At 68.2% G+C, this 115,343-nt stretch carries 108 protein-coding genes and 1 riboswitch (1 of these 109 running past the window's edge); of the genes, 57 read left to right on the top strand and 51 right to left on the bottom strand.

Translation table 11 applies throughout. The features are described from left to right. The 5 genes from ACIBH2_RS00540 to ACIBH2_RS00520 all read right to left on the bottom strand — a co-directional run. Positions 1-687, bottom strand: partial view of an urease subunit alpha gene (locus ACIBH2_RS00540; RefSeq protein WP_397111864.1) — the 5' end (the start) only. 1,035 nt of this gene lie to the left of the window's left edge; 687 of the gene's 1,722 nt are visible here — the first part of the coding sequence; the start codon lies at positions 685-687; the stop codon falls past the left edge of the window. Then, entirely contained in the window at positions 687-1,019 is a 333-nt protein-coding gene (locus tag ACIBH2_RS00535) for an urease subunit beta (RefSeq protein ID WP_397111862.1), read from the bottom strand. The genes ACIBH2_RS00540 and ACIBH2_RS00535 overlap by 1 nt, the downstream gene beginning before the upstream one ends. Before the next feature lie 5 nt (positions 1,020-1,024). Further along, complete coding sequence (locus ACIBH2_RS00530; RefSeq protein ID WP_397111860.1) at positions 1,025-1,327, bottom strand: urease subunit gamma; 303 nt, start codon at positions 1,325-1,327, stop codon at positions 1,025-1,027. Positions 1,328-1,407: 80 nt separating this feature from the next. Beyond that, positions 1,408-1,854: a PaaI family thioesterase gene (locus ACIBH2_RS00525; protein WP_397111857.1), complete on the bottom strand. Its 447-nt coding sequence runs from the start codon at positions 1,852-1,854 to the stop codon at positions 1,408-1,410. A gap of 147 nt (positions 1,855-2,001) precedes the next feature. Continuing rightward, positions 2,002-2,709 (bottom strand): hypothetical protein, encoded by a 708-nt coding sequence (locus ACIBH2_RS00520; RefSeq protein WP_397111855.1) that lies wholly within the window; start codon positions 2,707-2,709, stop codon positions 2,002-2,004. 104 nt (positions 2,710-2,813) lie between these two features. Between ACIBH2_RS00520 and ACIBH2_RS00515 the strand changes: the two genes are divergently transcribed. The 11 genes from ACIBH2_RS00515 to ACIBH2_RS00465 all read left to right on the top strand — a co-directional run bounded on the left by ACIBH2_RS00515 (position 2,814) and on the right by ACIBH2_RS00465 (position 14,595). Further along, the gene (locus tag ACIBH2_RS00515; protein ID WP_397111853.1) at positions 2,814-3,851 is read left to right on the top strand and encodes a FecCD family ABC transporter permease; all 1,038 of its coding nucleotides are present in this window, start codon (positions 2,814-2,816) and stop codon (positions 3,849-3,851) included. Between the two features lie 2 nt (positions 3,852-3,853). Beyond that, on the top strand, positions 3,854-4,963 hold the full coding sequence (locus ACIBH2_RS00510) for a FecCD family ABC transporter permease (RefSeq protein ID WP_397116731.1): 1,110 nt from the start codon (positions 3,854-3,856) through the stop codon (positions 4,961-4,963). Further along, positions 4,960-5,793, top strand: a complete 834-nt coding sequence (locus ACIBH2_RS00505) for an ABC transporter ATP-binding protein (RefSeq protein WP_397111850.1) — start codon at positions 4,960-4,962, stop codon at positions 5,791-5,793. Before ACIBH2_RS00510 ends, ACIBH2_RS00505 begins: the two co-directional genes overlap by 4 nt. 78 nt (positions 5,794-5,871) lie before the next feature. Beyond that, on the top strand, positions 5,872-6,276 hold the full coding sequence (locus ACIBH2_RS00500; protein WP_397111848.1) for a BlaI/MecI/CopY family transcriptional regulator: 405 nt from the start codon (positions 5,872-5,874) through the stop codon (positions 6,274-6,276). A 51-nt stretch (positions 6,277-6,327) separates the two neighbouring features. Next, the gene (locus ACIBH2_RS00495; RefSeq protein WP_397111845.1) at positions 6,328-7,269 is read left to right on the top strand and encodes a M56 family metallopeptidase; all 942 of its coding nucleotides are present in this window, start codon (positions 6,328-6,330) and stop codon (positions 7,267-7,269) included. After that, positions 7,262-8,821, top strand: coding sequence for a DEAD/DEAH box helicase (locus tag ACIBH2_RS00490; RefSeq protein ID WP_397111843.1), 1,560 nt, complete (start codon positions 7,262-7,264; stop codon positions 8,819-8,821). The genes ACIBH2_RS00495 and ACIBH2_RS00490 overlap by 8 nt, the downstream gene beginning before the upstream one ends. A gap of 193 nt (positions 8,822-9,014) precedes the next feature. Next, a complete protein-coding gene (locus tag ACIBH2_RS00485; protein WP_397111840.1) occupies positions 9,015-10,451 on the top strand; it encodes a GuaB1 family IMP dehydrogenase-related protein in 1,437 nt (478 codons plus the stop codon). A gap of 293 nt (positions 10,452-10,744) precedes the next feature. Continuing rightward, a complete protein-coding gene (locus ACIBH2_RS00480; protein WP_397116729.1) occupies positions 10,745-12,115 on the top strand; it encodes a hemolysin family protein in 1,371 nt (456 codons plus the stop codon). Further along, a complete protein-coding gene (locus ACIBH2_RS00475; protein WP_397111838.1) occupies positions 12,108-13,172 on the top strand; it encodes a hemolysin family protein in 1,065 nt (354 codons plus the stop codon). The genes ACIBH2_RS00480 and ACIBH2_RS00475 overlap by 8 nt, the downstream gene beginning before the upstream one ends. A 2-nt stretch (positions 13,173-13,174) precedes the next feature. Then, positions 13,175-14,059: a 3-methyladenine DNA glycosylase gene (locus ACIBH2_RS00470; protein ID WP_397111836.1), complete on the top strand. Its 885-nt coding sequence runs from the start codon at positions 13,175-13,177 to the stop codon at positions 14,057-14,059. A gap of 89 nt (positions 14,060-14,148) precedes the next feature. After that, positions 14,149-14,595: a hypothetical protein gene (locus ACIBH2_RS00465; RefSeq protein WP_397111833.1), complete on the top strand. Its 447-nt coding sequence runs from the start codon at positions 14,149-14,151 to the stop codon at positions 14,593-14,595. A 42-nt stretch (positions 14,596-14,637) separates the two neighbouring features. On the opposite strand, the gene ACIBH2_RS00460 is transcribed toward ACIBH2_RS00465, so the two are convergent. After that, a complete protein-coding gene (locus tag ACIBH2_RS00460) occupies positions 14,638-15,612 on the bottom strand; it encodes an alpha/beta hydrolase (RefSeq protein WP_397111831.1) in 975 nt (324 codons plus the stop codon). 202 nt (positions 15,613-15,814) lie between these two features. Between ACIBH2_RS00460 and ACIBH2_RS00455 the strand changes: the two genes are divergently transcribed. The 4 genes from ACIBH2_RS00455 (at position 15,815) to ACIBH2_RS00440 (ending at position 19,346) form a co-directional block, all read left to right on the top strand. Next, positions 15,815-16,222, top strand: coding sequence for a VOC family protein (locus tag ACIBH2_RS00455; protein WP_397111829.1), 408 nt, complete (start codon positions 15,815-15,817; stop codon positions 16,220-16,222). Between the two features lie 146 nt (positions 16,223-16,368). Further along, complete coding sequence (locus tag ACIBH2_RS00450) at positions 16,369-17,946, top strand: LVIVD repeat-containing protein (RefSeq protein WP_397111827.1); 1,578 nt, start codon at positions 16,369-16,371, stop codon at positions 17,944-17,946. Positions 17,947-18,002: 56 nt separating this feature from the next. Continuing rightward, entirely contained in the window at positions 18,003-18,563 is a 561-nt protein-coding gene (locus ACIBH2_RS00445) for a DUF305 domain-containing protein (RefSeq protein WP_397116727.1), read from the top strand. A 57-nt stretch (positions 18,564-18,620) separates the two neighbouring features. Then, entirely contained in the window at positions 18,621-19,346 is a 726-nt protein-coding gene (locus tag ACIBH2_RS00440; protein WP_397111824.1) for a PaaI family thioesterase, read from the top strand. On the opposite strand, the gene ACIBH2_RS00435 is transcribed toward ACIBH2_RS00440, so the two are convergent. Next, positions 19,347-19,982 carry an HD domain-containing protein gene (locus tag ACIBH2_RS00435; RefSeq protein ID WP_397111821.1) on the bottom strand — a complete coding sequence of 212 codons (636 nt, stop codon included), beginning with the start codon at positions 19,980-19,982 and terminating at the stop codon, positions 19,347-19,349. A gap of 78 nt (positions 19,983-20,060) precedes the next feature. Between ACIBH2_RS00435 and ACIBH2_RS00430 the strand changes: the two genes are divergently transcribed. Then, a complete protein-coding gene (locus tag ACIBH2_RS00430) occupies positions 20,061-21,032 on the top strand; it encodes a GlxA family transcriptional regulator (protein ID WP_397111818.1) in 972 nt (323 codons plus the stop codon). An 87-nt stretch (positions 21,033-21,119) separates the two neighbouring features. Further along, a complete protein-coding gene (locus tag ACIBH2_RS00425; RefSeq protein ID WP_397111816.1) occupies positions 21,120-24,584 on the top strand; it encodes a protein kinase in 3,465 nt (1,154 codons plus the stop codon). Positions 24,585-24,588: 4 nt separating this feature from the next. On the opposite strand, the gene ACIBH2_RS00420 is transcribed toward ACIBH2_RS00425, so the two are convergent. Continuing rightward, positions 24,589-25,458, bottom strand: coding sequence for a pirin family protein (locus ACIBH2_RS00420; protein ID WP_397111814.1), 870 nt, complete (start codon positions 25,456-25,458; stop codon positions 24,589-24,591). A gap of 160 nt (positions 25,459-25,618) precedes the next feature. On the opposite strand from ACIBH2_RS00420, the gene ACIBH2_RS00415 reads away from it, so the two are divergent. Continuing rightward, positions 25,619-26,539, top strand: a complete 921-nt coding sequence (locus ACIBH2_RS00415) for an LLM class flavin-dependent oxidoreductase (protein WP_397111811.1) — start codon at positions 25,619-25,621, stop codon at positions 26,537-26,539. A gap of 4 nt (positions 26,540-26,543) precedes the next feature. On the opposite strand, the gene ACIBH2_RS00410 is transcribed toward ACIBH2_RS00415, so the two are convergent. The 3 genes from ACIBH2_RS00410 to ACIBH2_RS00400 are packed head-to-tail and all read right to left on the bottom strand — an operon-like array spanning position 26,544 to position 29,219. Then, positions 26,544-27,833 (bottom strand): acyl-CoA dehydrogenase family protein, encoded by a 1,290-nt coding sequence (locus ACIBH2_RS00410; protein WP_397111809.1) that lies wholly within the window; start codon positions 27,831-27,833, stop codon positions 26,544-26,546. 10 nt (positions 27,834-27,843) lie between these two features. Continuing rightward, positions 27,844-28,476, bottom strand: a complete 633-nt coding sequence (locus ACIBH2_RS00405) for a TetR/AcrR family transcriptional regulator (RefSeq protein WP_397111807.1) — start codon at positions 28,474-28,476, stop codon at positions 27,844-27,846. Next, on the bottom strand, positions 28,473-29,219 hold the full coding sequence (locus ACIBH2_RS00400) for an SDR family NAD(P)-dependent oxidoreductase (RefSeq protein ID WP_397111805.1): 747 nt from the start codon (positions 29,217-29,219) through the stop codon (positions 28,473-28,475). The genes ACIBH2_RS00405 and ACIBH2_RS00400 overlap by 4 nt, the downstream gene beginning before the upstream one ends. 176 nt (positions 29,220-29,395) lie before the next feature. Here ACIBH2_RS00400 and ACIBH2_RS00395 point away from each other — a divergent pair, with 176 nt between their 5' ends. The 3 genes from ACIBH2_RS00395 to ACIBH2_RS00385 all read left to right on the top strand — a co-directional run bounded on the left by ACIBH2_RS00395 (position 29,396) and on the right by ACIBH2_RS00385 (position 32,985). Beyond that, positions 29,396-31,585 carry a malate synthase G gene (locus ACIBH2_RS00395; protein WP_397111802.1) on the top strand — a complete coding sequence of 730 codons (2,190 nt, stop codon included), beginning with the start codon at positions 29,396-29,398 and terminating at the stop codon, positions 31,583-31,585. A 123-nt stretch (positions 31,586-31,708) separates the two neighbouring features. After that, positions 31,709-32,140: a MarR family winged helix-turn-helix transcriptional regulator gene (locus ACIBH2_RS00390; RefSeq protein WP_397111800.1), complete on the top strand. Its 432-nt coding sequence runs from the start codon at positions 31,709-31,711 to the stop codon at positions 32,138-32,140. 77 nt (positions 32,141-32,217) lie between these two features. Further along, positions 32,218-32,985 (top strand): alpha/beta fold hydrolase, encoded by a 768-nt coding sequence (locus tag ACIBH2_RS00385; RefSeq protein ID WP_397111798.1) that lies wholly within the window; start codon positions 32,218-32,220, stop codon positions 32,983-32,985. 7 nt (positions 32,986-32,992) lie between these two features. On the opposite strand, the gene ACIBH2_RS00380 is transcribed toward ACIBH2_RS00385, so the two are convergent. The 4 genes from ACIBH2_RS00380 to ACIBH2_RS00365 are packed head-to-tail and all read right to left on the bottom strand — an operon-like array spanning position 32,993 to position 36,616. After that, entirely contained in the window at positions 32,993-33,967 is a 975-nt protein-coding gene (locus ACIBH2_RS00380) for a glycine betaine ABC transporter substrate-binding protein (RefSeq protein WP_397111796.1), read from the bottom strand. Then, entirely contained in the window at positions 33,964-34,683 is a 720-nt protein-coding gene (locus tag ACIBH2_RS00375) for an ABC transporter permease (RefSeq protein WP_397111794.1), read from the bottom strand. Before ACIBH2_RS00375 ends, ACIBH2_RS00380 begins: the two co-directional genes overlap by 4 nt. A 14-nt stretch (positions 34,684-34,697) precedes the next feature. Continuing rightward, entirely contained in the window at positions 34,698-35,975 is a 1,278-nt protein-coding gene (locus ACIBH2_RS00370) for an ATP-binding cassette domain-containing protein (RefSeq protein ID WP_397111792.1), read from the bottom strand. Beyond that, on the bottom strand, positions 35,972-36,616 hold the full coding sequence (locus ACIBH2_RS00365; protein WP_397111789.1) for an ABC transporter permease: 645 nt from the start codon (positions 36,614-36,616) through the stop codon (positions 35,972-35,974). The genes ACIBH2_RS00370 and ACIBH2_RS00365 overlap by 4 nt, the downstream gene beginning before the upstream one ends. Positions 36,617-36,909: 293 nt before the next feature. On the opposite strand from ACIBH2_RS00365, the gene ACIBH2_RS00360 reads away from it, so the two are divergent. From ACIBH2_RS00360 to ACIBH2_RS00335, 6 genes are all read left to right on the top strand, one after another. Then, entirely contained in the window at positions 36,910-37,638 is a 729-nt protein-coding gene (locus ACIBH2_RS00360) for a helix-turn-helix domain-containing protein (RefSeq protein ID WP_397111787.1), read from the top strand. Between the two features lie 204 nt (positions 37,639-37,842). Continuing rightward, the gene (locus tag ACIBH2_RS00355; protein ID WP_397111785.1) at positions 37,843-37,965 is read left to right on the top strand and encodes a hypothetical protein; all 123 of its coding nucleotides are present in this window, start codon (positions 37,843-37,845) and stop codon (positions 37,963-37,965) included. A 56-nt stretch (positions 37,966-38,021) separates the two neighbouring features. Further along, entirely contained in the window at positions 38,022-38,564 is a 543-nt protein-coding gene (locus ACIBH2_RS00350) for an HNH endonuclease (RefSeq protein ID WP_397111783.1), read from the top strand. Between the two features lie 55 nt (positions 38,565-38,619). Further along, positions 38,620-38,886: a WhiB family transcriptional regulator gene (locus ACIBH2_RS00345; protein ID WP_397111781.1), complete on the top strand. Its 267-nt coding sequence runs from the start codon at positions 38,620-38,622 to the stop codon at positions 38,884-38,886. A gap of 187 nt (positions 38,887-39,073) precedes the next feature. After that, complete coding sequence (locus tag ACIBH2_RS00340) at positions 39,074-40,750, top strand: substrate-binding domain-containing protein (RefSeq protein WP_397111779.1); 1,677 nt, start codon at positions 39,074-39,076, stop codon at positions 40,748-40,750. 91 nt (positions 40,751-40,841) lie between these two features. Continuing rightward, entirely contained in the window at positions 40,842-41,255 is a 414-nt protein-coding gene (locus ACIBH2_RS00335) for a hypothetical protein (protein ID WP_397111777.1), read from the top strand. Between the two features lie 84 nt (positions 41,256-41,339). On the opposite strand, the gene gcvP is transcribed toward ACIBH2_RS00335, so the two are convergent. From gcvP to ACIBH2_RS00280, 11 genes are all read right to left on the bottom strand, one after another. After that, positions 41,340-44,177, bottom strand: a complete 2,838-nt coding sequence (gene gcvP / locus ACIBH2_RS00330) for an aminomethyl-transferring glycine dehydrogenase (protein WP_397111775.1) — start codon at positions 44,175-44,177, stop codon at positions 41,340-41,342. Between the two features lie 155 nt (positions 44,178-44,332). Further along, a riboswitch (glycine riboswitch) is annotated at positions 44,333-44,426 on the bottom strand. A gap of 78 nt (positions 44,427-44,504) precedes the next feature. Further along, complete coding sequence (locus ACIBH2_RS00325; protein ID WP_397111773.1) at positions 44,505-45,947, bottom strand: M14 family zinc carboxypeptidase; 1,443 nt, start codon at positions 45,945-45,947, stop codon at positions 44,505-44,507. Between the two features lie 92 nt (positions 45,948-46,039). Further along, on the bottom strand, positions 46,040-46,882 hold the full coding sequence (locus ACIBH2_RS00320; RefSeq protein ID WP_397111771.1) for a cytochrome c biogenesis CcdA family protein: 843 nt from the start codon (positions 46,880-46,882) through the stop codon (positions 46,040-46,042). Beyond that, positions 46,879-47,664: a DsbA family protein gene (locus ACIBH2_RS00315; RefSeq protein ID WP_397111769.1), complete on the bottom strand. Its 786-nt coding sequence runs from the start codon at positions 47,662-47,664 to the stop codon at positions 46,879-46,881. Before ACIBH2_RS00315 ends, ACIBH2_RS00320 begins: the two co-directional genes overlap by 4 nt. A gap of 117 nt (positions 47,665-47,781) precedes the next feature. Next, a complete protein-coding gene (locus ACIBH2_RS00310) occupies positions 47,782-48,222 on the bottom strand; it encodes a hypothetical protein (RefSeq protein ID WP_397111767.1) in 441 nt (146 codons plus the stop codon). 77 nt (positions 48,223-48,299) lie between these two features. Beyond that, positions 48,300-48,866 (bottom strand): MerR family transcriptional regulator, encoded by a 567-nt coding sequence (locus tag ACIBH2_RS00305; RefSeq protein ID WP_397111765.1) that lies wholly within the window; start codon positions 48,864-48,866, stop codon positions 48,300-48,302. Between the two features lie 171 nt (positions 48,867-49,037). Then, on the bottom strand, positions 49,038-49,511 hold the full coding sequence (locus tag ACIBH2_RS00300; protein ID WP_397111763.1) for a bifunctional nuclease family protein: 474 nt from the start codon (positions 49,509-49,511) through the stop codon (positions 49,038-49,040). Positions 49,512-49,592: 81 nt separating this feature from the next. Beyond that, a complete protein-coding gene (locus tag ACIBH2_RS00295) occupies positions 49,593-50,354 on the bottom strand; it encodes a MerR family transcriptional regulator (RefSeq protein WP_397111761.1) in 762 nt (253 codons plus the stop codon). A 44-nt stretch (positions 50,355-50,398) separates the two neighbouring features. Next, positions 50,399-50,875 carry a glycogen accumulation regulator GarA gene (gene garA, locus ACIBH2_RS00290; protein WP_397111759.1) on the bottom strand — a complete coding sequence of 159 codons (477 nt, stop codon included), beginning with the start codon at positions 50,873-50,875 and terminating at the stop codon, positions 50,399-50,401. Between the two features lie 188 nt (positions 50,876-51,063). Then, positions 51,064-51,462 (bottom strand): glycine cleavage system protein GcvH, encoded by a 399-nt coding sequence (gene gcvH, locus ACIBH2_RS00285; RefSeq protein ID WP_397111756.1) that lies wholly within the window; start codon positions 51,460-51,462, stop codon positions 51,064-51,066. Between the two features lie 75 nt (positions 51,463-51,537). Beyond that, positions 51,538-52,149 (bottom strand): CDP-alcohol phosphatidyltransferase family protein, encoded by a 612-nt coding sequence (locus ACIBH2_RS00280; protein ID WP_397111754.1) that lies wholly within the window; start codon positions 52,147-52,149, stop codon positions 51,538-51,540. Between the two features lie 155 nt (positions 52,150-52,304). On the opposite strand from ACIBH2_RS00280, the gene ACIBH2_RS00275 reads away from it, so the two are divergent. The 3 genes from ACIBH2_RS00275 (at position 52,305) to ACIBH2_RS00265 (ending at position 56,446) form a co-directional block, all read left to right on the top strand. Then, positions 52,305-53,978 (top strand): GMC oxidoreductase, encoded by a 1,674-nt coding sequence (locus tag ACIBH2_RS00275; protein ID WP_397111752.1) that lies wholly within the window; start codon positions 52,305-52,307, stop codon positions 53,976-53,978. 71 nt (positions 53,979-54,049) lie between these two features. Next, complete coding sequence (locus ACIBH2_RS00270; RefSeq protein ID WP_397116725.1) at positions 54,050-55,423, top strand: DUF2252 domain-containing protein; 1,374 nt, start codon at positions 54,050-54,052, stop codon at positions 55,421-55,423. Between the two features lie 129 nt (positions 55,424-55,552). Beyond that, positions 55,553-56,446, top strand: coding sequence for an NERD domain-containing protein (locus ACIBH2_RS00265; protein WP_397111750.1), 894 nt, complete (start codon positions 55,553-55,555; stop codon positions 56,444-56,446). Here the strand turns inward: ACIBH2_RS00265 and ACIBH2_RS00260 are convergent. From ACIBH2_RS00260 to ACIBH2_RS00250, 3 genes are all read right to left on the bottom strand, one after another. Beyond that, positions 56,418-57,179 (bottom strand): phosphatase PAP2 family protein, encoded by a 762-nt coding sequence (locus tag ACIBH2_RS00260; protein ID WP_397111748.1) that lies wholly within the window; start codon positions 57,177-57,179, stop codon positions 56,418-56,420. The two genes, ACIBH2_RS00265 and ACIBH2_RS00260, sit on opposite strands and share 29 nt — an antisense overlap. Before the next feature lie 58 nt (positions 57,180-57,237). Then, a complete protein-coding gene (locus ACIBH2_RS00255; RefSeq protein ID WP_397111746.1) occupies positions 57,238-59,445 on the bottom strand; it encodes an MMPL family transporter in 2,208 nt (735 codons plus the stop codon). A 135-nt stretch (positions 59,446-59,580) separates the two neighbouring features. After that, a complete protein-coding gene (locus ACIBH2_RS00250; RefSeq protein WP_397111744.1) occupies positions 59,581-61,497 on the bottom strand; it encodes an acyl-CoA dehydrogenase in 1,917 nt (638 codons plus the stop codon). A 114-nt stretch (positions 61,498-61,611) separates the two neighbouring features. On the opposite strand from ACIBH2_RS00250, the gene ACIBH2_RS00245 reads away from it, so the two are divergent. Beyond that, positions 61,612-63,042: a threonine/serine exporter ThrE family protein gene (locus ACIBH2_RS00245; RefSeq protein WP_397116723.1), complete on the top strand. Its 1,431-nt coding sequence runs from the start codon at positions 61,612-61,614 to the stop codon at positions 63,040-63,042. Between the two features lie 3 nt (positions 63,043-63,045). On the opposite strand, the gene ACIBH2_RS00240 is transcribed toward ACIBH2_RS00245, so the two are convergent. Next, positions 63,046-63,189 (bottom strand): hypothetical protein, encoded by a 144-nt coding sequence (locus ACIBH2_RS00240; protein ID WP_397111742.1) that lies wholly within the window; start codon positions 63,187-63,189, stop codon positions 63,046-63,048. A 222-nt stretch (positions 63,190-63,411) separates the two neighbouring features. Between ACIBH2_RS00240 and ACIBH2_RS00235 the strand changes: the two genes are divergently transcribed. Genes ACIBH2_RS00235 through ACIBH2_RS00215 form a run of 5 tightly spaced genes read left to right on the top strand, consistent with a single transcriptional unit; the run spans position 63,412 to position 66,124 of the window. Then, positions 63,412-64,293 (top strand): helix-turn-helix domain-containing protein, encoded by an 882-nt coding sequence (locus tag ACIBH2_RS00235; RefSeq protein WP_397111740.1) that lies wholly within the window; start codon positions 63,412-63,414, stop codon positions 64,291-64,293. After that, positions 64,290-64,496, top strand: a complete 207-nt coding sequence (locus ACIBH2_RS00230) for a DUF397 domain-containing protein (RefSeq protein ID WP_397111738.1) — start codon at positions 64,290-64,292, stop codon at positions 64,494-64,496. The genes ACIBH2_RS00235 and ACIBH2_RS00230 overlap by 4 nt, the downstream gene beginning before the upstream one ends. A gap of 53 nt (positions 64,497-64,549) precedes the next feature. Further along, positions 64,550-64,780 carry a hypothetical protein gene (locus tag ACIBH2_RS00225; protein WP_397111736.1) on the top strand — a complete coding sequence of 77 codons (231 nt, stop codon included), beginning with the start codon at positions 64,550-64,552 and terminating at the stop codon, positions 64,778-64,780. Continuing rightward, positions 64,764-65,300 (top strand): DUF6879 family protein, encoded by a 537-nt coding sequence (locus ACIBH2_RS00220; RefSeq protein WP_397111734.1) that lies wholly within the window; start codon positions 64,764-64,766, stop codon positions 65,298-65,300. Before ACIBH2_RS00225 ends, ACIBH2_RS00220 begins: the two co-directional genes overlap by 17 nt. Then, positions 65,297-66,124, top strand: coding sequence for a helix-turn-helix domain-containing protein (locus ACIBH2_RS00215; RefSeq protein ID WP_397111732.1), 828 nt, complete (start codon positions 65,297-65,299; stop codon positions 66,122-66,124). Before ACIBH2_RS00220 ends, ACIBH2_RS00215 begins: the two co-directional genes overlap by 4 nt. 13 nt (positions 66,125-66,137) lie before the next feature. Here the strand turns inward: ACIBH2_RS00215 and ACIBH2_RS00210 are convergent, their stop codons facing one another. Genes ACIBH2_RS00210 through ACIBH2_RS00200 form a run of 3 tightly spaced genes read right to left on the bottom strand, consistent with a single transcriptional unit; the run spans position 66,138 to position 68,713 of the window. Then, positions 66,138-66,695 carry a hypothetical protein gene (locus ACIBH2_RS00210; protein ID WP_397111730.1) on the bottom strand — a complete coding sequence of 186 codons (558 nt, stop codon included), beginning with the start codon at positions 66,693-66,695 and terminating at the stop codon, positions 66,138-66,140. A gap of 7 nt (positions 66,696-66,702) precedes the next feature. Continuing rightward, the gene (locus tag ACIBH2_RS00205) at positions 66,703-67,431 is read right to left on the bottom strand and encodes a TetR/AcrR family transcriptional regulator (protein WP_397111728.1); all 729 of its coding nucleotides are present in this window, start codon (positions 67,429-67,431) and stop codon (positions 66,703-66,705) included. Positions 67,432-67,477: 46 nt separating this feature from the next. Then, a complete protein-coding gene (locus tag ACIBH2_RS00200) occupies positions 67,478-68,713 on the bottom strand; it encodes a cytochrome P450 (protein ID WP_397111726.1) in 1,236 nt (411 codons plus the stop codon). Positions 68,714-69,010: 297 nt separating this feature from the next. Between ACIBH2_RS00200 and ACIBH2_RS00195 the strand changes: the two genes are divergently transcribed. Further along, positions 69,011-70,519: a sugar transferase gene (locus ACIBH2_RS00195; protein ID WP_397111724.1), complete on the top strand. Its 1,509-nt coding sequence runs from the start codon at positions 69,011-69,013 to the stop codon at positions 70,517-70,519. On the opposite strand, the gene asnB is transcribed toward ACIBH2_RS00195, so the two are convergent. Both asnB and ACIBH2_RS00185 read right to left on the bottom strand, forming a co-directional pair. Continuing rightward, on the bottom strand, positions 70,516-72,354 hold the full coding sequence (asnB, locus tag ACIBH2_RS00190) for an asparagine synthase (glutamine-hydrolyzing) (protein ID WP_397111722.1): 1,839 nt from the start codon (positions 72,352-72,354) through the stop codon (positions 70,516-70,518). The genes ACIBH2_RS00195 and asnB overlap by 4 nt on opposite strands. A 139-nt stretch (positions 72,355-72,493) precedes the next feature. Further along, on the bottom strand, positions 72,494-73,057 hold the full coding sequence (locus ACIBH2_RS00185; RefSeq protein ID WP_397111720.1) for a serine acetyltransferase: 564 nt from the start codon (positions 73,055-73,057) through the stop codon (positions 72,494-72,496). A gap of 113 nt (positions 73,058-73,170) precedes the next feature. Between ACIBH2_RS00185 and ACIBH2_RS00180 the strand changes: the two genes are divergently transcribed. Then, positions 73,171-75,294: an alginate lyase family protein gene (locus ACIBH2_RS00180; protein WP_397111718.1), complete on the top strand. Its 2,124-nt coding sequence runs from the start codon at positions 73,171-73,173 to the stop codon at positions 75,292-75,294. Here ACIBH2_RS00180 and ACIBH2_RS00175 read toward each other — a convergent pair. Genes ACIBH2_RS00175 through ACIBH2_RS00160 form a run of 4 tightly spaced genes read right to left on the bottom strand, consistent with a single transcriptional unit; the run spans position 75,275 to position 79,689 of the window. After that, a complete protein-coding gene (locus tag ACIBH2_RS00175) occupies positions 75,275-75,826 on the bottom strand; it encodes a YdcF family protein (RefSeq protein ID WP_397111716.1) in 552 nt (183 codons plus the stop codon). The genes ACIBH2_RS00180 and ACIBH2_RS00175 overlap by 20 nt on opposite strands. Next, positions 75,823-77,307, bottom strand: coding sequence for a lipopolysaccharide biosynthesis protein (locus ACIBH2_RS00170; protein WP_397111714.1), 1,485 nt, complete (start codon positions 77,305-77,307; stop codon positions 75,823-75,825). The genes ACIBH2_RS00175 and ACIBH2_RS00170 overlap by 4 nt, the downstream gene beginning before the upstream one ends. Next, a complete protein-coding gene (locus tag ACIBH2_RS00165; RefSeq protein ID WP_397111711.1) occupies positions 77,304-78,320 on the bottom strand; it encodes a glycosyltransferase family 2 protein in 1,017 nt (338 codons plus the stop codon). The genes ACIBH2_RS00170 and ACIBH2_RS00165 overlap by 4 nt, the downstream gene beginning before the upstream one ends. A gap of 16 nt (positions 78,321-78,336) precedes the next feature. Next, on the bottom strand, positions 78,337-79,689 hold the full coding sequence (locus tag ACIBH2_RS00160) for a nucleotide sugar dehydrogenase (RefSeq protein ID WP_397111709.1): 1,353 nt from the start codon (positions 79,687-79,689) through the stop codon (positions 78,337-78,339). Positions 79,690-79,825: 136 nt separating this feature from the next. On the opposite strand from ACIBH2_RS00160, the gene ACIBH2_RS00155 reads away from it, so the two are divergent. Genes ACIBH2_RS00155 through ACIBH2_RS00140 form a run of 4 tightly spaced genes read left to right on the top strand, consistent with a single transcriptional unit; the run spans position 79,826 to position 84,722 of the window. After that, the gene (locus tag ACIBH2_RS00155; protein WP_397111707.1) at positions 79,826-81,217 is read left to right on the top strand and encodes a phenylacetate--CoA ligase family protein; all 1,392 of its coding nucleotides are present in this window, start codon (positions 79,826-79,828) and stop codon (positions 81,215-81,217) included. Further along, on the top strand, positions 81,211-81,780 hold the full coding sequence (locus tag ACIBH2_RS00150; protein ID WP_397111705.1) for a hypothetical protein: 570 nt from the start codon (positions 81,211-81,213) through the stop codon (positions 81,778-81,780). Before ACIBH2_RS00155 ends, ACIBH2_RS00150 begins: the two co-directional genes overlap by 7 nt. 24 nt (positions 81,781-81,804) lie before the next feature. Continuing rightward, the gene (locus ACIBH2_RS00145) at positions 81,805-83,205 is read left to right on the top strand and encodes a hypothetical protein (protein ID WP_397111703.1); all 1,401 of its coding nucleotides are present in this window, start codon (positions 81,805-81,807) and stop codon (positions 83,203-83,205) included. Then, positions 83,202-84,722, top strand: a complete 1,521-nt coding sequence (locus tag ACIBH2_RS00140) for an O-antigen ligase family protein (protein ID WP_397111701.1) — start codon at positions 83,202-83,204, stop codon at positions 84,720-84,722. The genes ACIBH2_RS00145 and ACIBH2_RS00140 overlap by 4 nt, the downstream gene beginning before the upstream one ends. On the opposite strand, the gene ACIBH2_RS00135 is transcribed toward ACIBH2_RS00140, so the two are convergent. The 6 genes from ACIBH2_RS00135 to ACIBH2_RS00110 are packed head-to-tail and all read right to left on the bottom strand — an operon-like array spanning position 84,691 to position 92,607. Then, complete coding sequence (locus ACIBH2_RS00135; protein WP_397111699.1) at positions 84,691-85,902, bottom strand: glycosyltransferase family 4 protein; 1,212 nt, start codon at positions 85,900-85,902, stop codon at positions 84,691-84,693. The genes ACIBH2_RS00140 and ACIBH2_RS00135 overlap by 32 nt on opposite strands. Beyond that, positions 85,899-87,026 (bottom strand): glycosyltransferase, encoded by a 1,128-nt coding sequence (locus ACIBH2_RS00130; RefSeq protein ID WP_397111697.1) that lies wholly within the window; start codon positions 87,024-87,026, stop codon positions 85,899-85,901. The genes ACIBH2_RS00135 and ACIBH2_RS00130 overlap by 4 nt, the downstream gene beginning before the upstream one ends. Next, a complete protein-coding gene (locus ACIBH2_RS00125) occupies positions 87,023-88,093 on the bottom strand; it encodes a glycosyltransferase family 4 protein (RefSeq protein ID WP_397111695.1) in 1,071 nt (356 codons plus the stop codon). Before ACIBH2_RS00125 ends, ACIBH2_RS00130 begins: the two co-directional genes overlap by 4 nt. Before the next feature lie 11 nt (positions 88,094-88,104). Further along, on the bottom strand, positions 88,105-89,508 hold the full coding sequence (locus ACIBH2_RS00120; protein WP_397111693.1) for a hypothetical protein: 1,404 nt from the start codon (positions 89,506-89,508) through the stop codon (positions 88,105-88,107). Further along, positions 89,505-91,226: an oligosaccharide flippase family protein gene (locus ACIBH2_RS00115; protein ID WP_397111691.1), complete on the bottom strand. Its 1,722-nt coding sequence runs from the start codon at positions 91,224-91,226 to the stop codon at positions 89,505-89,507. The genes ACIBH2_RS00120 and ACIBH2_RS00115 overlap by 4 nt, the downstream gene beginning before the upstream one ends. A gap of 13 nt (positions 91,227-91,239) precedes the next feature. Next, a complete protein-coding gene (locus tag ACIBH2_RS00110; RefSeq protein WP_397111689.1) occupies positions 91,240-92,607 on the bottom strand; it encodes a polysaccharide pyruvyl transferase family protein in 1,368 nt (455 codons plus the stop codon). A gap of 173 nt (positions 92,608-92,780) precedes the next feature. Here ACIBH2_RS00110 and ACIBH2_RS00105 point away from each other — a divergent pair, with 173 nt between their 5' ends. The 4 genes from ACIBH2_RS00105 (at position 92,781) to ACIBH2_RS00090 (ending at position 97,126) form a co-directional block, all read left to right on the top strand. After that, positions 92,781-94,016 (top strand): GNAT family N-acetyltransferase, encoded by a 1,236-nt coding sequence (locus ACIBH2_RS00105; protein WP_397111687.1) that lies wholly within the window; start codon positions 92,781-92,783, stop codon positions 94,014-94,016. A gap of 44 nt (positions 94,017-94,060) precedes the next feature. Then, entirely contained in the window at positions 94,061-95,212 is a 1,152-nt protein-coding gene (locus tag ACIBH2_RS00100; protein ID WP_397111685.1) for a glycosyltransferase family 4 protein, read from the top strand. Positions 95,213-95,237: 25 nt separating this feature from the next. Further along, positions 95,238-96,224 carry an NAD-dependent epimerase/dehydratase family protein gene (locus ACIBH2_RS00095; protein ID WP_397111683.1) on the top strand — a complete coding sequence of 329 codons (987 nt, stop codon included), beginning with the start codon at positions 95,238-95,240 and terminating at the stop codon, positions 96,222-96,224. Positions 96,225-96,292: 68 nt separating this feature from the next. Then, positions 96,293-97,126, top strand: a complete 834-nt coding sequence (locus ACIBH2_RS00090) for a polysaccharide lyase (RefSeq protein WP_397111681.1) — start codon at positions 96,293-96,295, stop codon at positions 97,124-97,126. Here the strand turns inward: ACIBH2_RS00090 and ACIBH2_RS00085 are convergent. Further along, a complete protein-coding gene (locus tag ACIBH2_RS00085; protein ID WP_397111679.1) occupies positions 97,123-98,595 on the bottom strand; it encodes a sugar transferase in 1,473 nt (490 codons plus the stop codon). The genes ACIBH2_RS00090 and ACIBH2_RS00085 overlap by 4 nt on opposite strands. A gap of 508 nt (positions 98,596-99,103) precedes the next feature. Here ACIBH2_RS00085 and ACIBH2_RS00080 point away from each other — a divergent pair. The 4 genes from ACIBH2_RS00080 to ACIBH2_RS00065 are packed head-to-tail and all read left to right on the top strand — an operon-like array spanning position 99,104 to position 102,805. Further along, positions 99,104-100,351: a methyltransferase domain-containing protein gene (locus ACIBH2_RS00080; protein ID WP_397111677.1), complete on the top strand. Its 1,248-nt coding sequence runs from the start codon at positions 99,104-99,106 to the stop codon at positions 100,349-100,351. Next, positions 100,348-101,130, top strand: coding sequence for a glucose-1-phosphate cytidylyltransferase (locus ACIBH2_RS00075; RefSeq protein WP_397111675.1), 783 nt, complete (start codon positions 100,348-100,350; stop codon positions 101,128-101,130). Before ACIBH2_RS00080 ends, ACIBH2_RS00075 begins: the two co-directional genes overlap by 4 nt. Then, the gene (locus ACIBH2_RS00070) at positions 101,127-101,777 is read left to right on the top strand and encodes a PIG-L deacetylase family protein (RefSeq protein WP_397111673.1); all 651 of its coding nucleotides are present in this window, start codon (positions 101,127-101,129) and stop codon (positions 101,775-101,777) included. Before ACIBH2_RS00075 ends, ACIBH2_RS00070 begins: the two co-directional genes overlap by 4 nt. After that, the gene (locus ACIBH2_RS00065; RefSeq protein WP_397111670.1) at positions 101,777-102,805 is read left to right on the top strand and encodes an NAD-dependent epimerase/dehydratase family protein; all 1,029 of its coding nucleotides are present in this window, start codon (positions 101,777-101,779) and stop codon (positions 102,803-102,805) included. Before ACIBH2_RS00070 ends, ACIBH2_RS00065 begins: the two co-directional genes overlap by 1 nt. Here ACIBH2_RS00065 and rfbC read toward each other — a convergent pair. After that, positions 102,789-103,355, bottom strand: coding sequence for a dTDP-4-dehydrorhamnose 3,5-epimerase (rfbC, locus tag ACIBH2_RS00060; RefSeq protein WP_397111668.1), 567 nt, complete (start codon positions 103,353-103,355; stop codon positions 102,789-102,791). The genes ACIBH2_RS00065 and rfbC overlap by 17 nt on opposite strands. An 89-nt stretch (positions 103,356-103,444) precedes the next feature. Between rfbC and ACIBH2_RS00055 the strand changes: the two genes are divergently transcribed. Both ACIBH2_RS00055 and ACIBH2_RS00050 read left to right on the top strand, forming a co-directional pair. Further along, entirely contained in the window at positions 103,445-104,464 is a 1,020-nt protein-coding gene (locus ACIBH2_RS00055; RefSeq protein ID WP_397111666.1) for a methyltransferase domain-containing protein, read from the top strand. A 93-nt stretch (positions 104,465-104,557) separates the two neighbouring features. After that, a complete protein-coding gene (locus ACIBH2_RS00050) occupies positions 104,558-105,184 on the top strand; it encodes an MspA family porin (protein ID WP_397111664.1) in 627 nt (208 codons plus the stop codon). 100 nt (positions 105,185-105,284) lie between these two features. On the opposite strand, the gene ACIBH2_RS00045 is transcribed toward ACIBH2_RS00050, so the two are convergent. From ACIBH2_RS00045 to ACIBH2_RS00035, 3 genes are all read right to left on the bottom strand, one after another. Continuing rightward, entirely contained in the window at positions 105,285-106,067 is a 783-nt protein-coding gene (locus ACIBH2_RS00045) for a glycosyltransferase family 2 protein (RefSeq protein ID WP_397111662.1), read from the bottom strand. Between the two features lie 44 nt (positions 106,068-106,111). Beyond that, positions 106,112-107,443, bottom strand: coding sequence for a polysaccharide pyruvyl transferase family protein (locus tag ACIBH2_RS00040; protein WP_397111660.1), 1,332 nt, complete (start codon positions 107,441-107,443; stop codon positions 106,112-106,114). Between the two features lie 124 nt (positions 107,444-107,567). Then, a complete protein-coding gene (locus ACIBH2_RS00035; protein ID WP_397111658.1) occupies positions 107,568-108,698 on the bottom strand; it encodes a serine hydrolase domain-containing protein in 1,131 nt (376 codons plus the stop codon). 116 nt (positions 108,699-108,814) lie between these two features. Between ACIBH2_RS00035 and ACIBH2_RS00030 the strand changes: the two genes are divergently transcribed. Then, entirely contained in the window at positions 108,815-109,381 is a 567-nt protein-coding gene (locus ACIBH2_RS00030) for a DUF421 domain-containing protein (RefSeq protein ID WP_397111656.1), read from the top strand. Positions 109,382-109,383: 2 nt separating this feature from the next. Here ACIBH2_RS00030 and ACIBH2_RS00025 read toward each other — a convergent pair whose 3' ends face one another. Continuing rightward, positions 109,384-110,844 carry a serine/threonine-protein kinase gene (locus ACIBH2_RS00025; protein WP_397111654.1) on the bottom strand — a complete coding sequence of 487 codons (1,461 nt, stop codon included), beginning with the start codon at positions 110,842-110,844 and terminating at the stop codon, positions 109,384-109,386. Positions 110,845-111,043: 199 nt separating this feature from the next. Here ACIBH2_RS00025 and ACIBH2_RS00020 point away from each other — a divergent pair, with 199 nt between their 5' ends. From ACIBH2_RS00020 to ACIBH2_RS00005, 4 genes are all read left to right on the top strand, one after another. Continuing rightward, complete coding sequence (locus ACIBH2_RS00020) at positions 111,044-112,231, top strand: hypothetical protein (protein WP_397111652.1); 1,188 nt, start codon at positions 111,044-111,046, stop codon at positions 112,229-112,231. Positions 112,232-112,329: 98 nt separating this feature from the next. Further along, positions 112,330-113,412, top strand: a complete 1,083-nt coding sequence (locus ACIBH2_RS00015) for a glycosyltransferase family 4 protein (protein WP_397111650.1) — start codon at positions 112,330-112,332, stop codon at positions 113,410-113,412. Beyond that, positions 113,412-114,725 (top strand): glutamate-1-semialdehyde 2,1-aminomutase, encoded by a 1,314-nt coding sequence (locus tag ACIBH2_RS00010; RefSeq protein ID WP_397111648.1) that lies wholly within the window; start codon positions 113,412-113,414, stop codon positions 114,723-114,725. The genes ACIBH2_RS00015 and ACIBH2_RS00010 overlap by 1 nt, the downstream gene beginning before the upstream one ends. Before the next feature lie 76 nt (positions 114,726-114,801). Further along, positions 114,802-115,343, top strand: a 542-nt coding sequence (locus tag ACIBH2_RS00005) for a DUF222 domain-containing protein (RefSeq protein WP_397111646.1), incomplete at its 3' end; no start/stop codon positions are given.

The following is a 115,343-nucleotide window of genomic DNA, read 5'->3' as shown; positions in this document are numbered from 1 at the left end:
CCAGTCCTCGTGCAGCTTGAATCCGCCCGCGCCGCCGCGCAATTGCTCCCACAGCGCCTCGGGCCGCACGGTATTGCCCTTGCCGAGCAGCAGGATGTTCACCGGCCAGGAGTCGGTGGCCTCGAGAATGCGCGCGAGATGCCAGGATCCCGGCGTGACCGTGGTGGCCTTGGACCCCTCGGCCGGTCCGGTGCCGCCGCCGACGAGGGTGGTGATGCCGCCCGCCATGGCCTCGTCGAGAATCTGCGGGCAGATGAAGTGCACATGGCAGTCGATCGCGCCCGCGGTGAGGATGCGCCCGTTGCCGACGATGATCTCGGTCGAGGGCCCGACCACCAGATCGGGATGCACCCCGCTCATGGTCTCCGGATTACCGGCCTTGCCGATGGCGCAGATCCGGCCGTCCCGAATTCCGATATCGGCCTTGATGATTCCCCAGTGGTCGACGATCACCGCACCGGTGATGACGGTGTCCGGGGTCCCCTCGGCGCGGGTCGCGCGCGCCTGCCCCATGGACTCGCGCAGCACCTTGCCGCCGCCGAAGACCGCCTCGTCACCCGCGAGACCCGGTCCGCCACTGCGGTCCTCGGTGATCTCGATGAGCAGATCGGTGTCCGCCAACCGAATTCGGTCGCCGACGGTGGGCCCGAAGAGTTCGGCGTAGCGGGCGCGGGAGAGTTCGGCCATCAGGCATCCAGCTTTCCGGGTGGGGTGAGGCTGATTCCGTGCACTTCGCGGGTGCCGCCCAGCGGCACCAGGCAGACGCGCTGGCCCAGCCCGGGTTCGAAACGCACCGCGGTTCCGGCCGGAATGTCGAGGCGGCGGCCGTGCGCGGCCTCGCGGTCGAAGGCCAGCGCCGCGTTGGCTTGCGGGAAATGCACATGGGAACCGACTTGCACGGGCCGGTCGCCGGTGTTCACCACATCCAGTTCGATACGGTCCGCGCCCGGGTTGAGCTCGATAGTGCCCTCGGCACAGAGGAATTCACCGGGAACCGACGAGCCGTGGGAAGTGCGCACGCCGCTCATCCGATCGGCTGGTGCACGGTGACGAGCTTGGTGCCATCCGGAAAGGTGGCCTCCACCTGCACGTCGTGAATCATCTCCGGCACCCCGTCCATGACGTCGGCCCGGCTGAGCACGGTGCGCCCGGAGGCCATCAGCTCGGCGACGGTGCGCCCGTCCCGCGCGCCCTCGAGCACGTGATCGGTGATGAGCGCGACCGCCTCCGGGTGATTGAGCTTGAGCCCGCGAGCCTGTCGCTTGCGGGCGAGCTCGGCCGCGTAACTCAGCAGCAGGCGTTCCTGCTCGTGCGGCGACAGTCGCATGCGGGCTCCTCATCGAGGTCACGGGGCAAGTCGACGGTTATTCTGGCACGCCCTTTATTACCTGCATGTTTCGTCCGAGATCAGCCCTGATTCGCCAGGTTCTGCAACCGCACCTGCCCGCGCGCGACGGTGCGATCCTGTTCGTCGGTGATCACCACGACCCACAGTTGCTGGGAGCGGCCGCGGTGAATCGGCGTCGCGACGGCGCGCAGTTTGCCCTCGCGTGCCGCGCGCAGGAAGTCGGTGTTGTTGTTGACGCCGACGACGGTGCCCTTGGCGCCCAGCCACGCGCTCGCGGCGACACTGGCGAGGGTTTCGATGACGGTGCAGTACACGCCGCCGTTCACGATGCCCGCGGGCTGGAACTGCTGCGGGGTGACGACCCATTCGGCGGCGACCCGGTCCGCGCTCAGCTCGGTGTACTTCAGCCCGATGAGATCGGTGAAGGTGCCCTCGCTGAATTTGGTCATCAGCTCCGGTGTCACATCGGCGAGGGAGCGGATCGACGAGAAGTCTTGCTGCGTCATGCCCTCACAGTGGCATGGGCCCGGAAAAGGCGAAGCGGCGGGCTCCCATGTGACGACATCGGGAGCCCGCCGCGGCTTGGGGTCGGGGATCACAGCAGCCCTCTGGATCTCTCACAACCCTAGCGCCGAACTTAGTGTAGGTCAGGCTTACCTAACAAAGCAAGTCTTTCGGACCGGCAATCCGCGCTCCTCCAGCGCGAGCAGCAGCGCCTGCCCCCGACGTGCGCCGATCGACGACGACGAACCCGCCAGCGCCGGAACATAAGTCGCCGCACCGACGATGGACTCGCCGACCAGCGCCCAGAACCGGCGCGCGCTGAGCCCGGCGCAGCGGGCCATGGCCTGCTGGATGAGCATGAGCGAATGCTGGCAGCGATGCGCGAGCCAGACGTGCAGCGCCTGTTCGCACGGCAGCGTCACCACGCCGGGCTCACCCTCGAGGCGGTCGCCCTCGACCACGCGAATCGTGGTGTCCGCCAATCCGGCCCAGTCGATGCCGCCGTCGTTGTCGGTGTGGATCCACAGGTTCTCGAGGCCCGGATCCCAGGCCCGGCCCTCGGCGACGAGCAGCGCCATGACCCGGCCGACGACGGCGTGAATGAGCGCGGTGGCAACGACTTCGGCGGCGATATCGGCATTGGTCATCTCCGCCGCGTGCCGCCGGTACATGAGTTCGATCCGGCCCTCGCGAATACCGTCGCGCAATCGCCACCAGCGTCGTTTTCCCTGCTCCGACATGGGCGCTACGGCGTAGACACGCGGATGTTCCGGTTGCAGACCGCGCAGCCGGGCGCAGGCCCGTTCGAAGACGAGCTGGGAGTCGCGCAGGGGCAACACGGTTACGGGTTCGGGCACTCGAACCTCCTCCTCGGTGGCGTATCGGGGCCGATTGGAAAGATAGGTTAGGCTTACCAGACTTTCAGAGCAATACATGTTCGCGTCAGGAGTAGTTCGTCGCCGTGCCCGCCCCAGTCACCACCAGACGCAGACGTCTGGCCGGACTTCTCCTATTGGTCGCGATATTGCTGGTGGCGGTGGCCGCGAGCATCGCCATCGGCTCGCGCATGCTGCCGCTGGGCACCGTCTACGACGCGCTCACCTGTCCGGGCGGGTGGCCGCTGACCTGCGCCTCGGAATCCTCCGGTGAGCAGATCGTGCGGGAATTGCGTTTGCCCCGCACCGGATTGGCGCTGATCTGCGGTCTCGCGCTCGGCCTGGCCGGTGCGCTCATTCAGGGATATACCCGAAATCCGCTGGCGGACGCGGGATTGCTGGGGCTCAACGCGGGCGCGGCCTTCCTCGCGGCACTGACCATCTACCTGTTCGGATTCAGTACGCCGTCGCAGTACATCTGGTTCGCCTTCGCGGGCGCGGCGATCGCCGGGCTGGTGGTGTTCGGGGTGTCGTCCATCGGCGGCGGCAAGGCCAGTCCATTGAGCCTGGTGCTGGCCGGTGCGGCCATGACGGCGCTGCTCACCGCCATGACGAACAGCATTGTGCTGCTGGACCCCACCGCGCTCGACACCTACCGCTACTGGGTCGTGGGCAATGTCGCCGGGCACGACGCGACGGTGTTGCAGCAGGTGTTGCCCTTCCTCGTACTCGGGGCGCTGCTGGCGGTGGCGGCCACGCCCGGACTCAACGCCTTGAGCCTCGGTGATGACGTCGCCCGCGGCCTGGGCGTGAATCTGACCCGTTCGCGCGCATTGGGTTTGGCGGCGGTGGTGTTGCTCACCGGCGCGGCGACGGCCGCGGTCGGACCGATCGCCTTCATCGGGCTGATCGTGCCGCATATCGCGCGCAGTATCACCGGTCCCGACAATCGTTGGCTGGTGCCGTACTCCGGGCTGCTCGGGGCGATCGCGCTGCTGGTCGCCGATATCATCGGGCGGGTGATCGCCCGGCCGACGGAATTGGAGGCCGGGGTGATGTTGGCCGCGCTGGGCGCGCCGTTCTTCATCTATCTGGTCCGCCGCCGAAAGCTGGTCAGCCTGTGAGCATTTCCACTCCCCCGCACCCGGGTAAGGCAGCGGAGTCGGCGACGCTGCGGCGTATTCGTCCGGCGGTGCGCATCGGCCGGTTCTCCGCCGTCCTGCGTATCGGCATGCTGCTCACCGCGATCGCGCTCATCGCACTGCTGTTGCTGTTGTTCGCGCTGGACATCGCCACCGGCGAATACCAGATTCCGCTGACTCGCGTCTTCGACGTCCTCACCGGAGGCGGTTCGCGCGCACAGCGATTCATCATTCTCGACAATCGGCTACCGCGCGCGTTGACCGCCGTGGTGGTCGGCGCGGCGCTCGGTCTGGCGGGCGCCATCGCCCAGTCGATCCTGCACAACCCGCTGGCCAGCCCCGATATTCTCGGCATCACCTCGGGTGCGAGCGCGGCGGCCGTCGCGCTCATCACCCTGTCCGGGGCCACCGGAGTGCTTGCCACCGTGGGTGTTCCGCTGATGGCGCTGGCGGGCGGATTGCTCACCGCCGTCCTCATCTATGTCCTGGCGTGGGGTCGCAGCACCACCGGCGAGCGCGGCGTCGTGGGATTCCGCCTGGTGCTCATCGGCATCGGCGTCAATGCCGCGTTGGTCTCGGTGATCAGCTGGCTGCTCGCCCGCGCCACGCAGCTGGATGCCGCGCACGCGCAGCTGTGGATCACCGGCTCGCTCAACGAATCCGATTGGTCCACGCTGATTCCCGCGGCCATCGGCCTGGCGCTGGCCCTGGCGGTCGCGGCGGCCTCCGCCCGGACCCTCGCCGCGCTGCGCTTCGGCTCCGACACCACCCGGGTGCTCGGGGTGCGCATCCAGGCTCAGCAGGCGCTGCTGCTCGGCGCGGCCGTGGGCGCGGCCGCGCTGGCCACCGCGGCGGTCGGGCCGATCGCCTTCGTCGGCTTGGCGGCCCCGCAGATCGCGCGCCGCCTGCTGCGCTCCCCCGGCGAACCGCTCATCGCCTCCGCCCTCGTCGGCGCGGTGCTGGTGGTGGGCTCGGATCTGGCCTCCCGCACCCTGTTTCCCGTCGACCTGCCGGTCGGCGTGGTGACCGCCGCGTTCGGCGGTCCGTTCCTGCTCTATCTGCTCGTGCGCACCAACCGGAAGGCGACCCTGTGACCCTCGCTGCCGATCACCGGCTCTCCGCCGACGCCGTCACCCTCGGCTACGGCGACCGCGTCATCGTCGACGGGCTCTCCCTCGACATCCCGACCGGTGTGATCACCACCGTCATCGGACCCAACGGCTGCGGCAAGTCCACCCTGCTGCGCTCGCTGGGTCGACTGCTCAAACCGCGCGCGGGCCGAGTGCTGTTGGACGGCAAGGCGATCGCCTCGATGAAGACCCGCGAGGTGGCGCAGGTGGTGGGCATGCTCCCGCAGACACCCGTCGCGCCGGAGGGGCTCACCGTCGCCGATCTGGTCGCGCGCGGCCGCCACCCGCACCAGTCGTGGTTGCGGCAGTGGTCCTCCGACGACGAGACCGAGGTGGCCGCCGCGCTCGAGCAGACCGGTATCGCCGATCTCGCCGACCGCACCCTCGACGAACTCTCCGGCGGCCAGCGCCAGCGCGCCTGGATCTCCATGGCCCTCGCGCAGGGCACCGACATCCTGCTGCTCGACGAGCCCACCACCTACCTCGACCTCGCGCACTCCCTCGAGGTCCTGGACCTGGTGGATCGGCTGCACGCCGACTTCGGGCGCACCGTCGTCATGGTGCTGCACGATCTCAATCTCGCCATCCGCTACAGCGATCACCTGATCGTCATGCGCGCGGGCCGCATCGTGGCGCAAGGCCGCCCGGCCGATATCGTCAGTGCCGAACTGTTGCTGGAGGTCTTCGGACTCCAGGCCTCGGTCCTCGAGGATCCGGTCTCCGGGCGGCCGATGATCGTGCCGATCGGCACCCGGCACGTGCGCGACTGCGATGCGCCCGCCGACCCGGTATGACCAATACCACACCAGCTACCACCCGGTTACGACGACCTGTAGTACGCATGCCTGTCGTTGACTCCGTAGAATCGTGGGATGGCAGGTCTTGGTGAACTCGAGAAAGCGGTCATGGACCAGTTGTGGTCGGCCGATGAACCCCAAACGGTCCGGCAGGTGCACGAGGCCCTCGCGCAGCGCCGTGAACTCGCGTACACCACGGTGATGACGGTGCTGCAGCGGCTCGCGAAGAAGAACCTCGTCGTGCAGCAGCGCGACGATCGCGCACATCGCTACGCCCCCGTGCACACGCGCGACGAGCTCGTCGCCAGTCTGATGTTCGACGCGCTGCAACAGGCCGACGAGGTCGGCAGCAGGCGAGCGGCGCTGGTGCACTTCGTCGAACAGGTCGGCAAGGACGAGGCTGCCGCACTGCGGGACGCACTCGCTAAGCTCGAAGACAACGAGGCACGCAAGAAGCCGACCGACGACTCGGGAGCCTGATCGCCGCACTTGCCTCGGCACCCTGGCCCCCACAACGCAGTGAGCTGAGGAATGGACGCAACAGCGCCGGTATTCGCCGGTCTCGCATTGTTTCTGGCGGGACCGGCCCCGGGGTTGCTGTCCCGCGCCACCTGGCCGTACCGCAATCCCCGTGCCGCGCTGGTCTTGTGGCAGGCCATCGCGCTCGCCGCGGTGCTCAGCGCCTTCGGCTCCGGGCTGGCCATCGCGAGCCGACTGCTGGTGCCCGGTCCGGACGGTCGGCCCACCACCTCGCCGACCGATGAGATCGACGCGCTCGGACTGCCGCTGTGGCTGGCCTATGTCACCGTCTTCGCGCTGACGCTCATGGTCGGCGGCCGTCTGATCTGGTCGGTCGTGCGGGTGGGCATCCACACCCGTCGCCGTCGCGCCCGCCATCGCATGCTGGTCGACCTGCTGGACCAGAGCAGCGTGCAGCGTCAGGCCGCCGATATCCGGGTGCTCGCCGCCACCGAACCCATCGCCTACTGCCTGCCGGGACTGCGCCGCCGCGTGGTCCTCTCGCAGGGCACCGTGACCAATCTCTCCGATGAGGAGCTCACCGCCATCGTCAGCCACGAGCGCTCGCACCTGCGCGCCCGCCACGACCTCGTACTGGAGGCCTTCACGGCCGCCCACGAGGCCTTCCCGCGGGTGGTCCGCTCCAAATCCGCGCTCGATTCGGTGAAACTGCTCATCGAACTGCTCGCCGACGACTCCGCCGTGAAGGTCACCGGCCCAACGCCTTTGGCGCGCGCGCTGGTCGCCTGCTCCAACTCCCCCGCGCCGCAGGGCGCGATGGCGGTCGGCGGCCCCACCACACTCATCCGCATCCAGCGCCTCGCTGGCCCGCTCGGCGGCGTGCGCGAAGCCACCTTCGCCTACCTGGCCGCCGCGGCCATCCTGGTGGTGCCCACCCTCGCCGTCGCGATTCCGTGGCTCACCGAGGTCCACCGCCTGGTGACCCGTGGCTGACTCCTCCGAACGGGACGGCGCGCACACCGCGCCGGAGCAGGGGCCGCTGCGCGCGGCGGTGATCATGCGCCCGCTGAAGTTCGCCGACCTCGGACTCCCGCCGGTGCTGGTGCACGCGCTGCGGCGCGATGGCGTCGAGACGCCGTTCCCCATTCAGGCGGCGGTCATTCCGGACATCCTCGCTGGCCACGACGTATTGGGCCGCGCCGCAACGGGTTCGGGCAAGACCCTCGCCTTCGGTATCCCCATGCTGGTACGGCTCTCGGGTGCACCGGCGGTGCCCGGGCGGCCGCGCGGGGTGATCCTCGCACCCACCCGTGAACTCGCGCACCAGATCGAAGCGGCCCTGGACGAGCCGTCGCTGTCACAGGGCGTACGCGTCGCCTCGGTGGTGGGCGGGCTGCCGCTCAAGCGACAGGAAGAGCGGCTCGCGCGCGGCGTGGACCTGCTCATCGCGACACCGGGTCGGCTCACCGATCTCATCGGCCGCAAGTCCGTCGACCTCTCCGACGTGCGGGTCGTCACCGTCGACGAGGCCGACCACATGGCCGACCTGGGCTTCATCCCGCAGCTCACCGCCGTGTTGAACCGCGTGCCCGCCGACGCCCAGAAGCTGCTGTTCTCCGCCACTCTCGACGAGACCGTCGACGCGCTGGTGCGGCGCTACCTGCGCGATCCCGTGGAGCGCACCGTTACTGCCGCGGTCCCGAACGCCGAATCCCGTGGTGGCTCCGCCGATTCCGCGCATACATCCGGCACCGTCGAACCCACTGGTACGCGGGGTCGTTCCACCGCGTCCCGAGCCGCGCTTAATGACAGCGTCGAGACCTCCGACGGTGAATCGCGCCGCGCCGACGACCAGCCCGGATCGTCTGGCGGCGCAACCGAATCCGGTCCCGCCATCACCCATTACGGACTGCATGTCCGCCGCACCGACAAGCACGCCGTGGTCGCCGAGATCGCCGCGCGCGCGGGCCGCACCCTGTTGTTCGTGCGCACGCAGCACGGCGTCGAGAAGCTCGCACGGCGGCTGCGCGAAGCGGGCGTCGCCGCGGTCGCCCTGCACGGCGGGAAGGTGCAGAACCAGCGCACCCGCACCCTCGCGGCCTTCACCGACGGCACGGCCCCGGTGCTGGTCGCCACCGATGTCGCCGCGCGCGGCATTCACGTGGACGACGTCTCCCTCGTCGTCCACGTCGATCCGCCCGCCGACCACAAGGACTACGTGCACCGCGCGGGCCGCACCGCCCGCGCGGGCGCGACCGGCGTCGTCGCCACCATCGTCACCCCGGAGCATCGCGACGAATGGGCCGAATTGGTCCGTGCCGCGGGCGTTTCCGTCACCGAGGTGGAGGTCCGACCGGGCGACCGCCGCCTGATCGAGATCACCGGCGCGCGCCGCCCCTCCGGCGAGCCGGTGCCCGATCCCGCCACCCCGGAGACGCCCGAGCCCGAGAAGCCGAGCGAGCGCAAGCGGTACATCCCCACCTCGCGGGGCGGCAGCCGCGCCCACAACAAGAAGCGCAAACCGGGAGTTCGCAAGGCCAAGTAGCGGCCGATGCGCAGTGAATCCCGCCACCTTCGCGACCACGGGTTCCCGGTGTGCCCGAACCGGCCGACTACACTAGTGCGCTGCATGTGTGACATCAGGTTGAAGCACTGTTCGGTGAATTCGTGCCACAGACCTGCCTCCGTAGCATGGCCATGACCAAAACCCGACGTCAAACCTCTGAGGCGGCATAACCGTGCAGTTTCTCCCCGGGGACAATCCTCCCTACGACCTGACCTACGACGATGTCTTCCTCGTCCCCAGCCGGACGGATGTGACCTCGCGTTTCGATGTCGACCTGTCCTCGAGCGACGGCACCGGCACCACCATCCCGATCGTCGTCGCCAATATGACCGCCGTCGCCGGGAAGCGCATGGCCGAGACCGTGGCACGCCGCGGCGGCATCGTGGTGCTGCCACAGGATCTGCCCATCCCGGCCGCCGCCGAGACCATCGCCTTCGTCAAGAGCCGCTCGCTCACCGCCGACACGCCGGTCACCCTCGATCCGGAACAGTCGGTCTCCGATGCGCTGGCGCTCATCCACAAGCGCGCGCACGGCGCGGTCGTCGTGGTCGAGAACGGCAAGCCCGTGGGCGTCGTCTCCGAGGCGTCGTGCAGCGATGTCGACCGGTTCGCCCGCCTGAGCACCGTCGCCGACACCAATTTCGTCACTGCTCCCGCCGACGCGTCGCCGCGCGAGATCTTCGACCTGCTCGAGGCCGGACATCGCGATCTCGCCGTGCTGTGCAACGCCGACGGCACCCTCGCGGGCGTCATGACCCGCACGGGCGCGATTCGCAATGGCATCTACCAGCCCGCCGTCGACGCCAAGGGCCAGCTGCGCATCGCCGCCGCGGTCGGCATCAACGGCGATATCCCGGCCAAGGCCAAGGCGCTCGTCGACGCCGGTGCCGATGTGCTGGTCATGGATACCGCGCACGGCCACCAGGAGAAGATGATCGAGGCGCTGCGCTCGGTGGCCGCGCTGGACCTGGGCGTGCCGCTGGCAGCGGGCAATGTGGTCTCCGCCGCGGGCACCCGCGACCTCATCGAGGCCGGAGCCGACATCATCAAGGTCGGTGTGGGCCCCGGCGCCATGTGCACCACCCGCATGATGACCGGCGTGGGCCGCCCGCAGCTCTCCGCGGTGGCCGAATGCGCCGCCGCCGCAAAGGAATTCGGCAAGCACGTCTGGGCCGACGGCGGCGTCCGGCATCCGCGCGACGTGGCCCTGGCCCTCGCGGTCGGCGCGTCCAACGTGATGGTCGGCTCCTGGTTCGCGGGCACCTACGAATCGCCCGGCGATCTGCGCATCGACCGCGACGGCAACCGGTACAAGGAGAGCTTCGGCATGGCCTCCAAGCGTGCCGTCGCCGCCCGCACCGCCTCGGACTCCGCCTTCGACCGCGCCCGCAAGGCGCTGTTCGAGGAGGGCATCTCGTCCTCGCGCATGCGCCTGGATCCCGAGCGCCCGGGTGTGGAGGATCTGCTCGACCACATCACCTCCGGCGTGCGCAGCTCCTGCACCTACGCGGGCGCGCGCAATCTGGTGGAGTTCCACGAGCGCGCCATTCTGGGTGTGCAGTCGGCCGCCGGTTTCGCCGAGGGCCGCCCGCTGCCGTCGGGTTGGTGACGCGCCGACACCGCGCCAGCGCCGCCGGTGGGTCCGGGACTTTTCCGGACTCACCGGCTTTCGCGCGTCCGGCGCGCTGACGCGGCCCCCGTGCCGGTAACATGGGGATAGCCGGAGTCACGGCGTGGTGACCTCTTGTCTCCATACCGGCTCCAGCGCATTCAGTCGACCTGCGAAAGGAACCAGTTGTCACCCGCGTCCAAGGGCGCTTCCAAGGAGGGCTCCTCTACCGAGCCGGGTGACAAACCCGGCTCCACCGTTCTCCCAGCATCAACGGCCTGGTGGTGCTGACAGTGTCCACCGTGCTCACCCTTCTCTCCCTGCTCGGCTTCATCGCTCTGACCGCGGGAACGGCCCTCTTCGTGGCCGCCGAGTTCTCCCTCACCGCTCTGGAACGCTCCACCGTGGAGGCGCACGCCCGCGAGGGCGACCGCCCCGCGCGGCAGGTGCGCCAAGCCCATCGGACGCTGTCGTTCCAGCTCTCCGGCGCCCAGCTCGGCATCACCATCACCACGCTGATCACCGGCTATATCGCCGAGCCGGTGCTGGCGCGGCTGCTGGAGCCGCTGTTCACCGCGGTGGGTCTGAGTTCCGGCCCCGCCCATGGCATCTCGCTGGCGCTGGCGCTGATTCTGGCGACCTCGCTGTCGATGATCTACGGCGAACTGGTGCCCAAGAACATCGCCATCGCGGCGCCGCTGGGCACCGCGCGGGTCACGGCCGGGCCGATGATCATGTTCTCGGCGGTGTTCCGGTGGATGATCAACTTCCTGAACGGCACGGCCAACTGGGCGGTGCGGCGCATGGGCATCGAACCCGCCGAGGAGTTGCGCTCCGCGCGGTCGCCGCAGGAACTGGGTTCGCTGGTGCGCACCTCCGCCCTGCACGGCGCTATCGATCAGCGCACCGCGCAGGTCGTGGACCGCTCACTGCAATTCGGTGAGCGCTCGGCCGAGGAGCTCATGACGCCGCGCGTGAAGATCGAATCCCTGGACCGTGACTGCACCATCGCCGATCTCATCGACGCCGCGGGCCGCACCGGCTATTCGCGATTCCCGGTCATCGACGGCGATCTCGACAACACCCTCGGCGTGGTGCACATCAAACAGGCGTTCCTGCACCCCGTTCGAGCGCGCCGCAGTATCACGCTCGAGTCCATCGCGCAGACCGTGCCGATCGTGCCCGCCTCGCTCGACGGTGACGAGGTGCTCGAACGCGTCCGCGCCGACGGTATGCAGGTCGCCCTGGTGGTGGACGAATACGGCGGTACCGCGGGCATCGTCACCATGGAGGACCTCATCGAGGAGATCCTCGGCGATGTGCGCGACGAGCACGACGAGGAGGAGCTCGATGTGCGCCGCACCGCCGCGGGCTGGAACTGCTCGGGGCTGCTGCGTATCGACGAGGTCTCCCGCACCACCGGATACGACGCGCCCGAGGGCGAGTACGAGACCCTCGGCGGTCTGGTGCTCACCCAGTTGGGCCGCATTCCGGTGACCGGCGACGAGGTGCTGCTCCCGCAGCCCGGCAACGGTTTCGAACCGCATACCCGCGGCGGCTGGATCGCCAAGGTGGAGCGGATGGACGGCCGCCGCATCGACCGGGTGCTGCTGCGCCCTATCGACGCCGACACCCTCGCCGAATGGGAGCTGACCCATGAGTGACTGGCTAGCGGTCGTCCTGACGCTGTTCCTGCTATTGGGCAACGCGTTCTTCGTGGCCGCCGAGTTCGCGCTCATCTCCGCGCGCCGCGATCGCCTGGAAGCCCTTGCGGCCCAAGGCAAGCGCAGCGCGAACACGGTCATCAAGGCGGCGCGGAATCTGTCCATGATGCTGGCCGCCGCGCAGTTGGGCATCACCATCTGCTCCATTTTGCTCGGCCGGGTCGGCGAACCGGCGGTAGCGCATCTGTTGGAGAAGCCCTTCGACCTGATCGGCGTGCCCGAGCAGCTGTTGCATCCGATCGCGTTCGCGGTGGCGCTGACCATCGTGGTGATCCTGCACATCCTGTTGGGCGAGATGATCCCCAAGAACATCGCGCTCGCGGGGCCGGAGCGCTCCGCCCTGCTGCTGGTGCCCATGCATCTGGCCTGGTTGCGCGTGGCTCGACCGCTCATCTTCGTCTACAACCTCGCCGCGAATCTCACGCTGCGGGCGCTGCGTATCGAACCCAAGGACGAGCTCGACGCGACGGTCTCCTCCGATGAGTTGGCGGAGATGTTCGGCGAATCGCATTCCGAGGGTTTGCTGGACGAGGAGGAGCACCGCCGCCTCACCCAGGCGCTGGGCTCGAGCGACCGCCTCGTCGCCGATGTGATGGTGGTGCTGGAGAAGGTGCGCTCGGTGCCGCTGCGCGGTGACGGCACCACCCTCGGCGATATCGAAACGGCGGTCGCCGAAACGGGTTTCAGCCGGTACCCGGTGCGCGCGGCCGACGGATCATTGGTCGGCTACCTGCACGTCAAGGACGTGTTGGATCTGGTCGCCGATGACAAGGCGGGCCCGAACACCCCCATCCCGCGCACCGATATCCGCCCGCTGCCGACCCTGAGTTCGGGTGCGACGCTGTTCGAGGCGCTGGCGCGGCTGCGCCGGACCAATTCCCATCTGGGCCGGGTGGTGGACGGTCGCGGCAATACCGTCGGCATCGTGGCGTTGGAAGATCTGGTGGAGGAGTTCGTCGGCACCGTCCGCGACGCCACCCACCGCATCGCCGAATAGTCATGGCGCACACCGAACATGGCACCGGGCTGCGGGTACTCCCGCGGCCCGAGTGGCGTTCCCGCGCGGCCGCGCACCGCGAGCGGGTCGACGCCTTGGTCGGCCCGTATCTCGCGCGGCGCGCCGCCGGAAAGAAACATCCGGTCATCGATTTTCTCTTCACCTATTACGGCCACAAACCCGCGCAGCTCAAACGCTGGCATCCGGGTTTCGGGGTGGCGCTCGCCGAGGCCCCCGAATACGCGGAATTCCGCGGCTACCACGAAATCCCGGGCCCGGCATGGACCGCCGACTCAGCCTTTCTCGACAAACGCCGCGACACCGTCGAATTCATCGCGGGCCTGCTGTCGGCGACCGCGGCGCGCCCCGCGCAGCTGTCCTGTTTCGGCCTGCACGAATGGGCGATGGTCTACCGCACCGACGAAGTCCGCCATGACCAGGTGCCGCTGCGCCTCGGCCATCGGGGCACCGACGAGGTGGTGGAGGCGATGCAATTGCGCTGCACCCACTTCGACGCTTTCCGCTTCTTCACCCCCGAGGCCGTCCCGCGCAATATCGAACCCCTCACCCGCGCCGATCAGATCCGCCGGGAGCAGCCCGGGTGCCTGCACGCGAACATGGACGTCTACAAGTGGGGCTTCAAGATCACCCCGCTCATCGACTCCGATCTGCTCTTCGACTGCTTCGCCCTGGCGTGTGCCGCCCGCGAACTCGATATGCGGGCGAGCCCCTACGATCTCGCGGAATACGGCTACGAACCCATTCGCATCGAAACGCCTTCGGGCCGAGCCGAATACGTGCGCGCACAGGCCGATATCGCGGCCCGCGCCGAAAAACTGCGGGAACGGCTGCTCGACGCTTGCCGCGCGTTGCTTCGTCATTCCTGAGTGTCGAGAATGCGATCTCGGCGACAGAACAGGCGTTTTCGCCGTCGGCAATTTCTATTACTCGGCGATACGCGACCATAATCCGAGCTATGGCCGCTAGGAAAATCACCGGGAGTGCCGTGTGCGCGGCACTCGCCCTGGGCATTCTCACCGGATGCTCGTCCACCGATTCCGAGACCGCGCGGCAGGACGGCACGTCCGCCGCCCTCGCGGATCCGCAGTCGGAGGAGGCGTTGAAGCAGGCGGCGCACACGCTCAATGTGTTGGCGGCGCAACGCAACTACACCAATGCGTGGGCCTACTACACCAAGCGCTGCCAGGACAAGATCGGCAGCCTGGAGGCCTACAAATCGTTCATGGACCTGTGGCTGGAGGACCGCCACCCGCAGTACGACCGCGACGGCGTCAGCGTGCGGATCACGGGCACCTCGGCCCAGGTCGTCACCGTGGACAAGGATCCCGCCGCCCCCGCGCACACCGATGACCCGCGCACCTGGACCTTCACCGACAATCACTGGCTCTTCGACAACTGCTGACGCGGCCGCTCGACGACTCGGCCGAGCGGCGCGCCACAACGATCAGGACAGGGTGGTGAGGGTGCCCGCCGACTTCAGGCCCTCGTAGTAGCCGCCGCCCGGGTAGTAGTCGGGGCTGGTCGTACCGGAGACGAAATCACCGGCCCACGCCACGGACAGTTTCTGCAGGGCCTCCACATTCTTCGATTGCGGTGCGCCACAGGCGGTCTTGTCCGGTCCGGGCGCGCTCGCCCCCTCGGCGTCGACATGGGATCCGCTGGTCAGTCGCACGCCGAGGAAGGATCGGTCCAGCTGGTCGAGCAGCACCTTCTCCCCCGCGCCATCGCGATTGCAGCTGTAGGGCGGGGCGGTGACCGCAAGGATCGGCACGGTCGCGTTGTTGAGATGGTTCAGCGAACTGCTGAGGTTGTTGCCGACGAAGCTCTTCACGGGGTCGTACAGAATCACCCCGCGCAGCTTCGCGAACGCCCCGCCGTAGTCCGAGCGCAGCTCCTGCGCGACGAACGGGACGGCCTCGCCCCCGGCGGAGTGGCCCGCGAAGACCATCGCGGTCGGCATGGTGACATCGGTGCGACCCGCCTTCTGTTTGGCATCGGCGAAACTACGGCCCAACTTGTCACCGGAATCGGCGGCCTTGCCGAACAGATCGGCCACATTGTGCAGGAAATCGGTGTTGTTGCCGAGGTTTTCGAGCGTGCAGCCGAACACATTGGCCGTGGGCAGCGTGGGCGCGAAGACCAGGAAGCCCTGCGCGGCGAACTTGCGCGCCGTGTCGTCCATGGCGTCGTTGGCACCGGCGAACCCGTGCTGTAGCCACAGCAGTCCCTTGGGAGTGCCGGAGGGGAAGTACCAATCGCTGCTCTGCTTCAGCGTGGTGAAGGCGCAGCGGATCTCCACCTTGTTCGACACCTTGGTGACGGTGGCGTCCGCATGGGCGTTCGTGCTGGTGAGCGGCGGGTACACGGCGATCGCGGCCACGATCGCCGCCGCGGCGGCCAGCAGGGTTCGGATTCTCAAGACGACTTCCTTGTCTCTCATAGGGAAACGACGTTCCATTTCCCATGCGACCATTAGCAGTCTGAAACACTCGTGAGTCAATACTCGATTCGGGTGCTACGGCGTGTCGGTGCGCGTGTCCGGCGCGGCGGGTGACGGACGATGAATTTCGCGGTGTCGCCCCGTCTGCACAGCTGAGGTCTGTCCACCGGAAGGAACCGTCATGAATTGGACACTCGAGGTCGTCATCGTCCCCGTCTCGGATATCGACCGCGCGAAGGAGTTCTACAGCGAGCGACTGGGTTTCGCCGTCGACCACGACACCGTTGTCGGCGAGGACGTGCGCATCGTGCAGCTCACGCCACCGGGCTCCGGCTGCTCCATAGTCATCGGCAAGGGCGCGGTACCGGCGATGGAACCGGGCTCGCTCAAGGGCCTGCAGTTGGTCGTGCCGGATATCCAACGTGCCCACAAGGAGCTGGTGGAGCGCGGCGTCGAGGTCACCGATATTCAGGTGCTGGGCGAGAACCCGTCGCCCACACCGGATCCCCTCGACAATGTCGGCTTCGTCTTCTTCGAGGACCCGGACGGCAACGGCTGGGGCGTCCAGCAGATCTCGTCGCGGGGCTGAGACCACACCGCCGGAGACGGCGCGGGGTGGCAGGAACCGCCAGATATCCGGGGAACCCTACCGGTCGGTCAGGTTATGGCTTACCGTTCCGGATTGTTAACCGGGGACACAGGGGTTCCCGGCGGAGCAGAGCGGGGGTGGCCGTGATGGGGCGGTTCACGGGGGTGCGGCGGTCCAAGCCGGTGATCGTGGTGGCCGCCGCGCTCATGGCGGCGGCCATGGTGCCCATCGGCGGGGCGTCGGCCGATCTGCAGTCCGATATCCAGAACGCGGTGCAGCAGTTCTTCGATGTGGGGCGGACAGCGGTGCCGAGGGCGGAGTGCGGCGACGGGTCGATGCCCGAACCGGGCTTGCAGGGCGATGTTCCGGCCGCCGACCGCAGCAGTGGGCGCAGCGCGCTGGGGTATCGGTGCAATATGTCGTTCGTCGGCGGGTATGTGGGCCGAGGGGCCGGAATCACCTCCGCCACTTACGATCACTGCTCCTACACCGGATCGTTCTTCCCGGGAAACCTGTTGGGGCCCTCGCAGGGTGTGCAGGTGCTCGACGTCTCCGACCCCACCAATCCGGTGGTCACGGCGACGCTCACCGAACCGGCCATGCTGGCGGGGACCTGGGAGTCGCTGAAGGTCAACGAGGAGCGCAAGCTGCTGGTCGGCACCGGCGTTCCGGTGGGCGAGGGCGCGGGGTATCTGTCCGTCTACGACATCTCCGACTGCGCGCATCCTCGGCTGTTGAACCCGGGTCCGGGCACGAATCTGCTCATGCCGCTGCCCATTACGACCCACGAGGGCGGTTTCTCCCCCGACGGGCGGACCTATTGGGCCTCGGGTATCGCGCCGGGGTTCGTGAGCGCGGTCGATCTCACCGACCCCGCCAATCCGCATGTGGTGTGGCAGGGGCTCACCGGGATCGAGGCGCACGGGTTCGGTATCAGCCCGGACGGCAACCGCATGTACCTCTCCGCGCTGGGCGGTTTCACCGTCCTCGATATCAGCGCGGTGCAGCGGCGCGACCCGAATCCGCAAGTGCCGCACCTGGGTCGGGTGTTCTGGACCGACGGCTGGGCCACCCAGCACAGCATTCCGGTCACCTATGACGGGAAGCCGTACCTGTACACGGTGGACGAGGGCGGCTCCGGCGGCGTGAAGCTCATCGACATCTCCGACGAGACCGCTCCGCGCGTGGCGGCCAAGGTCAAGTTGGAGATCAATCTGCCCGAGCACCAGGATTCGCTGGTCGCCTCCTCCATGGGCGGTTCGGTGTTCTCCTACGACGCGCACTACTGCGCCGCCGACCGGGCCACGAACCCCACCGCGCTGGCGTGCGGGTGGGAGTCCTCCGGTATCCGCGTCTTCGATGTGCGCGACCCCTTCGCCATCCGCGAAATCGCCTACTTCAATCCGCCCGCGCGCACCGGACGCAATCTGGAGCTGTGGAATTCCCCGCACGCCCTGGCCTCGCTCATCGGCGTGCCCGCCATGGAGTTCCCCTCCGCCGCGCGCGCCATCCTGGAGGGCAAATTCGATCTGGGACAGGCGCTCTCGGCCCGCTCCGGCATGGTCGCCTTCGGCGACCTGTCCACCGACTGGTGCTTCGCCCCGCCGGAATGGCACGGCAACGAGCTGTGGACCAGCTGCAACGACAACGGGTTCATGGTGTTGCGCCTCGACGAGAGCGTGTACACCCCGCCCTCCGATCAGCGGTCCGTGGTCGGCTCGTGAGGTGGACGCGCGCGCTGACGGCGCTCGCCGCCGCGGTGCTGCTGGTCGGCGTCGGAATGATGCTGCGGCCCATGCTGATTCCCGAGGACCGCGCCACCGCGTCGGTCCTGAACCCGACGGAGATCGGGTTCGCGCAGGACATGCTGGTCCACCACCAACAGGCCCTGCTCATGACCCAGCGCTTGGATCCGGATGTCGACGCCTCGATTCGCACACTGGCACAGCAGATCTCCGATACCCAGCGCGTGGAGATCGGCACCATGCTGGGGTGGCTGCGGCTGGCCAACGCCTCGCCGACCAATCCGAATCCGATGGCGTGGATGAGCACCGACGGTGCGGCGCACCAGCATTCCGCCGACGGCCTGATGCCGGGTATGGCGACGCTGGCCGAACTCGACGCCCTGTCCGCGGCGCGCGGCGCGGCGGCGGAAACGCTTTTCCTACAGCTCATGCAGCGCCATCACGTCGGCGGCGTGGCCATGGCCAAGGCCGCCGACCAGCTCCTCGCGGCGGGCGCGGTGAAGGAGACCGCGCGCGCCATGATCACCTCGCAGAACAAGGAGGCGGGCATCATGACGGTGGTCCTCGCCCAGCGCGGCGCGCAACCACTCCCCTGATTCGCCGCGCCCTCGGCCATCGGTATCGTCGATTGTGTTCGACGAAGGGTGAGACGCGTGGCGCTGGGTGAGACGATCACGATTCCGGAGAATGTGCACGGCTATCCGGAGGTCGCCTTCGGCGGCTGGGTGGCCGGACTGCTGGCGGGCCGATCCGGCGCGCAGACGGTGCGGGTCGATTTCCGGCGTGCGGTGCCGGTGGGCAGCCCGGTGGTTCTCCCACCCGCAGACGGCGAGCGCGTCACCCTGACCGACACCGACGGCACCCTGCTCGTCGAGGCCGCGCCGTCGTCGCTGACCGTGGCCGCGCCGCCCGCGCCGTCGTGGTCGGAGGCCAAGCGCGCCACCGAAACCGCGCTCTCCTCACCCAAACGCCCCGTCACCGACTGCTACGGCTGCGGCGTCGATGTGGCCCCGGGCCGCGGCCTGCGGCTGTTCCCGTGGGCGCTGCCCGACCGGCAGATCATGGCCGCGGCATGGACCCCCGACCAGGGCCTCGCCGACGAATTCGGTGAACTCCCACCGGAAGTCGTGTGGTCCACCCTCGATTGCCCCGGCGGCATCGCGGCCTGGGTGTTCTCGAAGTTGGGTCAGGGCGCGTTCACCGCCGCCCTGACCGCGACCCAGTTCCAGCCGGTCCTGGCCGGAGCGGAGTACATCGCCTACGCCTGGCCGCTGCACGGCGAGGGGCGCAAGCGCACCGTCGGCGTCGCGCTCTCGACACCCGACGGCGATTTGTGCGCCCTCGCCGAGGCCCTCTGGATCGGCCCGCGCCCGGCCTGATCACTCCGGCCACTGCGAGCTCTCGATGATCTCCACGAAATTCGGTCGCACGTAGCCGGGCGTGAATCGTTCCAGCACATCGGCTTTCACATTCCCGAACGTCGAGCCCGGCCGGTGCGCGATGCCGTCGGTGAACGCGGCGAGAATGCGCTTCTTGAAGTCGGGCCGGGGATGGGCGGCCACCACGGCGGCGCGTTGCTCGTCGGAGAGGTCGCGGTAGCCGATGCCGAGTACATCGAGTTCGACACCCGCTGTCACCAAAGCGATCTCGGGCGCCATGCGGGTAGGTATCTCCGGGGTGGTGTGCAAAGCGATGGCCGTCCACACCAATTCGGCGCGGTCGTCGGCGATGCCGTGCGCGTGCAGGAACTCGCGCGCCTCGTCGGCCCCGTCGATCTCGAACCGCTGCGTGGCGTCGCGGTAGCGCTCGGTCAGCCCCAAGTCGTGGAACATGGCTCCGACGTAGAGCAGTTCGGGGTCGAACTCCAGTGCGCGGCGGCGGCCCTGGAGCGCTCCGAACAGGAACACCCGCCGGGAGTGGTCGAAGAGCAAGGGCGAGGCGGCGTCTCGCACCAACTCCGTCGCCTCGCGGGCCAGGGCGCTGTCGGGGATGCGGATATCGGCGATCGTTGTCATGGCTCCAGCCTCGTCCGCGGCCGTCCCGGACCACCATGGCCATCTGGACGCGAATCCCACAGATCCGGCCATTAGGGTGTGGGCGTGACCCGTCAGATCGCCGTCGCGGTGTACGAGGGTGTGCGCCTGCTCGACGCCACCGCCGCGATGGAAGTGTTCAGCACCGCAACCGATTTGGGCGGCGCGTACGAGCTGGTGCTCTGCTCCCCCACCGGCGCACCGGTCACCACCTCGGCGGGCACCAGTCTCACGGTGAGCGCCTCCTACGCCGATATTCGGCGGGCGCACACGGTGGTCGTCCCCGGATCGGGCAGTCTCCCGTACGCGCCCGCGCCCCGCGAACTCGTCGCCGCCCTACCGACCTTCGCGGCCTCCGCGCGACGCATCGCGTCGGTCTGCACCGGCGCGTTCGCGCTCGCCCAGGCGGGCGTGCTCGACGGTCGCCGCGCCACCACGCACTGGCGGCACACCGGCACCCTCGCCCGCGCCCACCCGAGCATCACCGTCGAACCCGACGCCATCTACGTGCGCGACGGCTCGGTCTACACCTCGGCGGGCGTGAGCGCGGGCATCGACCTGGCCTTGGCCCTGGTCGAAGCCGACGAAGGGGCCGATCTCGCCCGGGAGGTCGCCCGCGACCTGGTGGTCTTCCTGCAACGCCCGGGTGGGCAGTCGCAGTTCTCCGCCGCCTCGCGCCTGCCGCGCCCGCACCACGAGCCGCTGCGCGGGCTGCTCGACTCGATCCTCGCCGATCCGGCCGCCGACCACGCGCTGCCCGCCATGGCCGCCCGCGCCGCCCTCAGCGTCCGCCACCTCACTCGCCTGTTCCGGCAGCATCTCGACACCACCCCCGCCGCGTTCGTGGAGTCGATCCGCCTGGAGGCCGCCCAGACCATGTTGGAATCCGGCGAATCCGTCACCCAGGCGGCCCACCGCTCCGGGCTCGGCAGCGAGGAGTCGCTGCGCCGAATCTTCCTGCGCCACCTGGGCGTCACCCCCTCCGCCTATCGCGCCCGCTTCCGCACCGCGCGGCGCGACCCGCGACCCTGACGCGATACGGCGGGTCGGAGTCGCCGCGCGATCGCGGCGACCGGCATATGCTCGAGTCGACGGGCTGGTTGTCGTATCGGGGTCGCCGTGGTGCATATCGATCCGCTTTCCACGCAGCGCGACCTGAGTGCAGGGTTCGCGGCGGAGCTGGAGGCTGCCGGATTCACCGACGCCACCGAGATCGGGCGCGGCGGATTCGGCGTGGTGTACCGGTGTTCGCAGCCCGCGCTGGACCGGGCGGTGGCGATCAAGGTGCTCACCGCGGATCTGGAATCGGAGAACCTCGAGCGGTTCGTGCGCGAACAGTTGGCCATGGGCAAACTCTCCGGCCATCCGAATATCGTCAGCGTCTTCGAGGTGGGCTCCACCGCGACCGGGCGGCCCTACATCGTCATGCCGTATCACGCGCACGGCTCCCTGGATTCGCGCATTCACCGGCACGGCCCGCTCGACTGGCAGGAGGTCGTGCACATCGGTGTGAAGATCGCGGGCGCGCTGGAGACCGCGCATCGACGCGGACTGCTGCACCGGGATGTGAAGCCGGGCAATATCCTGCTCACCGAATACGGCGAACCGCAATTGGCCGATTTCGGAATCGCCCGGCTGGCAGGCGGTTTCGAGACGACCGCCGGTACCGTCACCGGGTCGCCCGCCTTCACCGCGCCGGAGGTGTTGCAAGGACAGACCCCGGATGCGACGGCCGATATCTACAGTCTCGCCTCGACCCTGTTCTGCGCCGCCACCGGGCACGCGGTCTTCGAACGCCGCAGCGGTGAGCAGTTGGTGGCGCAGTTCGTCCGTATCACCAAACACCCCATGCCGGATCTGAGCGAGGCGGGCCTGCCCGCCGATCTGACCGCCGCCATCGAGTGCGCCATGAACCGCGACCGCGGCGAACGCCCCGCCAGCGCGGCGGAATTCGGTGAGCGACTGCGCGAAATCCAACGGCGGCACGGCCTTCCACCCGACGAGATGCCGCTACCGCATCCGGCCGCCGAACACGAACACCGCCCGCCCGCCGCGCCGACCGGGTCCAGCCGTCGCCGCACCCGCGGCACCACCACGACCCCGCCGGTCCCCGCGACCCGCCTGCGCCCGCCGGAGCTCACCCGCGCGCTGGTCGAGCGCCCGCGCCTGCTCGACCTGCTGCGCGAGGGCCGCGACCGCAGGCTCGCGGTCGTTCACGGCCCCACCGGTTTCGGTAAGACCACCCTCGCCGCGCAGTGGTGCGCCGCCTTGGCCGCCGAGGGTGTGTCGGTGGCCTGGCTGACCGTCGACAGCGACGACGACAATGTGGTCTGGTTCCTGTCCCACCTGATCGAGGCCATTCGCGCGGTCCGTCCCGCGCTCGCCACCGAACTCGGCGATCTGCTCGAGGAGCACGGCGACGAGGCCGCGCGTTACGTGCTGACCTCGCTGATCAACGATGTGGACCGGCGCTGCGTGGAGCTGGTGGTGGTGATCGACGACTGGCATCGGGTCTCGGATCCGGCGACCACCGCGGCGCTGCGCTTCCTGATCGAGAGCGCCAGTCCGGTGCTGCGCACCGTGGTCACCAGCCGCCGCCAGACCGGCCTGCCGATGAGTTCCATGCGCGCCCGCGCCGAACTGGTGGAGATCGGCACGGCCGCACTGCGTTTCGAGGTGGACGAGGCCTACACCCTGTTGGTCGAGTTGGGCGGGTTGGAACTGGATCGCGGCGATGTCGAGGATCTCACCGAATCCACCGGCGGCTGGGTGGCCGCCCTGCAGTTGGCCGCGCTGAATCTGCGCGGCAGCGACGATCCGGCGCAGCTCATCGGTCAGCTCACCGGCCGCCACCACGCCATCGGCGAATTCCTCGCCGAGAACGTCCTCGACACCCTCGAACCCGGCACGCTCGATTTCATGGTGGCCACCTCCATCACCGAACGCGTCTGCGGCGAGCTGGCCGCCGAACTCACCGGCGTCCCCGACGGCCAGGCGCTGCTCGAGCACATCGAGCAGCAGGATCTGTTCCTGCGCCGCCTCAATGGCGGGCAATGGTTCCAGTACCACCATCTGTTCCGGGACTTCCTGCGCCAGCGCCTGGAACGCGATCGACCCGAGCGGCTCGACGCATTGCATCGCGCGGCCTCGCGGTGGTTCGCGCGCAATCGGCACGTCAGCGAGGCGGTGGATCACGCGCTGCTCGCCGGTGACGAGCGCAGCGCCGTCGAGATCGTGGAGCGCGACGGCATGTCGCTGCTCGAGTACGGGCAGATGGCCAGCCTCATCGGCCTGGTGAACAAACTGCCCCCGGCGGTCATCGAATCCCATCCCCGGCTGCAATTGGATCTGGCGTGGGCCAATATCCTGCTGCACCGCGCCGGTCCTGCGGAACGCGCACTGCGCCTTGCCGAATCGACCCTCGACAGCGACGACCTCGACGCGGAGGTGGTGGCGCGGCTGCGCGCGGAGGCCGGGGTCGTGCACGCGGTGGTGACCGTGCGCGCCGACGTGCTGGTCGGCGTCGAGGAGATGCTCGCGTCGTGTTTCGCCCGGGCCGACGAACTCTCACCGTATGTGGTGGCCATCGCGGCGAATGTGGCGAGCTTCGCCGCGGGCTACCGCTACGACTTCGCCGAGGCGGTGCGCATTCAGGAGTGGTCCGCGCCGTACATGCGGCGCAACAAGGGTTTCTACAACAAGGTGCACGGACTGTGCTTCCTGGGCGTGGCGGCCAGCCTGCAACTCGATATCGCGGGCGCGGAACGGTATTTCCGCGGTGCGCTGAAGGTCGCCAAACAGTCCGGCGGCAGCCACTCCTACGGTGCCCGGCTGGCCGGATCGCTCCTGGGCGAATTGCTGTACGAGCGAGGCGAAATCGTCGAGGCGGAGCGGCTGCTCGACGAGGGCTACAAGTTGGGGCCCGAAGCCGGGGTGGTGGATTTCAAGCTGGCCCGCTATGTGGTCGGCGCGCGCATCAAGGCGCTGCTGGGCGACCGCGCCGCCGCCATTCGCAGACTGAACGAGGGTGCCCGCGTGGCCCATGCGATGTCACTGCCGCGGCTGCGGGCCGAGGTGGAGAACGAGCGGCTGCGTCTGGGTTTGCCGCCGCATCCGGAGTTCGGCGCGCTGCCGGTGGTGGACTACGACCACCGCCGGGAACCGGTCGATCCGATCGACGAATTCACGGTGCTGTACGAGGAATTCACCGCCATTCGGCTGCTGCTGGCCGAATCGTCCACGCGGAGTCGAGAACTCGCGTGCACCTGGGCGCGGGAATGGGTCGATCGCCTCGAATCGGTGCACCGGCCACGGGAACTGCTCAAGGCGCGCCGACTGCTGGTCGCCTGCCTGGCCGCCACCGACAGCACCGAAGCGGCCAAGGCGCTGCTGGCGACCATTACCGCCCAATGCGCCGAGTACGGGTCGGTCCGCTACATCCTCGACGGCGGACCGCATGTCGTCGCCACCCTCGGGGCCCTGTACGCCGATCAACGAGAAGGCCGCTGGAACCCGGATTGGCCCGAGGTCCCCGCGACCTTCCTGCGCGCACTCGTCGATGCCGAAGCGGCACAGCGGATCTAGCGGATCAAGCCGTCGGGATCGGCCCGAACACACCGGCGTTGTAATCCGCGACGGCCTCGTAGATCTGCTGTTCGGTGCTCATGACGAACGGTCCATAGTGCACCACCGGTTCACGCAACGGCGTACCGGTGAACAGGACGAACCACAGCGGCTCGCTCCCCTCGGCGGTCACATCCAGTGCCGTATCGCCCTCGACGGCCTCGAGCCGGACCACCTGACCCGCCGCGACGGGCACACCGTCAGCACCGAATCGACCGGAACCGCCCAGCACGTAGGCGAATCCGCGCTGTCCGGACGGAATCTCCTGTCGCACCGAGTGATTCGGCTCCACCCGGGCATCGATCATGGTGATCTCGGCGTGATTGCTCGCCGGACCACGCACGCCGCCGGAGACACCGGAGAACACCCGCACCACAACGCCTTCCGCCGTACGCGTGGGCATCTGTCCACCACGCAGATCCTGATAGGCGGGTTCCACCATCTTGTCCGCGGCGGGCAGGTTGATCCACACCTGCAAGGTGCGCACACTGCCACCCGCATCGTGGCGGAAGGCCCGCTCCGAGTGGATGATTCCGCGCCCCGCCGTCATGTACTGCGCGTCGCCGACCTCCAGCACACCGTGGCCGCCGCGGTTGTCGCGATGCTCCAGTTGCCCCTCCACCACATAGGTGATGGTTTCGAAGCCCCGGTGTGGATGCCAGTCGAACCCGGTGCTGCTGTACCAGTCCTCGGCCATCCCGATGATCGGGTCGCCGTGTTCGAAGTCGAACGGCACCACGGCCGCCGACTTGTCGGTCTGCGGATTGCCGCCGCGCGCCCGAGGAGTGTCCACGCGGCCGACCGCGCGACCCGGCAATGTGTTCGTGCTCGTCATGGGAACCTCCAGTTCCTGCCGCATTAGTTGACACGTCACTCAACTTCGGCGGGGATGGTTTCATTCCCAAATAGTGGGAACCCGCTTCCGACCGGGGCGATCGCCCTTGACCTCGAGTGCGCTTCGGCTTGCAGACTCGAGATATGACGAAGGGAGCGATATGAGTGAGCTGACAATCGGCGTCTCACTGCCCACCTTGGGCGAGAACACGGGATCCGCGACCATCGCGCGGGCGGCCCGGCGCGCCGAAGCCCTCGGGCTCGATGCCGTCGCCGCCTCGGATGTGCTGCTCGGCGACGGTTCCGCCGCCCTCGAACCCGTGGTCGCCCTGTCCGTCGCGGCCGCGGTCACCGAACAGATCGCCCTCGATTTCGGTGTGCTGTCGGTGCCGACCAGGCCACTGGCCATGCTCGCGGCACAGGTGCAGACCTTGCAGTACGTGTCCGGCGATCGCGTGCGGCTCGGGCTGGGTACCGGCGGATTCCCGGGGTCGCCGTTCTGGCGAGCGCTGGGTGCCCCGGAACGCGGGCGCGCCCGGCTGCTCGACACCGCCTTGGACCTTCTGCCCGACCTGCTCGCGGGCAAGCCGACGACGATCCCCGGACCGGACGGGGGCACCACGCTCACCCTCGCCCCGGCGGTGCCGATACCGCCGCTGCTCGTCGGCGGTTGGAGCGGCGAGAAGAGCTTGCGGCGCATAGCGACTCGCGCGGACGGCTGGGTGCCCTCGGGTATGACATCCACCGAACTCGCGGCCGCGGTGGCCCGGCTGCGGGAACTCTCCGACGAGGTCGGACGGCCGCTGCCACGCACCAATATCGGCCTGCACTGCGTGCTCGGCACCCGGCCCGACGATGAGGACGACCGGGCCGCCATGACCGAGAGCCTCGGCGGATTCTTCGAGATGACGCCGGAGCAGGTCGCGGCCGTGACCATCGTGGGCTCGCCCGAACAGGCCGCCGACCGGCTGCGCGAGTACGCGGCGGCCGGGGCGGACCATATCGGGCTCGGACTCGACGGCCGCGACTACTTCCGCCAGCTCGACCTGCTCGGCGAGGTGCGGGCGCTGCTGTCGAGATAACCGATCAGAGGTTGCCGACCGTGTGTTCCAGCCGCCGCGCCACCAGCTCGCGCGCCTGCTCGCGCAGGGCCGGTCGGTAACCGCTCGGATATACCGGGTCGGCGGGCGCGTAGGTCTTGAGCACCTCTTTGGCGAGGGTGATCTTGTGGACCTCGGTCGGACCGTCCGCGATGGCCATCACCTGCGCGTAGTTCATCATGTCCACGAACGGCAGGTCGGTGCTGACGCCGATCGCGCCGTGCAGGTGCATGGCGCGCTGGGCGATATCGTGCATGACCTTGGGCATGGCCACCTTGATGGCGGCGATATCGTGGCGGACCTTGCGGTAGTCCTGCTCGGAGTCGATGCGCCACGCGGTGCGCAGCACCAGCAGGCGGAACTGCTCCATTTCGATCCAGCTCTCGGCGATCTTCTCCTGCGTCATCTGCAGACCGCCGAGCACACCCTTGCGCATGGGCCGCGAGACCGCGCGCTCGCACATCATGTCGAAAGCCTTGCGCACCATGGCGACCGTGCGCATGGCGTGGTGCACGCGGCCGCCGCCGAGGCGGGTCTGGGCGACGATGAAGCCGAGGCCCTCCGCGCCGAGCAGCGCGTCGGCGGGGACGCGCACATCGGTGAAGCGCAGGTGGCCCTCGTTCTCGCTGAAGCCGGGGACGGTGAAGTTCTTCACGATCTCGAGGCCGGGCGTCTCGGCGGGCACGATGAACATCGACAGGCGCTTGTGCGGTTCGGCGTCGGGATCGGTGACCACCATGACGATGTGGAAGGAGGCGAACTCGGCGGCCGAGTTGAACCACTTCTCGCCGTTGATGACCCACTCGTCGCCGTCGCGCACCGCGCGGGTCTTGAACGCGGTCGGATCGGAGCCGCCGGTGGGCTCGGTCATGACGTAGCAGGAGCCGATCTCACCGTCGAGCAACGGCTGGAGGTACTTCGCCTTCTGCTCCGGGGTGCCGAAGTGGGCGAGGATCTCGGCATTGCCGGAATCCGGCGCCTGACAGCCGAAGACGAGCGGGGCCCACTTGGAGGTGCCGATGACCTCGTTGAGCAGCGCCAGCTTCACCTGACCGTAGCCGGGGCCGCCGAGTTCGGGGCCGAGGTGGCAGGCCCACAGGCCCTGCTCTTTCACCTTCTCCTGCAACGGTTTCATGAGCGCCCGAATCTCCGGGTTCTTCCGGTCGTAGGGCTCCGGATAGAGCAGATCCAGGGGCTCCACCTCGGTGCGCACGAACTCCGCCACCCAGTCCAGTTTCTTCTGGTACTCCGGGTCGGTCTCGAAATCCCAAGCCATGGTCAGCCTTTCATCGATTGTCGGCCGGTGTCGCGACACCGTCGAAGAGGGTGGTGGTGAGAATGTCGGCAATGCGGTCGGGGTCGTAGGGGCCCTCGTCGCTGTACCAGGCGCTGACCATGTTCAGCATGGCCACAACGCTTTTCGTGACCACGTGATCATTGGTGCGCAGTGCGCCCGCGGCGTAGCCGTCGTCCACGACACGCTGCCAGGTGCGTTGGATGCCGTCGCGCAGCACCTGGAGGTCGGCGGCGCGCTCGCCGGTCAGCGCTCCGGCGTCGCGCAGCGCGATGGTGACCTCGTGGCGATGTTCGACAATGAGCCGGACGTGGCCGCGAATCAGGTTGCGCAGCTTGACGATCGGCGGGTCGTCGCTGTTCTCGATACGCCGCGCCTCGTCCAGCATGAGTTGGGTGTAGCCGCGACGCACCTGGAAGAGCAGTTCCTCCTTGGACCCGATGTGGTAGTACAGCGCGCCGCGCTGGATTCCAGCGCGGTCGCCGATCTCCGCGACGCTGGTGGCGTGAAAGCCCTTCTCCGCGAACAGTTCCATGGCCGCGCGCATGATCCGCTCGCGCGTCTCCCCCGGATTCACCTCGGAGGCGGGTGGGCGGCCGCGGCGGCGGGCCGGTTCGACGGTCATCGCCAGCCGCCGTCGAGGGCGAGGGTGGCCCCGGAGGCGAAGGCGGAGGCGTCGGAGGCGAAGTACAGTGCCGCGCCGACGATATCGGCGGGCGCGCCGATGCGACGCAGGGCGGTGTGCTGGCCCAGTGCCTCTTTCATCTCCGGCGGCCACGCCTTGGCGATATCGGTGTCGAACGGGCCGCAGCGAATCGTGTTGACCCGCACCGTCGGTCCGTAGGTCTGCGCGAGCCCGCTCGACAGCGCCTCCAGGCCCGCCTTGGCCGCCGCGTAGGGCAGCGCGAGGGGCTCCGGATGCGTCGCCTCCATGGAGGAGATATTGACGATCGAACCGCCGCCCGCCGCCACCATGCGCGCGCCGATGAGCGCCGAGAGCCGGAACGCGCCCTTGAGATTGGTGGCGATGACCTTGTCGAACATGGCCTCGGTTACCTGGTCCAGACTCGGGTACAGCAGGGACATGCCCGCGTTGTTCACCAGGACATCGACCCGGCCGAACTCCGCGTACGCCGCCGCGGCGAGTGCGTCGCACTGCTCCCACACGCCCACATTGCAGGCCGTCGGCAGCGCCCGGACGCCGAATTTCTCGCGTACCTCGGTGGCGAGTGCGTCACACGCGTCGAGCTTGCGGCTGGCAATCACCACGTGCGCTCCGGCCTCGGCGAAGGCCAGCACCATTTCCCGACCCAGGCCCCGGCTGCCGCCGGTCACCACAACCACCTTGTCGGACAAGGGCTTTCCCATGGGCCGCACCTTCATGATCGGAAATGTTCCGCTCAGTACATTAAATGTACCGGGCGATACAATCAAGACCCGCCGGGGATCGGAAATCCCAGGCCGCGAACGCCCGCGCCATACCCGCGAGTAACATGACGGGCGTACTTTTTGACAAACCCGGCTTTCTCGAAACGAGGCAGTAGATGACAGAGCGGATTCAGGTCGGCGGGCTCCAGGTCGCGCGCGTTCTCCACGAGTTCGTCGAGAACGAGGCTCTTCCGGGTACCGGCGTAGACTCCGCCGCGTTCTGGTCGGGTGCCGAGGCCGTCATCAACGACCTCGCCCCGCGTAACCGAGCTCTGCTCGCCGAACGCGACGACATCCAGGCCAAGATCGACGAGTGGCACCGTGCCAACCCCGGCACCGGCTACGACAAGGCTGCCTACAAGCAGTTCCTCACCGAGATCGGCTACCTGCGTCCCGAACCGGCCGATTTCCAGATCGGCACGCAGAACGTGGACGCCGAAATCGCCACCCAGGCGGGCCCGCAGCTCGTGGTGCCGGTGATGAACGCCCGCTTCGCCATCAACGCGGCGAACGCGCGCTGGGGTTCGCTCTACGACGCCCTGTACGGCACCGATGCCATCTCCGAGGAGAACGGCGCGGAAAAGGGCAAGAGCTACAACAAGGTTCGCGGTGACAAGGTCATCGAGTGGGCCCGCAACTTCCTCGACGACGCGGTGCCGCTGATCACCGGCTCGCACATCGGCTCGACCAAGTACTCCATCGAGGACGGCGAACTCGTCGTGGGCCTCGAGGACGGCACCGATATCGGCCTGGCCGACAGCGACGCGCTGGTGGGCTACCTGGGCGATCCGGCCAACCCGACCTCGGTGCTGCTGAAGCACAACGGCCTGCACATCGAGATCCAGATCGACCCGGAGTCGCCGATCGGCTCGACCGACAGCGCGGGCGTCAAGGACGTGGTGCTGGAGTCCGCGGTCACCACCATCATGGACTTCGAGGATTCGGTCGCGGCCGTCGACGCCGAGGACAAGGTCCTCTGCTACCACAACTGGCTGGGCCTGATGAAGGGCGAACTGTCCGAAGAGGTCTCGAAGGGCGGCAAGACCTTCACCCGCACCATGAACCCCGACCGCGTGTACACCGCGCTGGACGGTTCCGAGTTGGTGCTGCACGGCCGTTCGCTGCTGTTCGTGCGCAATGTGGGCCACCTCATGACCTCCGACGCCATCCTCGACGCCGAGGGCAACGAGGTGCCCGAGGGCATTCTGGACGGCCTCATCACCGTGCTGGCCGCCAAGCACGCGCTCAATGGTGACACCAAGCTGAAGAACACCCGCACCGGCTCGATCTACATCGTGAAGCCGAAGATGCACGGCCCGGACGAGGTGGCCTTCACCAATGAGCTGTTCGGCCGGATCGAGGAGGTCGTGGGCCTGCCCGCGAACACCCTCAAGGTCGGCATCATGGACGAGGAGCGCCGCACCACGGTGAACCTGAAGGCGTCCATCCACGCCGCCAAGGACCGGGTCGTGTTCATCAACACCGGCTTCCTGGACCGCACCGGCGACGAGATCCACACCTCCATGGAGGCCGGGCCGATGGTCCGCAAGGCCGAGATGAAGGGTCAGCAGTGGATCAAGTCCTACGAGGACTGGAATGTCGACACCGGTATCGCCACCGGCCTGCCCGGTAAGGCGCAGATCGGCAAGGGCATGTGGGCCATGCCCGATCTGATGGCCGAGATGTTGGTCCAGAAGATCGGCCACCCCAAGTCCGGCGCGAACACCGCGTGGGTGCCCTCGCCCACCGCCGCCACCCTGCACGCCACGCACTACCACCTGGTGGACGTGTTCAAGCGGCAGGCCGAGATCGCCAAGGGCGGCCCCCGCGCCACCGTCGACGAGATCCTCGAGATCCCGCTCGCCGCCAACCCCGAGTGGTCGGCCGAGGAGATCCGCCAGGAGCTCGACAACAACTCCCAGGGCATCCTCGGCTACGTGGTGCGCTGGATCGACCAGGGCGTCGGCTGCTCGAAGGTCCCCGACATCAAGGACATCGGCCTCATGGAGGACCGCGCCACCCTGCGCATCTCCTCCCAGCTGATGGCCAACTGGCTGCGCCACGGCATCGTCTCCGAAGACGACGTCGTCGCCTCCCTGGAGCGCATGGCCCCCGTGGTCGACCGCCAGAACGCCGGTGACCCCCTGTACCGCCCGATGGCTCCGGACTTCGCGTCCAGCATCGCCTTCCAGGCCGCCAAGGAACTGGTCCTCGAGGGCACCAAGCAGCCCAACGGCTACACCGAGCCGATCCTGCACCGCCGCCGCCGCGAGGCCAAGGAGTACAACGCGAAGTTCTGCGCGTAAGCCGCACAACCGCATTGACGAGATGCCCCCGGTCGACACTGTCGACCGGGGGCATTTCATTGCCGAGGCCGCTTGCCCTCGACAGGCAACTTGCCTTGCTAACTTAGCATGTTATATTAGGTCATGGAGCGAAAACTGAGCTTCGACCTGCACGTTCTCACCGCTCGACTGGACCGGGCGGCCGATCGAATCCTGCGCGCGGAACACGGCGTCTCCTACAGCCGATTCCTCGCGCTGACCTTCGTCGGCGAATTGGGCGCCTCGACGCAGCGCGCGCTCGCCGACCGACTCGGCGTGACAGAGCCGTCGGTCAGTCGCATGACGACCGTGCTGGCCGCGGAGGGACTACTCGCGGTCCAACCCCACCCGGACGGTGGGCGAAGTCGACTGCTCACCCTCACCGACGATGGGAAGCGGCTGGTGGCCGCCGCACAGCACGGCCTCGAAGAACGACTCGCGACCGTGGTCGCCGAAAGCGGTGTCTCCTACGACGAATACGCGCGCGACACCGCGCGTCTACTGACCACCTTCGAGCACCTGGAGGCACTCACATGAATGGTGAAACCCAGACCCCATCGACTCGAGAAGGCTCGGTCGTCTCGGCGGACGGTACAACGATCAGCTACCGATCGATGGGCAACGGACCCGGCGTGATCGTCGTCGGCGGTGCCCTGTCCACGGCAGCGGACTACCTGCCTCTGGCATCGCACCTGGCTCGTTCCTGCACAGTCCATCTCGTCGAACGACGCGGCCGCGGCGCGAGCGGCCCCCTCGGCCCCGACTACAGCCTCCGAAAGGAAGCCGACGACCTCCGCGCCATCCACGCCGCCACCCACGCCCGCCTGGCCTTCGGCCACAGCTACGGCGGCCTGGCGATCCTCGAAACCGCCCGCATCACACCAATTTTCGACCACATAGCCCTCTACGAACCAGGCACCCCCGGCAGCCACACACCCACCGCCTGGATGACCCCATACCGCACCCGCCTAGCCGCCAACGATCCCCACGGCGCTTTCGCCCACTTCATCCAAGGCTCCGGCGGCGCACCCCAATTCGTAACCAAACTCCCCCACTGGTACCTACGCACCGCCCTGCGCATCGGCTTCCGCGGCCAACGCTGGCACCGAATGCGCCCCCTCCTCGAAGCCAACCTGGCCGAACACGAACAATTGGCGGCCCAACGACACCGCCTCCGCGAATTCGCCACCCTCTCCGCCAGCACCCTGATCCTCTGTGGAAGTCGCACCTCCGCGGCGACCCGAGCAGAACTCGACACCTTCGCCAGCACGCTCCCCCACGCCACCCTCGAAACCATGCAGGGTCTCGACCATTTCGGCCCTACCGGAAAGTCAGCCCGCTCCGTCTCCGATCGAATCGCACCCTTCCTCCTCGAATCCTGAATTATGGCTAGGTGATGAGGTTTTCGGATTTGAGCCAGTCGTAGGCGACGTCGGAGGGGTCTTCGCCGTCTATGTCTACTCGGCCGTTGAGGTCTTGCATGAGGTTGTCGGTGAGGCGTTGGGAGATGGTGGCCAGGAGGGAGGCTATTTCGGGGTTGGCGGCTAGGACCGGGCCTCGGACTACGGCTGTGCCGCTGTAGGGGAGGAAGAAGCTCTTGTCGTCCTCGAGGACTACCAGGTCGAGTTTTTTCACTCGGCCGTCGGTGGTGTAGATCATGCCGAAGTTGCAGGGGGAGCCTTTGGCGGTGGCGGTGTAGACGACTCCGGCGTCCATGCGGGTGACGTTGTGGGTGGGGACGCCGTTCGGGTCGTTGTAGGGGATGCCGTATTTGGCGAGCATGGGGATGAAACCGTCGGAGCGGCTGAAGAATTCGTCGTCGACGCAGAAGGTGCGGTCGGGGACGGGGAGGGCCGCCACGTCGGAGAGGGATTTCACTTGCAGGCGTTGGGCGTTCGCCGACGAGGCGCCGAAGGCGTAGGTGTCGTTGAAGTTGGCGGGGGGCAGCCATTCCAGGTCGTAGTCTTGCTTTTCGATGTCGTGCACCCGCTGCCAGAGTTCGTGCGGGTCGACGATGGTCTCGGTCTGGTTGTGGTAGTTGACCCAGCCGGTGCCGGTGTACTCCCAGAGGATGTCGGCGTCGCCGTTGAGTTGGGCCTGACGGGAGGAGGCGGAGCCGGGAGCGCCGGTGAGGTCGGTGATGTCGGCTCCGGCGGCGGCAAGGTAGGTGGCGGTGATCTTGCCGAGAATGACGCCCTCGGTGAAGCTCTTGGACGTGACGGTGAGTTTCGCGCCGTCGAGCGGCGTGGAGCCATCCGGCAGGCTCGCGTCGTGGAATGTCCCCGACGAGCTCACCAGACCACATCCGGCCAGCAGCGCCATGATCACCGACACCGTGACGAGTTGTGCGCGTGCGGTTTTCATGCCACACCTCGCGGAGTCGCCGCCAGTTCGACCAACCTGCCCAGCCAGTCGATGATCAATGCCAACAACCCGACCAGCACCGCCCCGGAGATGAGCAGCTTCGGCAGGAACAGCGTGACCCCGGTGGTGATGAGCGTGCCGAGACTGGTCGCGCCGATGAAGGTGCTCAAGGTGGCGGTGCCGACCAGAATCACCAGCGCGGTCCGCACACCATTGAGAATCACCGGCACCGCCAGCGGCAACTCCACCTGGAACAGCGTGCGGCTGGCCGAATACCCGATCCCCCGCGACGCCTCGATAATGCGCTGATCCACCTGCCGCAGCCCCACGATCGTGTTCTGCAGAATGGGCAGGATCGCGTAGACGACGAGACCCACTATCGCCGTACGGAATCCGGTGCCCAGCCAGAACGTGAACAACACGAGCAGACCCACGGCGGGCGCTGCCTGCCCGATATTCGCGAAATTCACGGCGATCGGCTCCCACCGTTTCAACGCTGGCCGCGTCAACGCGATACCCAGCGGAATCGCGACGAGCACCACGATCAGCGTCGCCACCACCGTCAATTTGATATGCGCCAGAATCGTGCTCTGCAGATTCGCCCACCCCAGCGACGCGCTCTCGGTCGCGGTGAACGTCTGCGCCCGATACCAGACCACATACCCGACCCCGATCACCAGAATGATGAGCGGTTCGAACCACACGTCGATCGGCATCCGCCGCAGCCGATTCACGACGACCCCACCGATCCCGGTTCGTCATCGGCCGCCACCACCGGCGTCGGCACCGGATCGGTACCGTCCACATAGGTCTCGTACGACGGCTCGGACTCCTCGTCGATCCCCTCGGCCAGCTTGGACCGAATCACCTCCGTCACCGCCTCGATACTCAGCGACCCCACCACCGCGCCACGCCCATCGGTGACCAGCGTCGCCCCTTGGCTGGTCGCGAGCATCTCGTCGAGCGCGTCGTTCAAGGTCGACGACCGCGCCACCACCGGCAGCCGCCGATCGAGATAGTCGGAGATCTCCGGTTTGCTCGCCACCTCCCCCAGCGACGGCCACGACCTCGGCCGCCCCGCCCGATCCACCACCACGATCCACGAATGCCCCGCCGCCTCCGCCCGCGCGATGACCTCCTGCGACGACTCCCCGATCCGCGCCGTGATCACCTTGTCGTGCGGCACATCTCGCACCCGCGACACCGTCAGGTACGCCAATTTCGCGCCGGAGCCCACGAATTCGCGCACGAACGGCGTCGCCGGATCGGTGAGGATCTCCTCCGGGGTCGCGTACTGCTCGATATGACCGCCCTCGGAGAGAATCAGCACTTTGTCCCCGAGTTTGGTCGCCTCCTCGAAATCGTGCGTGACAATGACAATCGTCTTGCCGAGCTCGTGCTGAATGGCGATCAGACTGTCCTGCAACCGAACTCGCGTGATCGGATCGACCGCGCCGAACGGCTCGTCCATGAGCAGCACCGGCGGGTCCGCCGCGAGCGCCCGCGCCACCCCGACGCGCTGCTGCTGGCCGCCGGACATATCCTTGGGCAGCCGATCGGCGAAGGTCTCGGGATCCAGGCCCACCAGGTCGAGCAGATATTCGGTGCGCTCGGCAATGCGCTTCTTGTCCCAGCCGAGCACCCTCGGTATGGCCCCGATATTCTTCGCCACCGACCAGTGCGGGAACAATCCGCCGGACTGAATGACATACCCGATGGACTGCCGCAACTTGTCCGGATCCTCCCGGGTGACATCGCGCCCGTCGATGAAGATCCGGCCCTCGGTCGGCTCGATCAGTCGATTGATCATCTTGAGCGTGGTCGTCTTACCGCATCCGGACGGCCCGACGAACGCCACGATCTGCCCCGCCTCGATCTCCAGATCCAACCGCTCGACCGCGGGCCGCTCCTGCCCCCGATACCGCTTGACCACCCCGTCGAGGGTGATGGCCGCACCGGTCACATTGCGCTCCGACCCGGGAGCGGACTGGCTGGTCACCTCGGTCATGACAGTCCCTTCGCAATGGTGAGACGTCCCAGCAGGACGAGCAGCGCGTCGAACACCAACGCGATGAAGACGATGAGAATGGTTCCGGTCAAAGCCATTTCGAGCGAATTCGCGCCACCGAGCCGCGACAGGCCATTGAAGATGAGCGACCCGAGCCCCGGCCCGAGCACATACGCCACAATGGCGGCGACACCGACGATCATCTGCGTGGACACCCGAATCCCGGTGAGGATCACCGGCCAGGCGATGGGCAGTTCGATGGTCAGCAGAATCCGCCAGCGCGACAACCCGATTCCGCGCGCCGACTCGATGACCGATCCGGGCACCGACCGCAGGCCCACGATGGCATTGCCGATCACCGGCAGCGCCGCGAAGAACGCCAACATGATGAACGACGGCACCACCCCCAACCCGAACGGAACCAGCAGCAAGGCCAGCAGCGCCAGCGACGGAATGGTCAGCGCCACCCGACTCGAGGTGAGCGTCAGCGAGGACAGCAGCGGCAGCCGATAGACCAGCACGGCGATCACCACCGCGACCAGGGTGCCGACCAGCACCGTCTGGAAGGCCAGCGACGCGTGCTGATAGGTGAGGAACGCGAGGGTCTCACCCCGTCCTCGGACATAGCTCCACAAATGCACGGGTTTCCCCTCGTCGACCGCGGACGGGCCGGTACCCGACCGCGTGTGGTCACCGAATGTGCGAGCCCTCGCAGCCTAAACGACGTGATGCGTCCGGTGGTGGACGGCACGCAGCGGGCTCAGCAACGGATCGGCGACCACCGAGCCCCGACCCATCACAGCAGCGCACGCCCGGCCCGGCCACGATTGGAATCACGCGGATCCGATCACCGCGTACCGGTGGCTGTCGGGCGCGCGGACGCGAACCGGTAGGTTCGTCGGGTAGTCGGCGAGTGAGTGTGGAGGTAGCACGGGTGGTCGAGCCCCATCTGGCCATCGCGGGTTACCTGCGCGAACGCCGCGAGGCGGCCCGGCTGACCCGGGCCGAGCTGGCCCGCAGGGCGTCGATCTCCGAGGGCCTCATCCAGAAGATCGAGCAGGGCACCCGCCAGCCCACCCCCGCCGCGCTGGCGGTACTCTTCGACGCCCTCGAGGTTCCGTCGGTCTTCCGCGACTACTGCGCCGCCATCCTGCAGCCGGAGCTGAGCACGCTCGCCAACGCCGAACCCGCGCCCACCCGGTCGGAACTGGACTTCCTGCACAGCCTCCCGCATCCGGCCTGCTTCAACATCGCCCCCGCCCAGGATCTCCTCGCCGCCAATGCCGCCTTCCTGCGCGCATTCCCCGGGTTGCGACCCGGCGGCAACATCATGGTGTGGATGCTGCTCGATCCGCGAGCCCGCCAAGTGGTCGAGGACTGGGAACGGGAGACGCACGTCATGGTGCAGGCGTTCCGGCACATGGCCCCGGGCTTCACCCCGCCCGAGCGCATCGCGGAGATCACCGAGAGGTGCTCGCCCGCCGCCGAGTGGGATCGGCTCTGGTCGACCGATATCCCGCCGATCGACATGGCGCCGCGGCCGATCCGCATCCGGCCGCTCGAGGGCGGCGAGTGGACCGCCATGTACGCGCACGTCCTGCGCTACGCCTATCCGCGCCGCGGCTGGGGGATGTTCTCCTTGGTGCCGATCGCACCGTTGTGAATCCGTAATCCGTTTCACTGAAACAAAACCGGGCAATTACCCGTTGTACGAGTACGGCGGAGGGGCTCGCCGCTGTCTACGGCACCCTTCCGGCGGGGGCGGAAAAATCACCCGACAACGGTATGTCCGTTGTGCCACCATGAGTTTCGACGATGATCATCCCGACCTCCCAGGTCGGCGACTACCAGGAAGGAGGAGGCGGCTTTGCATCCGGAGCACACACGAGAGCGCCAGCCAGCGCGGCGCGGCAACCAGCGCGCGCTACGCGGCGACAGCGGAATGACCTTGTTCGGCCCGGCCATCGGCCGCCTCGCCGAGCGGGTCTGACCCGCCGCTCTCCTCTTCGTCTCTTTCCTTCCTTTTCACGAAACATGGTGACCCCCATGACGTTCCGTCCTGCCGACGACCCGGAAACAACCGTAGACAACTGGATACACAGCGGAGTGCTGCTGCTCAACGCCTCCTACGAGGCACTGACCGAGATCCGCGCCGAACGCGCGGTGGTGCTGCTCATCACCGGCGCCGCCGAGCCGGTGACCGATCGCGAGCCGCACTTCCCGGTGCGTTCCCAGCGCCTGGAGATCGCGCTGCCCGAGACCATCCGACTGCTGCGCTACGTCTACCTCGAGCACAGCGTGACGGTGACCGACGGCAGCCGCGCCACCCTCCCCGCGGTGCTGCGACGGGACGGCTACCGCTGCGGCTACTGCGCCGGATGGGCCCGCACCGTGGACCACATCCGCCCGCGCAGCCGGGGTGGCCCCAACACCTGGGACAACCTCATCGCCGCGTGCGGGACGTGCAATGCGACCAAGGCGGACCGGACTCCCCAGGAGGCCGGGATGCGCCTGCTGTGGGAGCCCAAGGCCCCCAACGACATGGCGAAGCGACAGCGTCGGATCTGGAAGGAACTGGCGGCGTCCTAGCCGAACGAGACACCACCGTAGAAACACGTGATCGGAACGAAAGGAGCGAGATCCGATGACGAAAACAGCAGTTCAGGAGCTGACCCTTGCGGATCTGCTCCCCATCTCCGACTCGAAGGACTACTGGCAGCACGCGGCCTGCAAGGGCGACCGGAACCACGACGCGTGGTTCCCGTACCCCTCGGAGGACTTCGAGTACGCGCGCGGCATCTGCGCGGGCTGCCCGATCCGGCGCGAATGCGGTGAATTCGCGTCCCGCACCGGCCAGTCCGGTGTGTGGGGCGGCCACGAGTACGACCGCGGCAAGATGATCCGCGACTGACCGCGCCGTGAGCGCCGAGGCCGCCGCCGTGCCCAGCGCACCGCGGCGGCCTCGATTCGTGGAAGGCGGATTTTCGGGGCAGGATGGTGCCCGTGCTGATGTTCGCGGTCCCCGACGGAATCCCTGTTCGCCCCCTTTGCCCGCCTGACCTGCGGGGCTAACAGCCCGTGAACATACACTGAAGATCGTGGGAACTCATCGCGCCGCGGGCGGGTCACGAGGTGTCAGCAAGGGGCCAGTTATCGCGTTGGTGGCGGTGGTCCTGCTAGCGGTCGCCGTCGTCGGGTGGAGCTGGTTGCAGGAGCGGGCCAAGGATCGTGACGAGGCCGCCGCCGCGAGCTGCGCCGAGGGCACCGTCGTGGTGAATGTGACCGTCGACCCGGATATCGCCGCACCGGTGCGCGCCGCCGCCGACCGGTACAACGCCACCAAGCCACGCGTGCGCGACCACTGTGCGCAGGTCGCCGTGACACCGCAACCGTCGGCGGCCATGGTGGCCGCCTTCACCTCCAGCGATCCCTGGAATGCCGCGTTGGGCGTGCAGCCCGCGCTGTGGATTCCGGACTCCTCGCGGTCGGTGGAGCTCATGCGGGTGCCGGGGCTCATCGAGGGCGCGCCCGCGCCGATCGCGGTGAGCCCGATCGCGCTCGCCGCCCCCGACGAACTGCGCCGCGCGCTGGAGGCCGCCCAGGTGACATGGTCGGATCTGCCTCGGCTGCAACAGGGTTCGCTCGCCGAGATCGGACTCGGCGGCTGGGGCGCGCTGCGGCTGGCGCTGCCCGCCGGAGACGACAGCCTGGCCGCCGCGCTCGCCGTCGGCTCCGGGGTGTCCGGCTCGGATCCGCTCACCGCCGAGGCGGCCGGATCGGGCCAGGTGGTCTCGGCGGTCTCGCGACTGGCCGCCGGTGCGCCCGAGGTCGACGACCTGGACCGGGCGCTGAGCGACGCGGCCGCCGCCACCGATCTGCCGAACGCGCCGATCCACGCGGTGACCGCCACCGAACAGCAGATCAAGGCCAAGGGCGGGCTCACCGTCTTCCGTCCGCTCGGCAACGCCCCCGTGGCCGATCATCCGGCGGCGCTGCTGACCGGTCCCTGGGTGGATCAGACCCAGAATCTCGGCGCCAGCCTCTTCGCCGACTATCTGCGCGCACCGGAACAGGCGAAGCTGTTCACCGACAACGGTTTCGGGGCGGCGCCGCCCACCAGCCCGGCGGTGCCGGACAAGGCGGTGCTCGAGCAGGTGCACAAGGTGCTCGCCCATCCGGTGCTGGGCGTGTCGTCGACGGTGCTGCTCGACGTCTCCGCCTCCATGGCGAGCACCGACGGCACCCTGACGCGCCTGGGCAACACCCTCGGCGCGCTGCAATCCACCATGAACGTCATGCCGCCCGACTTCGGTCTGGGTGTCTGGACCTTCGGCAAGGACCTGGTCGGCACCCAGCCGTACAAGATCGTGTCGCCGACCGCGACGCTCACCGACGCCCACCGCGCCGAACTGGTCCAGGCGCTGGGCACGGTCGCCCCGACCACCACCCAGCCGGACCGCGCCTACCCCACGCTGGAGGCCGCCTACCGCGCCGCCGTCGCGGGATATGTACCGGGACAGACGAATTCGGTGCTGCTCGTCACCGACGGGCCGACCGACGACTCCCCCATCACCGGCGATCAACTGCTCGCCGATATCGCCGCCGCCACCGACCCGGCCCGCCCGGTGCGCGTGGATGTCATCGTGATCGGCGGTCAAGGCACCCAGACACTGCGCACTCTGGCCGAGCGAACCGGTGGCACCTACACGCCGGTGCCGTCCACCAATGAGCTCGCCTTCGGAACAGCCATGAACCAGGCCCTCACCACGCCCTGACCCGCACCCCCTTCGGCATGTCGTCGCAAACCAGCAGCTAACTCGTGGGAGATTCGGGACAGGAAGCGTCTCTCCACCGAAGGGGTACATCATGGCGCACACAACGGGCATCGAAAGTCCCGTGAAACAGGGGATTGCCGCCGGAACGTCCATCGCGGCGGCGGTCCTGCTCTTGGTCGTCGGCGTGCTGTCGATCCTGGAGGGCATCTCCGCCCTCGCCGAGGACGATCTGCTCATCGTGGGCGTGAACGACTACGTCTACAAGCTGAACACGACGGGCTGGGGCTGGATCCACATCGTCCTCGGCATCATCGTGGTCGTCTCCGCCATCGGCCTCATGATGGGCACCACCTGGGGTCGCGCGGCCGCCATCGTCTTCGCCGCGCTCTCGCTCATCGCCAACTTCCTGTGGCTGCCCTACTACCCGATCTGGTCGATCGTCATCATCGCCCTCGACGCGTTCGTCATCTGGGCCGTGGCCACCTGGAAGCCCGCCACCGTCTGACGGCCGGGCACCACCGAACGGAACGCACAGCGCCCCATCGGTTTTCCGACCGATGGGGCGCTGTGCCGTATCCGGTGACCGCTGTCAGTCGGTGTAGGCGTCCAAGGGTGGGCAGGAGCAGACCAGGTTGCGGTCGCCGTAGGCACCGTCGATGCGGCGGACGGAGGGCCAGACCTTGGCGCGGGCGTGCTTGACGCCGCGGGGGTAGACGGCGGTTTCGCGGGTGTAGGGGTGATTCCATTCGCCGACAAGGCATTCCGCGGTGTGGGGGGCGCCGCGCAGCGGGTTGTCGTCGACCGGCCAGACGCCCGCGGCGACCTGGTCGATCTCGGCCTTGATGGCGATCATGGCGTCACAGAAGGCGTCGATCTCCTCGAGGTTCTCGCTCTCGGTGGGTTCGACCATCAAGGTGCCCGCGACCGGGAAGCTCATGGTCGGGGCGTGGAAACCGTAGTCCGCCAGGCGCTTCGCCACATCGTCGACGGTGACGCCGGTGCGCTTGGTGATCTCGCGCAGGTCGAGGATGCACTCGTGGGCGACCATGCCGTTCTCGCCGGTGTAGAGCACCGGGAAGTGCTCGTCGAGTCGCTTGGCGATGTAATTGGCCGAGGCGATGGCGGTGAGGGTGGCGCGGCGCAGGCCGTCGGCGCCCATCATGCGAATGTAGGCCCAGGTGATGGGAAGGATGGAGGCGGAACCGAATTCGGCCGCCGACACCGCGTGCGAGCCCTGCTCCAGGGGGTTGCCTGGCAGGTACTTGGCCAGATGCTCGCGCACCGCGACCGGACCGACACCCGGCCCGCCGCCGCCGTGCGGGATGCAGAAGGTCTTGTGCAGGTTCAGGTGGCTGACATCGCCGCCGAACTTGCCCGGACGGGCAAGGCCGACAAGGGCATTCAGGTTCGCGCCGTCGACGTAGACCTGACCGCCCGCGTCGTGCACCAGACCGCACAGCTCGGCGACCTCGTGCTCGTACACGCCGTGCGTGGACGGGTAGGTGATCATGATGCAGGCCAGCCGGTCGGCGTGGTCGGCGATCTTGGCGCGCAGGTCGTCGAGATCGACATCGCCGTTCTCCCGGCACTTCACGACCTCGACCCGCATGCCGACCATGGCGGCCGAGGCGGCGTTGGTGCCGTGCGCGCTGGAGGGGATCAGGCACGTATCCCGGTGCGTGTCACCGCGATCCAGGTGGTAGCGGCGAATGGCGAGCAGGCCCGCGTACTCGCCCTGGCTTCCGGCGTTGGGCTGCAACGAGACTCGGTCGTAACCGGTGACCGCGCAGAGCCAGCCCTCCAGATCGGCGATGAGGGTGCGCAGGCCCGGGGCGTCGCTCTCGGGGGCGTAGGGGTGCACGCGGTTGAAGCCCGGCCAGGTGATGGACTCCATCTCCGCGGTGGCATTGAGCTTCATGGTGCAGGAGCCGAGCGGAATCATGCTGCGGTCCAAGGCGATGTCCTTGTCCGAGAGCGCGCGCAGGTAGCGCAGCATGGCGGTCTCGGTGTGGTACTTGGTGAACGCCGGGGCGGTGAGGAATTCCGAGGTGCGGTTCTCGATGTGCGGGCGCTGCTTGCCGTGGAACAGCGCGCCCTCGGGACCCACCGGGATCTCCGCGCCGAAGCAGTCGAGGACGGCCACCACGTGCGCGTCGGTGGTCGCCTCGTCGCAGGCGATACCCACGTGGTCGGCGTCGACGAGGCGCAGGTTGATTCCGGCCCCCTTCGCCTTGGCGACGATGTTCTCCGCGCCGCCGGGCACCTTCACCAGCACGGTGTCGAAGAAGGTCTGGTGCACCACCGCGTCGCCGAGTCCGGCGGCCAGCCACTGCGCGTGCCCGTGCACGCGGCGCGCGATCTGCCGCAGCCCCTCGGCCCCGTGGTAGGAGGCGTACATGGCGGCGACGATGGCCAGCAGCACCTGGGCGGTGCAGATGTTCGAGGTCGCCTTCTCCCGGCGAATGTGCTGTTCACGCGTTTGTAGGGCGAGGCGGTAGGCGGTGTTGCCGTCGGCGTCCACCGAGACGCCGACCAGTCGGCCCGGCAGTTGGCGCGCGTGCGTGGAGTGCACCGCGAGGTATCCGGCGTGCGGTCCGCCGAAGCCGAGCGGCACGCCGAAGCGCTGGGTGGTGCCGAAGCAGGCGTCCGCGCCCTGCTCCCCCGGTGCGGTGATGAGCGTCAGCGCGAGCAGATCCGCGCCGACCGCCACCAGCGCGCCACGCTCGTGCGCGGCGTCGATGACGGGCTTCCAGTCCACGATCCGCCCCGAAGCGCCCGGCAGCTGGCCGATCACACCGAAGAATTCCCCTTCGGGCAGTTCGGCATTGGACAGATCGGCTTCCACGATCTCGATGCCCAGCGGCTCGGCACGCGTGTAGAGCACGGTGCGCGTCTGCGGGAACAGGTCGACGTCGATGAGCAGCCGGTTCGACTTGCTCTTGCGATTGGCCCGCTGCAGCAGCGTCATGGCCTCGGCGGCGGCGGTGGCCTCGTCCAGCATGGAGGCGTTGGCCACCTCCATACCGGTCAGATCCGACACCATGGTCTGGAAGTTGAGCAGCGCTTCGAGGCGGCCCTGCGAGATCTCCGGCTGATAGGGCGTGTACGCGGTGTACCAGGCCGGATTCTCGAGCAGGTTGCGCACCAGCACCGGCGGGGTGAGGGTGTCGTAGTACCCGAGCCCGATCATGGTGGTGGCCACCGTATTCGAGTTCGCCAGCTCGGCCAGTTCGGCGAGCGCCTCGTGTTCGGTGAGCGCGGGCGGCAGTGCGGCCAGGCCGTTGGCGGCGGCGGGGTCGAGAATGCTGGCGGGCACGGCCCGCGCGGCGAGTTCGTCCAGCGATCCGATACCGATGGCGGACAGGATGCGGTCGGTCTCTCCGCTGTCGGGTCCGATATGGCGATCGGCGAAGGATCGATTCTGCACGGCAGCTCCAGGGTTCGGGCGGGTCGACCAGTCGGTCGACAGTCGGGTGCCCTCCCCCTCTGTCGTGGAGCCTGAGAGATTCGGGCCCGCTTGGTGAGCGGTGCCCTTTCCCCATGGGCGGGTGGCTCGCGAACCACCGCTTTCCAGAGGCGTCGAATCTCCGTACGGTCCCTTGTGCCTGAGAGATTGACGGGGAGGTGCTGCTCCTTCGGCGTCCGGTGGGTACCGGAACTCTCCCGCACGGCGGCGACGCACCGCCCAGTCTATGCGGAACCACGTTACGAGAATGTTGCCTGGGTTGATTTCACACCCACGGCGCGGCCGGTTTCAGACGGGCAGCCCGTCGCGCACCCGCACGACCCCGGTCAGGATGGCGGCGGACTGCACCTCGACCAGTCGCCGCGGTGGCACGGGCTGGCCCGGCGCGACACTCTCGATATCGGCCGACCAGCGGTCGAACAGCGCCGCCACCCGGGCGCGCTGCACCCCGGCCGCCGCGACGCCCCGCGCCACATAGTCGTCGAGGACCCGCAGCAGCATGCCGCCCAGCCGCAGGCGCAGCATGCCCACCCACACGTACTCCTCGGTCCACACCTCGCCCACGGTGGCGATCCGATCCTGCTGCCCCTCTTGGAGTTTCATCGTCACCATCTCCGGAAGCGATGCGGCCATGGCCCGCACCGCGCGCTCCAGCGGTCCCGGCTCACTGCCTCCGGTGACCGGGTCGAGGGCTTCCCCCACCAGACGCGCGAGGTCCCCGTAGGCCGCGGCGGCCTTGTCCATGACCACGGACAGCGCCTGCCCGCTCGGTGTGTCGTCGGCAACGCGCGGATCGGTCCACAGCGGCAGCTCGGCGACCAGCACCGCGGACCGATACCGCGCCGAGTAGTCCAGGACGCCGCCGCCGGAGAACGCGGTCAGCGGATCGACTCCCACCGCGTCGACGGCATCGGACATGGTCACGATGGTGGGCAGCGCGAAGACGCCGTCGGCATTGCGCCGAGCGCCCGGCGCGTCGGGCTGCCCGCCGTGGATCGGGATGTCGGCGGCGGTGAGCCGATCGGTCAGCGCCGACCAGTAGCTCGTATCCCCGCCGGAGGTGTAGAAGAAGCCGCCGCCGAAATCGGCATTGTGCAGCGAGGCGATGAAGGCCGGACGACTGTCGTCGATGAGTCGCATGAGCGCCTGGGTCTCGGGCATCGGCGTCCCGAACGCCCGCCCGCGCCACTCTGTCGGAAAGCACCATTCCGGCTGTTCGGCGGTGGGCGGGCGGTAGAAGTGCCGCCCGACCGAGGTGCGGGTGTGCGGTCCGGGGTACCAGCCCTCGTTCAGCCGGGTGCCGTCCGGATCCACACAGGGCACGAAATGCCATGTGGCATCGAGTGCTTCGAGCATGGCGGGATCGTCGGTCAACCGCGCGGTGAGATGCCGAATGGTTGCCATACCGATCGGCTCGTTCGGATGCGGGTTGCCGAGCACAGCGATGGAATGCGCGCCGGTGCCGATCCGCACCACGCGTATGGGCTCACCCGCCCTCGACCGCCCCAACTCGGCGACCGACACCCGGTCGGGGAATTCGGCGGCCAATCTGTCCATGGCGGCGTTGAGCTCATCGACGGTCGGATAGGAGGTCAGCTCGGCCACCTCGCCGACCCAGCGCGCCACTTCGTCCCCGCGCGGCGGCTGCGCCTCGCGCGCACAGGAGAGCGGCAGAGCGACCGCGGCCGCCCCGGCCAGACCGAACAGGTGCCGACGTCCGATCTCCCGCATACCACCTCCGATCATTCGATCGCTGTTCGACGGCGCTGTCTCGACAGTAGACGAAAGCTGTTGTCAGCGGCCATGACTCGGCACGCATCCGCTCAGCTGTCGACGCGCTCGCTGTCCGCCGAGCGCAGCAGCCGCCAGCCGACCACGCCCAGCACCGCCGCGCCGAGAATCGCCAGCACCGTGGTGTCGGAGACGGCCGCGCCGAGGCGCTGCACCGTGGTTTCGAGCGCGAATTCCGTGTCCGCGCCGAGGATCCCGGGCAGGGCCGCGGTGCCGTCGAAGATCAGGAACAGTGCCCCGAGCAGGATGAAGAACAGGCCGGACAGCAGCGAGGTGGTGTGCAACTCCAGCCTGCCGACGGTGAGGGTTCGACCGCGCAGCCAACGCTTGCGACCGAGTTCGAAACGGTCCCACAGTATGGCCAGGACGAACAGGGGCGCGGCCATGCCCAGTGCGTACACCGCCAGGAGCAGACCGCCTTGCACCGGGGACCCGCCGACGGCCGCGACCGCCAGGATCGAGCCGAGGATCGGTCCGGCGCAGAAACCGGCCAGGCCGTAGACCAGGCCGAGCAGGTAGACCGCGCCGGAGCGCTGCGCCCGTCCCTGCCGCGCGGCGGCGCGCTGGGCGAAGCCGAAGGCGAAACCTCGACCGAGGATCTGCAGCACGCCCAGGCAGATTATGGTCCAGCCGCCGACGGCGATGAGCAGTTGCCGGTGCTCGGACAGCAGGCGGCCCGCGAAGGATCCGGCGATGCCGAGGGGTACGAGGGTGGTGGACAGGCCGAGGTAGAACATGGCGGTGCGTCCGAGCAGGGTGCCGGGGGAATCGAAGGAGTAGGCGAAGAAGCTGGGGAGCAGCAGCGCGCTGCACGGGCTCACCAGGGCCAGCAGACCACCGAGGAAGGCCGCGAAAAAGCCTACGGTGCCGCTCATTTCGCCTGCTCCGCCGCGGCGCGGGCCGCCTCGATCACGGCGGCGAACTGCTCGACCGGCTGCGCGCCGAGCACCGGGCGGCCATTGATCAGGAAGGTCGGCGTGGAGGACGCGCCCAGCGCGTACGCCTCGGCCGCGTCCTTCCCGATGGCCGCCGCGGCGGCCTGCGACTGCTGATCGGCGCGGAACTTCGCCATATCCGCCACGCCCGCCTGTGCGGCGAGTTCGGCCAGTCGCTCGGGGGTGAGTTCGCCGGTGTTCTTCTTCTCCGGGGCATTGGCCATGAGGGTGTTGTGGAACTCCCAGAACCTGCCCTGCTGCCCGGCCGCCCACGCGGCACGCGCCGAGTTCTCCGACTCCGGGCCGAAGATCGCGAAATTGCGCCACTCGATGCGCAGCACACCCTGGTCGACGTAGCGGGCGATGAGTTCGGGTTCGATCTTGCGGCCGAAGGTGCGGCAGAACGGGCACTGGAAATCCGAGTACTCCACCATCACCACCGGGGCGTCGACGCGGCCCAGGGCGAGCGGATCGGCCGCGTCGCGGCGCGCGACCTTGGCGAGTTCGGCGAAGCGCGGATCGGTGCTGGCGGTCCCGGCCGATGCGTCGGAATCCTCCGCCCCCAGCATCTGGAAAACGGCGAGGGACAGCAGACACACCGCCGCGAAGAGCGCGAGTCCGGCCAAGAACTTCTTGTTGCCGCCCGGGCGCAGCCGTCGCGCCGTGTCGTTTCGGGCGGACGTGGCGCGGGACTTGGTGCGGGCGGGGTTGTTTCGAGACATGCGAATACTCCTGACGACCACGGTCGAATCGACGCTGAGACAAGACATGCGGACACGGCTGTTCGCCGGAAGTGTGCGAGGGCCCGACCAGGGCAGCGAAAAGCCGTGCCGGAGCGTCTAAATCAACAGGACCGTCGTCAGATGCGGCGACGCCACCGGCAGGGTGGGCGCGCGCGGCTGAATGTCATAGGAGATCCACTGGGCCGCAGTGCATTCCGGTGTCAGCGCGACCAGCGGCGAGAGAAGTTGGTCCCCGAAGGTGCGCGGCGGCGGGGCGATATTGCCGAGCGGATCCGTCCCCGGATGGTCACGCTTGCCGCACAGCGGCACCGGATGGTCGATCGTTTGGTCGAAGCGCGCGGACACCGCGGTATCCGTCGCCGCGGTATCCCGCGCCGAGATCACCGACGCCGCGGTCCCCGTGTCGGCGAGCGGCTGGGCGGACCCGCCGTCGGCGATCGCGGCAACCAGCCCGAGTACGACCAGCAAGCCCGCCAGCAACGCGCCACCGAACAGTCGATACGACCGTCGGCGGTGTGGGGTGGGCCGGGATTGCACGGCGCTGACGATAACAGGACGCCCCCGCACCGCCGCGCAGCGGCAGGCGAGAGCGTCCTCACAAATCGCTATCGGTATTAACCGGTCTTGGCGTTCATCCGAGCCTTGCGCCGGAAGGCCAGTTCGTCCTCGGGCCGGTCGGTCTGGGCGCTGCCCGCTTCGGCGCGCTCGGCCGGGAAATTGGCTATGGCGCCGGTCAATTCACGCATGGCGCCGCTCACGGCGATGCCGAAGACGCCCTGCCCGCCCTGCAGTAAATCGACGACCTCTTCGGGCGAGGTGCACTCGTAGACGGTCGCGCCGTCGGAGAACAGGGTGATCCCCGCCAGATCCTCCACGCCGCGGCTGCGCAGATGGTCGACCGCGATGCGAATGTTCTGCAGCGAGATGCCCGCGTCGAGCAGGCGCTTGACGATCTTGAGGACCAGGATGTCCTTGAACGAGTACAGCCGCTGGCTGCCGGAACCTGTCGCGGTGCGAATGGACGGTGCGACGAGACCGGTGCGGGCCCAGTAGTCGAGCTGGCGGTAGGTGATGCCCGCCGCCTGACAAGCCGTGGGAACCCGGTAACCGACTAGATCGTCGGGCACCGTGTCATCGGGGAACAGCCCTGGCTGCACCACATCCTGCGGTTGATCTCCCACTGACTACTCCCTCACTACCGTGGCCTATCAGGGCTCGTCATCGACACTGGAGCTGTGTGGCCTAACTGTCGAGGCTACTCTCCTGATTGTCCCGGGAGTATCGGCGTCCCTCCAAGCCTGCTCGACCGCGTGTTTCTCGACCTAAACCTGAGGTCGAGACACGATTCGGTATCAGCTGTCGGTGGCTTTGAAATCGTCGGGAGACACCGATTCCAAGAACTCCTTGAACTTCTCGACCTCGTCCTCCTTCTCGTCCGGCATGACCAGACCGGCCTCGTCGAGAACCGCCTCCTCGGCATAGATCGGGCAGCCCACCCGCAAGGCGATGGCAACCGAATCCGACGGCCGCGCCGAGATGCGCGGACCGTTCTCGAAGACCAGGTCCGCGTAGAAGGTGCCCTCCTGCAGATCCACGATGCGCACCTCCTTCAAGGTGTGACCGAGCTCCTTGATGAGGACCTTGATCAGATCGTGGGTCAGCGGGCGAATGGGCGTGACGCCCTCCTGCTCCAGCACGATCGCGGTGGCCTCGGCCTGTCCGATCCAGATGGGTAGGTATCGATCACCGGAAACCTCACGGAGCAACAGCACGGGCTGATTCTGTGGCTGCTCGACACGGATGCCGATAACACGCATTTCGCTCATCGCACTGCCTCCCAATAAACTCGCGCGGCCGCCGTACCTGCCTTACGAGTTCGGCCGTATCTCCGAGTCTAGGCGAAGATTTCAGCCGCCGAGGGAAGCGCGCACGGCGGTCTTCACCAGGCAGGTGTGCAGCGTCAGCGACAGTGCCGCCAACTCGCGCACCGTCTCCTCCGCACGGGCGCGCGCGTCCTCGTCCCGACTCTTGGCGATGGGCGCGGCGATCTGCGCGACCAGCGCCGCCTCACGGTCGGCGGCCAGTTTGAAGGCGCGCAAATGGCGTGCCTCCAAACCGAATTCCGCCAAGCTCTTCGCGGTGCGGGCGAGCGTCACCGCGTCGTTGTCGAAATACCCTGCCGCGCCGGGGGTGATGAGATTGGCGCGGATCAGTTCCACCAGGAACTTCTCGTCGATACCGGCCTGTTCGAGCAGGTCCGCCCGAGTGATCCGGATTTCGTGGTCGAACCGGAGCTCCTCGGGCGAGACCTCACCGGGCACGACGCCGAGCCGCCGCAGGCGACCCGGACCGTCCGTTGGCGCGGAGCCGTTCACGGCGTCGCCTCCCCCGCCGCCCGCTCGGGCACGGGCTTCCCGTACCCCGAGCGTCGCGGCCCCCTTGTCGATCGCTTCGAGCTGTTCCTTGATCACCTTCAACGGCAGGTACTGATCCCGTTGCGCCGTCAGCACGAACCGGAGTCGCTCGACATCGTGTACCGCGAATCTGCGGTAACCCGAGGGCGTGCGCTCCGGGCTGATCAGTCCCTCGGATTCGAGGAACCGGATCTTCGAGATGGTGATGTCCGGAAAGTCCGGACGCAGGAGATCCAGCACGGAGCCGATCGACATACCTCCGCGCGTCCACTGCGCTGCGCCTGTCATTCCGCTCGGTCCTATAGCGCGCCCGCCGCCGAATCACTCGACGACTGCGGCCGCGGACCGGTCAGGAACACCAACCGGAACTTGCCGATCTGCACCTCGTCGCCGTTCTGCAGCTCGGAGGAATCGACCGGCTCCCGGTTCACATAGGTGCCGTTCAGGCTGCCCACATCGACGACCTGGAAGGTGTCGTCGTCCTGACGGAACTCCGCGTGGCGACGGCTGACGGTGACATCGTCGAGAAAGATGTCGCTGTCGGGGTGGCGTCCCGCGGAGGTGGTGGGCTGGTCCAGCAGGAACCGCGAACCCGCGTTCGGGCCGCGCTTCACGACCAAGAGGGCGGCGCCCGCGGGCAGGCCCTCGACCCCGACCGGCTGCTCCCCGGTCTGCTCGGTGCGCTGAGCGTCGACCTCGTTCAGGAAATCAGCGCGGAACACCGAGGTGGTCTCCGCAGCTGTCTCCGCGTAACCCGGGTCTTTGTTCTCGCTCACCCTTGCTCTCCTCCTCGAACCGAATAATCCATGCAAGCAGTTGATGCCCTCAGCGACACGGCCACCGGGCCACTCCCCGCTTCGGGCAGGTCCGAGAAAAATTCCCGGGGACCGGCTGCGCGCACTCTGTTGGCATTGACCGTACCCTGCCAGGGCGTACCCGTGCAGGTAGAACTGTGAAGGCTCCTTCAGCCCCCGATAACTCCTTGATAACCTGCGGCATCGAGCAGGTCACCGAGTGCGGCGTCGAGGCCAGCCTCGTCGTCGAACTCCAGCTCGAACATCCAGCCGTCGCCGTATGGATCGTTGTTGAGCGTCTCCGGCGATCCCACCAGAACCTCGTTCACCGCAACGACTTTCGCGGCCAGCGGGGCATAGATGTCGGACACGCTCTTGGTGGACTCCACCTCGGCGATGCTGTCACCGGCGGCAACGTCCTTGTCCGCCTCCGGCAGCTGCACGAACACGACGTCACCGAGCTGTGACTGCGCGTAGTCGGTGATACCCACCCGCACCCGGGCGGGGCCGACCTTGCGCACCCATTCGTGCTCTTCGGTGTAGCGGAGATCGTCGGGTAGGTCGGTCACAGGCGTCCTTTCAACGGAAGTCCTCTCGATTCGTCGACAGCGAGCGTCGCCGATTTGTCGGCAACACCCTATCCGCTAGGGGTTTCCGTGCCCCACGGCCGGTATGGCGCGGGCCACGGCGACAGCTTTGCCGACGTAGAGAATGCCGGTCCAGACGTAGACCGCCGTGCCCCAGATCAAGAATGCCCCACCGAAGGCTCGACCGAAACCCGCAGCCGCCCAGTCCATCTGACCGGCCAACAGCCACGGCAGCGCGGACATGAGCGCGAAGGTGGCGGCTTTGCCCAGGTAGATGACCTCCGGCGGCGGCAGATCGCGGCGTTTGTAGATGCCCAGGGTGAGGGTCAAGATCAGGTCACGGCCGATCAGGATCGCCACCACCCACCACGGCAGGATGTCGCGAATCAGGAAGCCGCCCAGCGTCGCCACCAGATACAGCCGGTCCACCAGCGGGTCCAGGATCGCGCCCAGTCGCGAGGACTGGTCGAGCAGCCGGGCCAGCTTGCCGTCGAGGAAGTCGGTGACGCCGCTGACCACCAGCAGCGCGAAGGCCCAGCCGTCGGCCTCGCGGACCAGCAACAGCCACAGGAAGACCGGAACGCCGATCAGCCGCACCACACTCAGCGCGTTGGGCACGGTGAGGATGCGGTCGCCCACCACCGGTTCGACGCTGCGTTCACTTGTCACAGGCGATGCATACCCCAATCATTGCGGTATCGCCATCCAGGCACGCCGAGGTCGTCGTGCGGGGCGAGCGCGGTATGGTCTCGATCATCCCGCGCGGGTGAGAGAATGACTGGGGATTCGTCTCATCTTTATGGGCACTGTGCGAGAGGAAGAACATGCCCGACTTCGACTATGACGTCGTCGTGATCGGTTCCGGATTCGGCGGCAGCGTGAGCGCCCTGCGGCTGACCGAGAAGGGGTATCGGGTAGCGGTGCTCGAATCGGGCCGCCGCTGGACGCCGGACAACCTTCCGAAAACGAATTGGAATGTGCGCAAAGCGATTTGGGCCCCCAAGCTGGGGCTGACCGGAACGCAGCGGATCAGCGTGCTCGGCAAGTGCGCGGTGTTCTCCGCCTCGGGGGTGGGCGGCGGGTCGCTGATCTACGGCAACACCCTCTACGAGCCGCTGCCGGAGTTCTACACCGACAAGCAGTGGGCGCACATCACCGACTGGCGCGCCGAACTCGCGCCCTACTACGACCAGGCGCAGCGCATGCTGGGCGTGGGTCCGAATCCGCGTATGACACCCGCCGACGAGGTGATCCGTTCCGTCGCAGAGGATCTCGGCGTCGCCGACACGTTCCATCCGACGAATGTCGGCGTGTTCTTCAACGAGGAGAACCCCGGCGTTGAGGTGGACGACCCGTACTTCGGCGGGGCCGGGCCGCGGCGCAGCGGCTGTATCCACTGCGCGCGCTGCTTCACCGGCTGCCCGCACAATGCCAAGAACACCACCGTCAAGAACTACCTGTACCTGGCCGAACAGGCGGGCGCGCACGTGTTCGAGTTGACCGAGGCCACCAAGGTGCGGCCCATGGTGGGCGGCGGCTACGCCATCGAGACCAAGCGGGCCGATCGCTGGGTGCGCAAGGGCCGCAAGGTGTTCACCGCCGAACAGGTGGTCTTCGCGGCGGCCGCGCTGGGCACCCAGAAGCTGCTGCACAAGATGCGCGACGAGGGCGTGCTGCCACAGCTGTCGCCGCGGCTGGGCGAGCTCACCCGGTCCAACTCCGAGGCCATCCTCAATGTGGCGAGCCGGGCCCGCGACGATTTCGCCGAGGGCATCGCGATCACCTCCTCGATCCACCCGGAGCCCAATACCCATATCGAGGTGTGCCACTACGGCAAGGGGCAGAACGGGCTGTTCCCGCTGTCGGTGCCGATCGTGGACGGCGGCGCGTTCCGGTTCCTGCGCTTCCTGCTGGCCATCCTGCTGCATCCGATCGTGTTCGCGCGCAGCCTCAACGCGCATCGGGCCTCGGAGAAGTCGGTGATCCTGCTGGTCATGCAGTCACTGGACAATTCGCTCACCTCCTTCCGCAAGTGGGGACAGCTCAAGACCAGACAGGGCACGGGTGAGCCGAATCCGACCTGGATTCCGCTCGCGCACGAGGTGGGGCGGCGCTTCGGCGAGAAGGTCGACGGCGATGTGCAGTCGCTCATCATGGACGTGTTCAATATCCCGGCGACGGCGCACTACATCGGCGGCTGCGTGATCGGCGAGAATCCGCAGACCGGCGTGGTGGATCCGTATCAGCGGGTGTTCGGACATCCGGGCCTGCACATCGCGGACGGGTCGGCGGTGACGGCGAACCTCGGGGTGAACCCCTCGCTCACCATCACCGCGCAGGCCGAGCGGGCCATGGCGTTCTGGCCCAATCGCGATGAACCCGATCCGCGCCCGGAGCTGGGGCAGCCGTATCGACGGATCGCGCCGGTCGCGCCGAAGCAGCCGACCGTGCCCGATTTCGCGCCGGGTGCGCTGCGGCTGCCCATCCTGCCGCTGTGAGCGTGGGGGTCGCGCGCCCGTTACGCGCGCGCGACCCCGCCCGGGTAGGTTGACTTCTCGTGTGCTCCAACATGATCGACTTCCGCACCCCGGTCTCGGCCGACGATGTGCGGAACAGGGGCCGGGAGCTGCGCGAGCGCACGCCCTGGACGGCGCGGGATCGGGCGGCGCAGGCCCCGGATCGGCCCGCCGTGCTGGATTTCGTCGAGACGAGCAATCGGGGGCGACTGGCCCGGCTGATTCCGCTGCGCATCGGGCGCATGACGGCCTCGCCGTTCAGCTTCTTCCGCGGTTCGGCCGGGCTGATGGCCGCCGATCTCGCGGCCGGACCGGTGAGCGGGCTGAACGCGCAGCTCTGCGGTGACGCGCATGCCGCGAACTTCGGGCTCTATGGCAGCTCACGCGGCGATATCGTGATGGATATCAATGATTTCGACGAGACCGTCAACGGGCCGTGGGAGTGGGATCTGGAACGCCTCGCCGCCAGTCTGGTGCTCGCCGGGCGCGAGGGCGATGCCACCGAGGAGCACTGCCTCGACGCCGCCCGCGAGGCGGTGCGCTCGTATCGCGCGGCCATGGCCGATCTGGCCGAGCAGCCGTTCCTGGCCTCGTGGACCGCGCTGGCCGACGAATCGGTGATCGGGCGGTCGCGCGCCGACGCGCTGCTCGACGATTTCAAGAAGGCCGCCAAGAAGGCGCGCAAGAACACCAGCGCCAAGGTGGCCCGCAAGTGGACCGAGCTGGAGGGCCACGAAACCGATTACGCCAAGCGGAAATTCGTGGCGGACCCGCCGATTCTCACCACCGTGGACACCGAGGTCGCCGAGGCGGTCATCGATGGGCTCACCCAGTACGTGGGCACGCTGCGCGAGTCACGTCGACGGCTGATCACGCGATTCTCGGTGTCGGACATCGCCTTTCGGATCGTGGGCACCGGCAGTGTGGGCTACCGCAGCTATCTGGCGCTGTTGTGCGGCAATGGCGACGAGGCGCTGGTGCTCCAGATCAAACAGGCGGTGCCCTCGGCGCTGACACCCTTCCTGCCCGCCAGCCCGGCGCGGCACGAGGGTGAGCGAATCGTGCAGGGAGCCAGGGCGGTTCAGGCCGAAACCGATATTCTGCTGGGGTGGACCACGCTGCGGCTGGAGGGGCAGGAGCTGCCCTTCGTGGTGCGCCAGTTCCGCAATCTCAAGGGCGGTATCGACCCGTCCGCCCTCGAGGGGGATCACCTCGACGACTACGGGCGGCTGGCGGGTGCGCTGTTGGCGCGGGCGCACGCCCGCTCGGTCGACCCGCGGCTGCTGGCCGGATATCTGGAGGACGGCGAGCCCCTCGACGACGCGGTGGCGCGGTTCGCGGTGCGCTATGCCGACCGCACCGAGGCCGATCACGCCGAACTGGTGGCGGCGGTGGAGAGCGGCCGGATCGCCGCGGAGACCGCCTGATCAGCGGGATTGTCGCACTGACCGGCCCTGACCTGCCGCTTCCGACACACGGCGTCGGCAAATCTGTCCCGGAGGGACCGACCCTCCGTACCATTTCGACTATCCATCGACGAGAAGGGTGCGAAGCCGATGCTCGTTCGAGTGCAGAACACCGCGGGCACCCATGCCGAGAAGGTGCTGATCGATTGGTTGCGCACCTGGAAGGGCCGCGGCGATCCGCACGGCGTGGCCACCGTGAATTGCAGCCTGTTCCACGGTGATCGGCTCTATCCCTTCGACGCGGTGATATGGACGCCCACCAGCTGCGTGGTGATCGAGGCCGAGGCCCTCGTGGAGCGCATGGAGGGCGAACTCGAGGTACCGCTGAGCGGGCCGTGGCGGGTGGCCGAGAAGATCATCAACTTCGAGGGCGGGGACCGGCGCACGCCGCTGGACAAGTCCCGCGATCACACCCTGGCGCTGCAGAACTGGTTCTCCGAGCGCGGGCTCGGGCAGCGCGTGGTGAACGGCGTGGTGCTGGTGGTGCCGCCGCCGGGCTCCAAGGTGGAGGTGCGCCAGCTGTGGAGCGATCCGAGCTTCGAGGTGCTGCTCGGCGACGATCCGAATCGGCTGCGGGCCTACTTCGAGACGCTCTCCTCGCGCGGTCGGCCGCAGTGGTCGGCCAATGATGTGGCGTGGGCGTTCCGAGGGCTCGGCATTCTGCCGTATCTGCCCGCGCCGCAGGATCTGTTGAACGAGGGCTTCCTCGGACCGGTCGACATCACGCTGTGGCACGGCGGGCCGCAGCAGGCGCAGGCCGAGGCGTGGGCGGAGGAGCAGGCGCGGCTCGAGCAGGAGGTCGAGTCCAGCCGCCGGTTCCGGATTCCGGCCCCGTGGTACAGCCCGTGGAAGCTCTATCCGCGCGAGACCGGGGATCTGGATCTCGGGCGCGGGATCATGCGCACCCTGTTGACCATCGGCATGGTGATCGCGGCGGTGTGGGTGGTCTGGTTCGTCATCGCGGCGGTGCTGACCTACGCGTGACCGGCTCGGGCATAGTCGGGTCCACGCGGCGCACCGGTATATAAAGGACAGCCACCAGGGCGACGGCCGCGGCCGCTCCCCCGATCACGTCGGTGGCGTGGTGGTAGCCGAGCCCGATCATGCCGACCGCCACCGCGACCAGCACGACGGGCGTGACGATCGCGACGAGGACGCGCACACGGGCGGATTCGCTCGCGAGGGCGATGGCGGTGACAACAGCGACCAGGTGCACGGTGTGACCGCTCGGATAGGCGAGGTAGTGCTGTAATGGCCGGTCCCACAACGGCTTCAGCACGAGCGTATTGACGATGATCGCGAATTCCGGTGCCAGCAGCACGAATCCGGCCCGCCACCACAGCTGCCGGGACGCGAACCACACCGCGCCGCCGAGCAGCAGCGGGATCACGATGTAGGCGTTGCTGGGGGCCACCAGGACGCGGTACAGCCCGTCCGATCCGTTCAGGCGTGCTTCGAGCCAGGCGTCCAGGCCGGTCGGTCCACCGCCGGAGGGGAACGACAGCGGCACCACGACGGTGATCAGCGCCGCGAGCACCGCGAGCAGCGGCAGCGCAGCGCCACGGAGCCAGCGCGCGCGATCCGCGGCCGCTCCGTCCGATGCGGCGGGTGGTACGACCGCGCGCGCCGACGCATCCTCGGCCGCGTCGTTCCCGCCGCCCGAGGGGATCGACGCGGGCATGGGGTCGGGTGCGAAGGATGAGTCGGGGGCGGGCACAGCGCCACGATAACCGCAGCGAAGCGGTGGCGTATCCGTGCGGTGCGCCCGCCGTCGCTCACTCTCGCAGGGCCGCCTTGGCGAGCAACGGTTTCGACCAGCGCGGCGTCCACCAGTTGGCGGTGCCCATCACCCGCATGAAGGCGGGGACGAGGACCATGCGGACCAGGGTGGCATCCAGCAGCACGGCGAGGGCGAGGCCCAGTCCGAGCATGCGGTTCATGGTGACGCCGCTGGCGATGATGCCGGTGAACACCACCGCCATGAGCAGCGCCGCGGCGGTGATGATGCGGCCCGAGCGGGCGATGCCCAGGGCCACGGCCTCGTCGTTGGCGGCGCGGGTCTTGTCGGAGTGCTCCCACTCCTCGGTGAACCGGGCGAGCAGGAAGACCTCGTAATCCATGGAGAGGCCGAAGGATACACAGAACAGCAGCACCGGAATGGTCGCGATGGTGTACCCGGTGGTCTCGGTGCCGAGCCCGCCGAGGTGCCCGTCCTGGAAGATCCACACCAGTGCGCCGAAGGTCGCCGACAGCGACAAGACATTGAGCACCAAGGCTTTCAGCGGCAGGACCACGCTGCCGGTGAGCAGGAGCAGCAGCAGGAAGGTCGTGAGGGCGATCCACGCCACGGCCTTGGGGAAGCCCTGGGTGATGCCGTCGGCGGCGTCGACGTTCTGCTGGGCCTGACCGCCGAAGTACACCTCCGAGGTGGGCGGGTCGACGGCGTGCAGGGCCTCCAGTTGGCGCTTGCCCGCATCCGAGTACGGGTCCACCGAGGTCACCACGGTGAGGTGGGCGCTGGTGGGGCGCCGCGTATCCGGGTCCCCCGGGCCGCTCGGCACTCCGTTGACGTAGGTGCCCGCGGGGCCGATGACCGCCCGTACGTCCGGCACGGTCGACAGCGCTCTGCTGTAACCGGTCAGGTCGCCCAGCGCGCCGTCGGGTGCGGCCACGACCACGTCGACCGTGGCGGTGGCATTGTTGTCGAAGCGCTCGCGCAGCAGGTCACCGACCTGTCGGGACGAGGCGCTGGTCGGCAGCACCCGATCGTCGGGCAGGCCCATCTGCAATCCCACGATGGGCGAGCCGAGGACGAGCAGCAGGGCGATCACCGGCAGCGCGCACAGCACCGGCCGCCGCTGTACCGCCCGCGCCACCCGGTAGAGCAGACCGCGTTCGACCGGTCCGGCCTCGCGCAGCGGTTTGCGGTTGATGCGCGCGCCCAGCACCGCGAGCAGCGCGGGAACCAGGGTGAGCGCCAAGACGATCGACAGGAGCACCACCGCGAGCCCGGCGACGGCGAGCGACCGCAGGAAGTCCAGCGGGAACACGAGCATGCCGATGAGCGCGATACCGACGGTGAGCCCGGAGAACGCGACGGCTCGCCCGCCGCGCCGCATGGCCAGCCGCAGCGCCTCCTCGGCGGGGCGGCCCGCGGCGATCTCCTCGCGGTAGCGACCGATGATCAGCAGCGAGTAGTCGATGGCCAGCGCCAATCCGATGGCCGTGGTGATGTTCAACGCGAATACCGACAGGTTCATCACGAAGGTCAGCAGGTACAGCACCCCGGTGGTGGCGACAATGGCCGCGACGCCGGTGACAAATGGAATGGCCGCGGCCACAGCGCTTCTCAGGAACCACATCAGCAGCAGGAAGGTCAGCGGCAGCGCGATGGCCTCGGCGATGCCCAGATCGCGCTGGGTCTGCTGCGCGGTATCCCACCACAGCTGCGCCTGCCCGCCCGCGCGCACGGTGATGCCGCCCTCGGTGCCGACGAATTGGTCGGCCAGCGCGTCGGCCTGTTGGGGCGCGGTGTTCTCGTCACCGTGCACGGTGGCGACCACGAGGCCGATCTTCCCGTCGCGGCTGACCAGCGCCGAGGTCGATCCCGGATCGGTCCACGGCGAGACGACCCGCTGCACCCGCTGGTCACCGCGCAGCCGTTCGGCGATCTCGCGGCCGCGTGCCGCGACGGCGGTATCGCGCAACTCGCCCTCGGATTCGACGGTGAGCACCAGCTGCATGCCGGACATGCCGTACTCGGATTCGAGAATGCGTGCGGCCGTGGCGGATTCGGCGTTGTTGTCGACGAAGCCGCCATTGGACAACTGCGAGGGCGCGAGTGCGCCGAGCGCCCCGCAGAGCAGGAACGCCACACCCACGATGAGAAGCACCGATTTCGGTGCGCGAATGGCGAATCCGGACAGCGCGGCGATAATGCCGCGCTGCCGGAGGCCCGTGGTTTCGTCGGTCGTCGTCGACACAGTTCCCACCCCGAATCGTCGAATCTCGCGGCCTCCCCGGCCGTTACGACTGTGATCCTGGTGGCTCGCCCCGCATCACGGGGCGGACTGTGACGAATATCTCCTACATAGCGTAGTAGAACTGTCCGGCTGTCACTACACGCCGGGCTCGAGCATGGCGGCGCGCAACATCCGTTCGGGCACACCCAATCCCGCCACCAGGGTCAGTGCCTGCGGGCGCAGTCGGTCGGCGAGTTCGTTCACCCCGCGCCGCACCGCCTTCGCCCGCTCCACCGACATGAACCGGTGCATGATGTACCAGGCCTGGTTCTCCTCGAGGGTGGTGTAGACGAACAGATCGCACACGCTGTCGGCCAGGGCGCGCGCGTCCGGATCCTCGATCCCGGCGATGCCCTCGATGAAGGCCTCCAGGACGAGCCGGTCGATATGCGCGGTGCCCGCCATCAGAATGTGGTCCTGGGCATTGTTGAACGCCTCGAAGGGCCCGGTCTCCTTGGCGCGGGCGCGAAGCCGGTGCGCGGCGGTGCGGGTCAAATAGTCCTCGCGGTCGGCGAACAGCGCCAACTGCACATCGCGGCGAGCGAGGTCGCCGTCGTCGACGCTCTCGTCGGAGCGGTCGCGCAGGCGCTGGATGAGCTGGCGCACACCGGAGCGCTCGCGCACCACGTCGCGCGCCTGGGTGGCGGCGAAGCGCACCCAGCCCAGGGCGTCCAGATCGCGCACCTCGTCGGAGTAGGCGGTGAGCAGTTCCTTGGCCACCAACTGGGTGAGCACCACATTGTCACCCTCGAAGGTGGTGAACACGTCGGTGTCGGCTTTCAGTGTGACCAAACGGTTCTCGGTGAGATAGCCCGCGCCGCCGCAGGCCTCGCGGCACTCCTGGATGGCACGGGTGGCGTGCCGGGTCTGCGCGACTTTCAGTCCGGCGGCGCGCTTTTCGAGCGCGCGCTGGGCGTTCGGGTCGAGGTCCTGGCCGGTCTGCACCAGGTGCATGCGGCGCACCAGGTCGTTCTGCGCGAAAGCCAGTGCGTAGGAACGGGCTACGAGTGGCAGCAGGCGACGCTGGTGGCTGCGGTAGTCCAGCAGCACCGTCTCCTCCCCGGTATCCGGATCCGCGAACTGGCGGCGCTGTTCGGCGTAGCGCACCGCGATGCTCAGCGCGACGCGCGCGCCCGCGGCCGCCGCTCCCCCGACGCTGACCCGCCCGCGCACCAAGGTGCCCAGGGTGGTGAAGAACCGACGGCTCGGGTTCTCGATCTCGGAGCTGTAGGTGCCGTCGGGGGCCACGTCGGCGTAGCGGTTCAGCAGGTTCTCGCGCGGAATCCGCACCCGGTCGAACATGATTCGGCCGTTGTCCACCCCGGGCAGGCCGCCCTTGAGCCCATCGTCGGAGGTGGTCACGCCGGGCAGGTCGTTGCCCTGCTCGTCGCGGATCGGCACCAGGAAGCAGTGCACGCCCTGGCTCTTGCCGCCGGTGACGAGCTGCGCGAAAACCGCTGCCATGCGGGCGTGTTCGGCCGCGCCGCCGATGTAGTCCTTGCGCGCCGACGGGGTCGGGCTGTGTACCACGAATTCCTGGGTGGAGGGATCGTAGGTGGCGGTGGTCTCCAGGTTGGCCACATCGCTGCCGTGCCCGGTCTCGGTCATGGCGAAACAGCCGAGCAGGTCGAGTGTGATCAATCGCTCGATGTAGTCGCGGTGTCGTTCGGTGCCGAGGTTCTCCACCGCGCCGCCGAACAGTCCCCACTGCACACCGCATTTCACCCACAGCGACAGATCGGTGTAGGCCAGCATCTCCAGGGCCGTCACGGCCGCGCCGGGATCGCTCGCCCCGCCGTTCTCGCGGCGGAACCCCTTCTCGGCCCAGCCGAAGGTGGAGACCAGCCGCATCTGGTCCAGGACCCGGGCCCTGGCGGCCCGGTAATCGAGGTAGGGATCGCCGTAGAGCCGATCGTCGTCGAGGTGTTCGCGAGCCTTCTCCCGGACTTCCCGCCAGGGGCCGTCCAGGGCCGCGCGTAGTTCTCCCGCTGTCGTTTCCGCCTCGGTCGCCATGGTCGCCACCCTACTGCCGTGGTTACGCTGAACTCGATGATCTACCGCACCCGTGTACCTTTTTCCACTGTGAGCGACGAGCCAGCAACCGAGTCCGGGGGCGGGATCACCGGTATCCGCGGATGGCGGCGCTGGTTCCCGCGCCTGGTCGACAGCCTGGTCGCCGACCGCATCGCCACCGTCGACGCCGTCACCGAGGCGCCCTCGCCGCTGCAGCCCATCGACCTCTCCGACGACGCGAGCGTCACCGAGGTGCTGGACCTGGCCGAACGGGTGGGTGAGGTGGTGTTGGCCGCGGGTACGGCGGTCACCGACACCACCACGCAGATCGAGTTCATCGCCTCCACCTACGGTCTGGACAAGACCGATATCGACGTCACCTACAACTCCATCCGCATCTACGCCGACCGCGGGCCGAAGCTGCCGCCCGCCAGCACCATGCGGATCGTGCACTACCGGTCCCTGGACTTCACCCGACTAGCGGCGGTGGACCGGCTAACTCGCCGCATCCGCCGTGAGCTGGTGCCGCCCCAGGAGGCGTTGGCCGCCCTGGAAGAGATCACCACGGCTCCGCACCCCTATCAGCGGTGGGTCGCGACCGTCGGCTGGGCGCTCATGGCGGCCAGTATCGCGCTGCTGCTCGGCGGCGACTGGCTGATCTCGCTGCTGAGTTTCGCGACCACCGCGGCCATCGACCGCACCAACCGGATTCTGAACGGCCGCGGGCTGCCGTTCTTCTTCCAGCACATGGCCGGTGGGTTCATCGCGGCGGTGCCCGCCGTCTTGATGGCGACCTTCGCCAGCCATCTGCACATCGACCCCTCGCTCATCATCGCGGCCGGAATCGCGGTGCTGCTGGCCGGATTACAGCTGGTCGGCGCGGTCGAGGACGCGATCACCGGTGCGCCCATCACGGCGTCGGCCCGCATGCTCGAGGTGCTCATGATGACCTGCGGCATCATCGCGGGCATCGTGGTGGCGCTGCGGGTCTCGGTGCTGCTGGGCGCGACCGCGCCGCCCATCGACATGGTCGCGACGCGCGATCTGACCAATTGGCCGCTCAAGGTGGTCGCCGGTGCCATCGCGTCGCTGGCCTTCGCCTTGGCCTGCTACGCGGAGCGGCGCGCGCTGGCGGCCGCCACCTTCAGCGGGGCCGCGGCGACGGTGTTCTATCTCGGGGTTCAGCAGGCGGGTTTCGGGCCGGTGGTCTCCTCGGGCGTCGCGGCCGTCGTGGTGGGTCTGGCCGGTGGTCTGATGGCGCGTCGCGCGCTCACGCCGCCCTTGGTCGTCGCCATCGCCGGTATCACGCCGCTGCTGCCGGGTCTCAAGGTGTACCGAGGTCTGTACGCCATCCTCAACGACGCGCAGCTGCTCGGATTGAACCAGCTGTTCAGCGCTTTCGCGGTGGGCGGTGCGCTGGCGGCGGGCGTCACGCTCGGTGAGTGGTTCGCCCGGACGCTGCGCCAACCTCGGATCGTGCAGCGGTTCGGGTCCATTCGGCGGCCGAGGATGCAGCAGGTGGTCAGCGACGAGAATCCGGCCTGAGCGTCAGGCGATCGTGTAATCGACCCCGGCCGGGACCAGCCGCTTGGCCTGGACCAACCGGGCCTTCGCCTGCCGCTTGACCGGGCAGGCCACGATCGGGCAGTCGATATGCGCCTGCATGATGGCGTGGGCGTAGCTGACGGTCATCACGGGGACGGCTGAGTGGTTCGTCGGAGGGAGGCCGTACATCGTTGCGGCTCCTTGCCTTTCGTGACGGTCTGGCGTGCGGAGCACCGGGCACACCACCAGTAGACACTCAGGGGTGGCGTGCTGGAAGATTGCAGGGTGGCAGTTGCGCGTGACATCGCGCATCTTCCAAACTCGGCGCGAAAACCATTCCAAAATCGCGCTTCGTCGTGAGGTGAGCTAATGGCCGAAGGTGGTTCCGGCTCAACGGTTCCGCGTCGCATGCTGGGGCGGCAACTGCGGCGGCTGCGGGAGACCGCCGGGGTGTCGGTCGCCGAGGCCTGTCGCACCATCGAGGTGTCGACGCAGACGATGTGGCGACTCGAGGGCGGGCAGCCGGTCAAATTGAAAGACATCTACATTCGCGCGCTGTGCACGCTCTACGGCGTCTCGGATTACGATACGGCGGCCCTGCTGGGTCTGGTCGCGGAGACCAAGCGCACCGGGTGGTGGCATTCCTACGGTGACGCGGTGCCGACGCACTTCGATCTGTACATGGGCCTCGAGGAAGCGGCCAAGCGGCTCACCATGTTTCAGCTCACACTGCTGCCCGGCATGGTGCAGACCGCCAACTACCGGCGCGCCATGATCTGGACCGTCTACCCGCAGATGCCTACCGCCGAGGTGGAGCGGCGTGTGGAGTTGGTCACCAAACGTCAACAGCGCCTGAATGATTCCGAGTTCGGCCTCGATGTGCTGCTGTCGGAGTCCGCGCTGCACCACGAGGCGGGCGGCCCGGCGGTGATGGCCGAACAATTGGCCCATCTGATGGAAGTCGGTAAGCGTCAGAATGTTTCGGTTCGGGTAATCCCCCAGAGTGTCGGCAGCTGGATCGGGCTACAGGCTGGCCACTTCATCCTGCTGGAGTTCCCGCTGCATCGGGAGACGAAGTGGACCGAGCCGCCGGTGGTCTACGTGGAGGGATACACCGGCGCGCTCTATCTGGACCGCGACAACGAGATTCGGCAGTACAGAGCAGCTATTGCGGAGATACAGCGCGTCGCGTTGGATGAGAGCGACACCAGAGACCTGGTAACCCGGATAACAAGGGAGTATGCGGCGTGAGCATCGACCTGTCTGCGGCACGGTGGTTCAAGAGTTCATTCTCAGCGAACCAGGAGGCCTGCGTGGAAGCCGCCCACCTCTCCAGCGGCGAGATCGGAGTCCGCGACTCCAAGGACCCGACCGGTCCCACCCTCATCTTCGGCCCAACCGACTGGGACGCCTTCCTCACCGGGCTCCGCTCCGGTACCCTCGGCCGCCCCTGAACCGACGCCCGGAGGCACTCAGGGACCGACTTCGACGTCGCACCAACCGCTTCGTGGACGCGTCGATCGCCCTCGCCGACGCCGAGGGTCTGGACGCGGTGTCGATGCGCCGCGTCGCCGCTGAGCTGTCGACCGGAACGACCTCGCTCCCAACTGACCTCCGACCTTGCGGGTCGGCCGATCACCGACCCGGAGACACCGATCAGCTCGATCTGGCCGACAATGAAACGGTGATCGAGGTGCCGAGGGCGGCGAGGGAGTACTACGGTGCGGTATCTGCCTGAGAATCCACCGCACTGGTCGGACCTGTTCCGCGAATGCCGTACCGAGGCATTTCATTTGGAGGTGCGCGATACGTATGCCGTGCCTCAGGAATCCGAGCGGTTGCGCCGATTTCTCGACGGGGAACCGGCACAGCCGGACGAGTACAAGAACCAGTGGGTCGACCTCATGCGCGAAACCACCGGGCGCGGCGTGGCTGTGCGGAGGATTCGCGTCGTGACCGTGCCACACTCCGACTACCAGCGGTGGCTGCTGTCGGTGACCGGTAGCAATGTCGCCGCGGGCGAGGATATTCGCTATGTACCACGGCATCTCGCCGGGGAGGTGCCACCCGACGACTGGTGGTTGTATGACGCGCAACGGGTCGCCTACAACCTGGTCGACGAACATGGCAAACCGGCTGGCATGGCTGTCACCACCGACCCTGGGGTGGTCGACTACTGCCTGCGTGTGAAAGAACGGCTGTGGGAGTTGGCGATTCCTTTCTCCGAGTATGCCGCTGGCGCTGACTCCGAATCGTGACAGAAGTCCACGATGCGCGGGTAGCTCTAGGGGCGCGTCTGCGGGAGCTTCGTCGCAGGGCAGAACTCACCGGTCGAGAACTGGCGCGGCGAGCTGGCTGGCACGAGACCAAGGTGTCGAAGCTGGAGTTCGGGCGCATTCGGCCCTCGGATGCCGATATTCGCGCGTACTGCGAATTGACCGGCTCGCGCGACCAACTCGATGATCTGCTAGCTACGCTGCACACCATCGACACCGCCTATTTGGAATGGCGGCGCGTGCTCGGGACCGGTCTGGCGCGGCGACAGCAGAAGGCTTTGCGGATCGAGACGGCGGCCACCCTGATCCGCGACTATCAGCCGCAGATCGTTCCGGGTCTGCTCCAAACCGCTGAGTACGCCGAAGCGAAGCTGCGGCGCGGCATCGAATTCCACCGGGTACCAGACGATGTCGAGGAAGCGGTCTCGAAACGAATGGAGCGACAACACATCCTCTACAAGCGCAAGCACCGCTTCCATTTCGTCGTCGCCGAACAGTCCCTGTACACCACGGTCGGCGACGACGGCGTGATGCGTGGGCAGCTGGACCGGCTGTCCACCATCATCGGTATGCCCCGTATCACGTTCGGCATCGTCCCACGGACGGCCGAGGCCATCGTGGTGTCGACGAATTTCGCACTGTTCGACAACCGCCTCGCGATCGTCGAGGGAACCGCCGCCGAACTGACCATCACGCAGCCGCGCGAAGTCGCGGTCTACGGGCGCGCGTTCGACATTCTGGCCAAGCAGTCGGTGACCGGCGACGCGGCCCGCGCCTTGATCCGAGCCGCGCTCGACCGCCGGTGAGGCACCTTCGCGCTCACAGGCCTTGTGGCGACTGCGAAAGCCACTCCGAATACCGTTGTCCGAGGCTGTCACGCTCGGACGTCGTGGGTAGCAGGACATCCGCGCCGCCGTCGTAGGGGTGATGGATCTGCGTCATGGTCAGGTCGGTGATCATGACACCGGCCGTGGTGTCGTCGGCTACGGCGCGTAGTAACTCGTCCAGGGTGCCGCGCCGCCACGCGGTCCGGGTGGCGAACAGATGGGTGTACGACGTGAACTCGGGGTCGGGCTCGGTGGGATCATCGCAGATCGACATCCAGTGATGCGTACCCTGGGTGTCCGGCTCCGGAAGGTTCGACCATGCGCAGGTGACGACGTAAATATCTTGTCCACTGAACAATTCGTCGAGGATCGTGTTGTACCGGTCGAGTACGACGGCGTATTCGTCGGCTCCCTCCGGATAGCGCTTCGACGCGGGCAGGCTGTGGAACCGCACCCAGCGTTCGGGGTAGGCGAGCTTCAGTTGAGGTGCCAGTGGGGCGCACCGTGGCCATTGCCGCTGCCAGAGCTCCGAGAGATCGCTACCGTGCATCGGGCGCTCAGGACTCCACCAGGCCGATGCTGCGGCCGATGTCGACCAGGGTGGCGTCGAAGAGGGCGTCGGGGTGGGAGACGGCGATCGGGTAGTTGCCGAAGGCTTCCAGGGTTACGTGGCCGTAGAGGCGGGCCCAGAACTGGATCATCACGTAACTCACGCCGAGGTTGAGCTTCTCGGCGGGGAACTTCTGGCCGGACTCGGCGAGCACGGCGAGCAGATCGGTTTGGAAGCGGATGAGGTCGTCGCGGATCTCCTGCGGGATGGCCTCCATCGGTGGGGTCACCACGTCGTAGTCGGCGAGCAGGCGTCCGGCGGCCTCGAGGAAGAGGCGGCCGACGGGCTCGCCGAATTGGCGCATGGCGCTGGGGGCCCCGGCCCCGGCGGGGGACGCGAAGACCAGGGTGAATTCGCGCGGGTGGGTCAGCGCCCAGTGCCGGAAGCCTCGGCAGACGGCGAAGAAGCGGACCATGGCGTCGTCCGGTTGACCCTCGAGGGCGGCGGCCATATCGAGGGCCAGGTCGGAGCAGACGTCGAGGCGGACCGCGGCGACGAGGTCGTCGCGGGATTCGTAGTAGCGGTACAGGGCGGGGGCGGTGATGCCCAGTTCGCGCGCGATGGCGCGCAGCGTCACCGCGTCGGGCCCCTGCTCCACCAGCAGTGATCGCGCGACGCGCCGGATGTCGGCGTCGCTCACCGCGGGCATTCGGCCGCGTCGGCGCGTGTCACTCATGGGTACTCTCCGTAACGAACGAGTTATCTTGCGTTGGGACGCAAGATTACTCGTAGGCGACCTGCCAGCTCTTGATGCCGTTGAGCCACCCCGAGCGCAGCCGGACCGGTTCGGAGATCTGGCGCAGGTTCGGCATCACATCGGCGATGGCGTTGAACATGAGGTCGATCTCCAGGCGCGCCAGGTTCGCGCCCACGCAGAAGTGGGTGCCGGTGCCGCCGAACCCGACGTGCGGGTTGGGGTTGCGCAGCACGTCGAACTGATGCGGGTTCTCGAAGTGCCGCTCGTCGAAGTTGGCGGCACTGTAGAACATTCCGACGCGCTGGCCCGCCTTCAGCTGCTGGCCACCGAGCTCGGTGTCCTGCATGACGGTGCGCTGGAACGCGATGACCGGGGTGGCCCAGCGCACGATCTCGTCGGGCGCGGTGCGCGGGCGCTGCTCGCGGTAGAGCTCCCACTGGTCGGGAAAGTCCACGAACGCCTTCATACCGTGGGTGATGGCATTGCGGGTGGTCTCATTGCCCGCTACCGCCAAAAGGATGACGAACCAGGCGAATTCGTCGGAAGCCAGCGCCTCACCGTCGACATCGGCGTTGAGCAGGGTGGACATGATGTCCTCCGCGCCGCCCAGATCGACCGGGCACTTGCGCTTCTCCTCGGCGAGGTTCCACGAGTACCCCATCACCTCGGCCGTGGCGACCTTGTGGTCACCATTGAAGTCCGGATCGTCGTAGGAGATCATCTGGTTGGTCCAGTCGAAGATCTTGCGACGATCTTCCTGCGGGACGCCGATGAGCTCGGCGATGGCCTGCAGCGGCAGCTCACAGGCGACCTGGGTGACGAAGTCGCCGCCGCCGGTCTTCTTGGCCTCGTGCACGATTCGCTCGGCGCGCTCGCGCAGCGCGTTGCGCAGGCTCTCGATGGCGCGCGGGGTGAAGCCCTTGGAGATGATGCGGCGCAGCTTGGTGTGCCGCGGCGGATCCTGGTTCAGCAGCAGAAAGCGCTGGACCTCGATCTCCTCGCGCAGAATGTCGCCGTAGAAGCGGATGACGGCCGTGTTCTGCTCGGAGGAGAACACCTCCGGAGTCTTGGAGATCTCCTTGATGTCTTCGAGCTGGGTGACGGCCCAGTAGCCCTCATCGGCGAAACCGCTGTCCTTCTGGGGCACCCAGTGGACGGGCGAGGTGCGGCGAAGTTCGGCGAATTCCTCGACGGGCAGTCGGTGGGACAGCAGATCCGGATCGGTGAAATCGAAGCCTGCGGGGATGGACGGCGCGGACACGGTACCTCCTTTGGAACACGTTCTACTGGAGTGAACCACACCACACGCGGTTTTGTGAACACCTTTTAGTAAATACCGTTCATTTGACTCCTCGGAGCCCCGCGCGACGGCCCGCCGCCCACCCGAATCAGACATACCGCCGACTCCTGACGAATCCTCGAAACCCCCTGCGTACCAAACCTTTCGGTCTATGCGTAATGAACGCCGCCCGCACACCGAAACCAGTAGTATTCAGCTCTGGCGTCCGGTGGGGGGACGGCCACGAGGCTAATGGCTGCGCATGATGGAGCTACACCGATGGCCTTCCAGCTCGACGGGGAACAGACGCTCGACCTCACGCCCGGCCACGCGCGCGGCCAACGCTCCGGCAAGGGCCTCTGGCAGGCCGAGTACGGCCGCCGCCTCCGCCTCACCGACGCGCTCGTGGTGGGCGGCGCGGTGGCATTGGCCCAGCTCATTCGCTTCGGCGGGGTGGACACCAACGCGCCCTTGGACTGGGCGGGTGACGCGCGCATCGGCTACTCGGTCATCTCGATCGTGTTGGCGCTCACCTGGATCGGCTTCCTCGCCGTGAGCAAGGCCTGGTCGGCATCCGTCATCGGCACCGGCCCAGAGGAATACCGGCGGCTCATCGCGGCGACCATGCGGCTGTTCGGCGTGATCGCCATCGTCTCGCTGCTGCTGCGCATCGACTTCGCCCGCGGCTATCTCGCCATCGCCTTCCCGGTGGGCTTGGCGGGCTTGGTTCTCAATCGCCTGTTCTGGCGCAAATTCGCCGCGCGGCAACGCCGATCCGGCCGGTACCTCACCTCGGTCCTCGTGGTGGGACGGCGGGATTCGGCGGGCGAGATCATGCGCTGCTTCGCCCGCGACCCCGCCGTCGGCTACCACGTCGTGGGCGTGTACACCCCGTACGGCGCGAGCGACGAGACCGAATTCGATATCGCCGCCACCGATCTCCCGCCCGTGGTCGAGGAATCCTCGGTCCTCGACGCGGTCCGAGCCACCGGCGCGGATACCGTCGCCATCGCCGCCACCGAACATCTCGGCGCCAAGGGCATCAACGACCTGCTGTGGAAACTCGCGCCGCTCGGTGTCGAACTGGTCGTGACGCCCGGCTTCGTCGATGTGGCCGATCAGCGCATCTCCATCCGGCCGGTCGCCAATCTGCCGCTGCTGCACCTGGAGAAGCCCCAGTACGACCGCGCGAACTCCCTCGGCCACGCCGCCTTCGACTTCTTCTTCGCCGCGGCCGCCCTGCTCGCGGTCTGCCCGCTCATGATCGCCACGGCCCTGGCCATCAAGCTGACCAGCCGCGGACCGGTCTTCTACCGTTCCGAACGCATCGGGTTGAACGGCAGACCGTTCGACATGATCAAGTTCCGCAGTATGTACGTCGACGCCGACAAGGAACTCGACGCGCTGCTGCCCGAGAACGACGGGGCCGGACCACTGTTCAAGCTGCGCGACGATCCGCGCGTCACCCCGATCGGCCGCATCCTGCGCAAGTACAGCCTCGACGAGCTCCCGCAGTTCCTCAATGTGCTCACCGGCGATATGAGCGTGGTCGGCCCGCGCCCGCCGCTACGCGTCGAGGTCGACCGCTACGACCGAAAAGTCCGGCGGCGCTTACTGGTTCGGCCCGGCGTGACCGGCCTGTGGCAGGTGTCGGGCCGCTCCGATCTGTCCTGGGAGGAATCGGTGCGCCTGGACCTGTCCTATGTCGAGAACTGGTCGATGGTGCAGGATCTGCTGATCATCAAGAAGACCATCTCGGCGGTAGCCCGCAGCGACGGCGCGTATTAGGTTGCGGTGGAACCGATTCGGCGCTGCAGTTCGCGATGCCAGATCTCCAGCGAGAGCAGGGTCCAGATGCGCGGTTGTTCGTCACGGTCACCGGAGAGGTGATCGGAGAGCAGGCGGCGCACCGCGACGCGGTCGAAGGTCGAGCCGACGAACGACGACGGACCGTCCAGCAGATCGAAGGCCATTTCGCGCAGATGACCCCGAAACCAGGCGTCCAGCGGGACCTTGAAGCCGACCTTGGGCCGGTCCACCAATTCCGTCGGAAGGTAGTGGCGGGCAAGTTCTTTCACGATCCACTTGGTGGTGCCGCCGCGCACCTTCACGGCACTGGGCAGCCGGAAGGCGAGTTCGGCGACCCGGTGGTCGAGGAAGGGCGGGCGCAGCTCCAGCGAGGCCGCCATGGACATGCGATCGCCGCGCTCGAGGAGATTGTCGGCGAGCCAGGTGTGCACATCGGCATAGAGCATGCGGCGCAAGGCATCTCCCCGCCCGTCGAGGTACGGGGCGAGCACCGTGCGGGTCGGCGGCCCGCCCAGCAGCCGGTCACGCTCCAGCGCGGTGAAGGGCGCGAACCAGCCGCGCATACGTTCGGCGTAGGTGGGTTCGGACATGGCGCGCAAAGCGACGGTGAGCCGGGCCTGGGTGGCGGGCAGCCGTCCCTCCAGCAGTCGCAGCGGACCGCGCGGCAGTCCGACCGCGCGGGTGGTGCGGGCGAACCGGTATTTCGGGTATCCGGCGAACAGTTCGTCACTGCCCTCCCCGGAGAGCACGACCTTCACATGCGAGCGCGCGAGCTGGGCGAGCCGGTACACCGCCACATCCGCGGGTTCGGAGAGCGGCGAGTCCCGATGCCAGCTCAAGCGTGCCCAGTCGTCCTGGAAGTCGGTGGCGGTGATGACCGTTTCGTGGTGTTCACTGCCGACGATGCGCGCCGCCATGCGCGCCCAGGTGGTCTCGTCGACGCGGTCGTCGCCGAATCCGGCCGAAAAGGTGTGCAGCCCTTCGCCGCCACGCTGTTTGGCGACCAGTGCGCAGATCAGACTGCTGTCCACCCCGCCGGATAGGTACGCACCGACCGGCACGTCCGCGACCAAGGCGTCCCGGATCGAGGATTGCAGCGCGTCGTCGAGCAGGTCGACGGCGCGGCGCGGGGTGACCTCCAGATCCGCGACCGGGGGCAGGGCCCAATACGATTCCACCCGCACGCCGCCGTCCGCGCCGACGGTGAGATGGTGGCCCTGCGGCACTTTGCGCACGCCGTCGATGAAGGTGAAGGGCGCGGGCACCGACCGGTGCGCCAGGAAGTCGTGCAGGCTGGCGGTGTCGACGCGGACCTCGTCCATCACCGGGAACAACGCCTTGATCTCCGAGGCGAAGGCGAAGATCTCGTCGGTGGCGTAGTAGTACAGCGGCAGAATGCCGAGGCGGTCGCGGAACAGGTGGGTCTGCGCGGTGCCGGAATCGTGGATGGCGTAGGCGAACTGCCCGCGCAGCTCGCTCACCCCCGCGGGACCGTACTTGTCGTAGACGGCGAGCAGCACCTCGGTGTCCCCGCGGGTGCGGAACGGATAGGTGAGCCGGTCGCGCAATTCCCGGTAGTTCAGGATCTCGCCGTTGAAACTGATGTGCGTCGTTCCCCCCGCACCCGCCATGGGCTGCGCCGAGCCCGCCAGATCGATGATCGACAATCGACTGTGCGCGAAGCCGACCGGTCCGTCGCACCACACCCCATGGTCGTCCGGACCCCGATGCCGCAGACGCCGCCCCATCTCCGCGAGCAGCTCCCCGCTGACCGGAGCGCCGTCGAAGCGGCGCACGCCAGCTATTCCGCACACAATGTCTCCACTTCGCTGTCGCACGCCACCACAGAACCCCCTGCACGGGCCACGACTGCCAGCGTATCGCGGCACGTAGGGGGTGTCAGCCGCCGAAAATCGCTGGGGCAACGGCGGATTGATGTCCCGGCGGGCCGTATTACGTCGATTGCGTGCCCGAAATGCGCTGTTCGTCCCGTTTGTCAATGACCTTCGCGGGCACGCCCGCGACATGGGCACCCTCGGGCACATCGCGAATCACCACGGCTCCCGCGCGAACCTCCACACGATCGCCGATGGCGACGCCGAGCACCACGGCATTGGGTCCGATGAACACATCGTCGCCAATGACGGGGTACCGACCGTCCGCTCCATTGCCGAGGGATACGCCCTGGTGAATCCGGCAGCGCGCACCCACCCGCGCCCCACTGTTCACACAGAGCAGACCGGTGTGGGCGATCGAGAGCCCCGGCCCGAACACATTGCGCGGCACCGTGTATCCGAGCCGCTCCCCCAGCAGTTTGGTGCGCACGGCGTACCAGACGAAGACCGCGCGCCCGACCGGATCGGTCCGCACATTCGCCCAGTACTCCGATTTGCGCAGCAACCGCTGGAAATACACATTCCGCCGGGTGAGCCGGTAGCGGGTGCGCCACCGGGTCAGACCATGCGCCGCGAGGTCCTCGGCGAGGTAGCGCCGCAGACTCGCCCTGGAGTCGATCACGGCCTGATAATCCCCTACTGTTCAGCGGTTTTCAACGGAATCTGCCGGTATCGTTGCGCTGCGTCGACGTTGGACCCGGGCGCGCTGACAACGCCCTGGCGGGAGGGGCGGCCTTGAGCCACCTGGTCTGGTATCTGCACCGGCTGCGAGCGATGAGCGGGCAGGAGATGCTGTGGCGTTCCGGGCGGCTGCGACAGCGCCTGCTACCGCGGCGCACGACGTGGGAGTCGGTGCGCGCGGGGCTGTTCGGTCGCCAGGAACCCGATTGGGAGGCGCTGGTCCAGGATTTCCGCGAAGGTGCCGACCGGCCGGTCCTGCTGGATCGCAAGCGCGCGGAGTTGCTGGCCGCCGCGCATCCGCGGGAGGTGGCCGAGGTGGTGGCCGCCGCCGAGCGGGTACTGGCCGGGGAGGTGCGGTATTTCGGGTATCCGCCGGTCGGCATCGGAACGACCGTGGACTGGAATCACGATCCGCTGACCGGAACGCGGTGGCCCAGCGCGAATTCCGACCGCATCGACCACCGCACCGCGACCAGTGACCCCAAATGGATCTGGGAGCTCAACCGCCTCCAGCATCTGCCGTGGCTGGCGCAGGCGTGGCTGTTCACCGGCGACAATCGGTTCGCCGACACCGCCTTCGACCATCTCGACAGTTGGATAGAGCAACAGCCGCCGGGTGCGGGGATCGCGTGGCGGGGCGCTTTCGAATGCGGGATACGGGCCATCTCGGTCGCGGTGGCGCTGCAAGGTTTGCGCGACGCGCCAGGATTGACCGCCGAGCGGTACGCGCGGATCGTCACCCTGCTGGGTGAGAGCGCGCGGCGCTGTTGGGCCGACCGGTCCTTGTTCAGTTCGGCGAACAACCACCTGATCGGTGAATTGAGCGGACTGGCGGTGGTGTCGATCCTGTTGCCGGAGTTGCCGTCCGCGCGCCGCTGGGAGCGCGACGCGCTGGCGGGGCTCGTCGAACACGCGGACCGCCAGATCCTGCCCGACGGCGCCGGAGCCGAGCAGGCCATCGCGTATCAGCTCTTCACCGTGGAGTTGCTGGCCCTCGTCTACACCTTGATGGCCGTGCGCGGCGACCCGCCGGAACGGCTCGGCGCGGTGGTCTCCCGAAGCGCGCGGTATCTCGCGCTGTTGGTCGGTGACAATGATCCGCCGCCGCGCTACGGCGACGACGACGGCGGATTCGCGCTGCGTTTGGGTCCGGAGGAGATCCGTACGCCGCGTGAGCATCTGGGTATCGCCGCGGCGGTGACGGCCGAGCCGTCGGCGGCACGCGCGGGTGTCGACACCATGGCCTCGCGGTGGCTGCGCGCGGCGCTGGGTTCGGCCTGTGTCGCGTCGCCGGACGCGCCGGGCAGCGGGTACGCGCCCGACGGCGGGTTGGTGGTGCTGCGCTGCGGCGGTCGCCGGGTGACCATGGACGTCGGGCCACTGGGCTATCTGTCCATCGCCGCGCACGGCCACGCCGACGCGCTGGCGGTCACGCTCGCCGTCGACGGTGCCGACCTGATCGGCGATCCCGGCACCGCCAGCTACTACGGACATCCGGATTGGCGTGCGGCACACCGGAGTACGCGTGCGCACGCGACCGTCACCGTGGACGACATGGCGCAGTCGGTGGTGGGCGGCCCGTTCCTGTGGAGCGCCCACGCCGTGGTCCGCGTCCGCGCGGTCGACCTCGCGCGCGGGGTGGTGGATGCCGAACACGACGGCTACCACCGCTTGGCGGACCCGGTCACGCACCGACGCTGGCTGGTCGCGCCGCCGGACGCGCACGAGATCGTGATCGTGGATGCGCTGTCCGGCACGGGTTTTCACGCCGCGCAGGTGTCGTGGCCGCTACCGCCCATCCTCGATGTGCGGCCGGTCGAGGGCGGCCACGTGGTGAGCCGCGAGGGTGAGCGGGTGCTGTCGGTGTGCTCCGCGGCGACGGTGGTATGCGCGCCGAATCAGGTGCGTGGCGATACCGACAGCGACCTGGGCTGGTGGTCGGAGCGCCTGGAGAGCCGGGAGCCGTCCTGGCTGATCGGCGCACGCTGTTGCGGCACAGCGCCTTTCGTCATCGCGACGGTGCTGTGCCCGGGCGACGGAGAGCCGGTCCACGCGGTGGGGGTTACGCGGGCGGGACCGGAGATCCGCGTGCGGTGGCGCGACGGCGCGACACCGCGTGGTCTGCTCATCGACACCAGGTTCGACGGCGCGGTGCGGTTCAGCACCCCGGATCCATGAAAGCCCGCACATAGCCAGCGCTTTGGTACAGGTAGGACCACGCCCAGTACCAGGGCGGGAATTGCTGTCGGCTCGGCTCCATCACGAGGTCACCGCCGAAGCACCGCTCCAGGATGAACCGCGCCCGCGACAGATGCGGGCGCATGGTCACCACGATGACGGTGCGCCAACCCCTTTGCTCGGCGATCCGACGTAGAGCGCGCCCCTCCCCCACCGTCGTGGGCGGGTCCGGGGCGAAGCATTCGAGGGTGAAGCCGCGCTGTGGGGTCCGGCACGGTTCCCGAATCTCGTCGATATCCGTCTGCGCCCCATACGGATTCGAGAACAGCACGGTCGAGGCGTAGCCGCGCCGGGCCAGCTCCAGCCCGTAGCCGTAGCGGTCCACGCCCTGCCCGCCGAGGACGAGAATGGCGTCGGCGTGGCGCAGCGGATCGACCTGCGGCCGCACGTAGACCGGCACCCCGGCACCGGTGAGCGCCACGATCACGACGACCGCGAACACCACCGCGAGCACGCGCCGCCGCCGTCTCACCGGCGGCGCACCGCCGACCACAGCGGCGCTGTTGTCGCCGGGGAAATCACCTGGAGCACAACGAAGAACACGCCGACAAAACACAGCACCTCCACCGTCACCAACCCTAGTCCCGTCGCCACCGCCCGCTCACCGGCGTGCAGCAGCCCGTACTCCAGCAGGCCCGCCACGACGGCCGCGCCGACCCCCGCGACCACCGGCGGCGCGAGGCAGCGCAGCAGCTCACCCGCGGTCAGCGCGACGATGCGCCGCGCGAGCAGCAGACCGGTGCAGCCGGTGAGTACGGCCGAGACGGAGAGCGCGATGCCGACGCCGAACAGCCCGTGCGGCAAGAGGATCAGCACGAGCGGTATCGCGGTCAGCGCGCCCACCCCGGTCATCCAGTTGATCAGGTGCGGCCGTCCGGCCCCCTTCAGCGCCTCGGCGCACACCGACATGAGCGCGAATCCGATCCCCACCCCGGCCATGGCCTCGACCAGCACACCGGCCCCGCGCCATTCCCGGCCGAGCAGCAACACCACCACCGGCTCACCGAGCACGGCCAGCAGCGCCGAGACCGGCACCACCGCCAGCCACACCCAGGTCAGGGCGGTCCGGAAACCGCGCGCGAACCGCTCCGGCTCCCCCGCGATCTGCGCGAAGGCGGGAAACAGGACGTAGGAACAGATTTGGATGATCGCCATCACCGGAAGGAAGGCCAATCGACGGCCATTGCGGTAATTGCCCAGCGCCGAGGTCTGCAAACGATGGCCGACGAGGAAGACCTCCGCCGCCTCGACCGCGCGCTCCACCGAACTCTCGATCAGCAGCGGGAAGGCGAATCCGGCGAGCTCGCGCCACAACCGCAGGCGAAACCGCCCCCGCAGTGGCCGCCAGCCCGACAGCCACCAAGCCGCCACCACCGCCGCCGCGACGGACGCGTAATAGCCCGCGACGAGGGACCACACCCCGAATCCGTTGGCGGCCAGCACAATAGCCACCGTCGCGAAGGTGGCGGCATTGGCCGGGTCGACCACGATGCGGCGCTTGAACTGAAAGGCCCGCTGCATCATGGCATCCGGTACCGCCAGCAGCGAGGTGAGTACCACCGTGCCCGCCGACACCGCCGCCACCAGGCCCACCTGGTCGTTGTCGAATACCGCCGCCAGCACCGGCGCGGTCGCCACCAGCAGGCCCGCGAGCAGAACCCCGGATACCAGGGTCGCCCAGAACACCGTCTCCGCCGCGTCGACCACGTCCTCGCGGCGCTGAATCAGCGCGTGACTCAGGGAGCTGTGGGAGAACACCACCACGAAGGTGGTCAGTACCGTCCCGGCCGCGAAGACCCCGAATTCGCTGGGCGAGAGCAGATGTGCCAGGACCAGGGTCTGCACCAAGCCGATGACCTGCACCGACGCCACCCCGGCCGCCGAGATGACGACCCCGCGCCGCAGGACCCGCAGCAGCCCGCCCGCTGGTTCGACCGGGCCGCCGTCGCTCACCGTTTCACGGCGGTGACGACCCTGCCCGCCGCGTGCGCGAGCCGCTCGGACACCCGCTGTTTGAGCGGATGGACCCGGCGCAGCGCAGCCGGAACGGTGTGCACGCCCGCGAGGACGGCGGCGGCGCGCGCGGTGCGGCGCTGCGACCACGCGTCCCGCGCCGCGCGGCGCGCGCCCGGGTCGTCACCGGCGAGCAGCGCCTGCTGCGCGCGCCGCAACGCCACCCAGTACCGGAAGGTTCGCAGCGTGTGGCCGAGCGCGGCCTTGGCCTCCGGATCGCTGGGGGCGGCCCACGCGAACGACCGCTCCAATTCGGCCATGAACGCCTCGACCTTGGCCGGGTCCCGGGTCAGGGAATCGCTGCGCAGTCGGAACCGCGCCAATCGCTGTGGCAGCACCCGAATGTCGTAACTGCCCACCATGCGAATCCAGATGGCGACCGATTCGTGCAGTTCCTCCCCGCCGCGGTCGTAGCCGCCGACCGCCTCCCACACCTCCCGGCGCACCGCCGCGGTGTAGTAGGGCATCAGCCCACTCAGCAGATCCGTCAGGGTGAGGCGCTTGGCCGGATTCGGCCGCTGTTTCACATTGGTGGACCGGTAGTAGCCGACGGGGAGGTCGGCCCCGGAGTCGTCGAATCGGAACGCGTCGCAGCCCACCGCGTCGATTCCCGGATCGGCGTCGAAGACGCGCCGAATCTCCTCGCAGAAGGTCGGCATCACCTGGTCGTCGCTGTCGAGCACCACGATGTACCGGCCCGTCGAATGCGCCGAGGCGGCCATGACGCCGCCGTCGTAGCCCTTGTTCTCCTGGCGCACCAATCGAATCCGCTCGTCCTCGGCCGCGTAGCCGTGCACGATATCGGCGATCTCGTCGGACATGCCATTGTCCACGACAATCAGTTCCCAGTCCGGAATCGTCTGCGCCACCACCGAATCGATGGTGTCGCGCAGATAGTCCTCGGTCTTGTAGGCCGTGGTGAGAAAGCTGAACGCGGGAACCGGTGCCCCCATACCTACCCCTTTGCCGCTACCAACCGATGCCGATGTATCCGGGCCGCAGCCGACGTTGGGCGGCTCCGGGCAGCCGGACCAGGTCGATGACCGTCCGGTCCGGTCCGAGGCCGTCGATGGCCGCCACCACCTCGGGTTCGGCGGTGCCCGCTATGTAGATCTCCCCGTGTGCCACCACCGTTTCGATATCGTCGGTGAGCAGTTCGCCGATATGCGGCAGCCGCTCCTCGATGAAGGCCCGGTTCGCTCCCATCAGCCGAGACAGCGCCACATTGGCGTCGTAGACGCGCACGTCGTAGCCCTTGCCGATGAGCCGCTCGGCGAACTCCACCATGGGGCTTTCGCGCAGATCGTCGGTGCCGGATTTGAACGACAGCCCGAAGATGCCGACCCGGCGGCGACCGAGCGCGATGACGAGATCGACCGCGCGCCGCAGCTGCGCCTCATTGGAGGTCAGCACGTTCTGCAGCACCGGCAGCTCCAGATCGTGTTGGCGCGCGGTGTGATTGAGCGCGCGCACATCCTTGGGCAGACACGAGCCGCCGAAGGCGAAACCGGGGCGCAGATACGCCGGACTGATATTCAGTTTGGTGTCGGCGAGGAAGATATCCATGACGGCATGGGAATCGAGGCCGAGTTCGGAACAGAGCGCGCCGATTTCGTTACCGAAGGTCACTTTGAGCGCGTGAAAACTGTTGTCCACGTATTTCGTCATCTCGGCCACCGCGATGGGCACCTGGAAGCGCGGCCCCGGAAGTCCGTCGTAGAGGCTCATGAGCGCCGCGCCGGACCGTTCGTCGGATTCGCCGACAACCGTTTTCGGCGGATTCTCGAAATCCCGCACACTACTGCCCTCGCGCAGGAATTCCGGATTCACACATACCCCGAAATCCACCCCGGCGGTTTTCCCGGAGGTCCGCTCCAGAATGGGAATCAGTCGGCTGCCGCACGTCCCCGGCACCATGGTGCTCCGGTAGGCCACCACATGCCAGCCCTCCTTGACGGCCAGCGCCGCGCCGATCTGCTCGCTCACCCGCTCGAGGTACGCCGTCGACAGCCCACCGCCGGGAGCCGACGGGGTGCCCACGCACACCATCGAGATATCCGTGGCCAGAACGGCTTTCGCCACCTCGTCGGCGACCGTCAGCCGCCCGGCCGCCACCACCTCGGCGATGAGCTCCCCGATCCGCTCCTCCACCACGGGTGTCTGCCCGCGCCGAATGAACGCGGTCTTCTGCGGATTCACATCCACCCCGACCACCGGATTGCCCCGCGCCGCCAGACACGCCGCCGACACGCACCCGACATATCCGAGCCCGAAGACACTCACCGCCAGTTCCCGGCCCCCGCGCTGGTTCCGAACGTCCACGCCGCACCCCCAGAGGGATCGTAGAAACCGTTAAATAGCTTTATACCAATGTGTTCCGCGATTCGTTCGCGTTATCATCGTGCCGTGCAACTCGCGACGGTTCCCGTGTCCGTCGCGGTCGGGGGACCTGATGTCGATGCCGGATACACGCGCGGGGTGGCGGCTGGGGGTCTTGAGTCAGATGTCACTGCCGAGTGCGGGCCTGAGTCTGAAATATCGGCTTCGGCGCGCGCATCCGCGGCGGATTTCGTTGCGCCGTCAGCTCGAACGGTTGGATCGGGCCGACGCGGGACGGATTCGGGAGTTTCAGGAGCGTCGTCTACGTCACCTCGTTCGGGTCGCGGCGGCCAGATCGCCGTTCTACCGCGAGTATTTTCGCACCTCCGGTATCGACCCGCGGTCGATTCGCACGGTCGAGGACCTGGGGCGGCTACCGCTCATCTCCCGCCACGAGCTCGCCGAGCGCCCCGACGATTTCCGGACGCTGCCACGCTGGCTCATGTGGTCGGTGCACTCCAGCGGTACCACCGGATCGCCCATCACCTGCTATCGGACCATCACCTCCTCGGTCTTCGAGCTGGCGGTGCTGGAGCGGCAGTGGAGCTGGTTCGGGGTCTCCGCGGATTCTCGCCGAGTCGTGTTGCGCGGCAGTGATTTCGCCACCGGGCAGCGGGGTCGGCCCACCATCGCGGTGCCCGGGGCGCGGCAACTGCTGGTCTCCAGCTACTACCTGACGCCGGATCGGGTCGATGTGATCGTCGCGGAGATCCGCCGGTTCCGGCCCGCCGCCATCGAGGGGTGGCCGTCGAGTATCGCGCTGCTCGCCGCGCTGCTGCGTGATCGCGGGCTGCGGATTCCGGTGCGCGCGGTCATCACGTCCTCGGAGATGATCGCGCCGGGGCAGCGCACGCTCATGCAGGAGGTGTTCGACGCGCCCGTGGTCGATCACTACGGGCAGACCGAGCGGGTGGCCATGGCGGGAACGTGCGAGGCCGGTGGCTATCACGTCTTCCCCGCCTACGGCATTGTGGAGCTGCTGCCCGTCGAGGGCTCCACCGAGCGCTGGGAGATTGTCGGAACCTCCTTGCAGAACTGCGGATTCCCGTTGCTGCGCTATCGCACCGGCGACGAGGTGCTCCCGGCCGCGCCGGGCCCGTGCCCGTGCGGTCGGGCCTTCCCGCTGCTGGGTGTGGTGGACGGCCGGGTGGAGGATACGTTCACCGCCGCCGATGGCCGTCCACTCCCCTTGCCGTCCAGCATCGTCGACGATCTGAGCGGGCTGCGCGAGGCCCAGGTCGCGCAGTTGCGGCCGGGGGTCTTCGAATTGCGGGTGGTGCCCGGCACCGGTTTCTCGGCGGCGCGGACCCACGCGCACGCGCGCCGCAATGTCGCCCGCCTGTTCGGCCCGGGGCAGGAGTTGGCGCTGCGGGTGGTCGAGCGCCTGCCACGCCCGCCGAGCGGGAAATTGAAGGCCGCGGTGGTGGAGTCCACGCACCCCGCATCGGACGGGAAGGGGTCGCCGTGCTGACTCGCACCGCGAAAACCACTGTGCTGGCGGTCGTTTCGCTGCTCGGCGTCGGCCTGGCGTCGGCCTGCGACGAGGCGGAGCCCCCGCCGCCGACCCCGCCGCCGACCTCCATGGAGCAGATCGACCGCATGGCGGCCCAGAACCGCACCCCCGATCCGGACGCGGTCGGTGTCGTACTCACGAATATCGCTCTCACGCGTGGCGATTCGACCGACAAGGTCACCTTGGGCTTCACCGGCGATGCCGTTCCGGGCTGGGCGGTGCACTACGTGCGCCAGGCGGTGCAGAACACCACGCAGGCCATTCTGCCGATAGCGGGCGAATCGGTGATCGAGGTGCTGGTGCGCGAGGCCGCCAACCCGTTCGGCTCGGCCGCGCCACGGTATTCGGGCCCGGAAACACTCACCGACCCGGCGACGATGTCCGTCGGTGAGGTGCGTTTCGCGGGCGAGGTACGCGGCGTGACCCAGGTGTTCATCGGGCTGCGGACCCCCCAGCGCGGGTTTCGGGTGACCGGGCTCAGCGATCCGACCCGGGTCGTGGTGGAGATCGACCACCGATGACGCCGAGACAGTGACGGAGGTCCGTTGACGAATACACCGCAAGTCCTGGTGGACCGGATCTGGCGACGCCGATTCCTCGTGGTGGCGATCGCTCTGGTCACCGTGCTCGGCGCGTACCTCAGCACCCAGGGCAGAACCACCACCTACACCAGCCGCGTCCTGGTCTCCGCCGGATCGACCCGCCCGCCGACCCAGGACGCGATTCTGGCGCAGGGCTATACCTATTACCTGAATGATCCGACGTACCAGTCGAATCTGAAGCAGCGGCCGGGATTCCCGACCGATATCTACGCATTCTCGGCCGAATTCGTGACCGGCAGTCCGCTGTTCTACGTCCAGGTCGTCGCGGCCACCCCCGAGGCGGCGAAGGCCGCGGCCCCGAAGGTCGCCCAGGCTTATGTGGACGATGTCAACGACCGCCTCGACGCCAGCCGCGACCAGACCACCGCGGATATGACGGCGGCCATGATGCGGGTGTGGGGTGACCGGCTGCGGGCCAACGACCCGAACGCCTACAGCGCCCAGGTGCAGCTGCAACAGCAGATCGACCATCTCAATGCCGACAGCTCCAATCGGCTCACCATTCTGCAGTCCGGCGCGGGCGCGATCGCGCAGGGCACGGGCACGACGCGCACCCTGGCGACGGGTCTGGTGGGTGGGCTGCTGCTCGGCTGTGTGGCGGCGCTGCTGGCCGGTGCGGCGACCCGGCGGCTGTACACCGACTACGACGTGGTGGAGAAGACCGGGGTCCGGCCGCTGGATGTCGTCCCGGCGGGCGGCGGCCTCGCCCGGGACGCGCGCCGCGAGGTGGCGCTGCGCCATATCGCCAATCTCGTCGCCAAATCGAGTACCGGATCGCCGACTTCGATTGTGGTGGCGCCGATCTCGGCGGGCGCGGACGGCGCGTTGTTGGCCCGGTCGATCGCCGAGCACCGCGCGGCGCAGGGCACCCGCACGGTATTCGTCGATGCCGATCTGCGCGGCGGCCCGACATCGGTCTCCACGCCGGGTGTCGCCGAGTACCTGCGCGGCTCGGTCGCCGACGTCCGCGATCTCCTGCACGGCACCGGCGCGTTCGACTTCGCCGAAATAGCTTCCGGCCGCGCCGATCCCGATCCGTATCCGCTCTTCGACCGCGATCGCGTCCGGGCTCTGATCCAGTCCGTGGGTGAGCTCGCCGAACTGGTGGTCGTCCTGGTGCCGCCGCTGAGCACCGCGCCCGAATCGCAGATCGTGGCGGATGTGGCGGATTCGACCGTACTGGTCCTCGAGAGCGGGCAGACGCGGGTCGGCGACGTCGAGGAGGCGGTGCGGGCGGTCAACCAGGTCGGCGCGGAGGTACTGGGGGCGGTCCTGGTCGATTCCGCGCCGCGCCGCGGCGTGCTCGCGGGCCTGCCGTTCGCTGGAACCCGGTCTGCCCCATGACGGTTCGCACCCCGGCGGTGAGCCGCCTCGGATATCTCCTGGCCGTCGCCGCGGCCTTGGCGTTCGGACTGGCCGCGGTGCTCGCGGTGTCGGACAAGGCGCCCGGCGGCGTCGGCACGGTGGCGGCGGCGGGCGGTATCGCGGCGGTGTTGGTCGTGATCGGTCTGCGAGATCCTCGGTGGGCCTTCGTCTTTCTGTTGGTGGCGACCTTCCTGCGTCCGGCGATTCCGAAGATCCTGCCCACCACCGATCCGTTCGTACTGGCTTTCGGCGGGCTCATCATCGCCACGCTGGTCTGGGTGCGGGGCCGCCCGGACCGTCGGGTGTCACTGGGGCCGATCGAATGCGCCATGGCGCTGTATCTGCTGTGGAATCTGAATTCGATTCTGCAACCGCACGAATACCAGCCGATTCTGTATCCCCTCACCGGTGAGCAGCTGGACCTGTGGCGCTACCTGATCATCGGCACCGGTATTCCGTTCGCCACCTACCTGATCTCCCGCATGATCTTCGGCACCCGGTCCGCGCTGCGGTTCCTCATTCTCACGCTGCTGGCGTGCAGCGCCTATTCGGCGTGGGTGAGCATTCTCCAGTTCCACGGTCCGCACGCGCTGGTCTGGCCGAAATACATTGTGCTGGCACCGGCGTGGGCCGAGCGCGCGGTGGGGTTGCCGAATCAGCCGGAGGTCAACGGCCTCATCCTGATCGTCGGCTATGTTCTCGCCCTCGTCCTGCTCGGCACCGAGCGTCGCCCGCGCTGGCAGCAGATCGTGTTGAGTGTGGTGGCGGCGGCCTGCGCGTACGGCGTCTTTCTCACCTACACTCGGTCGATCTGGCTGGATTTCGCGGTGGTGGTGCTGCTCGGCATCGTGCTGGGCAAGGGCTATCGCACCGGATTCGTCGTCACCGCCATCGGCATGGTGTCGATGATCGCCATGAACTGGTCGGCGTTCACCAGCGCCGATCGGAGCGCCGGTGGCGTCGCCTCGACCAACGAGGTGTACGACCGTCTCAACGCCAATGCCACCGCCATCTGGGCGTTTCTGGAGAAGCCTTGGAGCGGTTGGGGTTTGGGCCGTTTCGTCTCCATCAACACCTACCGCCACCAGCAGTGGTCCCCGGATACGCCGTGGTCGCGCGGTCTCGGCATCCCGGCACACGAAACCGAACTCGGCATTCTCGCCGAACTGGGGATCATCGGGCTGGTGCTGTGGTTGGCCGTGCTGGTGCTCATCGCGCGCCGTCTGGTGCTGGCGTTCGTTCGGCTCCCGGCCGAGGGGATCATGGGTCGCCCGCTGGCCTTCATCGCGGGGACGGCGTTCATCTCCTTGGTGCTGGCGGGCGTTTTCGTGGATCTGCGCCTGTTCGACTATCCGAGCACCTTGGTGTTCGCGCTCGCGGGCGCGGCGGTCGGCGCGGCCGATCGCGCGACGGCGCGCACACCCGTCGACCCGCTCGAGGCGGGCCGGGCGCATCGCGCGGCGCTCAGAGCACGGAAGTCGGAAACAGTCTCGTGAACACCCGGTCGTAGCAGCCGAGCAGGTTCTTTCGCGAAGTGTCCCAGGACAATTCGCGTTCGACGCGCTCGCGGCCGAACTCTCCCATGCGCTTGCGCCGCACCGGATCGTCGAGCAGTTCGGCCATGGCGACCGCGAAGGCCCGCTCGTCGTTGTCGGGCACGTACACCGCGGCCTCGGCGGCCGAGACCCGCGCCTCGACGAGTTCGAAGGACACCAGGGGTTTGGACATGGCCATGTACTCGACGACCTTGTTCATGGTGGAGACGTCGTTGAGCGGATTGCGCGGATCCGGCGACAGGCAGATATCGGCGGTCGACAGGCAGGTCTGGACGAATTCGTCGGGCACCCGGCCGGTGAACTCCACCGTGTCGTCGAGGCCGAGGTCGTGGGCGAGCGCGACGAGGTCGTCGTAGGCGTCGCCGCCGCCCATGAAGATGGTGTGCACATCGGTGCGGCCGAGTTCGTCGCGCAGGTGCGCGAGGGCGCGCAGTGCGAAGTCGACGCCGTCCTGCGGGCCCATCACACCCAGATACGCTGCCAGATAGCGCTTTCCGCGTTTGAGCGACGGATCCGGCTCGCGGGGGACGAAGCGTGACAGGTCGGGTGCGCTGCGCACCACGGTGACCCGTTCGGGGCGCATGCCGCCGCGTTCGATGGCGACCCGGCGATAGCTCTCGTTGGTGGAGATGACCTCGTCCGCGCACAGGAAGGTCAAGCGCTCGAGCAGCACCGCCACGCGGTACAGCGCCGTGCCGCCGCGCGGGAAGCGCGAGTGGAACAGCTCGGGGACGAGATCGTGATGGTCGAAGACGAATCGGGTGCCGCCGACCCGCAGGACGAGCGCGATGAGGAACAGCAGATCGGGCGGGTTGCAGGCGTGCACCACGTGGATCGGCCCGCCGCGGCGCACCCGCAGTGCCAGGCGCAGGGTGTGCCACAGCGCCAGTCCGTATTCGCGCAGGTATCCGGCCGGTCCGCCGGTGGCCGCGCGCAGCGGATAGCGCAGTATGCGAACGCCTTCGACGACGGCTTCGGGTTCGCGGTCCTGTTTGGCGCCCATGGGGCAGATGACGGTGACCCGGTAGCCAGCGTCGACCAGGGCGCGGCTCTCCTGCCAGACCCTGCGGTCGAAGGGCACCGAGAGGTTCTCCACGAGGATCAGAATGTGTCGGCTCACCGGTTCACGACCTCCTCCACGGCCCGTTCGGTGGCCGCGATACTCGCCTTCAGGCTGAAGTGCGTTTCGACGCGCGCCCGGGCGGCGGCACCCATGCGCTGACGGACGGCCGGGTCCGACAGCACCTCGACGAGCCGTCGCGCCAGCGGTTCGGGGGCGCGCGGCGGCACCAGGTAGCCCGTCTCGCCCTCGACGAGCATCTCCGGGACGCCGCCGACCGCCGTGCAGACGGCGGGTCTGCCCGCGGCCATGGCCTCGAGCAGCGCCATGGGGAAGCATTCGACGCTGTAGGAGCTCAGCACGACCACATCCATGGCGCGCAGCAGCGCCGGAATGTCGGGGCGCGAGCCCGCGAGCACCACCTGCGATGCGAGCCCCAATTCCGTTACCAGCGCCTCGATCTCGGCGCGCATCGGACCGTCGCCGACTACCAGGAACCGGGCCGTCGGCAGTTCGTCGGCGACCAGCCGCGCGGCGCGCAGGAAGGTGGCGTGATCCTTCTCGGGACGCAGGGTGGCGACCAGGCCGACCACCAGATCGCCCTCGCCGAGCCCGAGATCGGTTGTCGCGCCGCGATCGTCGGCGGTGGCGAAGGCCATGGGGTCGACACCGTTGTGAATGATGGTGATCTTGGCGGCCGGATAGCCGAGATCCTCCGTCATATAGGGAATCTGGGCCCGCGCGACACCGAAGTAGGCCGCGGTCCGCCGGTCCAGGAGTCGGTCGGCCAGCGCGCGTACCCGGCCGCGCGGTTCGACATCGCCGCAGTTGTGCACCCAGACAATGGATTTCGGCACACCGGCGCACCAGGCCGCGATGCGCCCGAGCGCCTCGGCGTTGTACCCGCGGGTGATGACCACATCGGGGCGCTGCGCGCGCATGACCCGGATCAGCTCGCGCAACGCCGATACCGCTTGGCGTTTGGTGCGATGCAGCGCCCGCGCCGGGACGTCCGCCGCCGCCAGCTCACCGAAGAGCGCGCCCTCGTCGCCCAGACACAGCACCGACGGCTCGAAGCGGTCGCGGTCCAGATTCGGCATCAGGGTCGTCACATGCCGTTCGGCCCCGCCGACGCCGAGGTCCGGCACCACGTAGAGCACCCGGATCGGACGGCGCGCGCTCATCGGAGCAGCTCGCGATAGATGCTGTCGAAGCGCCGCCAGGCCACCTCGATATCGAATTGCGCGCGTACCCGCGCCAAGGCGGCGGCGCCGAGCCGGGCGCGCAGCTCGCCCTCGCGCACCACCGTGTCGAGCGCCGCCGTGAGCGGTTCGACCGCACCGGGCGGCACCATGACCCCGCACGTCTCGTCGATCATGTCGGGGATGCCGCCGACCGGGCAGGTCACCACGCACAGGCCGCGCGCCATCGCCTCCAGAATCGCCATCGGCTGGCCCTCCCGATGCGTCGGCATCACCAGGACCTGGGAGCGGCCGACGATCTCCGGAATCCGTGCCAGCGGAAGCCATCCGGTGACCTCGACGCTGGGGCCGATACCGAGATCCGCGACCATCTTGCGGGCGCGGTCCACCTCACCGTGGCCGGTGAGGGTCAGCCGCGCGTACTCGGTGCCGCCGTCGTGCGCCGCGATCATCCGCTGCCAGGCCTCGAGCAGTGTGAAGGTGCCCTTGCGTTCGCCGATCTCGCCGAGGAACAGCACCTGCACGGGTCCGTCGGCACGCTGGTCGACCGGCTCCGAGGGGCGAATCGAATTGGACACCACCGTGATTCGCGCGGTCGGGGTGATCTCGCGCAGGGCCGCCGCCCAATGCTCGCCGAGGGCGACCACCACCGCCGCCCCGCGCAGTGAATCGCGGATGGCGGCGCGCAGCGGGCGGGGCGCGTCGGCGTAGAAGACGCTGAAATCGGAGCCGTGCATATGCAGCACAACGGGTTTGCCGAAGGCACGGGCCAGCAGCTCCAGGAGGTACTTGCGCGGAAAGCTGCCGTAGGACGACAGGTGCACGTGCACGATCGAGGGCCGGTACACCACCAGCTGATAGGTGTACACGACCAGGGCCGCGCAGTACGTCAGCAGTTTCGTTGCGATCGAGCCGTCGCGGTGCGTGGCGACGTGGCGGATGTTCCACTCCGACCACAGCGGCGTATCGCGCATATCCCGGACGAAGGTCGCCACCCCGCCGCGCGTGGCCATGCTCGTCGAAACCCACAGGGCCCGTTGTCGGTTCATGGCGCCCTCGACTATTCGCTGCCGCGCACGGCGGTGAACACCGGATCGCCCGTGACCGAGGGCGCAGGCGCGCTGGCGGCGGCCGTACTCGACGAGGCCCCGCCCGTGTCGACGAGGACCGCGCCCAGAACGTTGGTGTCGACGGCGCGCAGCATGCGCAGCGCGCGTCGGGCCTCCCCTATTCTCGTGGTGGCGCGATCGCAGACCAGCACCGTCACTTCCGCCGCGGCGGTGAGGATTTGGGTCTCCACCGCCTCCAGCACCGGTGGCGCGACAACGACCACGAAATCCGCGCGGTCGTGCAGCATGGTCAGCAGTCGCGCGAAGCGCTCGCGGCTGACGGCGGTGAACGGGTCCTCGCCGGTGCTGCCGGGCGACAGCTCGCGCAACCGCGGATCCCGGGTGGGCAGCAGCACCGAGTCGATATCGGCGCGGCCCGCGAGCAGCTCACCGACGCCGGTGCCGTGCGGTCGTTGCAGATCGGCGTGCACCAGAATCGTCCGAACGCCCTGTCGGGCACGGTCTTCGGCGAGCGTGCGGGCCACGGTCTCGACGCCGTCGGTCGCGCCGGGCGCGGTGACGGCCACCGTGCCGCGCTCCACCGGCACGGCCAGTCCGACGGCGGTCACCACCTGTTTGAGCGCCTTGTCCCGCGCGGCGGCGTCCTTGGTCTGCGCGCCCGGCACCACGGCGAGGGCGGGCAGGCCCAGCTTGGCCTCGAGGTCGTCGTCGGTGCGCAGCCGCCGCGTGAGCGCCCCTGCCAGCGCGGCCGCGACGCAGCCGAGCAGGAACCCGCCGACGCCGTAGGCCAGCAGGGTCGGCCACCGCATCGGCTCGTTGCGCACCACCTCGGAGGCGAGCTGCAGATCGATGAGCCGGTTGGAGGTGTCGGCATTGATCCGATTGATCTGATCCTGCATCTGGGTCAGCGACACATCGTTGACCACGCCATTGGCGGCGCGAATGTCGTCGAAGGGTTTGCGCACGGCCGCGATGGCGGCATCCTGCGCGGCGCGCAGCCGGGCATTGATCTCGTCGCGGAACGCGCCACCGACCTTGGGCGCGGCGTCGGCGGCGAGTTCGGGCGTCGGCGCCGTCGCCTCGATATAGAGGATCGGGCCGGACGCGACGGTCCGGGCCGCGAGGGTGACCTCGGCCGGAATACCGGCCGCCGCTTTGAGTTTCGACTGGTAGGCGGGATCTTCGAAGTACTGCGCGTAGCCCACCGACAGCACCGCGTCCTGATCGGGCGCGCGGTTCGGCGAACCGACCGTCATGGCCACGCGACTCGTGTAGGTCGGTCCCATCTCGCGCGTCGACACCACCGCGAGCAGCAGCGCGACCACGGTGAACACCAGGACCAGCCAGCCGCGACGCCGAATCCGGTTGACGTGAACTCCTGCGGCGCTGTTCAATTCGTCTCCCTCGAAGGTCGGGGCCCGACGTTCTCGGATATCGCGCCCGGGGAACTGCCGTTACGCCGCCCGCGACCCGGTCGCGGGACCAGCCGCGCGAAGCCGCGCACGAGATCGGGGGCGATGACCGCCACCGCCGAGAGATAGATCGCGGCGAATGCCATCGCGTCGATCACCAAGAGTCCGATACCGACCGGTATTGATCGCGTATCCGCTTGCAGCACACGGTGCTCCAGCATCCAGCACACCGCCAACGCCAGCGCACCGGCCGGTAGTGGCGGCAGGACGGCGCGCAGCAGCGCACCCACCGATACGCCGGTGACCGACCGTGCCAAACCCATGACGACCACGGCCACGATGAGCGCGGTGGCGGAGGTGGCCAGCCCGACCCCGATCAAGCCGAAGAATTCGATGAACGCCAAGAGCAGTCCGATGCCCAGGGCGAGTTCGATCGCGGTCTGCCAGTTCAGCAGGGTGGTGCGGCCCGCGCCCTTGATGGCTTCCTCGCTGACGCTCATCCACGCCTTGCCCAGGCCGAGTCCGGCCATGGCCACCAGTACCGCACCGGCCGCGCGCCAACGCTCACCGAAGACGATGACCACCGCGGGCTCGCCGATCGCGACGAGCAGTCCGGTGAGCGCGGCCGCGCCCACCGTGACGAGTCGAAGCGCGCGCAGGTAGGCGGCTTTCAGCCGGTCGGCATCGCCCTCTTCGGCAATGCGCGAGAACGCCGGAAACAGTGAGAACGCACCGACTTCCACAATGAACCGCACGGGAATCTGCGCGATGCGCTGACCGTAGCGGTAGTGCCCGAGCGCGGCCGGGCTGAGTCCGCGGCCGACCACCGCCGCCTCGGCGGTGGCCTGCACCCGCGAACCGATCATGCCCACCAGCACCGGGGAGCCGAAGCGCGCCAGCTCGCGCCACAGCCGATACGACGCGCGCCCACGGCCGGGCCGCCAGCGCGCCAGCCACCACACCGACACCACCCAGACCAGGTAGGAGGCGTAGCTGCCCGCGACCATGCTCCACACGCCGAAGCCGTTGGCCGCCAACGCCACCGCGACCACGCAGAAACTCAGCGAGACGAGCGGGCCGACGACGATGCGGCGGCGCACGCTGAATTCCCGCTGCAACAACGCTTCCGGGACGTTGACGAGCGCGAACAGCAGTAGGAAGCCGGAGGTCGCGGCGGCGATGAGGCCGATGGTCCGGTCCTGGAAGATCATTGCGACGATCGGCGCGGCGGCGAGCGCGGTCACCGTGACGGCGATGCCGTAGAGCACCGAGGCGCGGAAGACGGTGTCGGCGGCATCGGCGATCCGGCCTTCCCGCTGCACCAGCGCCGAGCGCAGGCCGCCTTCGACGAAGGTGGTCAGCAGCATGGTCAGCACCGTCCCTGCCGCGAACATGCCGACCTCGGCCGGGCTGAGCAGCCGGGCCAGCGCGATGGTCTGGCCGAAGGAGACGAGTTCGGTGAAGATCAGCGCGACGGCGGAGGCGACGGCCACGCGCCCGATGCGGCGGGTGAGTGTCGATGGGCCGTCGGTGTCCGCCGCCAGCTCCGGTCGCCGGTCGCCACGCCGGACTGGTGGCGGTCCCGCGAGGGCGTCGGCCACCGGCATTTCCAGTGTGGGGGCATCGGATACGTGTCGCCAGATGATGTCGTAGGCCCGCACGGGAGGCCGGTCCGGCTGATTCCCATCGTATCTGTGCATGCCCGGGCCATCTCTACGCGTGGTCGGCGTGCGTTCGCTCGAGGAGGGTGAAGACGCGCTCGAAGGCCTGTCTGCTCGCCGCCACCTGGTCGTCGGCCGCGGCGCGTAGCGCCTCCCGCACGCTGTCGGCCTCTTTCCACGCCTCGCGCACGGCGGTCGCCACGCGCTGTTCCAATTCCGGGTCGTCGAGGTGGATCAGCCGGATACCGCCGCCGAACATCTCCTCGAGGCCGAGGAATTTGTCGTCGTAGTACTCGGTGGAGGTGAGCGCGACGACCGGAATGCCCTGACTCAGCGCGAAGACCGCGAGATGGTATGCGCCCGTGACGAGTACGCGGCAGTCGGCGACGCGCGCGGGCAGCTCGCGCGCGCTCACGAATCGGGCTTGCGGGGCGGTGTGCGCACCGCCGCGGACCAGCGGCAGCGTGGTCGCTCGATCCGGGGAGCCGGGTGTCTCGGCGATGAGCAGCGGTCGCAGGCGGGTCTCGAACTCGCGGGCGACGGTGCGCACGGCCGCGCCGACGGCGTCCTGAGCGCGGCGGGCCACGGGTGCGTACCGGGCGATCCGGAGGCAGACGCCGATATCGTTGCCGGGCAGCTCTTTTCGCGCCTCGACCGCCAGTTCCACGGCGTCGTCGCCGGTGACCGCGAACGCCTCCGCGCCGATCCCCAGCGATTCGAGCAGGGCCGGGGCGCGCCGTCGCTCGCGCACCGCGAGCACGGGAATCGTGGCGAGCACCCGCGCAGTGTGCTCGCGCAGCTCCGGATCCCGCATCGGGCCTATCCCCTGCCCCACCATGGCGGTGGGAATGCCTGCGGCACCGGCGTATTCGAGCAGATCGAGCAGGCGACCGGCCTGCGGTAGATCGGCGTCGGTGAGGTAGCCGCCACCGAGCGCGAGGACCAATGACGCCTCACGCACCGCCCGGGCGGCACCGGGATGTCTGCGCTCGATGCGAGGAGTCGCATCGACCTCGTTCGACGTCGAGGTACTCGTCGGCGCGGTGCCCGATTCGCTGCGGCGCAGGCGATCTCTCGCCCGAATCGCGCGCGGCAACGCCCATGCCCGTGCGCGCAGCCAGGTCATGGCGACCGGCCCGACGACCCCGGGACCCACCAGGGCGGCAATCCTGTCGAGCGGTCGGTTACGCCCCCATGGATCACCCGCGCCGACCGTGATCCCTACCGCCCCAGGAAAATACGCCGCCACCAAAGCGGGCGATTCGGTCATGATGCCAATGCGTGCCCGCGGCCAACGCCGCCGAATGCGGCGCACCGTCACCTCGAGCATGGCGAGATCGCCGTAGTTGCGCAGCCAGTACTCGCTGTTCTCGATGAGGATGCGATGCCCGGCACCCTCACACGGCAGTCCGGTTCCCATTCGACCTCCCCCGGTCATGCGACGGACCCGCGCGGTGCGCTTGGACTTCCTTGCCCGCCAACGGTATCGCAGCCAGCCACACCCACAGACTCTTTGCCGGTTTCCCGGTTTGTACCGCGACGAATTTTCCTGTCGCCCCGCCCGCCTGCGTCATGTCCGGTAGCTTCGTGGCTATGTCGCCTCGCGACGCGGTCACCCGCTCCGCGCTCCGTCGGGTTCGTCTCGGGCCCGTACTCGTCGCCGGACATCGCGTGGTTGTCCGAAACACTCGGCTATCGGATTTCCCGCGCTGGCGGGAACTGCGGCTGCGGGACCGGCGATTCATCGAACCGTTCTGGGTCACCTCCGCGCTGAGTTGGGAGGAGCGGCACCGCCGCCGCTGGTGGATTCGCGAGTACCTGCGGCAGCGGCGGGCCATGGCCGCGGGTCGCGCACTGCCGTTGAGTATCGAGGTCGACGGCGAATTCGCGGGTCAGTGCAATCTCATGCCCATCGATCCGATCAATTGTTCGGCGGAGCTGGGCATTTGGATGGATTCGCGACGCGCCGGTGAAGGGGTGGGCTCCATCGCGGGCGGCCTGGTCACCGACTACGGCCTGGGGCCGCTCGGGTTGCGCCGCATCACCGCACCGGCCGCGCTGGGCAATCGGGTGGCGCGACAGTCCGCGCTGCGCAGCGGAATGATCCTCGAGGCCACCATGATCGAGGCCATGAGCGTGAACGGCCGCCGCCGCGATCACGAACTCTGGGCGATCACGACCACCACCGCGCCGCCCGGCGGGTTCGTGGCGGCCTTGGTCACCGCGGGGATCCATGCCCGCTATCTGCCCGAAGAAGAACGGTCGCTGCGGACGCGGTGGAACGACTTCCGACGCGCCACGGTGGCCGCCTCGCCGCCCGCCGTGCTGGCGGTCGCCACGCGCTACTACCTCGGCGCGCCCCTGCGCTGGCGCTGGGCTCCCGCTCCCGCGCTGCTCGACGTCATCACCGGCACCGATGCCGACGGCCGGTCGGTGTCGCTGCGAAAGCGCACCGGGCACTGGGCGTTTCGGCGCACCCGGCGCGTGCGCTACGACGCCGTCGCGGCGGGCGAACCGCTCGGGCGACTGCTCCTCGATCACGGCGAGGCGAATGCCCGGGTGACCCTCGAGTTCTCGCCGGAGGCCGCGTTCACCGCCGCCGCGACGACGGCTGTAGCACTGTTGGTCGACTACGCGATGAACGGGCTGCGGATCGAACGCCTCGAGGCGCGCATCGACCCGGCCGACGCCCACCTCGCCAAACTCGCCTCGGCGGGCGGGCTGCGCCACGAAGGTGTGCTCGCCGAAGCACGTCGCGACCCCGACGGAGGTTTCCACGATGTCGAACTCTGGGCCGCGACCCCGAGTGGCGCGACACCGTCGGACTGATCGGCCGTCGGCGGGGCACTGAAGTCGTAGAGAGGGGGACGGGCGTGCACGTCGTCATGATCGCCACCTATCCGCTCGAGCCGGACCGGGTGGTGGGCGGAATCGAGTCGGTGACAAGCACTCTCGTGCCCGCCCTGGCCGCCCAGGACGAGATCGACAAGCTCACGGTGCTGTGTTTCCACACCGGCGAAGCCCCCGTCGCCACGCGGCGCGAGGGCGCCAAGGTGGAGATCCGATATCTGCGCGGTCAGCGGCGGCTGGGTGTGGCCACCGGCTCGTATCTCGACGTGCGGCGGGCGCGCGCGATCATCGCCGAACTACGGCCGGATGTGGTGCACGCGCACGAGATCGGGCTGCGCGGTGATATCGCCACCCAGGTGAGCCGCAAGGCCGTGGTCACCGTGCACGGACTGGTGCACCTGGAGACGAAACTGCGAGCGCGCGCCAGTCTCAAGGAGCGGGTGCGCTACCACCTCGTCGCCGCCATGGTGCGCCGGGTGCTGCGGCGGGCCGAGGTGGTCATCTCCATCTCCGACTACGACGCCCGGGCCTTGGCGGGGATGGTGCGCGGCAGACATGTCAGCATTCCCAATCCCACGGCCCCGGAGTTCTTCGCGCTGGCCCCGTCGAGGCCGACCGAGCAGCGGCTGCTGTTCGCGGGCGTACTGACGCCGCGCAAGAATCCCGAAGGACTGCTCACCGCGTTTTCCCTTGTGGTACAGCAGGTTCCGAAGGCGCGGCTGGTTGTCGTCGGCCCGCAGCCGGACGCCGAGTACGCGAGGACGATCCGCGAGCGCGCCACCGCGCTCGGGCTCGACGAGCAGGTCGAGTTCCTCGGGATGGTCGACAACGCGCGGCTGCGCGAGGAGCTCGCGCTGGCGCGGGCGGTGGTGCTGTTCTCCCACGAGGAGACCGCTCCGACCATCCTGGCGCAGGCCATGGCGGCGGGTAAACCCGTCGTCTCCTCCCGGGTGGGCGGTATCGCCGAGATGGTCGCCGACGGCGAGACCGGCTATCTGGTCGAACCCGACGATATCGACGCCTTCGCCGCCCGCATGGTCACCGTGCTCGACAACCAGGCCCTGGCCACCGAACTCGGCGGCAACGGCCACGTCCGCGCGCTGCGGACCTTCGAACCGACCGCGGTGGCGCGGCGCACGGTCGAGACGTATCGACAGGTTCTCGGACAGCAGTAGCAACCCAGATTCGACGGGGGAACAAGTGACCGCAGCAGGGCGACAGCTGGACTGGTCCGCGACATCGGCATTGGTGACCGGCGGCGCGGGATTCATCGGCTCCCATCTCGTGGAGCTGCTCGTCGCGGCGGGCGCGCGGGTGACGGTATTGGACTCCTTCGCCTCGGGCAGCCGCGACAATCTCGCCACCGTCGCGGGGGCGATCACCCTGCGCGAGACCGATATTCGCGACCTCGACTGGGCCACGTACCTCGCCGAGAACCCGGTCGACGTCATCTTCCACCTGGCCGCCAACGCCTACGTCCCGCCGTCGGTGGAGCGGCCCGCCTTCGACTGCGAACTCAATTTCACCACCACGTTCCGCCTCTTCGAGGCGCTGCGGGTGCTGAAGTGGCCGGGCCGGTTGGTCTTCGCCTCCAGCGCCGCCGTCTACGGCAATTCGGTGCGCATCCCCATCAGCGAGGACGATCCCACCGTCCCCATCTCCCCCTACGGTGTCGGAAAGCTCGCGGCCGAGCGCTATCTCGCCGTCTTCGCGAATCTCTACGACCTGCGCATGGCCTCGGTGCGCTTCTTCTCCGCCTTCGGTCCGCGCCAACGTAAACAGGTGGTCTTCGATCTGCTCGCCAAACTCAACCGCGACCACGAGCGCCTGTTCATCCACGGCGACGGCACCCAGGTCCGCGATTTCCTCTATGTCGAGGACGCGGCCCGCTCGGCCATGATCGTCGCCGCCAACGCCCCGCTGCGCGGTGAGGCCTACAACGTCGGCGCGGGCGCGGAGTACACCATCGACCACCTGGCGAAGGCCCTCTGCGACATCACCGGCCTACACCCGGCCTTCGACTACAGCGGAGCCAACCGCCCCGGCGATCCGGAGAAACTCGTCGTGGACATCTCCCGCCTACGATCCATCGGCTACCGCCCGCGCGTCACCTTCGAACAGGGTCTGACCAGCACGGTAGCCTGGTACGCGTCCGTGACCGGAGCGACCTGGCAGGATGGGGCATGACCGAAAGCCGGTCGGCCCCAGCGGTATCGGTCCGGGCGCACCGCACTCCGAGCTGGAGGAGTTCCGCGTTGAGCCTGGCCGCCGTATTCGGTGCCGTTCTCCTCTGCGGCGTCCTCGCCTGCACGCCGCAGACTCCGCCGCGGCCGCATTCGTTCGTGGGCGATTTCGAGACCGGCAACTTCGACCAGTGGGCCAACTGCCAGAACGTGGTGGTCACCAGTGGGCCCTGCGAGAACTACCGGACGCCGACCGACAGCATGCGGGTGGAGAACACCGTGGTGCGGCAAGGCGATTACGCGGCGCGTTTCGAGGTGCGCCGCGGGGATACGCCGGGCACGCTGTGCTGCGGCGACCGAGCCGAGGTGAGCGGCGAGGAGGCCACGCGGGCCAACGAGGGCGACGAGCGGTGGTATCAGTGGAGCACCCGCTTCGAGCAGGGGTTCCCCGCCACGCAGGGCTGGAGTGTGGTGTCGCAGTGGCATGCCGACGAGGACGGGCCGCCGCCGCTGGCCATCGCCGCCGGACCGACCAATGTCGACGTGGACCATTGGGGCGTGGTCGTTTCCACCTACCGGGGGCCCGGAGATCCGATCACCACCTGGACGCCCTGGGCCAAGCAGATCACCCCCGATCTGTGGAACGACATCAAACTCCACGTGAAGTGGTCGACCAAGGACACCGTCGGCTTCATCGAACTGTGGGTCGGCGGCGAGCGCCAGGTCTTCGACGCCGCGCCGTGCCCGGGCCAGACGCGGTGCATGGTTCGGACCCTCATGCCGCGCGGCGGCGGGGTCTACTTCAAACAGGGTTACTACCGCGACCCGGAGATCGCGCCGCAGGGCGTGGTCTTCCACGACGGGTTCTCGACGGCGACGACCGAGGCCGGACTGGCTCCGCTCTAACGGCCGCGCCGGGTGACCGCGCCGATCGTGCGGGCGATGAGCACCAAATCCAGTACGGGCGACCAGTTCTCGACGTAGGAGAGATCGCGGCGCAGCGCTTCCTCCGGTGTCGCGTACGAGCGCCTGCTCACCTGCATCAGCCCGGTCACACCGGGGCGCACGAGTAGTCGCCGTCGCATGACGCCGTCGTAGCAGTCCACTTCGCGCCGCGCCGGAGGACGCGGACCGACAATGCTCATCTCGCCGCGCAGCACATTCAGGAATTGCGGTAGTTCGTCGAGGTCGTAGCGGCGCAGGAACCGGCCGAGGGGCGTGACCCGAGGATCGCCGTCCGGGTTCAACAGGGCGTTGAGATGGGCCTCGGTATCGACGAACATACTGCGGAACTTGAACATGCCGAAAGGTTCCCCGTCCCGGCCGATGCGTTCGCAGCGGTAGAACACCGGGCCGCGACTGGTCGCCTTCACCGCGACGGCGATGGCCGCGAAGACAGGTGCGACGAGCATCAGCGCGCCCGCCGCGAAGCAGACGTCGAAGACCGCCTTGCGAATGGATTTCGCGCGGTCGTACTGCGGGCGTTCCACATGCAGCATGGGCATATCCGCCACCAGGCGATGGGTGAGCCGGGTGCCGGAGATATCCACCAGACCCGGCGCGACGATGAGTTCCACGCCCAAGGGATCCAGTTCCCAGGCCATCCGACGGAAATCGGCCGGGCCGAGATCATCGGTGGCGGTGACGGCCACGGTATCGGCCCCGGTGCGCTTGACCGCATCGAGAACCGACCGGTCGTCACCCACTATTGGAATGTCCCGATCTCCGACTTCCAGTGCGGGATCGGCGACTTCGCCATCGGCGGGCGTGCACACCCCGGCTACGGTGTAGCCCGAGTCCGGATCGCGCGAGAACGCCGCCACCATGGCCCGCGCCGCACTGCGGCTGCCGACCACCAGTACGCCGGTGCGGTATTCGCCGCGGGTGCGCCGGACGGCCACCCAGCGCCGCCATAGTCGCCGGTGCGCCACGAGGCCGAGAACGCCCAGCGGGAGCGCGATGGCGAGATAGCCGCGCGCGATATCGATGTGCAGCACCAGGGAGACGATGGCGACGACGCCGAACAGCCGCAGCGTGGCGGCGATGAGCCGACGGTATTCCTCTGTGCCCGAACCGATTACCCGGGGCGAGCGGGCTCCGCTGAACTCCAGCGCGGCGTACCAGGCCAACGCGAAGACGATGGAGACCACCGTGTAGCGCACTTCCAGGGGCAGGCTCGAGGTGAGCGGTGGGTCGACCGGACCGCCGAACCGAATCACCTGTGCCACAAGGACGGCCAGGCCGACCACCAGCAGATCGCCGATGCGCAGCCCGCGCACGTACTCGACCTGCCACCGCTCGCGCTCCGATCTCGGCACCGGCCGGGGCAGCCGACTCGCGCGGACTTCACGCCCGGCGGAAACCTCGAAACTCATGAAACGAACGCACCTCCCCCACGGGAGAACTCGGTCCCGATCCCCACTGATCAGTTCCACACGGACTGATGCCGAATCCCCACGGGCCGCACAACATGACGACCGATGAGGCCACCCAGTTTTTCGACGGCCAGAAAGCGAATGTTACACATCGTCTCGAGTGGCGTTCGGGAAACCAATGGCGCACCAATGTTTCCACGAGTTTGCGGGTTTCATTACGACCGGTTTCTTCGAAACTCCCCCACGAACCCCTAACGCGGAACCGCAGGTCCACCGGCCCCAAAACCTTACCCAGCCATACGAAATACTTATCCTGCATGACTCAACGATTAGCCGACCGAACGCTCGGTTCTGCGGGTCGCAGAAATGCACTCCCTAATAAACCCCCATTGCGTCTCGGAGCCCTCGGAGCGCGCCAATACTGTTGTAACGTAAGCCGCGATCGAGCCGACCCTCAGGTCAGACCGGACGTAGCCGGTCGCCGGTTCGGTGAAAGTGGGGAATCTGCGTGCAGTGTCGTTTGTGTGACTCCGAGAGATTGCTCAGCGTACTCGATCTCGGAGCCACCCCGCCGTGCGAGAAATTCCTCACGGCCGCCGAACTCGATCTTCCCGAGACCACCTATCCCCTGCACCTGCGGCTGTGCGAACAGTGCCTGCTGCTGCAGATTCCGGCCCTCATCACCCCCGCGGACACCTTCACCGAATACGCCTACTTCTCCTCCTACTCCGACAGCTGGGTGCGCCACGCGCGCACCTTCGTGGAGCGGGCCATCGGCCGGGCCGGGCTGGGCGCGGAGTCCTTCGTGGTGGAGGTCGCCGCGAACGACGGCTATCTGCTACAACATGTGGTCGCGGCCGGAATCGACTGTCTCGGAATAGAACCCTCGATCAATGTCGGCGCCGCGGCCCGCGACAAGGGCGTGCCGACGCTGACCGCGTTCCTGGACGAGGACCTCGCCGCCAAGGTGCGCGCCGAGCACCGTCCGGCGAATCTGGTGGTGGCCAACAATGTCTACGCCCACATCCCCGATCTGCGCGGCTTCACCCGAGCGCTGCGGGAGCTGCTGGCCGATGACGGCTGGCTCTCCCTCGAGGTGCACCACGCGCTCAATCTGGTGACCCTCGGGCAGTTCGACACCATCTATCACGAACACTTCCAGTACTACACGGTGCTCTCCGCGCAGCGCGCGCTGGCGACCGCCGGTCTCACCGTGGTCGATGTGGAATTGCTTGCCACACACGGCGGTTCGCTCCGATTGTGGGCGCGCCCCGAGGCGGTGGCCGAACCGGGCGAACGGGTGGCCGAGGTGCTGCGCCTGGAGGCCGACGCCGGGCTGCACGAGGTGGCCCCGTACCTGGAGTTGCGCCCGCGCACCGAGAAGGTGCGCCAGGATCTGCTGCGCTTCCTGCTCGACGCGCGGGCGGCGGGTCAGCGGGTGGTCGGCTACGGCGCGCCCGGCAAGGGCAACACCCTGCTCAACTACTGCGGTGTCCGCACCGATCTGCTCGAGTACACGGTGGACCGAAATCCCTACAAGCACGGGCGATTCACGCCCGGAACGCGGATACCCATCCACCCGCCCGAGCGCATCGACGCCGATCGCCCCGACGTGGTGCTGGTGCTGCCCTGGAATCTGGAAACCGAGATCACCGCGCAGCTGCGCCACATCGCCGACTGGGGCGGACAGCTCGTGCTGCCGCTGCCGGAGCTGCACCGCGCGCTGCCCGATCACGTCGAGAGGCAAGCGAAATGAAGGTCGTGCTGTTCTGCGGCGGCTACGGCATGCGGATGCGCAACGGCGGCGAGGAGGCCGCGCCCAAACCCATGCAGATGGTGGGGCCACGCCCGCTCATCTGGCATGTCATGCGCTACTACGCGCACTTCGGGCACAAGGACTTCATTCTGTGCCTGGGCTACGGCGCGGCGCACATCAAGAACTTCTTCCTCACCTACCAGGAGTCCATCTCCAACGACTTCGTCATTCGCGGTGGGCGGGTGGAGCTGCTGCGCTCCGATATCAGCGACTGGACCATCACCTTCGTCGACACCGGCGTGGAATCGCCCATCGGGGAACGGCTTCGGCGAGTGCGGCCCTACCTCGAGGGCGAGCGCTACTTCCTGGCCAATTACGCCGACGTCCTCACCGACGCGCCGTTGAACGAGGTGATCGACAAGTTCACGCGATCGGGCGCGGCGGCGTCGATGATGATCGTCCCGCCGCAGTCTTCCTTCCACTGCGTGGACGTCAATGCCGTGGGCGAGGTCAAGAACATCACCCCCGTCTCACAGCTGCCCATCTGGGAGAACGGCGGCTACTTCGTGCTCACCCAGGAGGTGTTCGAGCATCTGCCGGAGAACGGCGATCTGGTGGAGGACGCCTGCGGGGCGCTCGCCGCTCAGGGCCGCCTGTATGGCTATCAGCACCACGGCTTCTGGAAACCGGCCGACACCTTCAAGGAGCGCGCCGAACTCGATGCCGGATACCACCAGGGTGACCGCCCGTGGATGGTGTGGGAGCGGCCCGCCTCATGATCAGACTCGATACCGGGGCGGTCCGCGAGATCGCGTTGCTGGGCGCGCACTGCGACGATCTGGCCATCGGACTCGGCGGCACCCTGCTCACCCTGTCGAACGCCTTCGCCGGACTGCGGGTGCGGGCGCTGGTGCTGTGCGGGGCGGGGACCGAGCGGGCGCGGGAGGAGCGCGCCGCGCTCGAAGCCTTCTGTCCCGGAGCCGATCTCGACCTGCGGGTGCTGGATCTGCCGGACGGCCGCACCCCGGTGCACTGGGAGAGGGTCAAGGACGCGGTGGCGGCGCTGCGGCGGCGCGGGAATCCGGAGGTGGTGTTCGCGCCGCAGCGCGAGGACGCCCATCAGGATCATCGCCTGCTGGCGGAGTTGGCTCCCACCGAATTTCGCGATCACCTGGTGTTGGGCTACGAGATCCTCAAATGGGAGACCGACACCCCCAGGCCCACCGTGTTCCATCCGCTGACCGCCGCCGTCGCGGCGCAGAAGGCGGCGCTGCTGGTGAAACACTATCCGTCCCAACATGATCGGGACTGGTTCGACGAACTGTCCTTCCTGGGGCTGTCCCGGCTGCGCGGCGTGCAGTGTCGCGCCCCGCATGCCGAGGCGTTCGTGCTGGAGAAGGCCGCTCTCACATTCGGAGGTGCGTAATGCGGGTACTGGTCACCGGACATCAGGGCTATCTGGGCACCGTCATGGTGCCGATCCTGCGCGAGGACGGCCACGACGTGGTGGGCCTGGACAGCGGATTCTTCGCCGACTGCGTACTCGGCCCCGCCCCGGACGATCCGCCCGGGCTCGCGGTGGACCTACGCGATGTGACCGCGGCGCACCTGGCGGGCTTCGACGCGGTGGTGCATCTGGCGGCGCTGTCGAACGATCCGCTCGGCGCGCTCGCCCCCGAGATCACCTACGACATCAATCATTTCGCCTCGGTGCGGCTGGCGCGCGCGGCGAAGGAGGCCGGGGTGCGGCGGTTCCTGTACGCCTCCACCTGCTCGGTGTACGGGGCGGCCGGGGACGACCTGGTCACCGAGGACGCGCCGCTGCGCCCGCTCACGCCGTACGCGGAATCCAAGGTGCGCGTCGAGGACGATGTGGCGGCGCTGGCCGATTCCGGTTTCACGCCGGTGTTCCTGCGCAACGCCACGGCTTTCGGATTCTCGCCGCGGCTGCGCGCCGATATCGTGCTCAACAACCTCGTCGGGTACGCGGTGCTCACCGGTGCGGTGCGGGTGCTCTCCGACGGCACACCGTGGCGGCCGCTCGTCCATGCCCAGGACATCGCCCGCGCCTTCGCCACCTGCCTCACCGTGCCGCCCGTGGACATGCACTGCCGGGCGTACAACATCGGGGCCGAGGCCAACAACCGCACCGTCGCCGAGATCGCGCGCTCCGTGGTGGACGTGGTGCCGGGGTCGGAGCTGGTGATCACCGGGGAGAACGGTGGCGACCCCCGCTGCTACCGCGTCGACTTCGCCCGTGCCCGTAAGGAATTGGGCTTCGAGGCGCAGTGGCGGATCGCCGACGGCGCGGCCGAGCTCTACACCGAATATCTGGCGCGCGGACTCACCGCGGAGGCCTTCTTCGGCACCTTCACCCGGCTCGCCTATCTGCGCTCGCTTCAGCAGGCCGGTGTGCTCGACGCCGCGCTGCGCCGGATCAGGATCGGGGCGTGAGGTGGCCGTCGACGAGATCGCGCCAGGAGCCCGCGCGGGCATCCCGGTCGGAGACCAGCGTGACCGGATGCGGCCAGGCGATGGCCAGCTCCGGGTCGTCGTAGGCCACGGCGAGGTCGGCCGACGGATCGTGCGGGCGGTCGATGCGGTAGCACACGTCGGCAGTCGCGGTGAGCGCCTGGAAGCCGTGCAGAAAACCCGGCGGCACGTACAGCTGCCGAAAGTCGTTGTCATCGAGGAGGAATGCCTGTTGCTTGCCGAAGGTCGGCGAATCCGGCCGGATATCGACCAGCACATCGTGGACGGCCCCGTGCGCGCAGCGCACCAGTTTGGCCTCGCCCCGCCCCGCGCGGCCGTGCATACCGCGTACCACACCCCGCACCGAGCGCGACTGCGAATCCTGAACGAAGCGCGCGGCCGCACCGCGCACCCCCAGGTGCGCGTCGAATTCGGCGGCGTCGAAGGTCCGGGTGAACAGGCCCCGGTCGTCGCGGAAGGGGTGCGGGGTCAGCACCAGGACGTCGGCGAGCTCGGTCGTATCGATGCGCACCAGGCCATGGTGCCATGAGGCACACACCACCGCGCGCATGTCGCGGATGCGGGGGCACGGCGCTGGCGCGCGTGCTGGATCTGGGGAAAATGCCTGCGGCGGACGACTTTCCGTCGGCGCGGGCGGTGCCGACGGCCGACGAATCGGGTCATCCGCTGGCCATGGACCTGTGCGCGGCCTGCGGGCTGGCGCAGTTGGCCGAGGACGACACCCACACCGCCGAACCGCGCGGCGTGGAGCCGCTGGCGTTGCGCGATCAGGCGGCCGAGGCGGTGCAGCGGGTGGCGGCCTCGGGCTGGCTCGGCGGGCGGACGGTGCGCGAATTCGCCAGCCCGCACGGTGGCAGTTGGGTGCCGCTGCTGGTCGAGCGCGGTTTCACCGAGACCGACGGTCCAGCCGACGTGGTGATCGATTCCTTCGGCATGATGCACGAGGCCGACCAGTTGCAGGCCTTCGCGCGGCGGGCGGCGGCCACCGCCCCGAACGGGGTGCTGTTGGTGCAGTTCCATTCGCTGGGCGCGATCGTGGCGCACGGACAGTGGACCGCGCTGCGGCACGGGCACTTCGCCTACTACTCGCTCACCGCGCTGCGTCGGCTGTTGGAGGCCACCGGCATGAGTATCGCGACCGCGTGGGAATTCGATCTCTACGGCGGCACCGTACTCGTCGCCGCCGTGCACGCCGAGATCACGCCCGACGAGCGGGTGTGCGCCATGCTCGACGCCGAGACCGAACTCGCCGAGGTGGACACGGTGCGCCGCCTGCAACGCGACGCCGATCGGCAGGCGCGGGCGCTGCGCGCTTGGCTGGAACGCGAAAATGCCAGGGGCCACCGGGTTTACGCCTACGGTGCGGCCTCGCGCGCCATCTCCCTGCTGCATCTGGCCGGGGTGCACCGGGGCCTGCTGAGCGCGGTGGCCGACGCCTCGCCCGCGAAACAGGGCCGCCGCATGTCCGGCACCGATGTGCCGATCATCGCGCCGTCGGAACTCGTTGCCGCGCAACCGGATCGAGTGCTGCTGACCCTGCCGGACCTCCTGCCCGAGGTGTCGGGCCTGTGGCCCGAGCTGGAGGGGAGGTGGGTGGTAGACATTCCCGAACTGTCCTGAGCTCGAACGCAATTCGCCGTATAGTCTCCCGCAGGGGAGATCGCCCGGCTGTTTTCGCCAGCCGCACCACCTGATGAGGGAATTGGGGATCACATGAGGGGTAGTAAGCAGCGTGCCACCGCACGCGCCATGGCCGTCGCCGCCGTACTCACCGTCGGGTTGGCCGTCGGTACCGGTTACGGAGCCGCCGGTATCGACAGCAGCAGTTCCATCCAGGACCGACGAGACCGCACCGTCGAGGCCATCCAAGCCGACACCCGCATCGATTTCGTCCCGCCCTTGGACGGAAATCCGTTGACGCGCGAGTGGTTCCATCACGGCACGGCGGCCTTCAAGGTCTCCGGCCACGGGGCAGACGATTGGTCGGGGAAGATCACCCTCGGCTACCAGGTCGGCTATCCGGCCACCCTGGACGGCAAGATTCGTTTCCAATGGTCGACGCCCGGGCTCGGTATTGAGCTCGACGAGGACCCCAATGTCACGCTGACCGACCTGATTCCGCGGCTGGGTATCGAGATCGGCGTGGGCTTCGGGCCGGGTATCAAGTCCATCGAGGCCGCGCAGGGCGAGATCTCCGGGACCGAGGGCTTCATTCGCATGTCCGGTATGCATGCCACGGTGACCGGTGTGCTCGGGCAGGTCACCATTCGCCCGTGGGTGAGCGTGGTCAGCAGCGACGGTGACACCGTGGTGACCTACGGGCCGCTCTGGACCATCTGAGTTCACACCGAGCTTTCGAATCAGCGGCACTGTGCCCGGCCGGAATGGCCGGGCACAGTGCTGTTGGAGGTACTCGGGCTGTCTCGAATGTGGCGCGGTCTCACGCACGCAAGCGCGCCACGGCCGCACGGACCACACGCAGGTCTCCGGCCAGCAGATCGGTGCAGCCGAGCAGTTGCGGGTACTCGTAGCGCAGCCGGTGGTGGAAGCGCAGCATCTCGGTGACCGCGCCGCAGGTGGCGGGTTCGGCGGCGGCCGGATCGTTCCATGCCGCGGTCGTCTCCGCCATGCCGTGGTAGGTGCCGAAGACCGACAGCCGGGCCAGGAGGTCCACGCCCATGGGCCGGACGAGATCCCCGCGGAAGCCGCCCACCCGGTCGAAATCGGCGCGCCGGAAGATGGCGGTGGTGATGGGCCCGAAGCTCGCCGGACCGCCGCGCACGATGGCGCGCAGCAGGGCGCGGGTGTCGTGCGGGCCGAGCAGGGGCGGTGCGAGGGTCCGCTGTCCGATCGCGCCGTGCTCGTCGAGCAGGCGGAAGCTCGAGGTGGCGAGGGCGATGCCGTTGTCGCCCATGACCCTCAGCTGTTCGGGCAGCGCGGCGGGGAGCAGCAGGTCGTCGGCGCGCACGAGCTTCACCAGTTTTCCGGTGGAGAGCGAGACCGCCTTGTTCCAGTGCTCGCCCCGGGGCAGGGCGCGGGAATCGCGTTCCAGGCGCACCCGCTCGTCGTCGAAAGAGGCGGTGATACGCCAGGTTTCGTCGCGGCTGGCATTGTCGAGCACCAGCACTTCCATCTCGACGTCCTGGTCGAGAATCGAGCGCAGGGTCGCCGCCAGCGTGCGTCCCGCATTGGCGGCCGGTACACATACCGAAAGCCGAACCATGGTCCCCCTGTGCTCATCTCGCGCCGGTTCGGGGGAACGGTCGATCAGTCCGCCACGAGCCGGAACACTCGCTCCAGTCCCGCCCGACTCGCGTCGATCTGCTCGACGGCCTTGTGCCGCAGCGTCTCACGCACATCCGGGGCGGCTTCCCAGAGCTCCCGCACCTGGTGGGTGAGTTCCCGTTCGAGATCGGTGGAATCCAGGTGCACGACCCGCAGACCCGCGCCGAACATATCGGCCAGTCCATGGAATTTGTCGTCATAGTACTGCGAGGCGGTGACGGCTATGGCCGGAATACCTTGGGAGAGCGCGAAAACGGCGAGGTGGTAGGCACTGGTCACCACCACGCGGCAGCGCGACACCTGACGGGCCACATCCTCGGCGGTGCCGGTGCGGCCGATGGGGGCGCGGGTGCGCGTCGCGCCGGACAGCAGCGGCAGGGTGGCGCGGCGGTCCTCGGAGTGGTGTTCGGAGAGGATGAGCGGGGCGAGGGTGGCCTCGTGCGCGGCGGCGCTGGCGAGCACGGCGGTGCCGAGGGCCTCGCGCGCGGAGTCGCTGAGCTTGGTGTAGTCACCGACTCGCAGGCACAGTCCCAGATCACTGCCGATCTCGGGTCGCCGTGTGCGGTAGGAGAATTCGATGGCGTCGTCACCGGTGACCAGCGTGCGGTCGGCGGCGACGCCGAGGTCGGCGAGCAGGCGCGGGCCGCGCAGCCGCTCGCGCACCGCGACGACATCCACCCCGGGCAGCACGTCGGCGGCGCGGGAACGCAGGTCGGCATCGGCGATGGGGCCGAGCCCTTGACCGAGCATGGCCGTCGGAATGCCCAGCGCGGCCGCGTGTTCCAGCAGTGCGAGCATCCGGTGCGCGCGGTGCCGGTTGGCGTCGGCCACGTAGCCGCCGCCGAGGGTGAGGACCAGGTCGGCCTCCGCGACGGCGGCGGGCAGGGGCGGCCGAGGGGACGTATCGGGCTTTCGGTCGGGTTCCGCCCCGGTCAGCGTCCGCACACCGGAGACCGCCCAGGACCGCACGCCGCGCAGGCGCGCGGACGGCGCGTCGGTGGCGGCCCGCCACAGCACCGAGGCGGGGCCGGTGAGTTTGGTTCCGGCGGCGTGTTCGAGCCGTCCGGCGAAACCGCCTCTGCCCCAGTGTCCGCCGTCATCGACGCAGATGGGTTCCGCGTCCGGCAGCAGTCCGCGCAGAACCGCGGATTCCTTGGTGAGGACGCCGATACGGGCCCGTGGCCACCGCTCGCGCACCCGCTCCACGGTCATCACCAACATGGCGATATCGCCGCGATTGCGCAGCCGGTAGTCGCCGCTGTCGATGAGTACACGTAAACCGTCGGCACCAACCCCCGCGCCAGACTTCGCCACTATGGTTTTCCTTTCGGAAATTCCGCCGCGATTGCCCGGCGACCACCTGCGGTCCCACCTGCCGAGCACGAATCCGCTGCGAATCTATCGCACCGTAGCGGGTTGCGCCACGCGGGGTTTCGGCTCAGGCCGTGCAGATGGCGGTGTCGACGATCTGTTCCAGGCCCGCGCCCTCGGTGTGCGCGCGCAGCACGTCGGGGAGCTGGTTCATACTCAGCGTGACCGCCTTGTCCGCGGTCGCCGCGCCGTAGACGAAGAAGCCGTGCATGGAGCCGCCGTGCCCCCAGACGTCCAGTCCGCACGTGGTTCGGAAGTGGAACAGACCCAGCCCGACGTTCTCCTGCAGCGGCCCGTCACCGCCGGGCACGGTGGTCGTCATCTGGGCCAGCTCCGCCGGGGCGAGCACCCGGCCCTGGAGCAGCGCCATGAAGAAGCGGTTCAGGTCTGCTCCGGTGGAGACCATGGCCCCGTCGGGCAGCCCCCAGCCGGGGTCGATATCGGTGACATCGGTGAGCGCCTCGCCGAAGAGGTGGTAGGCGCGCGGGTGCGGGCCGCGAATCACGTTCTCCACGGGGAACAGTGGCCAGTAGGTGTCGGTCAGTCCGAGCGGTGCGAGGATGCGCCGGGTGACCTCGAGTCCGATGGGGCTGCCCGTCACCGCCTCGACGAGACGGCCCGCCAGCAGGTAGTTGGTATTCGAGTACTCCGCTCGCGCACCGGGTTCGAATTCCGCGGGCTGATCGAGACCGACGCGGATGAGATCGTCGGCGGGCCGCGCGCGTCGCAGCGCGTCGACCGACTCCAGGTCGAGGCGGGACAGGTAGTCCGGGATTCCACTGGTGTGCTGCAACAGATTTCGCACGGTGATGCGCTGGCCGTCGCCGCCGGGACCGTGCACCACCCCCGGCAGATACCGCTCGACCGGTGCGTCGAGATCCACTCTGCCCTCGCCGACCAGCAGCAGGACCACGGTGGCCACGAAGGTCTTGGTATTGCTGGCGATTCGGACTTGCGCATCATCCGGGAACGGAGCTTTGGTGGCGAGATCGCCCACGCCGCTGTTGATTCGGCTCTCGCGCCCCGCGGCGGTGGCGACCAGCTGCGCACCTGGGACGTCGGCGGCGCGCACGAGGTCGTCGAGGGCGGGTCGCAGTGAGGCGGTGAACGCCTCCGGTTGGGCGGCGGTCACCCCGCTCGCGGTGAGGGTCGAGAATACGGCGGCCACCGAAACCGTGGCCAGGGCGAAACGTCGCATGGTCGCTCCGTCGATAGATGTCCGCCCCGCGACGGTCATACGCACGAGCGAGCGGAATGGTTCGGCCGGGGCGTGGCACCCTCGCGCCGGAGCGCGGGTGCGGCACGCTGACTGCCATGTTGCACGACTTGTTGACGGTCGGCACCGGGGTGCCGCAGAAAATCATCCGCACCATCGTGGTGTACTTCGCCGTCGCGGCGCTGCTGCGGCTGGCGGGCAAGCGGGACCTGGCCCAGCTCAACACCTTCGATCTGGTGGTCATGCTGCTACTGTCGAATGTGGTGCAGAACGCCGTCATCGGCGACGACGACTCGCTCGCGGGCGGGCTGATCGGCGCGGCGACGCTGGTGGCCACCAATGCGGTGGTGGTGCGAGCGAGCGTGAAGTACCCGTGGGTGGCACGGTGGTTCGAGGGCAAGCCCGACACCCTGGTGTCCAATGGCAAGTACGACGACGAACGGCTGTGGAAGCTGGGCCTGCGGCGCGCCGACGTCGCCCAGGCGCTGCGCACGCAGGGCGCGCGGTCGGTGAAGGATGTGTCGAAGGCGGTCATGGAGCCGGGCGGGACCGTGGTGGTGCAGCTGCGCCCCAAGGAGCAGACGGCGACCAAGACCGATGTGGAGATGCTGCTGGCCGAGATTCGCAATCTCGAGGCGCGCTTGGACCGGTCACCACCGGCCTAGCGTCAGTTCGAGAACAGGTCGAGCGCCCACTGGCTGCACAGCCACCTGCCGTCCACGTAGTCCATGGACATGGCCACGCTCTTCTGTTCGGTGGTGTCGGGCTGGCCCTCGGTCTGGTTGATCTGGGTGATATTCGCGGTGATCTCGTAGTGGGAGTCGCTGCCCGAGGTGGCGGTACAGGTGGCGTCGCTGGCGTGGGTCTTCTCCGGATCGCTGGCCATCAGCAGGCGCAGCGCCGGGAAGAGTTGCGGCCCTTGGATTTTCCAGGTGCCCGTGGCCCCGGCCTGGACCTGGGTCTCCCAGTCGCCGGGGTTGTCGTAGTTGTAGGTGACCATGAGTTTGGCGTACTCGCAGGCGGCCTGTTCGGCGGCCTGGCGGGTGGCGGCCGAGGGGGCGCCGCCCGGGGTGGCCGCGCCGGTCCAGTTGAAGTGCAGTGCGCCCGTGGACAGTCCGATGCCGATACCGAACGCGAGCACGACAGCTACGGCGGCGGCCGCGAGGCGCAGTGTGCGCTTGCGTGAACGCGGCCGAGCGGGTTCCGCGAGCGGTGCGGTGCCGGAGCGGTGCGCGGTGGGCGCGAACGCGGTCGGCATGGGGGCGGGCGGTGTGAGCGGCGAATACGGCAGGGTGCCGGTGAGCGCCTGGTGCGCGGCGGCCGCCAGTTCGCCGCAGCTGCCGTAGCGCTGCCGGGCGTCCTTGGCCAGCGCCCGTTCGATGACATGGTCGAAAGCCACTGGCACCGACGGGTTTCGGGCGCTCGGGCGCGGGACGGGCATGTTCAGGTGGCCGTTGATGACCTGGGCGGTGCTGGCTCCCGGGTACGGCAGTTCGCCGGTGAGCATGTGGTAGAGCGTGCAGCCCAGGGCGTAGACGTCGGCGCGCTGATCGACGACGCCCATCTCGAATTGTTCCGGTGCGGCGTACTGGAAGCTGGCGTACATCTCGCCGGTGCGGGTGAGCGCGCTGGTGTGGTCCAGAGCCTTGGCGATACCGAAATCGGCGAGGTAGACCTGCTGATGCGGTCCCCAGGCGAGCAGGATATTGGCGGGCTTCACATCGCGGTGCAGGACGCCCGCGGCGTGCGCGTGGTCGAGGGCCTTGGCGGTCTCGCCGATGATGCGCACCGCGTGGTCCGGGCGCAGCGGGCCGTCGCGCAGCACCGCCGCCACATCGGTGCCCTCGATGTACTGCATGGCCATCCAGAGGCGGTGGTCGTCGCGGCCGCGCGCGTAGACGGCGACGATATTCGGATGCGAGAGCCGCGCGGCGGTATCGGCCTCCCGCAGGAATCGCGCCCGCACCTCGGGATCGTCGGCCACCGCCGCGCCCAGCAGTTTCAACGCCACCGGCCTGGGCAGATCCCGATCCTGAGCGAGATAGACCTCACCCATTCCCCCCGCGCCCAGCAGCCGTTCGATGCGATAGCCAGCGAACGACTGCCCGTGCGCCAACGTCCGACCCAACTGCTCGACCTCCGACCCGCCACGAACTTCCGATCACCCTAACGCACCTGGATTTCGACGCGAGCCCCCAAGAGTTCGGGTGCCCGCCGACACCGGCGGCGCGACGCAATCTCTCGGCTATGGAGGTTGGGGTTGCGCCCTGGTCTCGGTCTGCCCCATCGCGGGTCCGTTGTGCCCGAATTCGCCGCATAATCCCGATATGACGCGCGCGTCACGGCTTCTTCTCGCACTTCTCGCCGGGGCGGTCGCGGCCGGTCTCACGGCCTGCGGCGTCGAGGGCACCGCCGTCCCCGGCGAAATCGACGTCCGCACACTGGATGTCGGCGAGTACCCGGTGGACAAGCACAACTACCCGCAGAATTCGGGCGGCAACGGGGCGCTGCTGGAGGGTATGCGCATGTCGGAGGTGGTGCCGCCCGGGGTGCGCGTCGATCCGGTGCTGAAGGTCGGCCGCACCGGGCACGTCTGCCTCGATCCCCAGGACGCCGAGAACGATTTCCTCGCGGTGGGTTCCGGTCCGGTGCTGCGGCGCAATGGGATGGTGATCGGCTACGGCGCGAGCAGTGCCGATATCCCCGATCCGGAGGGTTCGGACTTCCCCTCCGACACCGCCACCTCCATCACCGAATTGGTGATTCGGTTCCCCAGCGAATCCGCGGCCAAGGTGGCGGCCCGCGAACTCGAGGACGTGGACTTCGCCTACGCCCCCGACCAGAACCGTCGCCTGAATCTCACCGAACATCCCGACGCGTACATCCACTGGCGACCCACCGTCGCCAATATCGGAACATTCATGCCCTACAGACAATTCGTCATCTCCCTGTTCATCGGACGCCCGAACAGCGACGCCACCGACCTGCTGAACTGGGTCCGCAAAACCCTCGACGCCACCGTCGCGGCCCTGGACGCCTTCACACCGACACCCGCGGACAAACTGGACAGCCTGACAGTGGACCCCGATCGCATGCTGGCCCGCGTGATCACCGCCGACCGCGAGAACCGCACCCCCGATCCCGATACCTTCGCCGTCTACGGCCCAACGGGTTTCATTCACGGTGCGACCGACCAGCCCCTGGTAAATCGACTGCTCACCGACTCCGGCGTGGACCGAGTGGCCACGGTCGACGGCAATACCGTGATGCGCGCCCGAGATTCGGGCGCTGCCACCACCCTGATGGCCGACCTGTCCACCCACCTCGTCGACTACGACCCCTTCGCCGCCCCCAAGGACGTCCCCGGCGCGAAATGCTTCGAGCGCGCCGACGCGGCCTGGTACCGCTGTTTCGTGACATACGGACGCTATGTCGGGATTGTCGACAGCGACTCGGAATCGGATGTGCGGCAGAAGATCGCCGCGCAATATGCCCTGTTCGCGAACAGCCTCTAGACTTGGCCGTACCAGGGCGTCGCGGCCGCGGTTCGGGACGGATGTACTGACACGGGGGTGACGGTGTTGGTGGGGTCGAGGGGTGTCGAGGTCGGCACGTGAAGGCCGTTTTTCTGGCGGATACCGCCGCGCCGACGGGTGCGGAGCTGGCGACGTCGCGGCTGTTGTCGGCGCTGCCCCGCGGGCGGGTAGCGGTGGTGCACTTCGAGGACGGGCCAATGGTGCGGCAGCTGGGTGAGGTCGGGATCGAAACGCGGGTGGTGCGTGGGGAATTCGACGTGCGGGGACTTTTCCAGCTCAGCGCGGTGGTCGCGAGGGCGCTGCGGGAACTCGGTGCGACGGTTGTGGTCGCCGGGAGTGTGCGGACCCTGATCGTTGGTGCGCTGGCGGCGCGGCGAGCGCGTGTGCCGCTGATATGGCATGTGCACGAGCGGATTTCGAGTGAGCGGGTCGGGCGGGCGCGGGCCGTGGGGATTCTGCTGCTCGGGTGGGTGCTGGCCACCGGGTACATCGCGAACAGTCGGGGGACGCTGCGGCTGCTTCCCACGTGGCGGCGGCCAGCTGTGGTCGCCTACCCCGGAGTGGCGTTCGGGGACGAGCGGATGCGTGAGGAACAGCGCGATCCGCCCGAGACCGTAATAGCCGTGGTCGGACGGCTCGCACCCTGGAAGGGGCAGGCGCTGTTTCTGCGGGCGTTGGCGGATGTGCGCGTCCAGCCGCGCGAGGTATTCCTGGTAGGCGCGAACTTCTCCGACGACGACACCTATCCCCGGGAACTCGAAACTCTGGCCACCGCACTGGATCTCCCGGTGGTGTTCACCGGATACGTCGACGATCCCGAACCATATCTGCGCGTGGCAGATATTCTCGTGCACTGCTCGGTCCGGCCGGAGGCATTCGGACAAGTCGTCGTGGAGGGAATGCGCGCGGGCTGCGCGGTCATCGCCACCCGACCCGGCGGGCCGGAGGAGATCATCGAACCCGGCGTGAACGGGCTCCTCGTGCGGGCCGGGGACCGCCATCAGCTCACCCACGCACTCGACACGCTCATCGCGGATCAGGAACTGCGCATCAAACTCTCCGCCGCCGGGTCGGTGCGAGCGCGTGACTTCGATATCACCGAATCGGCGCGGACGGTCTGGACGTTCCTCGGCGCTGTCACCGAACGGGAAGGGTCGTAGTGCGAGACTTCCAGCGCAGCAACGCGATTCAGGAGCGACTGCACGAGTTGGTGCCCGGCGGAGCGCACACCTATGCGCGCGGGCCGGATCAGTACCCGGAGTTCATGGCACCGGTGTTGGTGCGCGGCAGCGGTTGTCGAGTGTGGGATTGCGACGGCAACGAATTCATCGAATACGGCATGGGCCTGCGCTCGGTGACCTTGGGGCACGGGTACCGGCCGGTGGTGGAGGCCGTGACCCGGGCCATCGCCGACGGCGTCAACTTCTCGCGTCCCACGGAGCTGGAACTGCTTGCGGCACAGGATTTCCTGAGCGTGGTACCGGGTGCGGACATGGTCAAGTTCGCCAAGAACGGCTCCGACGCCACGACGGCGGCGGTCCGCTTGGCACGGGCGGCCACGGGTCGCGAAACCGTGGCGATCTGCGATCAACCGTTCTTCTCCGTCGACGACTGGTTCATCGCCACCACACCTATGAACGCGGGCATTCCCGCCTCGGCGACCGTGCGGTTCGGATACAACGACCTCGACTCGCTCGCCGCGGTGCTCGAACAACATGCGGTCGCCTGCGTTCTCATGGAGGCCGCGACCGCCATGGCCGAACCCGAACCCGGATTCCTGGAAGGCGTTCGCGCACTATGCGATCGGCACGGGGCACTTCTCGTCTTCGACGAGATGATCACCGGTTTCCGCTGGGCCACCGGTGGGGCGCAGCAGGTCTACGGCGTCACCCCTGATCTCTCCACGTGGGGCAAGGCCATGGGCAACGGTTTCCCCATCTCCGCCCTGGCCGGGAAACGCGAATACATGGAACTCGGCGGCCTCCGCACCAAGGCCGATCGAGTATTCCTTCTCTCCACTACCCACGGTCCTGAAACGGGAGCCCTCGCCGCGTTCCGAGCCGTCGTACACGCTTACGCGACAACAGATCCCATCGGGCGTATGGAACAAGCCGGGAAGCAACTGGCCGACGGTGTGAACGCGGCGGCCGCCGATTTGAAGATCGAAAGCCATCTACAGGTAGTGGGCCGCCCCTCCTGTCTCGTCTTCACAACCAAAGACCCGCAAGGTAATCCCTCGCAAGAATTCCGAACCCTATTCCTCCAGGAACTACTGAACCAAGGCATTCTAGGCCAGTCATTCGTGGTCTCCGCCGCACACACCACCCAAGATATAGACCAAACAATCACCGCCTGCCACAGTGCAGCAGCCGTCTATCGACAAGCCCTCGAGCGGGGCAGCGTGAGTACCTTATTGAAAGGCCGCCCAGTAGCCCCTGCCATGCGGCGACACGCCGCGCCCCGCCAAATCTGACACAACTCATCTGAACATCTGCATATCAGATTCTTTTCCTGTTCAGCCACAACATAATTCGCGATAGAATGGTGTCATGAATTCGGGCGGGGAAATCAACGAGAACGGCGCGGTCGCCACCCTGAGCGACCTCGACGCCCTTCTCGATTCTCTGCTCGACGCCCCGACTACCGGTTTGTCGGATGACGAATTCATTGACCATATGCGTGAATTCGAGAGCTTCGCGCGCAAAGTCGCTGTGATGCAACATCGCTTCGCTCAAGCCGTCGGCGATCGCGGGTTGGCGCAACGCTACGGATTCAGCCCCACCGCCGGAGTACGCAGCTTTCTTGTGGAGACGTTGAACCTCTCCAAAGGGGACGCCGCAGCGCGGACGAACGCGGCCGAGCACCTCGACGACCGCCGGTTCAGCCCCAACGGATACCTGCCGCCCGCGCTGCCGCTCACCGCGGCCGCACAAGCCGCGGGCGAAGTCTCCGCCGACCACGTGCGCGTGATCATCTCGGTCATGGACCGCATCCCCAGCAGTGTCGAACAGCAGTCGCGGACCGAGGCCGAAGAACGCCTCGTCGAGGCGGCGCGCGTGTGCACGCCCGACGGGCTCAAGAAGGTCGGCGC

This window comes from Nocardia sp. NPDC050406 (assembly GCF_044459025.1).
Classification (GTDB): Bacteria; Actinomycetota; Actinomycetes; order Mycobacteriales; family Mycobacteriaceae; genus Nocardia.
This window is presented reverse-complemented; position numbering and strand designations above follow the sequence as displayed.

What these genes read in the sequence shown, in the direction of transcription:
- ACIBH2_RS00530 (WP_397111860.1), bottom strand. Translation starts at nt 1,327, where the DNA reads ATGCGACTGTCGCCGCACGAGCAGGAACGCCTGCTGCTGAGTTACGCG.
- ACIBH2_RS00525 (WP_397111857.1), bottom strand. Translation starts at nt 1,854, where the DNA reads ATGACGCAGCAAGACTTCTCGTCGATCCGCTCCCTCGCCGATGTGACA.
- ACIBH2_RS00500 (WP_397111848.1), top strand. Translation starts at nt 5,872, where the DNA reads ATGGCAGGTCTTGGTGAACTCGAGAAAGCGGTCATGGACCAGTTGTGG.
- ACIBH2_RS00495 (WP_397111845.1), top strand. Translation starts at nt 6,328, where the DNA reads ATGGACGCAACAGCGCCGGTATTCGCCGGTCTCGCATTGTTTCTGGCG.
- ACIBH2_RS00475 (WP_397111838.1), top strand. Translation starts at nt 12,108, where the DNA reads ATGAGTGACTGGCTAGCGGTCGTCCTGACGCTGTTCCTGCTATTGGGC.
- ACIBH2_RS00470 (WP_397111836.1), top strand. Translation starts at nt 13,175, where the DNA reads ATGGCGCACACCGAACATGGCACCGGGCTGCGGGTACTCCCGCGGCCC.
- ACIBH2_RS00465 (WP_397111833.1), top strand. Translation starts at nt 14,149, where the DNA reads ATGGCCGCTAGGAAAATCACCGGGAGTGCCGTGTGCGCGGCACTCGCC.
- ACIBH2_RS00455 (WP_397111829.1), top strand. Translation starts at nt 15,815, where the DNA reads ATGAATTGGACACTCGAGGTCGTCATCGTCCCCGTCTCGGATATCGAC.
- ACIBH2_RS00450 (WP_397111827.1), top strand. Translation starts at nt 16,369, where the DNA reads ATGGGGCGGTTCACGGGGGTGCGGCGGTCCAAGCCGGTGATCGTGGTG.
- ACIBH2_RS00445 (WP_397116727.1), top strand. Translation starts at nt 18,003, where the DNA reads ATGATGCTGCGGCCCATGCTGATTCCCGAGGACCGCGCCACCGCGTCG.
- ACIBH2_RS00435 (WP_397111821.1), bottom strand. Translation starts at nt 19,982, where the DNA reads ATGACAACGATCGCCGATATCCGCATCCCCGACAGCGCCCTGGCCCGC.
- ACIBH2_RS00420 (WP_397111814.1), bottom strand. Translation starts at nt 25,458, where the DNA reads ATGACGAGCACGAACACATTGCCGGGTCGCGCGGTCGGCCGCGTGGAC.
- ACIBH2_RS00415 (WP_397111811.1), top strand. Translation starts at nt 25,619, where the DNA reads ATGAGTGAGCTGACAATCGGCGTCTCACTGCCCACCTTGGGCGAGAAC.
- ACIBH2_RS00410 (WP_397111809.1), bottom strand. Translation starts at nt 27,833, where the DNA reads ATGGCTTGGGATTTCGAGACCGACCCGGAGTACCAGAAGAAACTGGAC.
- ACIBH2_RS00405 (WP_397111807.1), bottom strand. Translation starts at nt 28,476, where the DNA reads ATGACCGTCGAACCGGCCCGCCGCCGCGGCCGCCCACCCGCCTCCGAG.
- ACIBH2_RS00400 (WP_397111805.1), bottom strand. Translation starts at nt 29,219, where the DNA reads ATGGGAAAGCCCTTGTCCGACAAGGTGGTTGTGGTGACCGGCGGCAGC.
- ACIBH2_RS00395 (WP_397111802.1), top strand. Translation starts at nt 29,396, where the DNA reads ATGACAGAGCGGATTCAGGTCGGCGGGCTCCAGGTCGCGCGCGTTCTC.
- ACIBH2_RS00390 (WP_397111800.1), top strand. Translation starts at nt 31,709, where the DNA reads ATGGAGCGAAAACTGAGCTTCGACCTGCACGTTCTCACCGCTCGACTG.
- ACIBH2_RS00385 (WP_397111798.1), top strand. Translation starts at nt 32,218, where the DNA reads ATGGGCAACGGACCCGGCGTGATCGTCGTCGGCGGTGCCCTGTCCACG.
- ACIBH2_RS00380 (WP_397111796.1), bottom strand. Translation starts at nt 33,967, where the DNA reads ATGAAAACCGCACGCGCACAACTCGTCACGGTGTCGGTGATCATGGCG.
- ACIBH2_RS00375 (WP_397111794.1), bottom strand. Translation starts at nt 34,683, where the DNA reads ATGCCGATCGACGTGTGGTTCGAACCGCTCATCATTCTGGTGATCGGG.
- ACIBH2_RS00370 (WP_397111792.1), bottom strand. Translation starts at nt 35,975, where the DNA reads ATGACCGAGGTGACCAGCCAGTCCGCTCCCGGGTCGGAGCGCAATGTG.
- ACIBH2_RS00350 (WP_397111783.1), top strand. Translation starts at nt 38,022, where the DNA reads ATGACGTTCCGTCCTGCCGACGACCCGGAAACAACCGTAGACAACTGG.
- ACIBH2_RS00345 (WP_397111781.1), top strand. Translation starts at nt 38,620, where the DNA reads ATGACGAAAACAGCAGTTCAGGAGCTGACCCTTGCGGATCTGCTCCCC.
- ACIBH2_RS00335 (WP_397111777.1), top strand. Translation starts at nt 40,842, where the DNA reads ATGGCGCACACAACGGGCATCGAAAGTCCCGTGAAACAGGGGATTGCC.
- ACIBH2_RS00325 (WP_397111773.1), bottom strand. Translation starts at nt 45,947, where the DNA reads ATGCGGGAGATCGGACGTCGGCACCTGTTCGGTCTGGCCGGGGCGGCC.
- ACIBH2_RS00320 (WP_397111771.1), bottom strand. Translation starts at nt 46,882, where the DNA reads ATGAGCGGCACCGTAGGCTTTTTCGCGGCCTTCCTCGGTGGTCTGCTG.
- ACIBH2_RS00315 (WP_397111769.1), bottom strand. Translation starts at nt 47,664, where the DNA reads ATGTCTCGAAACAACCCCGCCCGCACCAAGTCCCGCGCCACGTCCGCC.
- ACIBH2_RS00300 (WP_397111763.1), bottom strand. Translation starts at nt 49,511, where the DNA reads ATGAGCGAAATGCGTGTTATCGGCATCCGTGTCGAGCAGCCACAGAAT.
- ACIBH2_RS00295 (WP_397111761.1), bottom strand. Translation starts at nt 50,354, where the DNA reads ATGTCGATCGGCTCCGTGCTGGATCTCCTGCGTCCGGACTTTCCGGAC.
- ACIBH2_RS00275 (WP_397111752.1), top strand. Translation starts at nt 52,305, where the DNA reads ATGCCCGACTTCGACTATGACGTCGTCGTGATCGGTTCCGGATTCGGC.
- ACIBH2_RS00270 (WP_397116725.1), top strand. Translation starts at nt 54,050, where the DNA reads ATGATCGACTTCCGCACCCCGGTCTCGGCCGACGATGTGCGGAACAGG.
- ACIBH2_RS00265 (WP_397111750.1), top strand. Translation starts at nt 55,553, where the DNA reads ATGCTCGTTCGAGTGCAGAACACCGCGGGCACCCATGCCGAGAAGGTG.
- ACIBH2_RS00250 (WP_397111744.1), bottom strand. Translation starts at nt 61,497, where the DNA reads ATGGCGACCGAGGCGGAAACGACAGCGGGAGAACTACGCGCGGCCCTG.
- ACIBH2_RS00240 (WP_397111742.1), bottom strand. Translation starts at nt 63,189, where the DNA reads ATGACCGTCAGCTACGCCCACGCCATCATGCAGGCGCATATCGACTGC.
- ACIBH2_RS00235 (WP_397111740.1), top strand. Translation starts at nt 63,412, where the DNA reads ATGGCCGAAGGTGGTTCCGGCTCAACGGTTCCGCGTCGCATGCTGGGG.
- ACIBH2_RS00210 (WP_397111730.1), bottom strand. Translation starts at nt 66,695, where the DNA reads ATGCACGGTAGCGATCTCTCGGAGCTCTGGCAGCGGCAATGGCCACGG.
- ACIBH2_RS00205 (WP_397111728.1), bottom strand. Translation starts at nt 67,431, where the DNA reads ATGAGTGACACGCGCCGACGCGGCCGAATGCCCGCGGTGAGCGACGCC.
- ACIBH2_RS00195 (WP_397111724.1), top strand. Translation starts at nt 69,011, where the DNA reads ATGGCCTTCCAGCTCGACGGGGAACAGACGCTCGACCTCACGCCCGGC.
- ACIBH2_RS00165 (WP_397111711.1), bottom strand. Translation starts at nt 78,320, where the DNA reads ATGGGGGCACCGGTTCCCGCGTTCAGCTTTCTCACCACGGCCTACAAG.
- ACIBH2_RS00155 (WP_397111707.1), top strand. Translation starts at nt 79,826, where the DNA reads ATGCCGGATACACGCGCGGGGTGGCGGCTGGGGGTCTTGAGTCAGATG.
- ACIBH2_RS00140 (WP_397111701.1), top strand. Translation starts at nt 83,202, where the DNA reads ATGACGGTTCGCACCCCGGCGGTGAGCCGCCTCGGATATCTCCTGGCC.
- ACIBH2_RS00130 (WP_397111697.1), bottom strand. Translation starts at nt 87,026, where the DNA reads ATGAGCGCGCGCCGTCCGATCCGGGTGCTCTACGTGGTGCCGGACCTC.
- ACIBH2_RS00125 (WP_397111695.1), bottom strand. Translation starts at nt 88,093, where the DNA reads ATGAACCGACAACGGGCCCTGTGGGTTTCGACGAGCATGGCCACGCGC.
- ACIBH2_RS00115 (WP_397111691.1), bottom strand. Translation starts at nt 91,226, where the DNA reads ATGCACAGATACGATGGGAATCAGCCGGACCGGCCTCCCGTGCGGGCC.
- ACIBH2_RS00110 (WP_397111689.1), bottom strand. Translation starts at nt 92,607, where the DNA reads ATGGGAACCGGACTGCCGTGTGAGGGTGCCGGGCATCGCATCCTCATC.
- ACIBH2_RS00105 (WP_397111687.1), top strand. Translation starts at nt 92,781, where the DNA reads ATGTCGCCTCGCGACGCGGTCACCCGCTCCGCGCTCCGTCGGGTTCGT.
- ACIBH2_RS00085 (WP_397111679.1), bottom strand. Translation starts at nt 98,595, where the DNA reads ATGAGTTTCGAGGTTTCCGCCGGGCGTGAAGTCCGCGCGAGTCGGCTG.
- ACIBH2_RS00075 (WP_397111675.1), top strand. Translation starts at nt 100,348, where the DNA reads ATGAAGGTCGTGCTGTTCTGCGGCGGCTACGGCATGCGGATGCGCAAC.
- ACIBH2_RS00070 (WP_397111673.1), top strand. Translation starts at nt 101,127, where the DNA reads ATGATCAGACTCGATACCGGGGCGGTCCGCGAGATCGCGTTGCTGGGC.
- ACIBH2_RS00065 (WP_397111670.1), top strand. Translation starts at nt 101,777, where the DNA reads ATGCGGGTACTGGTCACCGGACATCAGGGCTATCTGGGCACCGTCATG.
- ACIBH2_RS00055 (WP_397111666.1), top strand. Translation starts at nt 103,445, where the DNA reads ATGCCTGCGGCGGACGACTTTCCGTCGGCGCGGGCGGTGCCGACGGCC.
- ACIBH2_RS00050 (WP_397111664.1), top strand. Translation starts at nt 104,558, where the DNA reads ATGAGGGGTAGTAAGCAGCGTGCCACCGCACGCGCCATGGCCGTCGCC.
- ACIBH2_RS00045 (WP_397111662.1), bottom strand. Translation starts at nt 106,067, where the DNA reads ATGGTTCGGCTTTCGGTATGTGTACCGGCCGCCAATGCGGGACGCACG.
- ACIBH2_RS00035 (WP_397111658.1), bottom strand. Translation starts at nt 108,698, where the DNA reads ATGCGACGTTTCGCCCTGGCCACGGTTTCGGTGGCCGCCGTATTCTCG.
- ACIBH2_RS00030 (WP_397111656.1), top strand. Translation starts at nt 108,815, where the DNA reads ATGTTGCACGACTTGTTGACGGTCGGCACCGGGGTGCCGCAGAAAATC.
- ACIBH2_RS00020 (WP_397111652.1), top strand. Translation starts at nt 111,044, where the DNA reads ATGACGCGCGCGTCACGGCTTCTTCTCGCACTTCTCGCCGGGGCGGTC.